The following is a 113586-nucleotide window of genomic DNA, read 5'->3' as shown; positions in this document are numbered from 1 at the left end:
GAATTGATGTCGCTTTGACCCTGCCATTCCCCTGCCCCGGCATGCCAGGCGCGGTCCTTTTCTTCGACCATCTGCCACAAAGCACCATCTGCTCCGATCAGATAATGCGCCGAGACTTCGTGCTCTGGGTCGCAAAGCCGATCCAGCGCGGCATTGGCGCTGTCCATCGCGGTATAGTGCAGAACAATCAAAGTGGGCGTCAGCCCATCCCGGCGCGGGCCGAAATTTGGAGACGGGTGCCAGATAGGCGTCAGGGGATCAGTTGTTGACGGCACTGCGGAACGGTGTCGGGTCCCAACCGCAGGCATAGCCGTCACCATCGGGATCAAGCCCCTTGCGGTCTCGCTGTGGGCCTCCGCTGGACAGAAACTCGATCTGCGCCTGATCGGCGGATGGGAAACGCGCGCAGTTTCGTTGGGCCTTGGCCTGCAGGTTAAAGCCCGCGCGACTGTAGAGCTGTGTACCCACCGGGTTCGAAGTGCTGAGCGCGTATTTTACGATATTGGGCTGCCCGTCGGATCCGCGCTCTGGCACCGCCGTGGGAGCGACGACCTCGTAGGTTTGGCGGTTCTGTTCGATACGGGCGGCGTCAGTTTCGATGCTGCGGCGGTTGGACACGGCCTCGAAATCCTGCTCATCCGAAATACCGGGATTGCTTACCGGAGCCGCAGGAACAGGTTGCCCCGAGGTATTGGCCAGGGCCAAAGCCGTCTGGTTGGCAATATCTTCAGCACTTGAGCCACCCTGCAGTGGTGTGACGGTGCCCTGCGCTGAGAGAGGCTGTTGCGAAACCGGCACCGGAGGGTCCAGCGGGTTGCCCGCAAGCCCTTGGCCCGACAGTTGCGCCTCGCGCTGAGCTTGATACTCTGGGGTATTGAATCCGGTGCTGGCCACCGGGGCCACTGTGTTACATGCCGCGACCGCTCCAAAAGCGGGGATCAAGATCCATCTGCGCATATGGCTGCTCCGACTTGTAATAGTTTGCCTGTGTGACAGGCTTACCACCATTTCCCGGGCTTGGCCACAAAACCGGCTGCGTCTTCCAGCGCATAAGCGGTGTTGAGCAGATCGCCCTCTTCCCACGGGCGGCCGATCAGTTGCAGCCCCAGGGGCAGCCCTTGTCCGTCAAGCCCGGCAGGCACGGATATGCCGGGCAGACCGGCCAGGTTCACTGTGACGGTGAAGACGTCGTTCAAATACATTTGAACGGGGTCGGCATCGGTCATTTCACCCAGACCAAAGGACGCCGAGGGCGTGGCGGGGGTCAGGATTGCATCGACGCCGGCGGCGAAGACATCTTCGAAGTCTTTCTTGATCAGCGTCCGCACCCGACGTGCACGGTTGTAATAGGCGTCGTAGAAGCCCGCCGACAGCACGTAGGTGCCGATCATTACGCGGCGCTGGACTTCGGGGCCAAAGCCTTCGGCACGGGTCTTCTCGTACATCTCGGTGATGCCGTCGCCCTGCGCCAACTGCGCGCGGCGGCCATAGCGGACGCCGTCGTAGCGAGCCAGATTCGAAGATGCCTCGGCAGGCGCGATCACATAGTACGCAGGCAACGCGTATTTAGTGTGCGGCAGCGAGATATCGACAATTCCGGCACCAGCAGCTTTCAGCATCTCGGCGCCATCAGCCCAGAGCTTTTCGATCTCGGCGGGCATACCGTCCATGCGGTATTCTTTCGGGATACCGATCTTTTTGCCTTTGATATCGCCGGTCAGCATCGCCTCGAAATCCGGAACAGCGAGTTCGGCACTTGTCGAGTCTTTAGGATCGTGACCGCACATCGTTTCCAGCATGATCGCGGCATCGCGGACGTTTTTGGTCATCGGACCGGCCTGATCCAGCGAGGACGCAAAGGCCACAATGCCCCAGCGCGAGCAACGGCCATAGGTCGGTTTGATACCCGTGATGCCTACAAAAGCTGCAGGCTGACGGATCGAGCCCCCGGTGTCTGTACCCGTCGCTGCCAGGCACAAATCGGCGGCCACTGCCGAAGCCGACCCACCCGACGAACCACCCGGTGTAAGCTGAGCATCGTCATTGCCACGCCGCCAGGGGCTGACAGCGTTGCCGTAAACAGAGGTCTCATTGGACGAGCCCATTGCGAATTCGTCCATGTTCAGTTTGCCCAGCATTACGGCACCGGCATCGGCCAATTGCTGCGAGACTGTGGATTCGTATTCAGGCTTGAATCCGTCCAGAATTTTTGACGCCGCCTGCGAAGGCACGCCTTTGGTGCAGAACAGATCTTTGATGCCGATGGGCAATCCGCACATGGATGGCGCATCGCCTGTCTTGATGCGATCGTCTGCCGCCTTGGCGCGCTCCAGCGCAATCTCAGGGGTTTTGTGGACAAACGCATTCAGCGCGTCCGCGTCATCAATGGCCTTCAGGCACGCTTCGGTCAGTTCGACCGAGGTCACATCACCGGCGCGCAATGCGTCACGGGCTTCGGCCAGGCCCAGTTTGTTCAACTCGCTCATGACTTACTCCACCACTTTGGGGACAGCGAAAAACCCTTCGCGGGCATCTGGCGCATTTGATAGGATCTTGTCCTGTTGGTTGCCGTCGGTCACCTCGTCCTGACGACGTTTCAGCCGCATCGGCGTCACCGAAACCATCGGTTCGACGCCGTCGACATCCACCTCATTCAGTTGCTCGATGAATCCAAGGATCGTATTGAATTCTGATGCCAGCGCAGGCAGCGCGTCATCTTCAACCTTGATGCGGGCCAGTTTGGCCACTTTGGCGGCAGTACTTTGGTCAATCGACATCGGTTTCCCTCATAAGCGTTAGGGGGCGTTTACCCGTCTGCCGCAACAGCCGCAAGACTGCTGAGCAACGCACTTGATTTGAGGCACTAGTCAAGGTCTCGGCCTTGCACAACTTGCTGCCAAATATGAATTTGAAAATAAACCGATTAGTTCACTTTTGCTCTTGAAAAAGTGAACTGTACTGTTCATTTCATTTTCACAGAGACCCTATCAGTCATGGAGACAAACATGAAACCGCTTGTGATCGCACTTGTCCTGTCCACTGCCGCCTTTTCCTTCCCAGCCGTAGCGCAGAACATTGACGCCTCGAACGTGACCCGCAGCCTGTCCTTCCCCGACCCCGCTCCAAAACCGGAGCCAGAGGACAAATCGCAGATCAAAAAATGAGCGCGTCCGATTGCCGGGCATTCCCCCTCTGCCCGGCAATCGTTTTTCGGGGCTGCACCCGCCGCCACTTGCCGCTAGCATGACAGAGAAGTCCCCCGTGTATCGTTTGCGGGAGCGGCAACGGAGCGAAACATGAGCACACCCAAACAGGCGGTTCTTGACGCCATTGACGCAGCCAACTCTCAAGACCCAAACCAAGAAGACGGCCAACCTGTCGAACTGTTATATGGGCAGCGCATGAGCGCAGAACTGGATCGATTGTTTCCGCAAGCTTCTGATGCTTTGCAGATCGCGGCGCGCGGACAACATGTTGAACGCTGGAAACTCAAACGCTCAGAATACCCCGAGGGCCGCGCTGGTTATCTGGCCTGGCGCAAGGCGCAGGGGGTTCATCACGCCGATGTTGTCATGGGGTTCATGTCGCAAGCGGGATTTGACAGCGCTGAGGTTGGAGCCGTTGGCAGCATGTTGCGGAAAGAGGGCATCAAGCGAAACGCAGACGTGCAGGCGCTGGAAGATGTGATCTGTTTCGTTTTCCTGAAATGGTATTTCGAACCCTTCGCCGCCAAGCATTCTGACGAGAAAGTTCGAAGCATCGTGGAAAAGACCGCCCGCAAGATGTCCGCCGAAGGGCGCGCGCGGGTCTTGCAAGAGTTCTCGCTGCCAGAACCGCTGGCCGCTGCGTTCGACAGCTAGGGTTCTGCGCGCGCAGAACGCCCGCGCAAATACACTTCGATCATCCAGCCCAGCATGATGGCATTCAGAATGTGCCACATGAAATGCGTGCCCAGAGGGAACTGGTTGCAAACGTGTAGATCAAGCGCGCGGAAGGTGATCGAGGCGATCAGGATACAGGCGCCGATGGTCAATCCTTGCGCCAGGCGTGGCGTCCGGTGGCGCAGAAGGACGGCATAGATCAAGATCAGCAGCGGCACCGGCGCATAGCCAGCCGAGCTGCCCAGACCCGGAATGAACTGGAACAAAGGGACTGTGGCTGCAGCATAGGGGATGAACAGTGCCGTCAGACCCAAAGCGGGCCAAACCCCCATTCCCCAAATGTCGCGATTGATGGCGTAGATATAGACCAGAATAAACATCAGGATTGGTGTGGTATCCGCGATGGCCGCCCAAACCTGCGCATGGGTGTGGAACAGATAGCTGCCGATCCCAATGGCCGCCAATATCGCAACAAGCCCCATCGCCAGCGGAGCATCCTTGCCGCGCGCACGGCCAAACATGATCAGCGCCGCCACCAGAAACGCAGCATTTGTCACTGCATTCACCGGCTCGGACCAGTAATCGGGAGACAGCCTCTCGCAATACCCGTCGATATGTCGTGCCCATTCCATAGATTTTTACATAGCGGATGCTAGGCTGGGTCCAAGTGATTTGTTGGAGGTGGAACTATGAATATCATTTGGCTGGGACACGGGAGTTTTCGCATTGAAACAGAAGGGCAAATCCTGCTGATCGATCCATGGCTGACGGGCAATCCTGTTCTACCGGAAACCAGCCATGACACGGCGGTTGAAGGGGCGACGCATATCCTGCTGACCCACACGCATTTCGACCATGTGGTCGATGTGTTGCCTCTGGCCAAACATCTGAAGGTCCCCGTTGTCGGGCAATATGATCTGATGGGCTATTGGGCCGAGGCCGAAGGGATCGAGACCATCGGCTTCAACAAGGGCGGAACGGTCAACCTTAACGGGGTGATGGTCAGCATGGTCCCGGCCTCGCACAGCTCGACATTTTCAACGCCCGACGGGCTGCGCACGGGGGGGACCGAAGTAGGTTTCATGATCCGCGCCGAGGGGCACACAGTCTATGTTTCGGGCGACACTGACATCATGGCGGATATGGACTGGATGGGAGACTATTACAAACCCGATATCGGCATCCTGTCAGCGGGTGGTCACTTTACTATGGACATGAAAGGCGCGGCATATGCGGCCAAGCGGTATTTCAACTTCAAAACGGTGATCCCCTGTCACTACAAAACCTTCCCGATCCTCGAACAATCCGCGCAAGAGCTGACAGATGCCTTGCCGGGGGTCGATGTCATTGAGCCTGAGGTGATGCAGACAATCACGCTGTGACCGATAGCTTTCAGTCAGCGGCAGGCCTGCGCGCGGCAAAGAAGTCGCGCAACAGTTCTGCCGACTCATCGCCCGCAATCCCGTCATAAATTTCCGGGACATGATGCGCCTGGGGATGAGAAAACACCCGCGCGCCATGTGCCACACCACCGGATTTCGGATCAGACGCCCCGTAGTAAATCCGCCGGATCCGTGTGGCGGCCAGGGCGGCTGCGCACATCGCGCAAGGTTCAAGCGTGACATAGAGGTCGTGATCTACCAAACGCTCGGACCCGGCCGCCGCACAGGCCGCGCGCAAGGCCAAGATCTCGGCATGGGCCGTTGGGTCCGACAACTCGCGCGTGCGGTTGCCCGCTGCGGCCACCACCTGCCCGTCCGGTGCGACGATGACCGCGCCCACCGGAACCTCGCCGCGCGCACCAGCGGCGCGGGCCTCGGCCAGGGCCACATGCATATGCGATTTGAAACTCATGCCTTTGACTGCATCAGAAACCTGTCTTTCGCAAGCCGTGCGGATGCGCTATGGCCACGGGATGAGCAATACCCCTCCTCCCGGCGACCGGATCGCCAAAGTGCTGGCGCGCGCCGGTGTCGCCTCGCGTCGCGAAGCCGAACGCATGATCGAAGCTGGTCGTGTGACGGTGAATGGCAAGGCCATCAGCAGCCCCGCACTGAATGTCACCGCCAAAGACAAGATCACCGTCGACGGCAAACCGGTGTCCGAGCCTGAACCCTCGCGGCTGTGGCTTTATCACAAACCCACGGGTCTTGTGACAACCGCGCGTGATGAAAAAGGGCGCGAGACGATTTTTGACAAGCTGCCCGAGGACATGCCCCGTGTCATGAGCGTTGGGCGGCTGGACCTGAACTCGGAAGGCCTGTTGCTGCTGACCAATGATGGCGGCATCAAACGCAAGCTGGAATTGCCCGCCACGGGCTGGCTGCGCAAATACCGGGTGCGGGTGAACGGACGCCCCAAGGATGAAGATTTCGAGCCCCTGCGCAAAGGTCTTGTGATCGAGGGCGAGCGGTTTCAACCCATGACCGTCACGCTGGACCGCCAGCAAGGTGCAAACGCATGGCTGACCATCGGCCTGCGCGAAGGCAAAAACCGCGAGATCCGGCGCGCGGTTGAAGATATCGGCTTTGTGGTCAACAGGCTGCTGCGTGTGTCCTATGGCCCGTTCCAGCTGGGCAACCTGAAACCTGGTGAAGTTGAAGAAATCCGGCGCAAGGTTTTGCGCGACCAGCTTGGCCTGGATCGCAATACCGATCCCCAAAACAAACCCAAGCGCCCCGCCCGATCGCAACGCAAACGGACGCAAATCGGCAAGAAACCTCGCAGTTGAGGTCAGTTTTCGAACCTTCCCCCTAGCGCCAAGCCTCCGATTCACCTAAATTTTCTGTGAGGCGCACAGCTGGGGGGTGCCATGTCCGGAAGCGGAGTTCAGAAACTGACCTATGTGGTGCTGCTTGCGCTGATGTTCGGTGTATGCACCGGCCTTCTGGGAGGGTTGTGAGCCATGGCCAAGCGCTTTGGCGGCAAATACAGCCCCGACGGTCCGTCCTCATCCGATCCGCAAACTCAACGCGGACAATTCCAGGGCGCCCGCGTCGAACCGGCAGGCGCACGCGCGAACCTGTTGTTTTTGCCTGCAATACCATTGATTTTTCTGTCTCTGAACGACGGTGCGATTGGCATGACCATCGGGTTGATCGCCGCTGGCGTCCTAACTTCTGCAGCATTTCTGTTGCGCGAGGGCCTGCGCGCCGAGGCCGCGTATAATGCGCGGCGCACGGCCCGCCGACCGTCTTTTCCACGCAAGATTTTCGCCAGTCTTTTGACCGGCCTGGGCATTGCCTTGGCGGCCTACCGCACCGAGTTCCTTGATGGACAAGCAGGTCTAGTAGCTCCGATCCTGTTTGGGATTGCCGCTGGTGTTCTGCATTCCGTGTCGTTCGGGATGGACCCGATGAAAGACAAGGGCATGGAGGGGATCGACACGTTCCAGCAAGACCGGGTGGCTCGCGTCGTGGAAGATGCCGAAGCGCATTTGACGGCAATGACAGATGCCATAAAACGCGCGGGCGATCGGCAGATCGAGTCGCGCCTGGAACGGTTTCAGGAGACCGCCCGCGATCTGTTCCGGACAGTCGAGGAAGACCCCCGCGATTTGGCTGGGGCGCGGAAGTATTTGACGGTTTATCTTCAGGGGGCCCGCGACGCGACCATCAAGTTTTCAGACGTGTACGCTCGCACCCGCGACCCTCAGGCTTTGGCAGATTACGCTGCTTTGTTGGACGACCTGGAACAGAATTTTGCGGCCCGCACGCGTAAGATGCTGCTGGACGACCGCAGCGATATGACAGTTGAAATTGATGTGCTGCGCGAAAGGCTGCAGCGTGAAGGCGTCCGGTTGGACTGACCGGCCATTTTTTTGAGCGAGGATCATCCCCATGTCCGATACAGTTAAGAACAAGGCGGTCGAAGCCGAAACACTGGTGCAGGAAGTCACAGCAGTCGCATTGCCTGAACCGAAGACGGACATCGTGCCGCTGGAAGAGGCCGACGAGCCTGTCGGCGCCGAGATCCGCAAGCGCATGGCCGAGATTGATATGGAAAACACCAATTCGATCATCGCCTTTGGCTCGGGCGCGCAAACCGAATTGCAGGAAATCAGCCAGGCGATGTTGGCAGATGTACGCAACAAGGATGTAGGCCCCGCGGGGGACAGCCTGCGCAACATCGTAACCACGATCCGCGGCTTTTCGGTCAGCGAGCTGGATGTACGCCGCGAACGCAGCTGGTGGGAAAAACTGCTAGGCAAGGCCGCGCCCTTTGCCAAGTTCACCGCAAAGTATGAAGAGGTACAAGGCCAGATCGATCGGATCACGGACGATCTTCTGGGCCACGAACATACGCTGCTGAAAGACATCAAGTCCTTGGATCTTCTGTATGAAAAGACGCTGGGTTTCTATGACGAACTGGCGCTCTATATCGCGGCGGGTGAGGAAAAGCTGACCGAGCTGGACAGCCATGACATCCCCGAGAAAGAAGCCGAGGTGCAGGCTTCGCCTGAAGATCAGCAAGTGATGAAAGCGCAAGAACTGCGCGATCTGCGTGCCGCCCGCGACGATCTGGAACGTCGGGTTCACGACCTGAAACTGACGCGCCAAGTGACGATGCAATCGCTTCCGTCAATCCGTCTGGTGCAGGAAAACGACAAGTCGCTGGTGACCAAGATCAACTCGACGCTCGTCAACACGGTGCCCTTGTGGGAAACGCAACTGGCGCAGGCCGTCACTATTCAGCGCAGCGCCGAGGCCGCGGCTGCGGTCCGCGATGCCAATGATCTGACCAATGAACTGCTGACCTCGAACGCGGCCAATCTGCGAGACTCCAACAAGATGATCCGCGAGGAAATGGAACGCGGCGTGTTTGACATCGAAGCAGTCAAACAGGCCAATGCCGATCTGATCGGAACAATCAACGAAAGCCTGGCGATCGCAGATGAAGGCAAGGCTAAACGCGCAGCCGCCGAAGAGGATCTGAAAAAGATGGAAGCCGAACTGCGCGACACACTGGCCTCAGCCAAGGCACGCCAGGATGGCACCGGCGACACAGCCGGAACAGCCGTACCAGGCTAACAGGCGGTCGGAACGTGGCGCTGATGAAATACCGAAATTTCGCCTTTGGGCTGGCCGCTTGTCTGGGGCTGGCCAATTGTGATGAGGCTTTGACCACATCCTTTGAACCGGAATCAAAGCCAGTTTCACCTGCGGAAGTGCCCGCAAACGCCTATGTTCCACCCTCTGCCGCCAGCCAGGATCTGGCACGGTTCTATGCACGTGTCGAACGGGATCTGTTAACACGGGGTTTGCTGCGCACCGATGGTGGCGGACCCGACACGCCCTATGACGCCAGCGATCTTGAGCGGAATTTCGAAGCGATTGCGTTTTACAGCGAATACCCGGATCATTCGATCTCTATTGGTACAATTCAGACAAATGGGCAGCTTAGCCGCTGGTCTGGGCCTGTGCGACTTCAGACCGAATTTGGTCCCACTGTCTCACCAGAGGTGCGTGATCAGGATCAGGCCCGGGTCGAAGCCTATGCCCAGCGCTTATCCAAACTGACATCCCACCCGATCTCGACCGTCAACCGGCGGGGCAATTTTCTGGTGTTCATTGCTGGCAAGGATGACAGCGCCTATGTGGTCAGTCGGTTGAAAAGCTTGATCCCCGGCATCAGCCAATCAGCGCTGGAACTGATGGCTAACCCAAGACCCAATTTCGATTGTTTTGTCTTCGCCTCTGCTACCAGTCAGAACCCGTTCAACTACGTTCGTGCCGTCACATTGATCCGGGCGGAATTGCCGGATCTGGTGCGGCTCAGCTGTATCCACGAAGAGATCGCGCAAGGACTGGGCTTGTCAAATGACAGCCCCGCCGCAAGACCGTCGATCTTCAATGACGATGATGAGTTTGCGCTTTTGACAAGCCATGATGAGAAATTGCTGACGATGCTTTACGATCCTCGCCTCAAATCTGGTGTGGCCATAGAAGACGCGCGCCCCGTGATGCGGATCATTGCACGTGAATTGACAGGGCAATCGCTCTGACCCCAAGGACAGGAGACCCCAAATGGGCATTTTCGATTTTCTGACCGGAGAATTTATTGACGTCATCCATTGGGTTGATGACACCCGAGACACGATGGTCTGGCGGTTCGAGCGCGAGGGCCACGAGATCAAGTACGGGGCAAAGCTGACCGTGCGTGAAGGGCAATCGGCGGTTTTTGTCCATGAAGGACAGTTGGCGGATGTGTTTACGCCCGGGCTTTATATGCTTGAAACCAACAACATGCCGATCCTGACGACGTTGCAACATTGGGATCACGGGTTTCAGTCACCGTTCAAGTCCGAGATCTATTTCGTCAACACCACCCGGTTCAATGATCTGAAATGGGGCACGAAGAACCCGATCATGCTGCGCGACCCCGAATTTGGGCCGACGCGCATCCGGGCCTTTGGCACCTATACGGTACGCGTGAAAGACCCGGCCAAGTTTCTGGTCGAAATCGTGGGCACAGATGGCGAGTTCACGATGGACGAGATCAGCTTTCAGATCCGCAACATCATCGTCCAAGAGTTCAGCCGCGTGATTGCAGGCTCGGGCATCCCGGTATTGGATATGGCCGCCAATACGGCAGATCTGGGCAAACTGATTGCCGCCGAAGTCTCGCCGGTTCTGGAGGGCTATGGGCTGGAGATGCCCGAGTTTTATATCGAGAATATCTCGTTGCCACCCGCGGTTGAGGCTGCGCTGGACAAGCGCACCTCGATGGGACTTGCCGGAGATTTGGGCAAGTTCACGCAGTATTCGGCCGCTGAGGCGATGACAGCGGCGGCCAATAATCCCGGCCAGGGTGGCGGCATGGGCGCCGGTCTTGGCATGGGTATGGGAATGGCCATGGCCAACCAGATGGCGAACATGGCAGCGGGTCAACCGAGCGGCCCGTGGGGCAGTTCCGCCCCCGCTGCCCCACAGCCCTCAGGGCAGGCGGCACCGCCGCCCCCACCTCCCGTCGAGCATGTATGGCATATCGCCGTGGACGGTCAGACAAGCGGGCCGTTTTCCAAGGCCAAGATGGGGCGCATGGCCGCGGAAGGAGAGCTGACGCGTGACACCCACGTCTGGACCGCTGGCCAGGATGGATGGAAAAAGGCCGGCGATGTGCAGGAGCTTGCGCAATTGTTCACGATCCTGCCGCCTCCTCCACCGGGGGCGTAACTGCGTTAGATCGCTCCGGAGACAGACGACATGGCCAAGGATGAACATCGTTTTCCCTGCGACCAATGTGGCGCGGATTATCGGTTCGATCCCGACAACGGCACACTGACCTGCGATCATTGCGGGCATTCGAAACCTGTGGGTTCTGGCCCCTGGGGAGCGGCCACTCTGCGCGAGTTGAACTTTGATGCAGCGATCGCCGACCGGCTTCCAGACAGTGAGATCGAAGAAACCCGTGTTCTGAGCTGCCCGAACTGCGCGGCTCAGGTCGAGTTCGATCCAAACACGCATGCCGCGGAATGTCCGTTTTGCGCCACGCCGGTGGTTACCGATACCGGCACAAACCGTCATATCAAACCCAAAGGCGTTCTGCCTTTTGCCCTGGACGAACGTGCCGCACACAAGGCCATGAGCAATTGGCTCGGTCGGCTTTGGTTCGCGCCAAATGGGTTGAAAGTCTATGCGCGGAAGGGTCGGAAAATGCAGGGGATTTATGTGCCCTATTGGACCTTCGACGCAGATACCAAGACGCAATATCGGGGCGAACGTGGCGTCGTCTATTATGAAACGCACACTGTCATGCGCGATGGCAAACGGGTTCAGCAACAGGTGGCCAAGGTGCGATGGTCGCCGAAATCGGGCAGGGTTGCGCGGTTTTTCGATGATGTGCTGGTGCTGGCCTCTACCTCGCTGCCAAAGTCCTATACTGATGCGCTGGAACCCTGGGATTTGCCCGCACTCGAGCCCTACCAACCGGAATATCTGGCCGGATTCCGGGCAGAGGCCTACACCGTGCCACTGCGGGACGGCTATCAGCAGGCGCGCGGGCATATGGCGCGGGTGATCGAAAGGGATGTGCGGTTCGACATTGGCGGGGATCGTCAGCGCATACATGCCGTCGATACCGAGGTGCGCGACGTGACGTTCAAACACATCCTGCTGCCAGTCTGGTTGGCCGCCTACAAGTACCGTGGGCAAACCTATCGTTTTGTCGTGAACGGGCGCACAGGACGCGTTCAGGGCGAGCGCCCATGGTCGGCCCTCAAGATCACAATTGCGGTCGTGCTGGGCTTACTGGTTGCCGCCGGTATCGGCTACATGATGGCCACCGGGCAACAATAGTTGACGCCCGCAAGCTGCGAACTGGGCCTAAGGCACTGATCTCAATAAAAAGGAACACCAGAATGCGCGCGCTGCTTCAACGCATCTCTCACGCGAAGGTTTCAGTTGATAACCGCGTCGTGGGTCAATCAGGCCCCGGGCTATTGATCCTTGTTTGCGCGATGCAAGGGGATGGGACGGATCAGGCACGGCACCTGGCCACCAAAATCTCAAAGCTGCGGATCTTTCAGGATGATGCGGGCAAGATGAACCGGTCGCTGCTGGACACCGGGGGTTCGGCCCTTGTGGTCAGTCAGTTCACTCTGGCTGCCGATACCTCTCGAGGGAACAGGCCGGGATATTCCAACGCAGCGGCCCCAGAGCTGGGCGCGCAGCTTGTCGAAAGTTTTGTGAAAGACCTAACCGCGCTTGGTATTTCTGTTGAAACCGGTGTTTTCGGAGCGGATATGGCAGTTGAACTGGTCAATGACGGGCCGGTCACCATCTGGATGGATACGGACTGAACCTGCGCTTTTGCCCGGTTCAACCTGCCTACAACTGCTCAAGAAATGTCGCGAATCTTGCGCCTTTTGACGCGAATCGCCTTTTCAATCCCCAACCTGCCCCGCAGACTGACTGCATGTCATCCAGCCAGACTTCTCTGCAAGAGATCGAGGACATCCCGGATCTGGGGATCATGATGCCGGATGGGCATCGGCTGTCGGCGCGCGTTTGGCGCCCGGTCGACGCCAGCGACAATCCTGTACCTGCCATTCTGGAATACCTGCCCTATCGCAAACGCGACGGCACCTCTGTGCGGGATGCACTGACCCATCCGTGGCTTGCCAAACGCGGCTATGCCTGCATCCGCGTTGACATGCGCGGCAATGGTGACAGCGAAGGGCTGATGGTAGACGAGTACACCCAGCAAGAGCTGGACGACGCCTTGAGCGTCATCGATTGGCTGGCCGAACAGTCTTGGTGCAATGGCGCTGTTGGGATGATGGGGATCAGTTGGGGGGGCTTCAATGCGTTGCAAGTGGCGGCGATGCAGCCCGAACCCTTGAAAGCGATTATTACCCTATGTTCGACCGCAGATCGCTATGCCGATGACATTCACTTTAAGGGGGGATGCCTGCTGAATGAGAATTTGGGCTGGGGCGCGACCATGTGGTCCTATTCCTCTCGCCCGCCGGATCCTGACCTGCGCGAGACATGGCGGACCTTATGGCTGGACCGGCTGGAAAACCAACCTTTCCTGCCATCAACCTGGCTGAGACATCAGACACGGGATGAATATTGGCAGCACGGTTCGGTTTGCGAAGATTTCAGCGCTATAAAAGCCGCCACGCTTGCCGTCGGCGGATGGGGCGATGCCTATAAGAACACGGTGCCCTGGCTGGTGGAACAGTTGCATGCCCCGGTCAAAGGCATCGTAGGTCCATGGGTTCACAAATACCCGCATTTCGCTGTGCCCGAGCCGCGCATCGGGTTTCTTCAGGAAGCGCTGCGCTGGTGGGATCATTGGCTGAAGGGAGAAGACAACCACGTTGAAGAGGACCCGGATTATCGTGCTTACCTGATGGACGGGGTGCGCCCGGCCCGGTGGTATTCCGAGCGCCCCGGGCGTTGGATCTGCGAAACAGATGGGGCCACCTCACATCTGCCGGTCACCCGGCTTGCATTGACCGACGCGGGCCTGGGGCATGGTGCCGGATTGGATTGCCGGGTGCGCTCACCGCAAACCTGCGGCATCGAGGGTGGCGAATACTGCGCCATCTGGCTGGGCCCCGACATGCCCGGGGACCAACGCGCCGATGATGCCCTGTCTGCGTGTTTCGATAGCGTACCACTCGCAGATCATATGGATATTGTGGGCGCCCCGAAAATCCGTCTGAGCCTCAGCGCCGACAAACCACAAGCGCAGTTGGCTGTCAGGCTGAACCATGTGCACCCTGATGGAGCCTCGACACGGATCACATATGGCGTGCTGAACCTCTGTCATCGCGACAGCCACGCCGAGCCATCGGCACTGACACCTGGCGGAACATTCGACGTGGAACTGGCCCTTGATCACATCGCCTATCGTGTTCCCAAGGGGCACCGGTTGCGGGTTGCGATTTCGACAGCATATTGGCCTCTCATCTGGCCCGCGCCCGAGGCTGCCACGTTGCAATTGACCGGTGGTGACATCGCCATTCCGACCCGTCCCTCCGGGCAAGATGACGAATGGAGCTTTGAACCACCCGAAACGGAAGACCCTAAGCCACAGACGGTTTTGCGCAAATCGCAGAACAGCCGGCAGGCGGTTACGGACATGAATACGGGTGAGATCCATTTGGTCATAGAAGACGACTTCGGCAAGACCCGCGATGACCTGCATGGTCTGATCACTGGCAGCACAGCCTATGAAAAGTGGTCAATCCACCCGGACGATCCGCTTTCGGCGCGCGGCGAATGCCGTTGGACACAAGAGCTTCGGCGCGGCGAAATCGACCTGCGGACCGAAGCAAGTTGCGCAATGTGGTCGGATGCCACCCATTTCCATCTGACGGCAACGCTCAACGCTTTCGAGAATGCTGAGATGGTCTTTTCAGAGACGATCGAAGACAAAGTTCCGCGCAATCATATGTAGGTGACTGGCCCATGTGTCGAAAGATAATAACTTGCCCACCTATCCGAATTGCGCCTAAGTTGACTCATGCGTCAACAAAAAGCCCGAACACGGGATCACATCCAATCAACTGGGAGATAGATGGATGAACGAACAGCTCAATTACATGACAAGCCAGGTGACGGCAGGCAAACTGACCCGGCGCGAGTTCATGGGAAAAGCCGCCGCCCTTGGTGTGTCGGCTGCCATGGCCAGCACGATGTTCGCAGATGCAGCCCGTGCTGCTGGTCCGAAAAAAGGCGGTGATCTGAAGTTTGGTCTGCAAGGCGGCGAATCCACCAACTCGCTGGATCCTGCGACCTATGCAAGCTCGGTGCCATTCCAGAACGGCAAACAGTGGGGCGATCAGCTTGTCGAGGTTGCACCCGACGGCACCATCGAACCGCGCCTGGCAGAAAGCGTCGAAGGCAGCGCCGATGCAAAGGTCTGGACATTCAAACTGCGTCAGGGCGTGGAATTCCACAACGGCAAAACCATGACCAGCGAAGACGTGCTGAAGACGATGGAGCGCCACTCGAACGAAGATTCCAAGTCAGGTGCGTTGGGCATCATGAAGGGTATCGAGTCTATGAAGGCCGACGGCGACAATTTCCAGGTCACACTGACCGAAGCCAACGCCGACCTGCCCTATCTGATGGCCGACTATCACCTGATCATTCAGCCCGATGGCGGTATGGATAACCCGGGCGCGGGTATCGGCACTGGCCCCTACAAGGTTGAGGTTGATGAACCTGGTGTGCGCCACCTGTTCACCAAAAACGAAAACCACTGGAACAGCGATTTTGGCAACTTCGACAGTGTCGAAGTGATCGTTATCAACGACGCAACAGCGCGAACAGCAGCGCTTCAGTCGGGTCAGGTCCATGCGATCAATCGGGTCGAACCGAAGGTGGCCGACCTGTTGGGACGTGCGCCCAATCTGACTGTGCATTCGACCGCCGGGCGTGGCCATTATGTCTTCATCATGCATGTCGATACCGCGCCGTTTGACAGCAACGAGCTGCGCACAGCGCTGAAATACGCCATCAACCGCGAAGAACTGGTTGAAAAAGTTCTGCGTGGCTATGGCTCGATCGGCAACGACATGCCCATCAACGCGGCCTATCCGCTTTTCGATGAAACCATTCCGCAGCGCGAGTTCAGCATCGAAAAAGCGGCCGAACACTATAAGAAGTCTGGCCATGATGGCTCGCCGATCATCCTGCGCGTTGCTGATGGTGCCTTCCCAGGCGCCGTGGATGCGGCGGCGTTGTTCCAGCAATCGGCTGCTCAGGCCGGAATTCCGCTGGAAATCAAGCGCGAACCGAATGATGGCTACTGGTCCGAAGTGTGGAACGTTCAGCCGTTCTGCGCCTCTTACTGGGGTGGGCGTCCGGTGCAGGATCAGATGTACGCAACCGCGTATCTGTCCTCTGCCGACTGGAACGATACCCGGTTCAAGGTTCAGGCCTTCGACGATCTGCTCTTTGCCGCACGCGCAGAGCTGGACCCGGCAAAACGCAAGGACATCTACAGCCAAATGGGCCGCATGGTGCGCGACGAAGGTGGCCTGATCTGCCCGATGTTCAACGACTTTGTCGAAGGGATCAGCAACCAGCTGGACGGTTGGGAAACCGACCCGACACAAGAGCTGATGAACGGCAACATGTCTCGCAAGATGTGGTTCGTGTAGTACGGGCCACGGATAATGCATCCCATCATCAAAATGGTGTTCCAGCGCTTGGCGCTGGGACTCCTGCTTCTCTTCGGTGCATCGGCTCTGATTTTCGGCCTCACCGAAGCCCTCCCCGGAGACGCAGCGCAAGCCGTACTGGGCCAATCCGCAACCCCCGAAGCCCTTGCGAACCTGCGTGAGGAAATGGGCCTGAACCGCCCTGCCCTGACCCGTTATTTCGAATGGCTGGGCGGCATCGTACAGGGCGATCTAGGACAATCCCTGACCAACAAGCTGGACATTGCCGAATCCGTCGGCAGCCGTCTCAGCAACACTCTGTTTCTGGCGTTTTGGGCCGCAATCGTGTCGGTTCCTCTGGCCATTTTCCTGGGCCTGCTGGCCGTGCGCTATCGCAACCGCTGGCCCGACAAGCTGATCTCAGCGGTCACGCTTACAACTATTTCGATCCCCGAGTTTCTGATCGGCTATGTTCTGGTCTATTTCGTTGCCGTGAAACTTGGCATGTTCTCGCCTCTTGCGATGATCAACGACTCGATGTCACTGGGTCAAAAACTGAACTCAATCGCGCTGCCGGTTATCGTTCTGACCATGGTGGTTCTGGCCCACATGATGCGCATGACACGGGCCGCGATCCTGAACGTTATGCAATCGGCCTATGTTGAAACAGCCGAGCTGAAAGGTCTGAGCAATTTTCAGGTCATCTACCGCCATGCTTTGCCCAACGCTGTCGCCCCTATCGTCAATGTGGTGATGCTGAACCTGGCCTATCTGGTCGTTGGCGTCGTTGTCGTTGAAGTGGTGTTTGTCTACCCGGGCATGGGGCAATACCTGGTCGATCACGTGACCAAGCGCGATGTTCCGGTTGTGCTGGCCTGCGGCGTCATCTTTGCCGCGATCTATATCGGGCTGAATATGATTGCAGATATCGTTGCCATTCTGGCCAACCCAAGGCTGAGGCATCCGAAATGAAGAATATCCCTATCTCTGCACTGATCGGACTAGGCTTTACAGCCTTGTATTTCTTCATCGCCATCTTCGCTCCGCTATTGGCACCATACGGCATGGCCGAAGTTGTGGGTGACGTGTGGGAGCCGTCGAGTTCGCAATTCTGGCTGGGCACCGACAATATCGGTCGCGACCTTCTCAGCCGCATGATCTATGGCGGGCGCACAACGATCTTTATCGCCACGGCAGCCACGATCCTCAGCTTTGTCACCGGTTCGATCCTCGGGTTTCTGGCCGCTGTGCTGGGGGGCTGGGCGGATCAGGTTATGTCGCGGACGGTTGACCTGATCATGTCGATCCCCTCGCTGATCACCGCCCTTGTGGTTCTGGCCATGGTGCCAGTGACCATTCCGGTGCTGATCGTCGTCATGGGCCTGCTGGACGCAACCCGCGTTTACCGCCTGGCCCGCGCCGTCGCGGTGGATATCGCCGTGATGGACTATGTCGAAGCGGCACGTCTGCGCGGTGAAGGCCAGACCTGGGTCATCTTCCGGGAGATCCTGCCCAACGCCTTGTCACCACTGGTGGCCGAACTTGGCCTGCGGTTCATCTTCATGGTCCTGTTTGTCTCGACCCTGTCTTTCCTGGGCCTTGGCGTGCAACCGCCGCTGGCGGACTGGGGCGGCATCGTGAAAGAGAACAAGGACGGCATCGTCTATGGCATCGGGGCCGCGCTTTATCCGGCGGTGGCCATCGCAACCCTCGCCATATCGGTCAACCTTGTGGCTGATTGGATCCTGAACCGCACCACTTCGCTGAAAGGAGGCCGGGGATGAGTGAACCGCTTCTCAAGGTCCGCGACCTCAAGATCGGCGCGACCGTCTATCCGCCGGGCGAGAAACCTCATGATATCGAGATCGTGCACGGGGTCAGCTTTGACCTGGCGCCCGGCAAGGTGCTGGGTCTGATCGGCGAATCCGGGGCGGGCAAGTCCACCATAGGTCTGGCCTCGATGGCTTATGGCCGAGGTGGCGTGAAGATCACCGGTGGCGAGGTTTGGGTTAACGGGCGTGATATCCTGAAGACCTCTCATAGCGATATCCGCAAACTGCGGGGCGGTGAGGTCACATATGTGTCTCAATCTGCTGCGGCGTCGTTCAACCCAGCCAAAAAGATCATGGATCAGGTGGTCGAGGCCGCCGTTGAACAGAAAAAGTTCGGCCGGAAAGAGGCCGAAGCTCGTGCGCGCGAGCTGTTTGCCAAATTGGGTCTCCCAGACCCGGACAATATCGGCAACCGCTATCCGCACCAGGTGTCGGGCGGTCAGCTGCAACGCTGCATGACCGCGCTTGCCTTGTGTCCCGAGCCTGATCTGGTCGTGTTCGACGAACCCACGACGGCTTTGGATGTGACCACTCAGATTGATGTTCTGATGGCCATCAAAGAGGCCATCGCGGATACCGGCGTTGCCGCGCTCTATATCACCCATGACCTCGCGGTCGTGGCACAGGTGAGCGACGACATCATGGTCCTGCGGATGGGCAATACGGTCGAATACGGCAATACCGATCAGATCATCAACAACCCGCAAGAGGACTATACCCAGGCGCTTGTCTCGGTCCGGTCCATCGAACACGAGGAAAAGCAGCCAACGCCCGAGCCGGTGTTGTCTGTCAAAGGCATTACCGCGCGCTACAAGGGCGTTAATTTCGACGTGCTGCACAACGTCAATGTGGATCTTCATCCGGGGCAAACCCTGGCGGTTGTGGGCGAATCCGGCTCTGGCAAGTCGACACTGGCACGGGTGATCACGGGCCTATTGCCTCCCCGCGATGGTGAAATCACCTTTGCCGGGCGTAAGCTTTCTGCCGACCTCAAAGGGCGCACCCGCGAGGACCTGCGTGAGTTACAGATGATCTACCAGATGGCGGATGTTGCGATGAACCCGCGTCAGACCGTTGGTACTATCATCGGGCGCCCGTTGGAGTTCTACTTCAACATGCGTGGGGCCGAAAAGCGCAAGCGGATCATTGAACTACTGGATGAGATCGAACTGGGCGAAAAGTTCATCGATCGCTATCCGGCAGAGCTGTCTGGCGGGCAGAAACAAAGGGTCTGTATCGCGCGGTCACTCGCCGCCAAGCCAAAGATGATCATCTGCGATGAGGTCACCTCGGCCTTGGATCCACTTGTGGCCGACGGCATCCTGAAACTGCTGCTTGATCTGCAAAAGATCGAGGATGTGGCCTACCTGTTCATCACCCACGATTTGGCGACGGTACGCGCCATCAGCGACAGCATCGCGGTGATGTATCAGGGCCGCGTCGTCCGCTATGGTCCGAAATCTCAGGTGCTGAGCCCACCCTTCGACGACTATACCGATCTACTCCTCAGCTCGGTCCCGGAAATGCATCTGGGCTGGCTGGAAGAGGTCGTCGCCCACCGCAAAATGGAAAGCGCCGGGAACTGATCACAACAGACGGGGCGGGCTATTGGCCCGTCTTTTTTGTACAAAGCTGCGACTGATTGGTTGAACTTTAGACAGTAGCTTTGCGGGACAAATCGGCCAATCAGTCAAATAGTAGCGATAACTGCATACAGCCAAATCTGGTCGTTCACCCGACTTAAGCGTTGCTGCGCCGCGGCCATCCGAACCGGCCGTTAGCTATCGCTACTTAGAACATCTCCAAACTCTCACGCCAGAGTCTCTTCCGCGTATTTTCTGTACACCTGCATCGATCAAGCCATCGAGATTGGCGGTTGGGTTGCTCCGCTTTATTGCACGCACTAGATCGTCGCTGACAACCAGTTGTGTATCCAATTCTCTGGTCAAGTGTTCGATCCTGCTTGCGATGTTCACATTGTCGCCGATCACACTGTATTCAAGGCGCCGCTCATTTCCAATGTCTCCGGCCACCACGATCCCCCAATGCAGCCCGATGCCCACTCGAACCGATTGTTCGCCGGACAGCGCCCGTTCCGCGTTCCAATCATCCAACGCTTCGATCATTTCAAATGCGCATTTCAATGCATTTTCCGAATCTTGCGGGCTGGTCGTAGGCGTTCCAAACGTCGCCATCAGCCCGTCGCCAATATACTTATCCAACGTGCCGGAATTTTTGAACACTGCCTTGCCTAGCCTGTCGTGATAGCCCCGTAGCAGTTCGATCACCTCGTCGGCAGTCGCTTTCTCACAGAGCTTTGTGAACCCCATAATGTCTGCAAAGAGCACCGCAACATTTTGCTGCTGGCCTTTCGCAAGACCGGCATCTGAACTACTCAGTTGATCCACTACATTCGGTGAAAAGTACCTCGACAAGCTGGCTCGCTTTCTTTCGGTTGATAAGAATTTCCGAACGAGCCTCCGGGATCGCGCAACAACTACAGCAAGCCCAGCCGACAATATCAGCACGACCAGCAATTCTATGGCGGCGTACCCAAGAAATAGAAAATTGAGATCACTACCTGCCGCTAACCAAGCTTCGACAGTCTGTTCGGGCAGGTCAAGATTGCTGTAAACATTTGGCTGGCTCAGAAACCACAACCACATGCCTAGCCGAGCGATCAGGATGCTTACACCGCACCAGAGCACCAAAGACGGCCGGAAGCTGAAAGATGCCTGCATCAGGAACATAAAAAATAGAGAAACCGTGCCGTATCCATCTGGATCGAAGCAGGCCATTGCGTGTCCGAAAACGGCGTGCCAAGACTGAACATCAAAGCCAGCAACAAACAATCCACCGTTACAAACGCATATTGGACGCCAATTCCGCCACGACGTGAAAATGCCGCGAAAAACTGCAACCCGCCGAGCAAAACAAAAACAAAGATTTCGAGAAGGTTGAAATAGTAGGATGCGCCTGTTTCCGGGCTGTCAATCGCTTGCCAAAACAACACTACTGCAAGAGCCACAGTTCGGACCTGTGCCGCCAGCATCGTGCCTTGACGCTCTTCCTCAGCGAATGCCGCATCGCTGCGTGATTTTATTCGATCTTGAACGGTTTCGGACATACGCTGGCTAGTTTACCCGACCAAAGTCAAATCACTAAAACATTCTCGCCTTTAGGGAATAGGCGTAGGATAACGTCGTCTGCTTTGGGCTCAAAGCGGACTTACGGCGCAGCCGGTGCATCTAGACCCGTTATGTCGCGCATACTGACGAAACCGCCTTTAGCAAGTCGGCAATAGACGGCTGCTTTGCGCCTTTTGCGACAGCAGCAAAAACACCAAAACGGACTGCAACCGAAACTATTGTTTAGGCCTGTTCGATACACCGCAGCTCGAATGGTTCAACTACAGCGCGAAAAGCGCTGCTTCCACATATTTACCGCGTTCTGAGATATTGAATTCAATTCACTGTCGGCATTGCAGACAAAGCTCTTTTCCCTCGTTTTCGGGTGATCCGTATCACTTGACTTGGCCATCATGACCAGAAGAAGCTCTTCCCAATCAATTTGGGATACGCGAAACAATGGCTGGCAAAAAATCTGCTTCGACAGATCCACGCGCTGGTGCACAGCTAGCTGATCAAGTTGCGCAAAAACGCCTTGACGCGACCACTGCGATCCTGTCGCTCATCAATGAAAACCCCGAAGACGAACAGCCCGTCTTTGACGCGATCCATGAACATGTTGCCCAACTCTGCGACGCGCCCTTCTCGGGGATTTTCCTCAAAGACGCGACAGGCGATCACCTGACGCTCGTCTCCCACGTTCGGTCCAACCCAGCCTACACCGACGCACCGGGTCATGTCTGGCCTCTTGACGACCCTAGCGGCCACGTACGCGCCTTTGTCAAAAGCGAAGTGGTGCATATCAAAGACCTACGAAAAACCAAAGCGTTCAAATCCGGGCACCCCCAAACCGTGAAAGCGGTCGAGGAAGAAGGCATCAGAGCATTCCTCGGCGTGCCCATGAATGGGCGCGATGGTGCCCTAGGGTCCATCGGCGCCTACCGCAAAGATTCCCGCCCCTTCACCGATAGCGAGATCGAACTGGTCAAAACCTTCGCCGCGCAAGCTGTGATCGCGATCCAGAACGTCCGCCAGTTTCGCGAGGTTCAAACGCGGCTCGAACAGGAAAAAGCACTAGGCGAGGTTCTGAATGTCATCAGCCAAAGCCGGGACAATGAACTGCCTGTGTTTGACACGATGCTGGAAAACGCGTGCCGGTTGTGTGGCGCGCAAAGCGCCTGGCTCGTTTTGGTCGATGACACGCGCAGCAGCTTCTCTTTGGTGGCTGCCCGTGGCCGAACACTCCAATCGGTCAAGGTTGGCGACAGCTATTCTCTCAGCAAGCCCTACCAGATTACAAAAACCATACTCGAAGGGATCACGACCGAAATCAGCGATCTGAGGGAGAGCGAAGGGTACAAATCGGGCGAAGAGGTTGCCGTTCAACTCGTCGAAAAAGAAGGGCACCGCGCCCGCCTGAATGTGCCCTTGATGAAAGGGGGGCAAGCTGTCGGCGCATTCATTATCGTCACGACCGAGCCGCGCAAATTCAAACCCGATGAAATTGCCCTGCTGGAAACCTTCGCTGCGCAGGCTGTCATTGCGCTCGACAACACCCGACAGTTCCGCGAAGTGCAGGAACGATTGGACCGCGAGAAGGCGTCAGCAGAAATTCTCGACGTGATCAGCCGGTCGCGTGACGATGAAACACCTGTATTCGAGGCCATCCTCGACAATGCGCAGCGCCTGTGCAACGCGCCCATGTCTGCACTCGTTCTCGCCGAACCCAATGATACGCTTCAAACGCTCGGGGCGCACCGCAATCTGCCCGCAAAAACGGTCGAGCTGTACGAAACCGGGCGGATGCCTTTGGACGGGGACACGTCCTACAACGCCCGCTCAATCCTCGAGGGTCGTCTGATCCAGTTCGCGGATATGAAACAAAGCGACCTTTATGCTTCGGGCAGCCCAGTTGTGCGCTCGATGGTCGATGACTCCAACATCCGCAGCGTGTTGTTCGCCCCCATGATCAGCGGTCGCAGGGCGATTGGGACGATCACATTGATCCGCCACGATATCGACCCGTTCAGCGACGCCGAAATCGCTCTGGTCGAAACATTTGCGGCCCAAGCGGTCATTGCCATCGAAAACGTTCGCCAGTTCCGCGAAGTACAAGACCGGCTAGAGCGTGAGGCGGCCTCAACGAGAATCTTGGAGGTGATAAGCAAAAGCCGAGACGATGAACGGCCGGTCTTCGAAGTGATACTAGAGTCTGCGACAAAGCTAATGGGTTCTCCATTTGCAGGCCTGCATATGTTGGACCCGACCGACGACACGGTGCGCTTGGTTTCACAGCTTGGTTTGCGCCCCGACACCCTGAAGGCGCATGACTTTACCTCACCACTGGCAGCACCAGTGATCGTTGCGCGTGCCGTCAAAGAATGTGCCGTCATGCATGTTCATGACTTGGCAGACACACCGCTTTACTCTGAGGGTAACCCGCTGCGTACCGCGATGGTCGACGTCGAAGGCGCGCGGACCGCCTTGGTTGTTCCATTGGTCAGTCAAGGAAAAGGCATCGGCTGCTTGTGGATATTCCGCCGCAAAGTCAAAGCTTATTCAGACGATGAAATTGTATTATTGCAAAGTTTCGCGGCCCAAGCTGTCATCGCAATCGAAAACGTTCGCCAGTTCAGCGAAGTGCAGGAACGGCTTGAACGCGAACAGGCCTCCGCAGAGATTCTCGAAGTCATCAGCCAGGCCCGTGAAGACGAAAACCCCGTCTTCAATGCGATCCTCGAAAACGCAAGCCGTCTGTGCAAGGCTCCGTTGGCCTTCCTCACCGTGGCAGATCATGCCCAAGGCATTGCCACCATCCCCGCCAATATTGGCGCACGGTCCGAATTCAGCGTCGCGCTGGGGGAGTTTGCCGAACCGCTCGACCGCACGGACCTTGTCGCCATCAGGCCCATGCATGACGGCGCGGTCATCCGGCAGGATGATATCACAGACGACCCCATGTATTACCGAGACCGTGATCCCAAACGTGTCCTTCTCGCCGACATGGAAGGCGCACGGTCCGTTCTCGCTGTGCCTCTTATGAAAGACGGTCAGGGGCTAGGTGTCATCGTCCTCTATCGGCGCGAGGTGTCGCCCTTTACCGACAACGATGTTGACCTGGTCAAAACCTTCGCCGCCCAGGCCGTCATAGCGATGGAAAACTCGCGTCAGTTCCGCGAATTGAACGAAACGCTCAATCAACAGACCGCCACCGCTGACGTGCTCAGGACGATCAGCGAGGATGCGTTTGACCTGCCCACCGTGCTGCAAGCGCTGATCACAACCGCTGCGCAGCTGTGTGACGCGTCGATCTGCATCCTTTTTGACCGACGCGATGATGCGATGCATATGGGCGCGAACTACGGCTGTTCAGAGGATATGGTGGCGTTCCACAAGGCCAACCCTAATCCGATTGATCGTAGCAACGTCGCCGGACGGGCCGTTCTTGACAAGAAAAGCATCTGTGTCCCGGACGTCAGGCAAGACACCGAATACACGCTCAAGCAATCTTATAAACTCGGCGGTTGGCGCTCGATCATCGCGGTGCCGCTCATCCGCAACGATGAAGTCATCGCCGTCCTCGCTCTCTCTCGCCCCAAGGCCGGGCCGTTTTCCGACCGCCAGATCGAGCTGGTAGAAACCTTCGCCGACCAGGCTGTGATCGCCATCAACAATGCCAATCTCTTTGCCGAAGTACAGGACCGCACCGCAGAGGTTACGCAGGCGCTGGAATACCAAACTGCATCGTCCGAAGTGCTACGTGTGATCTCAGCCTCTCCCAACGAACTGTCCCCGGTTCTTGACGCCATTCTGCAAGAGGCGTCGCGCATCTGCGAATTGCAGGACGCATATGTCGCGATGCTGAACCCGGATGATGGACTGTTTCATGTGCAGTCGACACTCACGAAAGATTCCGTTTTCGCGACATATCTGCGCACGCATCCCATGGCTCCGGGCACCGACAGCGTGAGCGGGCGGGCCATCCAGTCAAAAGAGACCCATTACATCGAAGACGTCGATGCTGATGCCCACTACACGTGGCAGGACAATGCCGGTGTTGGGCTCTACAAATCCCTCCTCGGCGTTCCCCTGATCAAGAATGGCACGGTCGTCGGTGTCATCTCGCTTGGTGCCCCAGTGGTGTCCGGGTTCTCGACCAAACAAATCCAGCTGCTGGAAACCTTCGCCGATCAGGCTGTGATCGCCATTACGAACGCCAACCTGTTTCAGGAGGTCGAAGAGCGCACCGCCGAAGTTACGCAAGCGCTGGAATACCAGACCGCCACCTCCGAAGTGCTCGAAGTCATCTCGCGCTCACCGAACGAGGTGGACCCGGTCCTCAAAACGATCCTGACGGTCGGCGTGCGCATCTGCCAGTCCGAGGCCTCGTATGTCGCGCTTTTGAACGAAGAAACCGACATATACGACATCGCTGCGACTCATAATTCAAGCGACGCACATTATGACGTCATCCGAAAGCAAGTCTTTTCGCGCGATAAAGGCACTGGTACGGGCCGGGCCGCGCTGACAGGCAGGACTGTCTATATCCCCGATTTTTCAACAGACCCGGATTACGCGTGGAAAAACGAAGCGCTCGCCGCCGGTTTCCGCTCATCCCTGAGCGTGCCCCTGATCAAGGACGGTGTGACTCTTGGCGTGATCTCGTTTGCCCATTCGCAGATAGACGCCTTTACCGAAAAACAGATCGCACTTGTCGAAACCTTTGCATCACAAGCCGTCATTGCGTTGAACAACACCCGCCTTTTTGACGAGGTGCAGGCAAGGACGGCAGAAGTTGAAGAAGCGTTGGAATATCAAAAAGCGTCTTCCGAAGTGCTTGAAGTGATCTCGCGCTCGCCAGACGCGTTGGAACCGGTGCTAGAGGCTTTGCTGGCCGTTTCATCGCGCATCTGTCGGCTGCAAGACGCATTTGTCGCGCTCAAAAGCCCCGATGATGGCAAGTACCACTATTTTACCGGGCACAACGTATCGGAAGAGTTTGCCGATTTCATCAGAGCCAATCCATTTGAACCAGGTGAGGGATCGACAACGTCGCGTTGCTTAAAGAGTGGGCGCGCCGAATACGTTGAAGATGTGAACCTGGACCCGAATTACGCCCCCGCGTTCCGCCCGAATATCAGCGGCTATAGGTCTGTATTGGGTGTTCCTCTGATTGCGGATGGCGAAACCATCGGCGTGATCAGCATGGGCAGCCGCGATGTCGCAGCATTCGACAGAAAGCAAATTAGGTTGATGGAAACCTTCGCCGCGCAAGCTGTGATCGCGATCCAAAACGCGCGGCTCTTTGATGAGGTTCAGGCGCGAACAGCCGAGGTTGAAGAATCGCTTGTGCGCGAGCAAGCGAATGCCGAGATTTTGCAGGTGATCAATGAATCCTCGGCCGATCTGCAACCCGTCTTTGACCTCATGGTGAAACGCGCGGCCGAACTTTGCAACGCGCGTTTCTGCGTCCTCGATCAGTACGACGGGAAATCCTATACCTACCAGGCTCAATACGGGTTCACACGCGATATGATCGACGAACTCGACGCTGGTTATGAGCGCAACGCGCCTCAAGGTCATGTCGGGTACGAGGTCATCACGCGCGGTGAGATCTATGCCGTAGCGGATGCGCAGACCCAGGGCGATTACCTCTCAAACGACTTTGCGCAACGGCTCGGGTTCCGCCATGTACTCGGCGTGCCAGTTCGTGTAAACGGCGCGGTGGAATTCGCCATCGTACTCGGCTGGCCGAGCGCCGAACCGCCCACAACCGCGCATGTGGACCTTGTCCAGAATTTCGCCAACCAGGCCAGCATCGCGATCCAGAACGCACGTCTGTTCAACGAAACGCAGTCCGCTCTGGCACGGCAAACCGCAAGTGCGGACGTTCTAAGGGTTATCAGCCGGTCACCAACCGACACGACTCCTGTTTTCGAAGCCATAGCGCGCGCGGGCACGCATTTGCTCGCCTGTGATCGTGTGACCGTCATATTGCGACATGCAACAAATGAGACGTTTGTGCCGATCGCAGGTTCGAACAAGGATAGTCCATTGGCAAATCTGTCTTCATCCGAAGTAAAGATTGATCCGACTTTGAACTACCCGTCCCGCGTTCTGACTGATGGGAAAATGATCCACATCCCGGATACGAGCGTGATTGATCCGTTGCCCTATGAGGTGGACACCTTCGCAAAGTTCAACATCAAATCGGTTTTGTTTCTGCCGCTCATGCGAGATGGCAAGCCAATTGGGGTGTTGATCTTCGCGCAGAACAAAACACCCCGCGCTTTCACCGAAGATGAGATCAAGCTCGCCAATTCATTTTGCGACCAAGCCGTCATTGCCATCGAAAACGCGCGCCTGTTCAAAGAGGCTGAGGATGCCCGCAAGGCGGCCGAAGAAGCAAACGAAGCCAAAAGCGCCTTTCTCGCCACCATGTCCCACGAAATCCGCACGCCGATGAATGCTGTGATCGGGATGAGCGGCCTTTTGATGGATACCGACCTGGACGCTGAACAGGCGGATTATGTCGGGACAATCCGGGATAGTGGCGACGCGCTTTTGGGCATCATCAATGAAATCCTCGACTTCTCCAAGATTGAGGCGGGGCAGATGGATATTGAGGAACACCCGTTCGACCTGCGCGACTGTATCGAAAGCGCGTTGGATCTGATTAGCGGGAAGGCCGCGGAAAAAGGCCTTGAGATCGCCTACCTCATGGAGGACTCGGTTCCCCCCGGCATCAGCGCAGACCTGACGCGGCTGCGGCAAATCCTGCTGAACATGCTGTCGAATGCAGTGAAGTTTACAGAAACGGGCGAAGTGGTTGTCAATGTCGCCGCTAAACCCGCAGACAATGGTCATGTGGACGTGACCATAACCGTGCGCGATACCGGCATCGGTCTGACCAAAGCCGGGATGAAAAGACTGTTCCAGTCCTTTAGCCAGGCCGACAGCTCAACCACCCGTAAATATGGTGGAACTGGCCTGGGTCTTGCTATTTCCAAACGTCTGTCCGAACTCATGGGTGGCACCATGTGGGCCAGCAGCGATGGTGCTGGCAAAGGGTCAACCTTCCACGTAACCATCCGCGCCCAACCGGCCGACCTGCCCGATACCAAGGCGCGCAGCCTGATTGGCAAGCAATCCGAACTGATCGGCAAGCGCATCATGGTCGTCGATGACAACGCCACCAACCTCAAGGTGCTGTCGCTGCAAACCCAGAAATGGGGCACCAAGACGCAAGCCTTTGACAACCCCGAAGCCGCAATCCTCGCCATCGACAAAGGTGCGCAATTCGACCTTGCCATTCTGGATATGAACATGCCGCAAATGGACGGGCTCGCTCTGGCCCGCGCGCTGGAAAAACGCGTACCCGACCTGCCCCGCGTTCTGTTCAGTTCGCTGGGTCTGCGCGACATCGAAGCAAAGGACAACCTGTTTCAGGCGTACCTGTCCAAACCACTGCGCCAATCGCATCTGTTTGACACTATGGTCACGCTTTTTGCGCCCAAGGACGCGCCGAAATCGGACAAGAAACGCCCAGCCAAACCAAAAACCGATCCGGACATGGCCAAAAACCACCCGCTCCGCATTCTTTTGGCCGAGGACAACCTCGTAAACCAGAAACTCGCTATGCGGCTTCTCGAACAGATGGGCTATCGCGCCGACCTTGCCAGCAACGGGGCCGAAGCTGTCGAAAGCGTTGCGCGTCAGACATATGACGTGGTGCTGATGGACGTACAGATGCCCGAAATGGACGGGCTAGAAGCGTCGCGCAAACTCAACGCGACATACGCCAAGGACCGACCCAAGATCATCGCCATGACAGCGAATGCCATGCAGGGCGACCGCGAAATGTGTCTTGAGGCCGGCATGGACGACTACATTCCCAAACCCATACGCGTGGATCGTTTGATCCAGGCGCTTCTCGATACGCCCGCCCGCGATTAGGAAAATTTTTATGACCCAGGATTTGATAGACCCCACCGTTTTTGAAGAATTGCAAGAAGCTATGGGCCCAGAGTTCGCAACCGAGCTCCTGGACACATTCCTCAACGATGCGGCCAACATGTTTGACAGTCTGGAACAGGCTGCCTTGGCTCAGGATCCCGACGGCTACCGTCGCGCAGCGCATTCGATCAAATCCAATGCACAAACTTTTGGGGCCACCGCGCTCGCCGATCAGGCCCGGACCATTGAATTGGCTGGAACCATCAACACCACGGCCATTGAACCGCTGCGCGCCATGTTCGAGGAAACAGCCACCGCATTGAAAGGCCTGATAGATGAGTGACATCCAAGGCAACCTTCTGATTGCGGATGACAACAAGGTGAACCGTCTGCTGATGTCGCGCAGCGTCGAACTTCTCGGTCATAAGGCCTCCGTTGCAGAGAACGGGAAAATTGCCTTGGAGATGCTCGCCAAAGAACCCTTTGATGTACTACTTCTCGACATTGAAATGCCAGAAATGGACGGGTTTCAAGTACTTGAAGCAATCAAGACCGATCCCGCCCTGCGCGATCTGCCGGTAATCGTCACCTCATCTGTCGAAGGCTTGGACAACATCGTGCGCTGTATTGAACTTGGAGCCGAAGACTACATTCCAAAGCCCGTCAACAAGGTCCTGCTCAAGGCGCGGCTCAACTCCAGCCTGGAAAAGAAACGGCTGCACGATGAACAAAAACGTTTGCTGAACCGCTTTGCCACCGAAGAGGTCGCAGACGATCTACAAAAATCCGGCTTCGCAATTGGTGGGCGGCGCGTTCATGCGACGATACTCTTTTGTGACATTCGGGACTTCACGGCGCTGTCGGAAAACATGGCTCCGGAAGCGATTATTGAGCTGCTTAACACCTTCTACACGCTCATGTTCGAAGCTGTTTCCAGTCATGGTGGCATCGTCAGTCTCATGGTAGGCGACGGTCTGATGGCGATCTTTGGCGCACCTCAGCCGATCAAAAGCCCCGAACAGAGTGCTGTTGAAGCGGCCAAAGAGATGTTGGACATGGTTGCGGTGCTCAATGAAGAACGTGCTGCGGAAGGTGAACCAAAACTTCGACTTGGATTTGGAATTGCAACGGGAGAAGTTGTTGCTGGTTACGCCGGAACTGACGCTCGCGCGACGTATACCTGCATCGGCAAAACGGTAAACCGAGCGGCGCGGCTCGAAGCCCACACCAAAACCTCAGACTGCCGTATCCTTTTTGACACAGAAACCCATGACGAATTGATCGAACGCGACGGAGTCCACCGCATCGCCGATGCGCTATTCAAAGGCTTCTCCAACAGTATCAGCGTCTTCGCAATAAAATAGAGTCGTTGTTGATCAGCAATTCGCAATCAGAGCAACTTCGCACTCGCCAGCCTGCCAACCTCTTGGATACCGCGACCCTTGGCGGGGTTGCACTTGACTCACCCTGCCCGTGCCGCGTTCCCACCGCAGGACGTTCTGATCTCAACAACGTCTTCGGGTGCCAATTCCAGACCGCTCACAAAGACGTAATCCTCGACCGTTTGCCGCGCGCGGTGAACTTTCAGGCTGTTGGTGTGGCCAGACGTAGCGTTCAAGGACCAGACCGGTTCTTTCGCCCGCGAGAACCCCGCTGAGAGGGTCGCTTTGGCGCGCATCTGATACCGGGAGCAAATCCCGGGACCACCCCTGAATTCGACCGCGCTCCCCTCGGAGAATATCAGGCTTTTTTCAAGTACCTCGTAGCCATAGCGCGCCTCTGCGATCTCGACTGGGCAGTTGAACGTATCCCCATGGCTTGAGGAAAAGAGCGGCCCTGTACCGTCCCGCGCACCTGTCGCGCCCCAACCGCCCATTTGCGGCTCAACCATCGTATAGCGCCGCCCGGTGTCGGGGTGGGTGCCGGCGATGACGGTGCCAAATATGGTGCCAAAATGACCCGCAGGCAGACGGTCGGGCATGGCTTGCGCCATTGCCTGCCACAACAGATCAAAGAGGCGAATGCGGGTTTCAAAATAATACCCCTGTGGCTTTGTGGGGTCAGCGTGGAACACGGAACCTTCCCGCGTGCGCACCTCTAGCGGCGCAAAGGAACCCGCGTTGGCAAAGCGTTCCGGATCGGTCAGCGCCTTGAAGAACATCTGGCACACGACCATCGCGCCGTCCCGGCTTGTGTTATGTGGGGCCGCTTCGGCGTCTGGTGCTGCAGTCAGGTCGAATATGAAACGGGTATCCGAAATTTCCAGAGACACGGCCCATTCCTCGCCGTCATCTTGTGTTGCCGTAAAAGAGAACCGGCCTTTTGGAAGCGCGGCCAGACCATCAAGCGCGCGCGTCTTTCCTTCATCAAATCCAGCTTCGATGGCATCGAATACGGTTGCCCGACCATAACGCTGGAACAGATCGACAATGACACGATTGCCGCGACGGCCTGCCGCGAATTGCGCCGATAGATCGCCCAAAGCGAAATCCGGCAAGCGCGAGTTGCACCGGATGATGTCCACAACAGCCTCATTTCGTTGCCCTGCCTTATATATTTTCACGGGTGGCAGACGCAGGCCTTCCGCGATGATCTCAGTGACATCGACAGCCATCGAACCCGGTGTCTTGCCACCGATATCGCCCCAATGCGCAATCGAAGCGACCCAGGCCACGCGCTTGCCCTGAAAGAACACGGGCTCGGCCAAAACGATATCATTTAGATGGGTCACACCACCGAAATTCGGGTCGTTGAGAATGAACACATCCCCGTCCTCTACCGGTTCCTTGGCAGAGGCCAGGATCGCCTTGACCGATTTGTCGAGCACGCCAATGAAGCCGGGGATGCCCGCACCCGAACTCACCAACTGACCGTCAGCATCAAGAACACCAGTGCCCACATCCAGAACTTCGTAGATGATCGGGCTCATCGCGGTCTTGCGCAGCGTGTCGAACATCTCTTGGGCGGCGGCCTCAAATCCCGCCTGGATCACCGTACGCGTGAAGAGATCATCTGATGACATGGCTAAGGGATCAGACGGGCGTCGCGCGGCAGCTCTGACAGGATTTCAGGGCCGTCTGCGCGCAGGATCACGATCTCTTCCAGCCGCAGGCCAAAGCGTTCCGGCAGGTAGATGCCCGGTTCGATGGAAAAGACCATGCCTTCGTCCAGCACTGTTTGTGAAGCGGCGGTTATGTAGGGCGGTTCATGCACTTCGACCCCCATGCCGTGCCCCGTGCGATGAACGAAGTACTCGCCATAGCCCGCCTCGGTGATCACGTTGCGTGCGGCATCATCGACCACATGCGCCTTGACGCCCGGACGCGCCGCAGCCAGAGCAGCTTCGACCGCAGCGTTCACAATGGCATGGATCTCGGCATACCCCTCGGGCGCTTCACCAATCAGCGCCATGCGGGTGATATCCGACGAATAGCTGTCCATGCCTGCACCGATATCCATCACCACCGCATCGCCCCTCTGCAGAACCGTGTCGCCGGTATGGTGGTGCGGGAAAGCACCGTTTCGACCCGCGCCGATTATTGTAAAGAGCGGTTTGGCCCCTTGCTTGGCAAAATTCGCACGGATTACCTCGGCCACTGCGCGTTCGGTCATACCTGGTTTCATCGCTGCCCAGGCCGCCATCATCGCGGTGTCTGCAATCGTTGCGTTGCGCTTTAGCTTTTCGTACTCGCCTTGCTCTTTGCGCATCCGCAACGCACCGACCGTGGTTTCAGAGAATTGCCGCTCGGCCCCGCTTAGCCGGTCCTGAACAAGCGCCGCGTGATCGGCGCGCATACACTCATCAAGGGCAATCTTGCGGGCGTCGGTGGCGCCAAATTCATCCAACAGTTTGTCGAACGCCGCGTTTGGTCCCGCGTCATCAGCCCATTCAAAGAACGGCAAATCTGTCTGCTGGCGCGCACTTTCGGCTTCCAGCGCGGGCATCAGAAAACCTGCATGTTTAGCGGTGACACAGGCCAATAACGGGCGTTCATCCGCGTGTGGATGAACGTCAAATAGCCAGGCCAAATGCGCACCAGGGGCGAGCGCAACCAGATCAACCTGTTCAGAGGCCATGATCTCGCGAAGTCGAGTCAGTCGATCCATCAGAGCGTCTCCTAGGCTGCGACAACGATGCGGTTGCCGAATATTCCGCCCTGGTCAAACGCACCAAAAGAGACGATCTCGGCTTCGTCCGGAGCTTCGCAAGACCATTTGCGGCTGGGCTTCCAATTGCAGTTGGCCTTCAGTTCGGCCGCATACTCTGCCTCTTTCAACGCGGCGATGGATACGTCAATGACGGGTACGCCCAGATCGGCCTCCATCTTCTCATGAAACCCAATTTCCAATGTACACCCAAGAATGATGGACTCGGCGTGATCCTGTTCGATTGCCCGCGCCGCGGCTTGTTGTAGCAATGCATTGGTGCTCGTGTGATCTGTCTGAAAGTCATTCACTCCCAAACCAACGGGATAGAACCCCGCACATTCGCGCCCGAACCCATGGCTTTCTACGGTCGACTGCATCCGATGTACCCATTTCTGCCGCCCGACGATAACACCGAACCGGTTCGATAGGGTTGTTGCCAGACGGCATGAGGCGACACAGGGCGCGGTCACCACCATCTCGCCCGAGACCTCGCGCGCATCGTGCAGGGCGGTGTCGTAAAAACAACCGATCGCCAGCGCGTCAAACCCTTCCTCGGCGGCAGCGCGCGTGGCTTTGATGATGCCCGGGGTCACCATCGCTTCGTAGGACCGCATCTCGATATGGGTAAAGGCGCCGTCCCCCGGGTCGAGCGAGGTGATATGCACCTCGGTTCCCGGCATTTTGTATTTGGCAGCCATGTCAACAAAAACCTGATCATAGCCATCGGTCCCCACAGGGTTGAGGTACATCACTTTGCGTTTTGTCTCAGTCATCGGATCTCTCCTGTTGGTTGGCAGGCAAGGTTATGCGGTTGGCGAAGAACGGGGCCCGGTCAAAGACATCAAGCGCAACGAGCGCATCTTCGCTCGGAGCTTCGCAACTCCACTTTCGGCTGGGGCGCAGATGAGCGGCCCGTTTAAGATAGGCAAAATGCTGGGCACGCAGAAACGCGGCGCTGCTGGGGTCGATGACCGGCACACCGAATTCGGCCTCAAGCACCTTGTGAAAGCCGATCTCCATGGTACAGCCGAGGATTAGCGCCTCGGCATGGTCGCGGTTGACGGCACGGTCAGCTGCGCGACGCAGGCAATCAGCGGTACGGTTGGGTTCCGTCTGAAACTCTGTCACGCCAAGCCCGGCCGGATAGAACCCGGTCAGGCGCGCGCCATAGCCCAGACGGTGGACGGTGCGCTCCATCTGGTGCACCCATTTCTGACGTCCGACAATGATCCCAAAGCGATTAGCGAGCGTCGCCGCGATATCGCAGGAGGCCTCGCAGGGCGCGGTCACGATCATATCGCCCGAGACCTCGCGGGCGGCCTCTAGCGCGGTGTCATAGAAACAACCTATCACGCAGGCATCGAACCCTTCTCGCGCCGCTGCGCGGACCGCACGCACCAAATAAGGTGTCGCAACCGCCTCATAGGCACGGAATTCCACATGGGTCAGTCTGCCCATGGTGGTGGGCATACAGGCCACGTGGGCTTCGGTCTCTGGCCACTTATGGCTTTTGGCCATTTCCGCGAACAGCTCTTCATGCCCGGGGCGCGGGGCAACCGGGCTCAGGTAGAAGAGTTTGATCGCGGGTTTGTTCATCCGGTCGTCCCGTATATTTCACGTGCACGTTCGGGCGTGATGAACCCGTTCTTGATATCGGCTGCGACCGCCTCGGGCGCACGGTCTTTGGGATCGCCATAGCCAGCACCCGATGAAGTCACCACCCGAATGACATCATCGGTCGTCACATCAAGCCCCGATACAAAGCTATAGCGCTCGGTTCCGTCCGGTTTGATGACATCCACATAGTTGCCGGACCCTTCCTCACCCCCTTCCAAAGACCAGGGCTTGATCTTGCAACGGGTGTAGCCTGCGGTGAGAAAGCCGTTCTCGGTGCGGATGCGGTATTCCAGAACCAGCCCGCGCCCACCGGTCCATTGCCCCTCGCCACCCGGCGCTGTGTTCAGAGCCATACGGTCGACGAAAAGACCGTTGCGCGCCTCGGATATCTCGGCGGGAGTGTTGTAGGTCTCTCCGTGAAAGCCTGAGAAAATGCACGGGTTACCGTTACTCCGCCCGGAAACGACAACCATTGTCTGCACAGGTGCGCTTGTTTCGTTTGGATTGGTCCAATCTTCAAGACGGAAATCGAACGCAATCTCAACAACGTCGACCAGATTGCCCAGCTCTGCGGTTTCGATGACCAACGCGCCACCGTCACCTTGTGCATAAAAAGATCGCCCCGTTGGACCAAGCCCGAAGGCCGAATCTCCGTTTTGCATCGAGACATCGACCGACACCGGTGAGAGGTTCTGTAGATCACCTTCAAAGGCAAATTGAACAAATGCGCGCGGGTCAACGGTGGGTTTGTAGTTGGTTGAGTTCCCCTCAAAAACCAGAGCGCCGTAGCGGCCACCAGTACAATCGCAAACCCAATCCCGGCGCGGGTCATGATCAATCTCCGTGAATGTCCAAATACAGCCTAAACTGTCATCGCGCAGAAGAACCTCAAATAGCTTTGTTTTTGAGGCGAGACATTGGTGACTCCAAGGCAATCTTGGGTCGGGGGAAAGGTCTGAAACCTCATCTCAAAGCTTCCGATCTCGGGTATCTACAACAGATCCCTGTATTGTTTTCCAAGATCTGTCTGGTGTGGGAAATCCCCTTTTGCCAGATACTCGAGTTCAGCTTCGGTTGATTGGCGACCCAGAACCTCGTTCCGGTGTGGATGACGACCAAAAGCTGCCACGACCGCGCGGTGTAGTTTCGGTTGTTGCGGCGCCCTTTCATACAGTTCTTTCAAGTGCGCAGGAGCTTCGTCTGCAAGGGCCTCTGCAATCGCCACCGCAAGATCCAAATTGGCAAGATGATCAGGACATTCGCAATGCTCGAGCGGGATTTTGTACGCGGTTTTGTACCACACATTTTCGAGCGCATCGAAATGTCCGTTTTCGAATCCTTCAAGGCAGAGTTTCAAGGCTTTCGGGTCCTGAGAGAATGCCTTGGCGGTACAAGCCCAAACGGTTCGTGGAAACTGGTCCAAGATGATTATCAACGCAAATCGGCCTTCCGGAGTCTCAGCCCAAAAATCAAGTTCTCCGTCCGCAGCCAACTGAGTGATTTCCGAGTATTTCTCCAAAACTTCAGCATTGGCGCCACCGCGCATCCGCCACACCCAAAACTCCAAATGCTCCTTCGGATCGGGTGCGGGGCCTTCGGGGAACCAGAACTTGATGATTTCCTCAGGCGTGATTGCTGAACTGTTCATAAGACTGGCCTTTTGAATCGGCTGCAGGGCGACTTGGCAAAAAGATAAATTGTTCGGCGCTGTAGTGCGCTTATCATATTTGGTCGGCGAGCTGGAGGTCTTTTTCGAACACTCGACCCATCTTATGCTGACTGCATTGGATGCTTTGAGTGAGTTCAGCATCTTAGGTTGAACCTTAAACTCGACCCTCCGCAAGGGCCCATTCCTGCCATTCACCAACCGCTCAGAATGCTGCTATCGCAGCCCGCATAGTCTTCATTCGCTGCAAGCGCTTGATCGTTGAGGTGACCACGACTGAGTCGCGGACAAAGCGGCCATTCGATTCCATTTTGCGAATGGCCGCAAATTCAAATAAACCAATTTCTTAGGTAGCCGGTGGAGAAGCTTTTGCTCGATTGTTGAAAATTATCTCCGTCAATCATGAATTGATTGTTTTGGCGCGCGAGCCATTTCGTCATGCTGTTGAGTAGCGGGTTGGGCGCCTAGCTTGGATGGGAAGTTTTGACGTCGTAGCTTGTCTCTATGGGCAAGCTTGTGCAGCTGTTGCCGCAGACTGCGCCCTGGCAAACACAATTCTACGTCACGCTAACGAACGCGACGTCGGATCGAGCAAGCTGGTGTTCGACTGGCTGTGAGAGATGGCGCGGTAAACAAAGAGCTTAACTATGCATCACTCTACTTAAAACGAAAACAGTTCTGTCTCGATTTAATGCCGCTCCATGGCGACGCAATATACTGAAACTCGTGCATCCGCTTAGTACCGGTCAATCAGCTGAATAGCGGAAGTTATTGAAGAAATCTGGCCATCACCTCGGGCTTCTGACGCTATTGACCTCTAAATTTGCGATATCGCCCTGCATTGCGCCCGACAGGAACCGATCAATGCCAGTGTGAGAGGATGTGCGGAAGTGTTGACTCATGTCTGAAAAGCAGCAAGCCTCAAGGCGCTGCACATATGCGGCGTGGGAGATTTTATGATTGAGAAAGTAGTAAAAAGTTCCGCACAAATCATCTGCGTTTCTTCGTTCAACTTGCTGAGCCTTTTTTTGCTGAGCGCCGCGACGTTGTTAATGACAGTAGGGCCCGCCGAAGCATACATCGGTCCCGGAGTTGGAGCCGGTGCGATCATCGCTGTCTTTGCGACGATTATCGGTTTGGTGCTGTTGTTTGTCGGGGTGTTGTGGTTTCCCATCCGCCGCAAATTAAGGGCGCGTCGAGAAAAAAACCGCGAGATCGATCCCGAGAGCGCAAAGTAAGTTATTGTGGCAGCTTGGTCTTTACTCACTTCACTATTGGCGGTGATTGCATTCGGCGTCGCTATTATTCGCCTGAAGGTGTTTAATTTGTTTTCATCTTTGACATCCGAGACCTATTCGGGGGTCTCAGCGATGTTCGACCCATCGTTGGAAGAAGAGGAAAAAGAAAAACGCGTCCGACGCGCGGGGCTGCGCCTACTGGGCGGTGCAGCTCAGATCATCCTCGCTTTTGGACTTGCCCTGGCGCTATCTTATCTTCCGCTTCTGCTGGCAGACTGGGCGAACCTGTCGACCATTGAAGAAAGTCTTGCGGTTTTGTTCCGGCTCGATTTTCTAGCGGCTGTTACCGTAGCTGCCCTGCTTGCCGCATGGTTGTTCCGTCCCAGTAAAAATTCGGTTAATGATGATGCCAACGCGCACCAAAGCTCGAACGATCAGAGCATTAACGACAAAACGCTTCACACACTGGCCTTTTCAGGCGCTAGCGTGCTACGTGCAGCAGGCAAACTGGACGATCACTTTGCTGCTCGCAAGATTGCCAACGTCGACATGGCCCCTCCGATATTTGTGACATCGCTCGCGCGCGCAGGTACAACAGCTGTCCTGAATGCGTTATGTGATCTACCCGGGTCTGCCACTCATCTATATCGCGATATGCCCTTTGTCACGGCACCCGTAATATGGTCGCGCCTAAGCGCAAAGCGTGCAGTCACACGGCGCGAGCGGGCGCACGGCGATGGCCTTGAGATTGATCTAGATACCCCAGAGGCCTTTGAAGAAGTTCTGTGGAAGCTTCATTGGCCGGAAAAATACCTAGAGGATGGTATCGAATGCTGGGGTCCAAAAAGTGCGTCTGCGGCGGCAACCGAAGATATCCAGCGCCATTTCAAGAAAATCATCTACCTCAGGCAGTCACAGTCAGAAAGTGGTGACTGGCGCTATGTCTCAAAGAACAATGCGAATATCGCACGTCTGGGTCTACTTCCAAAGATGTTCCCAAGCTGTAAGATCGTTGTTCCTATTCGTCATCCGGCCGCGCATTGTGCATCACTGATGCGTCAGCACGAAAATTTCAAATTTCTTCACCAAAGGGACCCGTTTGTCAAAAAGTACATGCATGACATCGGGCATTTTGAGTTCGGCGAATTGCACCGCCCCCTGTTATTTGAAGGTGTCGATCAACTCGAGAGAAATCTATCGAGTGCGGACTACTGGCTGTCCTATTGGCTTTGCGCGTTTCAAAGCATCGCGCGTCATGCTGACGACGTTATTTTCGTCACTCAAGATGATCTGCGCACCGCGCCCAAGTCGACGATGGACGCGTTAGTGAACCGAGTCGGTTACGCAGATCGACATGACCTGTCAGGCTTCTTTCGAAATGTTCCCGACGAAAGACCCGATACCTTGTTTTCGAAGCCATTGCTCAAACGCGCGACAGATCAATACGAAGCGCTTTCCGCCCTTGCCATAAGATGAATTTAGTCCTGAAATTAAGCGCCAACCAAAAGATAACACCATCATGCTCAGGAGGTTCGTAGATGGAGAAGCTTCTATTTAAGAAAATCGAGGCTTGGGTATTGGTCCTAGTTTTCCTTGGATTTGGTCTCGTGTTGATCGGTTTTGGAACCGTCCTCCGAAACCACATGAATGGGCACGATAAGTATGGCGCGCTTGGCGAACTCGCATTTGGAATCGCGAATCTTCCGTCCAATGCCCGAGATGTCTTCCAGAGTATCAACCACGATCGTATGTCGACGATTTGGGGCGAGGCACCCAGATTTCATGGTCAGGACGGATGGGTTGTACGCGATGAGAACTTGGTTTCTGATCTCACCGGATACATATTGCTAAGCCGCTACGACGGCGTCTCACGCCACCATCGCGTAGAATTGGTAGCGCTTCCAGAATTCGAAATAGTTCACGAGTGGCCCATCGATGCTGAGCTTGTTTTCGCAGATCAGGAGGTTCATCCATTTCACGATCAGTCAGAGGCAATCGACAATGAGATTTTTCGTTCCATTCACCCGCTGGTACTGCCCAATGGAGCCTTGATCGTAAAAGACCACTACACCTCCCTTTTACAAATTGACCAATGCGGTCAACGAACCGCCTTCACAACCGGCGGCTTCCACCATTCTACCGAATTAGGCCCCAAAGGCCTAGTCTGGGTTCCCGGAACACGCCTGCCCACCGAAATAGCCAGGGTTCGATCGGATTTCCGCGATGACACGATTGTCGCCCTGAACCAGGAAGGTGAAGTCGTACTTGAAAGATCGGTTCCAAATATCTTGCTGAAGAATGGGCTGGGGCATCTTCTGTTTTCCATGAGCGGCTCCTATGACCCGGATCCACTTCACCTGAACGATATCCAACCAGTCTATGAAAGCGGACCTCATTGGAAAGAAGGTGATCTATTCTTGAGTATGCGGCACAAATCATTGGTTCTGCTTTATCGGCCTTCGACGGATGAAGTGCTTTGGTATAAAACTGGTCCGTGGCGATTTCAGCACGATGTCGACATACTCGATGAAAATAGAATAGCTATCTATGATAACAGCACGATCAATATACGTGCTTTGCCACAAGTGGATGGCGCTAATAGCATTATGATTTTCGATTTTGAAAAGGGTGTCGTCGAGGATTTATTGCGTAAAGACTTTGAGCGCGCCGAAATTCGTACAATCTCTGAAGGCTTGTTCGACCGAATGGATGACGGCTCTTGGATGGTAGAGGAAGAAAATTTTGGCCGGCTCGTTATCTTGAGCCCTACAGGTGAGATTGCCGCCGAGTACTTTAATGGTGATGGCGGATTGAACACTTACAGAATGGGTTGGAGCCGGTATGTTTCCGAAAGTGACGGTGTAAGAATTGTTATCGAACTGGCAAAAAAAGACTGTTTGCAGCATTAGGCGTGGATGTGTTGCAAACCTTTGGCAATTAACGAGCATGCTTGTTCTTAGGTTTGTGCTAGTCGAATAGTTTTCAAACCGGTTGTAACGCAGTTCCCTGATCCGTGCCGTTTGAGTGCATAATCCATTCGTGGCTTTTTCTCGCGATTAGGTTGCAGTCAATGCCTGCTGAGCGGAGCCCTTGCGAAGATTGACCTGATCCCGTGAAATGTGCTCGATTTGGGTAGCCTGTTCTCCAACTCAGGAGACAGACGATGAAGAGACGCCGTCTCAGTGAAGGACAGATCATTGGCATTCTAAAGGAGCACCAAGCTGATCTGGGCGCAAAGAACTTGTGCCGCAAGTTCGAGATTAACGATGCGACCTTCCACAAGTGGCTATGCGAGTACACCGGAGTGTAGGTGTCTGATGCGCGCCGGTCAAAAGCACTTGAAAGTACGAACACAAAATTGAAGAAGATGCTAACCAAAGGGCAGTGAGTTGGAGTACATCTAAGTCAATTGCTATTCTGAAAAGCTGAACTTGGTGTAGAGTGCGGCATCGGTCGAAATAGGCTCAAAGCAGACAACACTGTTCTAACTGCAAGTTCACCCAATCCTTCTACCCAAACTGCTGAAAGTGACGCACCAGGATGGGTTCCAGTTCCTCTTGATCTCGCATGCCGTGTAGGGTTTCGCGCAATGTGCCCTCACCGTCAAACAACAGCAACGTGACATGCGGGACGCCGTAGCGGTTGGCAAATCCTGCACCGTCTTGCTGGCTGATATCGGCAACCAGATAGAGCATTTCATCCTCGGCGAACTGCTTCATTGCCTTGCGCGCTTCGCGTTGCAGCGCATTGCAGGTCGGGCATTGCGGGTCATGAACCTGCACGACCACTGGCGTACCCTGCCCGACACGCGACAGGTCTTGTTCAGCCTGCATGGCGCGGACCGAGCGCATCATGAAAAAGCTGCCGCCACCCACGACGGCGGCTGCAATTGCGCCGTTGCGCGCCAGCCTTAGAACGTCGCGACGCGATGCGCCTTGCGCGTTCACCTCTTTTGCTTTTTGCAATTGCGCCTTTTTACGTTTCGAAACCTTAGCCATCGTCCGACCTGTTCATTTTCCTAGGGCAGAACTGTATTCGCTTACGCTGTTGAGCGCGTTCACAATCGCGGCATGTGGCGGATGCGATCTGGTTGCAAAAGATGTCGCTTTTTGCGTTGCCGATGACCGCGAGGCGCGTCAAACAGACGTCACCAGCATTGAACAAGGACGCCGGATATGGACCGCAAACTGCTGCTGATCATCCTTGACGGAGTGCCTTACCGCAACTTCCGCCGTTTGTTTGGCAATCTTGAGGGCTGGGTCGACAGCGGCGCGGCCCGCAGTTGGAAACTGCGCTCGGTTCTGCCTTCAACTTCGGCCAGTTGCTATGCCTCGATCCATACGGGTGTGACACCGCAGGAGCATGGTTGTACCGGGAACGGAAATGTCTTTCGGTTGGGTCACAAAGATATCTTCAGCCAGGTGCGCGCAGCAGGTGGCATTACAGGTGCCGTGACCCACAGCTTCTGGTCCGAGTTTTTCAATCGCCATCCCTTCGACTATGTGCGCGACGTGGAATATGACGAGCCCGAAAGCTCGACCATCAATCATGGTCGGTTCCATTCGATGACCGGCTATGGCAAAGCCAATCAGATGACACCGTCAGATGTCGATCTTTTTGGCACGCTCACCAATCTGTGCCTGCGCTTTGGCCTTAACTACGGCATCCTGCACAGCTGCACTCTGGACAGTATGGGCCACCGGTTCTTCCATGATTGCGCTGAAATGGATCACGCCTGTTTCGTCATGGACGAGATGCTGGCCCCTTTCATCCCGCGCTGGCGGCAACTGGGGTACGAGGTGATCGTGACCGCCGACCACGGGCAAGACGCGCGCGGGCATCATGGCGGGCGCGACCCGCTGCAACAGGAAACGGCGCTATACTACTTTGGTGACGCGGACGGGCCAGAGGCCGATACGGTGATCGACCAGTTGCAATTGGCGCCGACGATCCTGAACCGCCTTGGCGCACCGGTTGCAGATACGATGAAAGCTGAACCGTTTATCATCGGGGCCCACTAATCATAGGGCCAGATCCCCTGCCCCAAAGCCTCAATAGCGACCGAGATCCGCTCGAAACTGTCCGCCGCCCTTTTCACAGTCATACGCGCCCGTAGGTATCCGTGGACAAGACCGGGTTCGTTGATCCAATGGGCATGGCCACCTGCTGCCGTGATCCGATTACAGTATTCGGGACCATCATCACGGATCGGGTCGCAATCAGCAGTGACAACCACGGTTGGTGGCAGGTGCGAAAAATCGGTGTCATGCAGAGGTGCGTATGTTGGATCACCGTCCGCGGTGCCGTCTGCACAGCGGATAGTTTCGTAGAATTTTATGTCATCCAGCGTCAAAAGCGGTGCATGGGCGTGTTCGACATACGACCCCTTGGTTCGATCTCCGCCCAAACCCGGATAGATCAGCACTTGCCCCAGTATCTCAAGGCCCTGCCCGCGCGCGTGATGCGCTGTCGCCGCAGCCAGGTTGCCACCCGCGCTGTCACCGGCCAGGATCAACGGATCACCAAATTCAGCAGCAGCCCAGCCTGTCGCAGCCCATGCGTCCTGAAACTGCGCCGGGTGGACATTTTCCGGGCACAACCGATAGTCGACCGACACGACGCGATACCCTGTTTGCGCACAAATCTCGGCGCAGACATCATCGTGGCTGTCCAAACCGCCCACGACAAAACCTCCGCCGTGGAAATAGACGACGGTGCGTGTGGGGTGGCCTGCGGTATAGACACGTACGGAAACACCGTCTGCCGAAAGGTCTTGTGTCGCAACCCCAGCGGGACGCGGTTGTCTAAAGTCAGCGCACATTGCGTCATAGACGCGCCGCTGATCGGCAACAGTCATATCGACCGCATCGTCGGGATAGCTTTCAGCCGTGCGACGAATGAACGCCCAGGTCTCTTCGTCGATCAGGCGTTCATAGTCCATTGTCCCTCCGGGTTTAGCTTGACCACTCCCACGGCCGGGTAAAGGCGCCCAGCACTTTGGCAACATCGTCTTCCGAAGTTCCGTTCGCGTCAAGCTGCGCGACAAGTCCGCGCTTTTTGTCGTCGATGACCGAGACCACCCGTGCGGCGACGCCTGCCTCATCGAGCGCTGCGTTATAGACGCGTGTGATCGCCTGCTTGCGCAGGTCAGGCTTGAACACCTTGCCAACGGCAGTTTTCGGCAGCTCGTCCAAAATGGTCATATGCTTGGGCTGTGCGGCCCGTTCGTGAACATGCACCTTACAGTATTCCATCAATTCCTGTTCGGTCGCCGAGGCCCCATCGACCAGTTCGACAAAGGCGCAAGGCACCTCGCCCGCATGGGCATCCGGCTGACCAATGGCTCCGGCAAAGGCTACGGCCTCGTGCCCCAGCAACGCCTCTTCGATCTCGGCAGGATCGATATTGTGCCCACCCCGGATGATCAGATCCTTGGCGCGGCCCGTGATCCAAAGATAGCCATCCTCGTCAAACCGCCCCAGATCACCAGTGCGCAGATATTTATCGAAGTGATACAGCCCCACGTTCTTATCGGCTTCGGTATAGGTATTGCCTGGATAGACGCCAGGGTTCGAGATGCAGATCTCACCGATCTGATCGGTGCCGCATTCTGTCGGACCATCGGTCCCATCCTGCAGGATTTTGACGTCTGTATAGGGGAACGGGATACCGATCGAGCCGATTTTCTTTTCACCATCAACCGGGTTGCACGACACCAGACATGTCGCTTCGGTCAGGCCATAGCCTTCGACAATGGTGACACCCGTCGCCTCTTCGAAACGCCGAAACAACTCGACCGGCAGCGGGGCAGAGCCCGAGAAGGCCGTTTTCACACTCGAGATATCTGCATCGACCGGGCGCTGCATCTTGGCCGATATCGCCGTTGGTACCGTGATAATGAACGAGACTTTCCAGCGTTCGATCAGTTTCCAGAAGTTGTCGAAAACCCCGTCCCCGCGATAGCCTGCAGGCGTGGGGAAAATGACATGCGCACCCGACGACACGGCCGCCATCACGATCACATGGACGGCGAAGACATGGAACATCGGCAATGGGCACATGATGACGTCATTTTCGTCGAAAAGCAGCGTATTGCCCAACCAGCCGTTGTAGATGAGGCCGGAATACTTGTGCTGTGCAACCTTTGGCATGCCTGTTGTTCCACCCGTATGGAAGTAACAGGCAACGCGGTCCTCGGCACCGTCAGCGAATGTCAGCGTTGTCGGCTGTTTGTTCAGTTCCGCATTGAAATTCTTGTAATCCGCATGGGCCAGGTTTTCTTTGTCGCCCATCTTGGGGCGCAGGAAAGGGACAAGCCAAGACTTTGGCGGCGTGAGATAACGGTTCAGGTCAATTTCCAGAATGGTATTCACAGCGGGCGCATGACGCACGGCTTCCGCGACCTTTTGGGCCACGTCCGTCTTGGGGAAAGACTTCAGCGTCACCACAACCTTGGCCCCAGTTTCACGCAGGATGGCAGCGATCTGTTCGGGCTCGAGAAGTGGGTTGATCGGGTTCACGATCCCCGCAACGGCACCCCCCATCATGGTCACCAACGTCTCGTTGCAGTTGGGCAGCACATAGGCCACCACATCCTTTTCCCCTACACCCAATGACCGGAACAGGTTGGCTGCCTGATTGACCTTGCCCAGCAATTGCGACCAGGTCAGGGTCTCGGCCTTGTCGGTCGGGCCGGACAAAAGCTGAAAGCTGATGGCATTGTGGTCGGGGAACTTTTGCGCCGTGCGTGACAAAAGTTGATGGAATGTGACCGGCAGGTCCCTATCTTCCCACGGCATTTCCTGTTCAATGCGCGCCTTGTCTTCCTTACCTACAAAGGCCATGTGTTTCCTCCCATTCTCTCCCGCTGTGCGCAGGGGATCATTGCCCTTTCCAAGATGGGAGCAAATCAAACCGCGCGCAAGCAACGGCTTAGCCCTGAAGCGCAAGAAAGAGTAGAATAACGCTACGGCCAACCGCAAATGCCCGCGCGTCAACTTAGGCGGCGACGACACCATCCGTGAATTGCAGGCGCGCCAGACGGGCATACAGACCATCCTGAGCAACCAGATCATCATGGGTACCCTGAGCCACGATCCGGCCGTCTTCCAGCACCACGATCCGGTCGGCCTTTTTCACCGTTGCCAGCCGGTGCGCAACGATCAGTGTTGTTCGCCCGGCGCGCATTTGGTCGAAAGCGCCCTGCACGGCGCGTTCGCTTTCGGCATCCAGCGCCGAGGTCGCCTCATCCAGAAGCAAAACCGGGGCGTCCCGCAATATGGCGCGCGCAATGGCAATGCGTTGCTTTTGTCCGCCTGACAGCATCACACCGCGTTCACCGACAAAACTGTCATAGCCTTCTGGCAGCGCCGCAATGAAATCATGCGCGTCGGCGGCGCGGGCAGCGGCCTCTACCTCGGCATCTGAGGCATGCAGCCGGCCAAACCGGATATTATCGCGCGCCGAGGCGGCGAAGATCACCGGGTCTTGTGGCACCAGTGCGATGTGTTGGCGGAAATCCGAACGGCGCAGCTCCCGTAGATCGACCCCGTCCAAGGTGACCTGCCCCTGCTCGGGATCGTAAAAGCGTTGAATAAGCTGAATGACGGTGGTTTTCCCCGCGCCCGAAGGACCCACAAACGCAACCGTCTCACCCGGCTGAACTGTCAGTGTCAGATTATTCAGCGCAGCGGTTTCAGGGCGCGAAGGGTAATGGAAGGTCACATCATGAAACCCGATTTCACCACGCACCGGCGTCGGCAACATTTGCGCCGTTGCAACATCGGTTACCGTGTCACTGGCATTCAGCAACTCGACCAACCGTTCAGTCGCGCCTGCGGCGCGCTGCAATTCGCTCCAGATTTCCGACAGCGCGGCGACCGATCCCGCCATGATGATCGAGTAGATCACGAACTGGATCAGAACGCCTTCGGTCATCACCCCGTTGCGCACATCATTGGCCCCCATCCACAACACGCCGACGACACCGGAAAACACCAAAAAGATCACGATGACCGTCAGGACCGCGCGCGCCTGAATACGCCGTAACGAGACGCGGTACGAGGTTTCCGTCATCTCGGAAAACTGGCTGCGGCTTTCTTGTTCGTGGGTAAAGGCCTGCACGGTCTGAACCGCGCCCAACGCCTCGCCCGCATTGCCGGACGAGGCAGCAATCCAATCCTGGTTTTCGCGGCTGATCGCACGCAAACGGCGACCCAGCACCAGGATCGGGACAATGACAATGGGGATCAGCAGCAAAACCAGCAAAGTCAGTTTGGCCGAGGTCAGCAGCATCAGCACAAGCCCGCCAAAGAACATCAACATATTGCGCAGCGCGATGGACACAGAGGATCCCAGAACCGATTGGATCAGCGTGGTGTCCGTGGTGATACGGCTCAGGACCTCTCCGGTCATGATGCGTTCGTAGAATTCGGGGCTCATACCGATCACGCGGTCAAAGACCGCTTTGCGAATATCGGCCACAACCCGTTCCCCCAAACGCGTCACCAGCGCATAGCGAATGCCGGTACCAACCGCGAGAACGGCAGCGATACCCAGCGCGGCCAGAAAATACCAGTCCAGCAGCTCGCCATCTTCGATACGGAAATGATCGACCACACGCCGCACCGCCACTGGCAGTGTCAGCGTCATCCCCGCCGTCACGATCAAGGCCAGCGTCGCCCCGATCATCAGCACCTTGTAAGGACGCATGAAAGGCCATAACGAGGCTAGCACGCCGAACTTCCTGGAACCTTCACGCTCTTGGTCTGCACCCGGAGCGGGCATGTTGGCTCGATTTGCGGAAGGTGGTCTTGCCATGTTTGGCCCTTGTTCGATTATCTGTCACACGGGTTCGCACGTGTTGATCAGCTTCTTGGCTGCGCCGACGCGCAGCGTCAAGCTTATGGTGGATATTCGGTGTTGGGCTAAGGCCATTTGACGCAACGCGTCGCCCGCGCTCGATCCAAATACTCACCGAAAGGTCGAAACCGCAAAAGCGCGGAACGTGTTTGTCAAACAATGGATCAAGCTGAGTGTTTTGGAGCGGGCGGCGGGAATCGAACCCGCTTCATCAGCTTGGAAGGCTGAGGTAATAGCCAGTATACGACGCCCGCTCAGCCTGCGCGGGTTTATGTCATACCCAAGACGAGGTCAAGTGGATCATCGTCGGAGTTTCGCGCAATTTCAGCCAGACCTGTTTCATTGGGATGCTCCCGAAAATCAGCGTCGATCCGACGTCAGATTTCAAACTAAAGAAGCCGCGCTAATGAGTTTCCCGCAATACGATCTCGGGCATGACCGTCACGGTTTTTGCAGGCCTTTCCGGCGCGGTAATACGCCTTTGGATCAGATCCAGGATCGTTTCGACCACCAAATCGATCGGATTTTGAACCGTCGTCAACGCGAACATGGGCCACCGCGCCATCTCGGCGTCATCGAAACCGATGACAGACATCTGGTTTGGGACATCTATGTTGCAAGACCGAAGCGCCCCCAACGCGCCGATGGCCGACGCATCATTGGCACAAATCAGCGCGTCGATGGTCTCACCTGAAGCGATCATTGCCTGCGCCGCTGCAAATCCCCCGTCGACCGTAAAATCGCCGGGATGCTCAAAGCTCAGGCTCAGTCCAGCCTGATCCAATGTCTCGATCAGACCCCGCCGCCGCTGATCGGACGAGAAAAAGCCTTGGGGCCCGCTTATGAACCCAAACTTTTTTCGACCTTTGGCCAAAAGCAGTTCGGTGGCTTTGCGCATTCCAGCCGCGTTTTCGCAACAGACAGCGTCAGCTTTTGCGTTCTCGATGCTACGGCCATAACAGATCATTGGTATGTTTAGTTTGCCGCAGCGATCGACCAAAGCCTCGGTCATGCTGCCGCCACGAACGACAATCGCATCCAAGGGAAACCGCAGCGCGTCTTCGACGGTGATTCCCGAAGCGGTCTGCGATCCGGTGATGACCAAGGGCCAAAACCCCTGCCGGTTCAGACCTTCACACAGTCTGAGGACAAAGTTGCTGTCATGCACATTTCGAACATCTCCCGCAACAACCGCAACCAGGCGCGATGCACCACCTTGCAAAGTGGCTGCAAGCGCGTTGGGCTGATACCCAAGCTCGGCTGCGGCTTTGACGATTTGCTCTCGTTTTTGGGCGTCAACATAGCCACCGTCGTTCAGCGCACGCGAGACCGCTGATCGCGACACTCCGGCCAGATCCGCTACCATCTGCGCTGTGACACGCTTTGGCCGCACTGGGCTGTCAGAGTTTCCCGCCATGTTCAATCTGCTCCTTCGGGCGACGCAAATGTAACAAACTCGAATCCAAAACGTCGCAGTTCCGTTACAAAACGAGTCTATGTGAACACGTGTGCACATTCGTGCATTCGGGGGCAAGTTCTTTTCCCTTTCCACAATTCAATCGGACGCCGGACGCTTGGAAAAAACCAAGGTTCGCGTCCGATATCGCCCCGTTTTGCGGGCAAACTACATGGAGTAGCTAAATGAAACTTCTCAAACTCGGCGCTGCAAGCCTCGCCCTGTCATTTGCAGGCCAGGCAGCTTTCGCGGAAACGGAAATCACCTTCTGGCACGCGATGGGCGGCCAATTGGGTGAAACGGTGAATCAGCTGGCCGAAGATTTCAACGCCAGCCAGGACGACTATAAGATCACCCCGGTCTTCAAAGGCTCGTACGAAGAGACGCTGACCGCTGGTATCGCTGCTTTCCGTGCCGGTGAACAACCCAACATCATGCAGGTGTTTGATGCAGGTGCTGCCACCGTGATCGGCGCAAAGGGCGCGACAATCCCGGTTCAGGATCTGCTGGCCGACAATGGTGTTGATTTCGACATCAACGACTATATCGCCGGTGTCCGTTATTTCTATGCCGACAGCGACGGCAAAATGATCGGGATGCCGTTCAACTCGTCAACTCCGATCCTCTATTACAATGTTGACGCGCTGGAAAAGGCCGGCGTCACCCCGCCCAAGACCTGGGAAGAGTTCCAAGAGGTCACCGCGCCAGCCCTCAAGGATGCCGGTTACATCGCGCTGAGCCAGTCGCACCTGCCCTGGATCTTCACCGAGAACTTCTTCTCGCGCCACAACCTGCAATTTGCGTCGAACAACAACGGCTATGATGGCACCGACACCGAGATCATGATTGATCATCCGGCGATCAAAGCTCATTTCACCGCCCTGACCGATTGGCAGGACAAAGAGTTCTTTGAATGGTATGGCACCGGCTGGGGCGACAACGCCAAGCCGTTTGAAGATGGTGAAGTTGCCATGTGGTTGGGCTCGTCAGGTTCCTTTGGCGGTCTGGTTGCCAAAGATCTGGGCTTTGAGTTCTCGGCCACGATGCTGCCTTACTGGGAAGCAGTAGCCGCCGAGCCCACCCAAACCTTTATCGGTGGCGCCGCTCTGTTCGCGATGGCGGGCAAGTCTGACGAAGAAAACAAGGCCACTGCGGAATTCTTCCGCTTCCTGACCGCAGCCGACACCCAGTATTTCTGGCATGAGGCAACCGGTTATGTGCCGATCACGAATGCGGCCTATGCGCTGGCCAAAGAAGACGGCCACTACGAAAAGTTCCCGGCCGCCGAGGTTGGCATCGAACAGCTCAGCCTGCCTGCTGGTGAGTTTACCCGCGGTTATCGCATGGGCTTTTACGTCCAGATCCGTGACGTGATGAACCGCGAATACGGCCGCATCCTGACGGGTGAGACCACCGTGGACGAAGCGTTCGCGACCATCCAGGAAGAAGCCAACCAGCTGCTCGAGCGCTTTGCGCGTACGCAAGGCTAATCGCCTTCTCCAAAACCTTATCAATGGCCGCACCTGTGTCGGCCATTGACCTTTGACTGCAAGGGGCTCGACGTGAAACGCGCCGGATTTACAAATGTTTGGCTACCGGTGGCACTGTTGCTGCCTCAGCTGACGATCATCGCGATCTTTTTCTATTGGCCTGCGAGCTGGGCGATCCAGTCGTCCTTTTATCTACAAGACCCGTTCGGCTTCGGCGCGACTTTTGTGGGTGCCGAGAACTATACCGATCTTGTCAAAAGCTCCGAATATCTGCGCACAACCTGGTTCACGCTGATCTTTACGGCTTTGGTCACCTTCTTCTCGCTTGCCATCGCTTTGCTTTTGGCGGTGAAGGCAGACAAAGTCATACGCGGGGCCCGAACCTATCGCACCTTGCTGATGTGGGTCTATGCCATCGCACCACCTGTGGCGGGTTTCATGGGCATCTTGCTGTTTCACCAACACAATGGGCCGCTGACGGATTTCTTCCAGGCCCTGGGTTGGGATTTCCGCATTCTGGTCGACAATACCTCGACCGCGACGGCCTATGTGATCATCGCCGTCTGGAAGCAGGTGCCGGTCAATTTCATCTTTTTCTTGTCGGGGCTGCAATCCATTCCCCGCTCGGTCCGCGAAGCGGCCATGATCGACAACCGATCAGGTACGCGGCGTTTTTGGGATATCACCTTCCCGCTGCTGGCACCCACCGGCTTTTTCCTGTTGATCATCAATATCACCTACGCCCTTTTCGACACCTTCGGCATCATCGACACGCTTGTCAAAGGTGAACCTGGCAACAACCCCATGACCCTTGTCTACAAGGTCTATATGGACGGTTTCCGCGGCAACGATCTGGGCGGATCCTCGGCGCAATCGGTTGTGCTGATGGTTGTTGTCCTTGTTTTGACGGTCTTTCAGTTCCGGCTGATCGAACGCCGTATTCACTATAGTTAAGAGGTGCCCCATGGCGATCGCTGAAAGCACTGACATCACCACCCCCGCCCCGCGCCGCCCGATCCGGTGGGAGCCGATCTTTGACCACACGATCCTGATCCTGGGCGCCCTGTTCATGCTGGTTCCTGTGGCGCTGATCTTCATCACTTCGACCCACAGCGCGGTGGATATTGCGCGCAACGGGATCCAATTCCTGCCCGGCGACCACTTTGCCGAGAACTATGGCAAGGCCATGTTTGAAAAAGGCGGGTTTACCGCGACCGTCGACGGGATGGTGATGCTCAAGAACTCGATGATCCTGGGCTTTGGTTTTGCCATCGGCAAGATCATCATCTCGATGCTGGCCGCCTATGCGCTGGTCTACTTCCGGCTGCGCTTTGCCACCTTTGCCTTCTGGATCATCTTCACCACGCTGCTTTTGCCGCTGGAAGTGCGGATCCTGCCCTCGTTCGAGGCGATTCAACGCCTGGGGCTGGCGAACACCTATTCCGGTCTGATCATCCCATTGATTGCTTCAGCGACGGGGACGTTCTTTTTCCGTCAATTCTTCCGCTCGGTCCCCGAAGAGCTGGCCGAAGCCGCGCGCATTGACGGAGCCGGGCCGGTGAAGTTCTTCATCGATATTCTGGTGCCCCTGTCCCAGACCATGATCGCGGCGATCTTCATCATCATGTTCGTGTTCGGCTGGAACCAGTATCTGTGGCCCACACTGATCACCACCGATGAGGGGCTGTTCACCCTGGTGCGCGGCATCAAGCAGATCTACCAGTCAATGATCGATGCAAACTCGATCCCCGAATACGGCCAGGCGCTGGCGCTTGCCATCATCGCGATGCTGCCACCGGTTCTGATCGTGCTCTTCTTTCAGAACTGGTTCGTCAAGGGCCTGACCGAGTCCGACAAATAGGCCCCATGCTTCAGACATAACTCGCCCACAGGCCGCTTGGCACGCGGGCACAAAAGGAAACCGAAATGGCAAATGTTACTCTGGCCCAGGTCGGCAAGACCTATCCAAACGGGTTTGAAGCCGTCAAACCGGCAAATATCCAGATCAAAGATGGCGAATTCGTTGTGCTCGTTGGGCCCTCGGGCTGTGGCAAATCCACCCTGTTGCGGATGATCGCTGGGCTGGAAGAGATCACCACTGGTGATCTCAAGATCGGTGAGACACGTGTGAATAACGTTGACCCGGCCAACCGCGATATCGCGATGGTGTTCCAGAACTATGCGCTCTACCCGCATATGACCGTGCGCAAGAATATCGGCTATGGCCTCAAGAATCGCGGCACCTCGGCACCCGATATAGAGGCCAAGGTTCAGGAAGCGGCCAAGATGCTGAACCTGACCGAGTTGCTGGATCGCAAACCCTCGCAACTTTCGGGCGGTCAACGGCAGCGTGTGGCCATGGGGCGCGCAGTAGTGCGCGACCCGGCGCTGTTTTTGTTTGACGAGCCGCTCTCGAACCTGGATGCCAAGCTGCGCAACCAGATGCGGATTGAAATCAAGGCGTTGCAGCGCCGTTTGGGCGTGACTTCGATCTATGTGACCCATGATCAGGTCGAAGCCATGACCATGGCTGACCGGATCATTGTTCTGAACGGTGGCGAGATCGAACAGATCGGCACCCCGGCCGAGATCTATCACAACCCCGCCTCGACCTTTGTGGCCTCGTTCATGGGCGCACCGCCGATGAATCTGCTGGACGCGCGCGTCGAAGCCGGTGAAATCCGTGTCAATGGCAGCACCGTGCTGGGCACCGCGCAGACAAGCGCACAAGGCCCGGTGCAGTTGGGCGTGCGCCCCGAGGATGTGGTGCTGTCCGAGCAGGGACAAACGCCATTTGCGGTTTCGATCGTTGAGGAGCTTGGCGCACACCGCCTGTTGCATGGCGAGCTTGGCGGCCAGCCCTTTACCGTCCATGTGGGCAAGGATGTCGAGGCCGCGCCCGGTGTGACCAACATAACCCTGCGACCAGAGACGTTGCATCTGTTTGATACGCAAACGGGGAAATCCTTGTGATCACCAACATTCTTTCAGACCTGCCGACAATCTCAGAGGCAGAGCGCACCCGCATTTTGACCTCACCGCGTACTGCGGATGCTCACAAATCTTTGTTGGCAAATATTCCCGCTATGAATGCCGTACAGCTGGGCGGCACCGCATCTGCCGACACGTTGCCCGCTGAACTGACAATTGTGGCCTGGAATGTGGAACGCTGCCTCTTCCCCGAGGCCTCTGCACAGCACCTTTCGCCCCTGAAGCCGGATGTGATCCTGTTGTCAGAGGTCGATCACGGCATGGCGCGCACGGCACAGCGCCACACCACGGCAGAGTTCGCCGCAGAAATGGGCATGGCCTATGCGTTTGCCGTCGAGTTTCATGAGCTTGATCTCGGTGGCCCCACGGAACGCGCTTTGTGCATCGACAGTTTCAACACCAAGGGGTGGCACGGCAACGCGATCTTATCCTCGGTACCGTTCTCGCGCACCGCGATGGTGCGTCTGGATGAAGCGGGCCACTGGTTTGCAGCCGAGTCGGGTGCATCTGACCCCGAACAGCCACGCGTGGGCGGTCGCATGGCGATTTTGGCCGAATTGCCGACCGAAAACGGGCCGCTGACCGTGGTGTCGACCCATTTGGAAAGCAACGCAGACAGCTGTTTTCGCCTGCGCCAATTCGAGATTTTGCTGGACGCGATTGAGGACTTTTCGCCCACCGGACCTGTTGTGATTGGCGGTGACCTGAATACCGGCAACCATGTGCCACCCGATTTCGACTGGCGCGGAGAACAGCTGTTTCAGGCGGCAGAAGCGCGGGGCTATAGCTGGGACTTTACCGCCGAAGGGCATACCACGCGGCCAAGCCTGATTACGCCGCACCCGGACCGCGTGATGAAGCTGGATTGGATTGCTGGCCGGGGTGTTTCGCCGGTCGAAGTTGGCAAGGTGGCTTCGCTTGACGCAACCAACAGGCCCCTGTCGGATCACGATGCGGTCTGGTCACGTATCTCGCTGTCTGCCTCTGAGGACATGTCCTGAGGCCAACAAGCGGTTGAAATTCATATGCGGCTTGAAACAGCGCCAAGCCATTGGCATTTGGTCATCAAGCTAGATCAAAAGCGAAGCTTCAGCATTTCGCAGAAACGGGCGCGCGGGTATTGGCGCGCCCTTTTTTGTCGCCAGTTCCGGAAAAATTTCGATCAATTCATCATAGACGGCGCGGTCGGCGTGCAAGATATGTTCACCTGCGAAAAAGCTTTCAAGCCGTGCCCCTTCGCACTCCACAATCTCGTGCCGGTCGAACATGATATGTACATAGTTGACAGTTTCACACGGGGCTTGTCGGATCGTCTCACCATCACATAAGTGCTTTGCCGCGCACAACATTTCGTCGCTGTGAAAGAACAGCTCACACCGCCAGCCCGACACCAGAACACGGTGCTGTGGCGAAACGCACAACGCACGTCGGTTGCCGATCGCACCGGGTTCAAAGCGGATCGGAGCATGTTTACCTTGGCCGTCGACCGAGCGCTTTCCAATCCACCGGACAGGCTGCGCACCATTGTCCAACGTTTCTACAAGATCACCGACCTCAAGCTCTTCGATCGGGCGTTCGCCTTCGGGTGTTCGGATCAGGGTTCCAGCCGTGAAACATGCAATTTCAACATTCTCGATGTTTACATAAGTGAATGTCCGCCCGTTCGGCAGCGTGGCCGTCCCGCCACTGGCACCTGGTGAAAACGGCGCAAAGGTTGATCCGGCTGGCAGGATAAGCGTGTCGTTTCCGCTCCCGCCGGTTACGAAAGTCGTATTCAATCCAGCGTGAATGGTATCGGCCCCAGATCCGCCATCCAGGTTCCCACTGCCATCCTCGGCAAAAAGCGTATCGCTTCCGGCACCACCGCTGAGGATATTATTGCCAGACCCGCCGCGCAGGATGTCATCGCCTGCATTTCCGAAAATATTGTTGTTTCCAGACCCGCCTTGAAGGGTATCATTGCCCTGGCCACCCCGGATACTTCCACCGAGTGAGCCCGTATCGGTCAGGGTATCGTCACCCGCACCACCGCTGTACCCACCCGCATTCAGACCAACAGAACCACTTATGTTGTCGTCGTTGGCATTGCCTGTATATTCAACAAATTGGCTAAACGACCCCCCGGCCAGATCGGCGTCTGTGTAGGTCGTAACAGTACCCGTTCTGGTATCCGTGAACGTAATTGAGTTCCCGGTCATGGTGACCTGGATGCTTCGGCTCAACCCGGATGCATCTATAGTACTGTCAGGACCAATATCCTGCGCAGCCCAGAACGCGGGATCTGTCGTGTCAGCATCGGTAAGAGTAATAAAAACTGGCATTGTTTCATCCACCTTTCGACGCTGGCGAGGCCGTATACACTACCGTTTGAGTTGCATCGTAGCTCAATAGGCCATCTATTCCAATCTATAGGCGGATGTTTCAATACATTGACGAAACGCTGCGCAATAATAGTGACCGCTTGGTGAAATCCTGCTCAGTTTAGCCACCACTTGGCGATGATCACCGTGCGTAGCAACCTTGTTCCGCTCCGTAAATTTCTACGCTCTCATCGGGTTACAAAGACCCAAGCATTCCGGTTTCTTTGACTGCTTCCATCGCAACAAAGGTGGATGTGCTGGCCACATGCGGAAGGCCCGAGATCTTTTCCGCCAATACAGCCCGATAGTCCGACATCGACCTTGTGCGAACCTTGAGAAGGTAGTCAAAGTTTGACGCGATCATATGGGCCTGCTCAATCTCGGGGATCTTGCGAACCGCTGCGTTGAACTCGCTCAGCGCTTTTTCGCGTGTGTCTGACAGTCGGACTTCTACAAAAGCCACGTGATCCAGTCCCAGCCGGATGGGATCCAGGATCGCGCGATACCCAGTGATGTAGCCTTCGGCCTCAAGTCGTTTCAACCGGGCCTGCGTCGGCGATTTCGACAGGCCAATACGCCGAGCGATATCGGCAACGGGAAGCCGTCCGTCTTCGGCCAGAATCGTCAGGAGCGACTGATCAAATCGATCAAGCCCCGGAAAGTCTTTTTGCATCGACCAGCTCATGAAATTCAGTTCAACAACCCACACAATAGCAAAGAACAGGCGATTGTCCCGTGAAATCGCGGATATACTCCTCAAAAGCCCGGAGGATCCATGTCTCATTCGCTACGCAGCCAGATAGATGCCTTGACCTATGCTGACCAAGACAAAGTGTTGGCGCAGCTTGTTGAAGATGCAAAGCTCAGCCACGCGGATCGCAAGGCGATCTGTGACGTTGCTGCCCGGTTGGTACAAGATATCCGCTCAGCCAGTTCGCCCGGCCTGATGGAGGAGTTTCTGGGCGAATACGGCTTGTCGACCGATGAAGGCGTGGCGCTTATGTGTCTGGCAGAGGCGCTGTTGCGCGTGCCTGATGTCGATACGATTGACGCGCTGATCGAAGACAAAATCGCACCGTCGGACTGGGGCAAGCATCTGGGCCAATCCTCCTCTTCGCTGGTGAATGCATCAACCTGGGCGCTGATGCTGACGGGCCGCGTGTTGGACGAAGACAAAACCTCACCCGTCAGCGCATTGCGCAGCGCGATAAAGCGCCTGGGCGAGCCGGTGATCCGCACCGCTGTCAGCCGCGCGATGAAAGAGATGGGTCGCCAATTCGTCTTGGGGGAAAACATCAAATCAGCCATGACCCGTGCTCGGGGCATGGAGGGCAAGGGCTATACCTATTCCTATGACATGTTGGGGGAGGCCGCCCGGACCGAAGCCGATGCGGCGCGCTACCACCTGTCCTATTCGCGCGCCATTGCTGCAATTGCCGAGGCCTGCACGCAGGATGACATCCGGGCAAACCCCGGCATCTCGGTCAAGCTTTCCGCCCTGCACCCGCGCTATGAACTGGCGCAAGAGAAGCGTGTGATGGATGAGTTGGTCCCTCGCCTGCGAGCCTTGGCGTTGCTCGCCAAAGCGGCAGGCATGGGATTGAACGTTGACGCGGAAGAAGCCGACCGCCTGTCTCTGTCGTTGCAAATCATCGAAACCGTGCTGGCCGATCCCGCTTTGGCGGGGTGGGACGGGTTCGGCATCGTGGTTCAGGCCTACGGTCCCCGCGCGGGGCTGGTGATCGACACGCTTTACGAGATGGCCAACCGGCATGACCGCAAGATCATGGTGCGGCTGGTCAAAGGGGCCTATTGGGACACCGAGATCAAAAGGGCGCAGGTTGAAGGTATTGACGGGTTTCCGGTCTTTACAAAAAAGGCCGCAACGGATGTGTCCTATATCTCGAACGCGCGCAAACTGCTGGGGATGACGGATCGGATCTATCCTCAGTTTGCCACTCATAATGCCCATACGGTCAGCGCGATCCTACATATGGCCGAGGGCCAACCCTTTGAATTCCAGCGCCTACACGGGATGGGCGAAGCCTTGCACCAATTGGTGTTGGACGCGCATAAAACCCGCTGCCGTATCTACGCACCAGTGGGTGCGCATCGTGACCTTCTGGCTTATCTTGTTCGACGGCTGCTGGAAAACGGCGCGAACTCGTCCTTTGTGAACCAGATTGTTGATGAGGATGTCTCGCCCCAAGAGGTTGCTGCTGACCCGTTTGAATTACTGCAAGCTGGTGGCCCTGATCTGCCCAAGGGGCCAGAGTTGTTTGCGCCGGAACGCCCGAATTCGCGCGGCTTCGATCTGCATCATACGCCAACGCTTGATCTAATCGATGCAGCGAGGATGCCGTTTCAGGACCGCACCTGGCAAGCTGGACCACTGGTGTCGGTCCAATCACAGCCTGGGCCTGAACACCCAGTGGTCAACCCGGCCTTGCCACAAGATCAGCCCGGCACGGTCGCTGCGGCAAGCGCGGAAGATATCGAACTGGCCTTGGCCTCGGCCAGCCCCTGGCGCGCGTCGGCTGCAGATCGAGCGAATGTGCTGAACACCGCCGCAGACCTGTATGAGGCGCATTTTGGCGAATTCTTTGCCCTGCTGGCACGCGAAGCGGGGAAAACGCTGCCCGACGCGGTGGCCGAACTACGCGAAGCGGTCGACTTTCTGCGTTACTACGCGGCGCACATCCCTCAGGCGGATCCGGCAGGTGTCTTTACCTGTATCAGCCCGTGGAACTTTCCGCTGGCGATTTTCACCGGTCAGATTTCGGCGGCATTGGCCACCGGCAACGCGGTCCTGGCCAAACCCGCCCCTCAAACCCCTCTGATCGCCCACCGTGCGGTGCAATTGCTGCACGAGGCCGGCGTGCCCGCTGATGCGCTGCAACTTTTGCCCGGCGGGCCTGAGGTAGGCGCTGCGCTGACATCCGACCCACGGGTTGGTGGCGTCGCCTTTACCGGCTCGACCGCAACGGCCCAGAAAATCCGCGTTGCGATGGCCGAAAACCAGCGCCCGGGGACACCGTTGATTGCAGAGACAGGCGGCTTGAACGCCATGATCGTCGACAGCACCGCTCTGCCGGAACAGGCCGTGCAGTCGATCATAGAAAGCGCCTTTCAATCCGCAGGTCAGCGCTGCTCGGCCTTACGGTGCCTTTTTGTGCAAGAGGATGTCGCCGATGGCGTTTTGACCATGCTGCAAGGCGCGATGGACGCGTTGGCACTTGGCGATCCCTGGCAGATTTCAACCGATTGCGGACCCGTGATTGATGATCAAGCGCGCCAAACAATCACAGCGCATATAAGCAAAGCCCGCGCAGAAGGGCGCGTGCTGAAAGAGCTGCCCGTACCGCAAGACGGCGTATTTGTTGCCCCGACCTTGATCGAGATCGCCAGCATCGCGGATTTGGAACAAGAAGTGTTTGGCCCCGTCCTGCATGTGGTCCGTTTCAAGGCGCAGCAGATCGATCAGGTCATCGCCGACATCAACGCCACCGGATACGGATTGACCTTCGGTCTGCACACCCGGATCGACGACCGGGTGCAGCATGTGACGGATGCCATCCATGCGGGCAATATCTATGTGAACCGCAACCAGATCGGCGCTATTGTCGGATCTCAGCCTTTCGGTGGTGAAGGCTTGTCTGGGACCGGACCCAAAGCGGGTGGGCCAAACTACATGGCACGGTTTTGCGCTCCGGATCGGCAAAGTGTCTCGGGTCAGTGGTCCGACGCGATGACATCGCTGCCGCTGCCCGAGGGCACTCCGACACCGATGCAGACGCACACCCTGCCCGGACCCACAGGGGAATCGAACCGCCTGAGCGAGTTTGCCCGCCCGCCCTTGCTGTGCATGGGCCCCGGCGTTGCTGCCGCACAGGCGCAGGCGGATGCGGTCAAGGCATTGGGCGGAACGGCCATTCGGGCCACGGGGACGCTCGACCCCAAGGTGTTTGAAACACTGGATGGCTTTTCAGGTGTGCTCTGGTGGGGCGACGAGACAACCGCCCGCCAGATTGAAACGCACCTGTCCCGGAGATCAGGCCCGATCCTGCCGTTGATCCCAGGCCTACCTGACCGCGCCCGTGTACTGGCCGAGCGTCATGTTTGCGTGGATACAACAGCGGCTGGCGGAAATGCGGCCCTGCTAGGCGGTGCGGCATAACCGGACCTTGACGCTGGGCCGTGAAAAGCCCAGCGTCCAGCCATGTTTCCAATCCGCGATCACAACCCCTCGGGGCGTACCCCTTACGTTGTCTATGCCCTGATGGCGGCAAATATCCTGATCTTCCTCAGCTATCTGGGGATTATGGACAGTGCCGCCCTGCTCAACCGGTTTTACGCCACCTACGCCATCATCCCGGCCCGCATCACCAGTGGTTCAGGATTTGAGACGTTGGTGACCTCGATGTTCCTGCATGGCGGATGGATGCATCTGGCGGGTAACATGCTGTTTCTGTGGATTTTCGGGGATAATCTGGAAGATGAAATGGGTCACCTGCCCTTTTTGCTGTTCTATCTTGTTGCAGGCGTAGGGGCCGGTCTGATCCATGTTGCGACCGGCCCGGATTCGGTAGCGCCCACAATCGGTGCCTCAGGCGCAATCGCGGGCGTGATGGGGGGCTACCTGCTGCTGTTCCCCCGCGCCAAGGTCGATATCCTGCTGATCCTGATCATCTACTTCCGCGTCTTCACAATCCCGGCCTTCATCATGCTGGGGTTGTGGCTGGCCTTCCAGTTCTTCGGCAGCCTCACCAGCGACCCAGATCAGGGCGGCGTTGCCTATTGGGCCCATACCGGAGGCTTCATTGTCGGCTTGATCCTGTGCATCCCGCTTTGGCTAAAGCTGGGCGGCACGCGGTATTGGCGCCGCACCCATGGCCACCCGCCGCATCCCGAGCACAGCTATAAGCTGACTCAGTCCAGGATACCGCGCGTTCCACGCAGATAGCTTGCCTCGGCACGCCAGAAAAAAACGCGCCCGGTCGGGACGCGTTTCTGTTGCGGATATCCCAAAGGATCTAGTTTCGGATGACTTTGGCGAAAGTATTGAAAATCGGCTCGTTCGCGCAAATCAGCTGGCCATCTGACAGCACCTCGCCTTCAGGGTCAATGGCTTCAACCAGACCACCGGCCTCTTTGACGATGATGATCCCGGCCGCGATGTCCCAGGAATTCAGGCCACGCTCCCAGAACCCTTCATAGCGGCCAGCGGCCACATAAGCCATGTCGAGCGCAGCAGCGCCCCAACGGCGGATACCGGCGCAGGCCGGGGCTAGACGTGCCATATCTTGCAGCGCGGCTGGCAAGTCCGGACGCCCGCCAAACGGAACACCGGTGGAAAAGATCGACTCGATCATGCGGTGACGGCCAGACACACGGATACGCATATCGTTCATCCACGCACCTTCACCTTTTTCGGCAAAGAACATCTCATCCTTGGCAGCGTCATAGATCACACCGGCCACGATCTTGCCCTTGTGCTCCAACGCGATCGAGATGGCCCAATGCGGCAACCCGTGCAGAAAATTGGTGGTGCCGTCCAGCGGGTCAACGATCCAGCGGCGTGTCGGGTCTTCTCCGTCCTGGCCACCCCCTTCTTCGCCCAACCAGCCATAGGTCGGGCGAGCGCCCAGCAATTCTTCCTTCAGGATCGCCTCGGCGGCAATATCGGCCTTGGAGACAAAATCGCCCGCACCTTTTGACGAAACTTGCAGGTTTTCGACTTCGCGAAAATCCTTGACCAATGAGCGCCCCGCTTTGCGCGCGGCTTTGATCATGATGTTGAGGTTAGCACTGCCTACCATTGTCAAAAGGCTCCTGTCCGGTCAAACCGCGCGTATACTGATGCATCGCGCCGTTGCCAAGAGGAATGATGCGCATAGCAGACCCGCGTTTTGCGACTATTGCGCTTGCAGCTTCCGAGCCTCGGTTCGGGCCAGTTTTACCAGCTCTTGCACAAAAGGCTTTTCAAGATCCGCGCTGCGCACCGCAGCATAAAGCCTACGGGTAATGCCTTCGGCGGTCAGCGGGCGCGTGACATAGTCCGAGTTGTATTTGACCTCACGCACAACCCAGTCGGGCAGAACCGAAATCCCGCGATTTGAGGCCACCAGCAGAAGGATCACCGCGGTCAATTCGACCTGCCGGATCGAGGCAGGTTCCACCCGCGCAGGTATCAACAACTGGCTGAACACATCCAGACGCGTACGTTCCACCGGATAGGTGATTAGGGTTTGGCCGCGAAAATCCTCGGCTTCGATATAGGGTTTCTCAGCCAGCGGATGCGATGATGCGGCAACAAAGACCGCATTATAGTCAAACAGCTCGACAAATTCGACGCCCGGCAGGTCTTCAGGATCGGATGAGACAACAAGATCGACATCTTCTTTCTGCAGCGCAGGCAAAGCGTCAAAAGCAAGGCCCGGCCGAATATCGACGTCTACATCGGGCCAGGATTTGCGGAACCCCTCAAGCACCGGAAACAACCATTCGAAACAGGCGTGGCATTCGATGGCGATATGCATCCGGCCCGTGCGCCCATCGCGCAGAGACGAAAACTCATGTTGCGTAGCTTCGACCTGCGGCAGGATCTGCTCCGCCAATCGCAAAAGGCGCAGCCCCGCAGCCGACAGCTTCATCGGTTTGGACCGGCGCAGAAACAGCTCGACCCCGGCTTGATCCTCCAACCCTTTGATTTGATGGCTCAAAGCGGATTGCGTGATATTCAACTGATCCGACGCGCGCGCGAGCCCGCCACATTCGTGAATGGCCTTGATGGTTCTAAGGTGACGGAACTCGATATGCATATTGCACGTAACTCATGTTATTCTTGAGGAATATGAGTTTGTCTCACAGAGAAACGCGTGGCACAAGAGGCATGTTCCGTTGTTTGCGAGGCCATCATGTCCAAACCCGAGATTTCTTTTGAGTTCTTTCCGCCCCAGTCCCTGGAGGCGTCGTTTCGGCTTTGGGATACAGTCCAGACGCTGGCCCCGCTGGATCCCCGGTTTGTTTCGGTTACCTATGGCGCAGGCGGGACAACGCGAGAGTTGACACGGGACGCGGTGGCCACATTGCACAAATCCTCTGGCTTGCAGGTTGCAGCGCACCTGACTTGTGTTGACGCATCGCGCCAGGAAACGCTGGAGATCGCTGACGGGTTTGCTCGCGCCGGGGTTCAGGACATCGTGGCGCTCAGAGGTGACCCGCCGAAAGGACAGGACCGGTTCGAGCCTCATCCAGACGGGTTCGCCAATTCGGTGGAACTGATCTCAGCGCTGGCGGAAACCGAGATGTTTTCGCTCCGCGTTGGCGCCTATCCCGACATTCACCCCGAAGCGCGCGATGCGCAGGCTGATGTGGATTGGCTGAAGGCTAAACTGGACGCGGGCGCCGACGAGGCTTTGACGCAATTCTTCTTCGAAGCCGAGACCTATTTCCGGTTCCGCGATGCGTGCGAAAAAGCCGGGATCGACAAGCCCATCGTGCCGGGCATCCTGCCCATCGAGAACTGGAAAGGTGCACGGCGCTTTGCCCAGCGCTGCGGCGCCAACATCCCGGTTTGGGTCGAACAGGCATTCGAGAAGGCTGTGCGCGACGACCGCGAAGACCTTTTGGCCACGGCTCTGTGCACCGAACTGTGTTCGGATCTGATCGACGGTGGTGTCGATAAGCTGCATTTCTATACACTGAACCGCCCCGAACTGACGCGGGATGTGTGCTTTGCGCTTGGCATCACACCGCAAACTGAATTGCAAAACGTCGCCTGAAAATCCACCACCTCACAAACCCCGGTCGCACCCGCTATGCGGGTGCGATCTGGCGTTGCAGGCACCAAAATCCACAAAAAGGTAGACAATGGGCGGCAGCGATTGCCATTGTCAGATATTTTGGGCCAATCCTTTGTAAAATTTGACAAAAACGTGACCAGTGTAAAAGTAGGCTCAGTGTAATGAGTACGAGTTTTTTGAGTATGGAGCCAATGACGACAATAAAGGCTCGGTCCGATGCTCTGTTAGAGCTGGGCCTATCAGCAAACGCAACCGCGCGGGATATTCGTGAAGCATGGCGTAATGTCGCGTTTCACGAACATCCTGACCACGCGGGCGGCGACTATTCCGAGTTTTCAAGGGCCAAAGCTGCGTATGATTTCTTGCGCGAACAAGGATTAACCACAGCTTCCCGACCCCAAACAAAGAAACCGCGCCGCCCTCAATTGCGTAAGCGTGTGGTTGAATTGACAGCAGAAGAAAAAGAGACCTGCGATACTCTGTTGCGCAATGAGCGCGCGCTTTCTTCAGACAGGCTCAACTCAGCCGATAATGGGATTTGCGCATCGTGTGACCATCTGCCTGACGCCATAGGCTGCCACGGGCGCGACTTGACTTATTTCGTGCCGACCCCGGTGCGCGAAGGCCAGAACCGTGTGGCCCTGCCCATTTCTGTCCTGTCCGGCGCGCGGAATGCTGACCCTCAGATCGTGACCTTCAAGGCCAAGAGTGCAGGACAAGGGGAAATTGTTGTTCCCGACAATATCCGCGAGCGAAAGTTCCCCGGTGCGCGCAGTGTCCGCATCAGGTTCAACGCGGATGAACAGATGCGCGACTCGTTCTGGCTTGCCAGCTAGACACCACTCGCGTCGAATGAAAAAAGCCCGGCCTAATAAGCCGGGCTTTTCTGTGAGCGGTGGATGATCAGTTGGCGATTGGGCCTTCAGATGTCCATTTCGGAATAACGCTGGTTGAAGCTGCGTCGCCTTCAATGCCAGGCCAGTTGCCTTTAGCCAGATTGATGTTGCCGGGAACATCCTCTTCCCAGAAACCCACAACAACATCTGTGATATTCAGGTAGAGTTTGTCGTCGACAATCCGCCACAAGTTCGGATTGGCAGGTACTTTGCCGCCTTTCGAAACCCCATAAGCGCAGTGGCCGTCATATTGGGGGGCATAATAAGCAGGGTTCTCCAGAAACTTGTCGCGGTTCTCGGCGCTTGCGAAAGCCCAAGTCGCACCGTTGTACTCGGCAGTGTAGTTCGAGTTTCCGCGCACTGGTGCTGGCTGCGACTGGCCTACAGGAACCTGGTCGAGGGTGCGATAAGCCACAACATCATAGCCCGACACGGCAAAACCTGTACCGTCGATATACTGTTCACCAGCGAAAGCCGGCAGGGCAAAGGCCACCGCTGCGGCAAAGCTCAGGGCAAAACGTTTCATGTGATATTCCTCTTGTCCTTTGGATTACGGGGCACCCGGGGGTCGGGCTTGGTAACAGAATAGGCGATTCTGCGATCCAGCGTAGTAGTCCTCGCGCCGCTGTGAAATCGGACGAGCAAATGTGAGCGCAGCAGCGGCCTTTGTTACAAAATAAGGATGAATTGCGGGGTTGGACTCAGGCATTTGCAATATTAGCTGTGATGGCAACGGCATTTTGTCTGCGAACGCGCAAGAAAGGCACGAGATGAGCGACGATACCACCTATACCCCTCCGAAGGTTTGGACCTGGGACAGCGAAAGCGGCGGGCGTTTCGCCAATATCAACCGGCCGATCGCCGGGGCGACACATGACAAGGACCTGCCGGTGGGCAAGCACCCCCTGCAGTTGTATTCTCTGGCAACACCGAACGGCGTCAAAGTGACGATCATGCTGGAAGAGCTGTTGGCGCTTGGACATACTGACGCGGAATACAATGCCTGGCTTATCAATATCGGAGAAGGTGATCAGTTCGGATCAGGTTTTGTCGAAGCCAATCCAAACTCGAAAATTCCCGCGTTGTGGGATCGTTCGGGGGACAGCCCTGTTCGGGTCTTTGAAAGCGCTTCGATCCTGTTCCATTTGGCCGAGAAATTTGATGCGTTTTTGCCTGCCTCAGGCCCTGAACGCACCGAAGTTATGAACTGGGTTTTCTGGCAGATGGGCAGCGCGCCCTACCTAGGTGGCGGTTTTGGTCATTTCTACGCCTATGCACCCGAGAAATGGCAATACCCGATCGACCGCTTTGCGATGGAAGCCAAACGGCAGCTTGATGTGCTGGACCGTGAATTGGCCGACAAGACTTATATCGCTGGTGAAGACTATACCATTGCCGATATGGCGATCTGGCCCTGGTATGGGCAATTGGTGCTGGGCCGCCTCTATGACGCGGCAGAGTTTCTTGACGTCACATCCTACAAAAACGTTATGCGGTGGGCCAATGCCATCGACGCGCGACCGGCTGTCCAACGTGGACGCATGGTGAACCGCGCCTTCGGAGAGCCGCATACCCAGCTGCACGAGCGTCACGACGCCAGCGATTTTGAGACCCGGACTCAGGACAAACTGGAACCGACGGAATAGCTTATCGCAGGATCGGGGGCCGCTGCGGATCACTGCCTGGAGCGGCCCGTTCCAACTGCGCAGCCTGTGGTTGTGGCAGGTCGAACCGCAACCCAACCTTGGCCAATGCAGCGGTTTGCGGCGCGTCGGGCTCGAAAAAGCCCACATCCAGCACACCCGCTTCAATCCCTGAGAAAGTCAGCACCTCGGACACGGCTTGCGTCAGCGCCGGTTTGGCCTGTTCCACGGCAGCAACAAAACCCAGCAGATGGCCCTGCCCTCCGTTTTCCGTTTTTGTACCCACTAAATAGGCTGTTGCAGCCAAACCCGCTGCGGTCGCAAGCTTGGTATCCAACGCGGTCAGCAGCGCTTCGGGCAAACCGGCCGGTGGTAGAAATTCTACAACCGTCTGTTGAAGCTCTTCAGGATCGTTTTGAAGGGTTGCCGACAACCAGGTCAAAGCATCGGCCGGGATTAGCATCGAAAACGGCGCGGTATCCAGATTGAGCCCCAATCCAATCCCCTGCCCCTCAAGCATCTGCGCCAATACGCGCCCAGACAGCGCGATATAGGGCACCGGGTGCCCCGCGAACTGAGCCAACCTGTCCTCGCGGTCGAACACGAGTACGAACCGACCGTCCGCGACATCAAAGAGTTCGGGTGAAACATTCTCGCCTTTCGCTTCTTCGGTCAGCATCAGGAACAATTCGCTGTCGGCCAAACGTTCGAAAAACCGCAATCTGGCGGCATCATCGTCGGGATTGTCTTGCATCTTGCTATGCGCAAGATCCAGTGCAGTTGTCTCAGCCATCAAGAACCTCTTTGACACGGGCCCGCAGTACCGGCAGCAGATCCGCCTCGAACCAAGGGTTTTTCTTTAGCCACCCCGTATTGCGCCAAGAGGGATGAGGCAAGGCAAAGACGCGCGGCGCATGAGCGCGCCAATTGCGCACCGTCTCGGTCACAGCCGTTTTTGCACCCAGATGATATTTGTGCGCATGGCCACCCACCAGAACCGTCAAAGGCACGTTGCCCAGCTCGGACATGACGCGGTCATGCCATGTGGTCTTGCACAGCGGTGGTGGCGGCAGGTCGGCACCTCTGTCGTTGTAACCTGGGAAGCAGAAGGCCATGGGCACAATCGACACGCGAGACCGGTCATAGAACACCTGCTGGTCGATCCCCAACCAATCGCGCAACCGATCACCAGACGGATCGGTGAAGGGCCGGCCTGACTCGTGTACCCGCGCACCAGGTGCCTGCCCCGCGATCAGCAAACGAGCGCGGGGCTGGAACCAAACGACAGGGCGCGGTTCATGCGCTGTTTCGGTCTTTGCGAACCGGTCAGCGCATAAGCGACACGCCGATATTTCGTCCGTCAGTTTGGTCATATGTTTCTGCGCTGCTCTGGAACGGTTCACATCGACATAGGCGTCAGATCATCGAAAACAAAGCTTTTACACAAGGCAAGCTGATCACACCTGGTGTGAACTTCCCGTTGGCGCATTGATCATTTGTTTCATAATTCGGCATACTGTCGCCAAAGTCGATCGGTGGCGTGCATGCCAACAATCCGGTGCGGCGCAGAAAAATGAGCAGTTCGCAAATGCTGGAATTTGAAAATGTCAGCAAGTCTTTCTGGACCGGGACACGCCGCAAGGTGATCCTGGATCAGGTGTCTTTTCGGGTCGAGCTTGGTCGTTCGATCGGCATACTCGCGCCCAATGGAACCGGCAAAACCACTCTGATCAACATGATGGCAGGACTGGAAAAACCTGATGAGGGCGTGATCCGCCGTGACTGTCGTGTATCCTTTCCGATGGGATTTACAGGTGGCGTCGCCAAAAAGCTTTCGGCGCTGGAAAACGCGCGCTACATCGCCAAGATCTATGGCATGGACCCGGATTATGTCGAAGCCTATTGTCGTTGGCTGTGTAACCTGGGTGAATATTTCGACCAGCCCTTGGGCACCTATTCGACCGGTATGCGCGGGCGTTTTACCTTTGCGTTGATGCTGGCGCTGGATTTCGACATGTATCTGATCGATGAAGGCATGCCCGCGTCGACCGATGTGGAGTTCAACAAAAAAGCAGGTGACATTCTGCGCGAGCGTTTGCGTACCACCACGATGGTGATTGTCTCGCACAATCCTGAGGTGCTTGAAAAATTTGCGCAGCAAGCTGCGGTTCTGCTGGACGGGCAGCTTTACGTGTTTGAAACCCTGGAAGAGGCAAGACAGTTATATGACTACCAAACCCAAGGTTAACAAATACAGCGCCAAGCGAACGCCGCAAGGATCTGGCACGGCCGAGGCCCGCTCGAAAGCCATGGCCAAAATTCGCAAGGCGACACAAGACCAGGCAAAGGGCGACCCGTCTTCCGACATAGAAAAAATCAAGAACGAAGGACTAACCGGTCGCCAACTACGCGTTGCAAGACGGCTGGCACAGAAACACGGGCTGGACGCGAAATCCGATTTTGAAGCGGTCAAATTGCTACGAGAAATGGGAATCGATCCCTTTCAGCGTGCCAACTTGTTGGATCTGGCGGCAAATGACCAAACTGGCCCTAGTTCGACAGCTCAAGAGAATACCAAAATTCAGCTACCGCAAACCTTTGACGAAAAATCGAAGTCGGTGCCCGGGCTGGAACTCAGCCCAGCTCAGCGGCGTGAATATGAGATCGGTCAGATCCAGAAAGATGTTGCGCGGCGGCGGCGGCGCAAGCTTGTCGCGCTGTTAATGCGTCTCGCGGTGTTCGTGTTTATCCCGACCTTTGTGGTGGGCTACTACTTTTACCGAGTGGCAACACCGATGTACGCCAGTTCCTCAGCATTTTCGATCTTGCAAGCGGATGGTGGAACCGGGGCGGTCGGCGGGTTTCTCTCCGGCACACAATACGCAACCGCACAGGATTCCGTCGCCAGTCAGGAATTTCTGGAATCGAAGGACGCTCTGGAGAGGCTCAATCGCGACATTGGGTTTAGCGATGTGTTCAAACAGGACTGGATCGATCCCATTCAGCGTTTGTCACCGGATTCAACGCTTGAAGAGGAACACAAGCTGTACAAGAAGGTGGTGACAATCGGGTACGATCCTTCGGACGGGATTGTCCGAATGGAAGTCGCAACACCGGACCCTGAATACTCGGTCGAGGTGTCACGGCGACTTATTCACTATGCTGAAGAGACGATTAACAACCTGTCCGAACTGAAACGCGAAGACCAGATGCGCGAAGCGCTCAAAAGCTTTGAGATCGCGCAAGAGGCGCGCCAGCGCGCGCAAGAAGACCTGATCGAGTTGCAGTTGCAGGGGGCCATTCTGGATCCGCAAAGCGTAATTGCCAGCTTGCGTGCCCGCAGCGATCAGGTGGAAATTCAGTTGCAGGACAAGGAATTGGAACTGGCCGCCCTGCTGGACAATACCCGCCCGAACCAAGCAAAAGTCGATGGTGTCAGCCGCGACATCGCCCGGCTTGAGGCTGTTCTGGCGGAGCTCAACGCCGAAATGCTGGACATGTCGGCAGGCGAAAACTCGCTGGCGCGGTTGAGTGTGCGCATTCAGATGGCTCAGGCCGATCTGGCCGCGCGCGACATGATGCTGCAATCGGCCATGCAGCAAGTGGAAACAACCCGGACCGAGGCCAACCGGAAAGTGCGGTATCTGACCGTATCGGTGAACCCCGTGGCCAGCCAGGAACCCACATATCCGCGTAAATTCGAAAATACGATTTTGGCATTCCTTCTCTTTGCTGGTATCTACCTGATGATCTCGCTTACTGCGTCGGTCCTTCGTGAACAGGTATCCTCGTAAGACACATGAAACATGTAAAAATCGCTGACCTTACGGTTGGCAACGATCTTCCGCTGACGATCATCGCGGGCCCCTGCCAGCTGGAAACGGCTGACCATGCCCAAATGATTGCTGGTACAATGAAAGAAGCCTGCGCCGCTGCGGGCGCGCAATATGTGTTCAAAGCCTCATATGACAAGGCGAACCGCACATCTCTGTCGGGCAAACGCGGCATGGGCATTGATGTGGGGCTCAAGGTGCTCGACGACATTCGTCGCACCATGGGCATCCCGGTGCTGACCGATGTTCATACCGAGGCGCAATGCGCCGTTGCCGCTGAGGCGGTCGATGTTCTGCAAATCCCGGCTTTCCTGTGCCGCCAGACAGATATGCTGCTGGCAGCAGGCAACACCGGCGCCGTGATTAACGTCAAGAAAGGGCAGTTCCTGGCGCCTTGGGAAATGCCCAACATCGTGGCCAAGATCGAAAGCACCGGAAACCGGAATATTCTGCTGACCGAACGCGGAAGCTCATTTGGATATAACACATTGGTGGCCGACATGCGCTCGTTGCCGCAGATGGCCCAGACCGGTTATCCTGTGGTGATGGACGCCACGCATTCGGTGCAACAACCGGGCGGGAAAGGCGGATCTTCGGGTGGACAGCGTGAATTCGCACCTGTCATGGCGCGCGCTGCAGTGGCGATTGGCACGGCGGCTGTGTTTATCGAAACCCACCAAGATCCCGACAATGCCCCCAGCGACGGACCAAACATGATCTACTTGGACCAGATGCCTCAACTTGTTGACACATTGATGCAGTTTGATGCGCTGGCCAAAGCGAATCCAATTCAAATTTAACGATTGAGAAGAGTTATGATGAAACCCATCCCCGAGGTGACCCCCAACACCTGGAGCTTTCTGCGCGACCCGATGATCAAACCCACCGGGTTTCGCGAATACGATGCGCGCTGGAAATACCCTGATGAGATCAACCTGCCGGGCATGACAGCGCTTGGCCTTGGTCTGGGCACCCAGATGCACAAACGCGGCATCGCTCCGGTGATTGCAGTGGGCAATGACTATCGCGACTATTCCCTGTCGATCAAAAATGCACTGATCGTGGGCCTGATGCAGGCGGGTATTCAGGTCAAGGATATCGGCCCTGCGCTCAGCCCGATGGCGTATTTTTCCCAGTTCCATCTGGATGTGCCCGCAGTGGCCATGGTGACCGCCAGCCATAACCCCAACGGTTGGACCGGGGTCAAGATGGGTTTTGATCGTCCCCTGACTCACGGCCCGGATGAAATGTCAGAACTACGTGACATTGCCCTGAATGGCGAAGGTGTTGCCCGTGACGGCGGATCTTATGAGTTCGTGGATGGCGTGAAAGAGGCCTATATCAACGATCTGGTTGGGGATTTCAAAATGTCCCGCCCGCTCAAGGTGGTTTGCGCCACGGGCAACGGCACCGCCTCGGCCTTTGCACCCGAGATCTTTGAGCGCATGGGCGTTGAAGTTGTGCCCAGCCATAATGAGCTGGACTATACCTTCCCCAACTACAATCCAAACCCCGAGGCCATGGAAATGCTCCATGACATGTCGGACACACTGAAAGCCAGCGGCGCGGATCTGGCGCTTGGCTTTGACGGTGACGGCGATCGCTGCGGCGTTGTCGATGATGAGGGCGAAGAGATATTTGCCGACAAGGTTGGTGTCATCATGGCGCGCGATCTGGCAAAGCTGCATCCCGGCTCGACCTTTGTGGCGGATGTGAAGTCAACCGGCCTGTTTGCCAGTGACCCGGAACTTCAGGCTCTTGGCGTCAAAGCGGATTACTGGAAAACCGGCCACAGCCATATGAAGCGCCGGGTCAAGGAAATCGGCGCGCTGGCCGGGTTCGAGAAATCGGGCCACTACTTTTTGGCCGAGCCCATCGGGCGCGGATATGATTGCGGGATGCGAGTAGCGGTTGAGATCTGCAAATTGATGGACCGCAACCCAGACAAAAGCATGTCGGACCTTCGCAAGGCGCTGCCGAAAACATGGTCGACCCCCACCATGTCGCCCTATGCCGCTGATACTGAGAAATACGACATCCTTGCCCGGCTGGTCGAAAAGCTGGTGGCCAAGGCGGATGCGGGCGACAGTTTTGCCGGGCGTGCTATCAAAGAGGTGGTCACCGTCAACGGGGCGCGTGTCATTCTGGACAATGGCAGCTGGGGCCTGGTGCGTGCATCCTCGAACACGCCCAATCTGGTTGTGGTCTGTGAAAGCAGCGACAGCGAAGACGAAATGCGTGCCATTTTTGCCGAGCTTGATGCGGTGATCCGTACTGAACCCGGCGTTGGCGACTACGACCAAACCATCTGATTCAACGATCGCGGCAGGGCAAAACCCTGCCGCGCTCAATCCCCGCCAAAGAGCTTCAGCAGACCCTTTTTGGCCTCGTCCTCCAGCTTGTTTTTGAGGGCATCACCGATCTGATCCGTATCGGTAACTTCGGTATCCAACTCTTTACCAACTTTCTTGAGAACTTGGTTCTTGGCTTCGTTTTCAAGATCTTTCAGCTCGGCCTCGGCCGCAGCTTCGATCACTTTGGTCAGATCGGGTTTGATCGAAGGACTCTCCCATGGGCCTTCGATCCGTACTGGAACAGAAATGCCCTTGCCGGAATTGGCCCGCAAGGCAACCGGCGTAAACAGATAGTCGATGTCACGTTGTCCCAGCCCAACGCGCCCCGATCCATCGGCACGGAAATTATCCAGTTGCATCAGCAGGTCGTTATTTCTCAGGTTGCCGTTCTTCATCGTAAAGCTTGCGGTCAAACTGTTGAATACGGTCGTGCCGCCTGTCCCTTCTCCGCGGCCCATCAGCCGATCCAGATCAAAGCCCGAAATCACACCGCTGCCTACGTTGATATTCCCCTCACCACTCAGTGAACGCATGATCTGGTTCTCGTTCTGACCGACGCCCAGGAATTTCAGTCTGCCGGATGCATTGCCTGACAGGCGTTCAATCCCGCCCAGAGCAGACAGCGCTTCTTGCAGATTGATGCCGGTCGCCGTCAGGTCGCCACCAACCGAAAGGCCGTTTCGGTTATTTGCCACGACCTGACCATTCAACGTCCCAGAGAACAAAGTTGCGGGCTGCATCTTCAGAACCGCACGCGAATTGCTGAGGTTCAGCCTCAGATCGCTGGGCCCTAACGTCAGGTCCGGCACAGCAATCGAGTTCGCCTTGAGGCGAATGGACCCATTGGCCAGCGCCAATGCCGACGCATCAATCGGTGCCCGCGACCATCCCGCGCTCGCCCCACCGCCGCCATTGCTGCCACTGCTGCCAGTACTTTCAGAGGCAAGTGCTTTAGTCAGGTCCAGATCGCCTGCATTGATCTGCGCGGTCACTTTGGGCGGCGACGAGATTTCTATGTCGGCCTCACCGGTCATTTGATTATTGTCCAGCACTGCTACCATATCCCGCAGCGCAATGCGTCCGTCCCGCGTATAGGTCATGTGCGCCGAGATTTCGGCCTTTCGACCAAGACCGTTCGGAATGGAAACCCCTTTTTGACCAAACGCGGCCAACATCCTTTTTGTGTTGCGCGAGACCACCTGGGTTTCGCCATCCATCTCTCCGGCCAGGTTAACCCGTCCATCAAAACTGATCTCGCCGCCCGGAGCTTTCAGCGCGATGGTTAACGGGGTCACCACACCGCTGGAAAACGCTGGCAGATCCGGGATTGTGAGGTTTACGTCCACCGATCCTCCGGGAGCGGCCATGCTGGCCGACATCGCCATCGGGGCAGTGACATCCGGCCAGCTCGCCGACAGATCGACCCCCGAGAAGTCCATTTGAACCGCACCATTGTCCACGTAAACCAGTCGCGCATTGGTCAGTTCAAGCTGATCGAGCGTGACCGCAGAAGGGTTCGCAGAGGGTGATCCACCACCGCTGCTGCTCCCTGTGCTCTGTGTCGAAGAAGCGGCTGGCGTATTCAGCTCCCAATTGCCGCGCCCATCCGACAGCTCAAGACGCAGCACTGGATTGTCGGCAAAGACGCGTTTGATCCGCAATTGGCCATTGATCAAGGCGGCGGCATCTACGCCAATATCAAGACTTTCGGCGCTTAGCATCGGCTGCGATCCGGCCCAGGGTGCGTTGCTGAAGGTAACCGCCCCAGCTGAGATACCCAGAATTGGCCAGAAGGTTATTCCCACGTCACCAGATATCGTCAGGTCGCGCCCGGTCTGGGCTTTGACTTGCTCGGTCAAAATGGCGCTCAACTTGTCCTTGGGCATCAATAGCAATGCGCCGATGACCAGGCCAAAAGCCGCGATAACAAAGAAGAGAATTCTTATCAGCCATTTCATGTTGTGCCACCTGCCTGCTCGGTCAGATTGTTTTGCCTTAGTCATCCTTGTGCGCGGAGCAATTGCAAGGGAAAGCTTTCCCTACTATACGCCGCAGCATGAGCTCGAACCCACCCAATCTCCGCCCCGACCTGGCCCCTGCGGCCCAGATCACCGACACGCCGCGTCGTGGTCAGCCGACCCTTGGCATGGTGTCGCTTGGCTGCCCGAAGGCCTTGGTCGACAGCGAACGCATTTTGACGCGCCTGCGCGCGGAAGGGTACGGCATTTCACCCGATTATTCAGGGGCCGATGCCGTGATCGTGAATACCTGCGGGTTTTTGGACAGCGCCAAAGCGGAATCCCTGGACGCGATTGGCGAGGCTTTGGCTGAAAACGGCAAGGTGATTGTCACAGGTTGTCTGGGGGCAGAGCCGGAATACATCCGCGAGCATCACCCCAAAATTCTCGCCGTTACTGGGCCACATCAGTATGAACAGGTTCTGGATGCGGTGCATTCGGCCGTTCCGCCCGATCCTGATCCCTTTATCGACCTGATGCCGTCTTCTGGCGTCAAGCTAACACCGCGCCATTACAGCTATCTGAAAATCTCGGAAGGCTGCAATCACAAGTGCAAGTTCTGCATCATCCCCGATATGCGCGGGAAACTGGCCAGTCGACCGGCCCATGCGATCCTGCGTGAGGCCGAAAAGCTGGTCGATAACGGTGTGCGCGAGTTGCTGGTGATTTCGCAAGACACCTCGGCCTACGGTTTGGACCGTAAATACGATGTGAACCCGTGGAAAGATCGCGAGGTGCGCAGCCATATTACCGATCTGGCGCGCGAGCTGGGTCAGTTCGACGCCTGGGTCCGTCTGCACTATGTCTACCCCTACCCGCATGTGCGAGACCTTATCCCTCTGATGGCCGATGCCGGATGCAACCTGCTGCCCTATCTGGACATTCCATTTCAGCATGCGCACCCGGATGTACTGAAACGCATGGCCCGCCCTGCGGCTGCGGCCAAAACTCTGGACGAGATCGCCGCGTGGCGGGCGATCTGCCCTGACATCACTCTGCGCTCGACTTTTATCGTTGGATATCCTGGTGAGACAGAAGCCGAGTTTCAGACCCTTCTGGATTGGATGGACGAGGCGCAGCTGGATCGCGTCGGCTGTTTTCAATACGAAAATGTCGCGGGCGCGCGGTCAAATGACCTGCCAGATCATGTTCCCGATGAGGTCAAACAGGACCGCTGGAACCGGTTCATGGAAAAGGCGCAGTCCATTTCCGAGGCCAAATTGGCGGCCAAGGTCGGTCAGACGTTACAGGTGATCGTGGATGAGGTCGACGACGAGGCCGCAACCTGCCGGACAAAAGCTGACGCCCCCGAGATCGATGGCAATCTGTTCGTGGATGAAGGTTTCGAAGATTTGAAACCCGGCGATATGCTCACTGTCGAGGTGGACGAGGCCGGCGAATACGATCTTTGGGGACGCATCGCGAACGATACCTGAATAGGATCGTCACAAGAGGCCAACCACCGCTACGATCCAGGCGACCCCTGCAGCAATCGCTGTCAAAGCGACCGCAGCACTTGCCGCGTCCTTCGCCTGACCCGCAAGCGGATGATGATCCAGAGAGGTGTGATCAACGGCGCGCTCGATGGCAGTGTTGAACAGTTCGGCGACAAGAACCAGGATACCCAAGACAAGGATCAACGCACGCAGGGATGGGCTGACGGGAAGCACCAAGACAAGAATTACCGAAACGAGATTCAACCAAATCCACGACCTGAAAGAGTGTTCATCGGCATAGGTTTTCACCAGCCCCTGCCAGCTCCATCTGGTTCTATCCCTTAGCCGTGAAAAAAAAGTCTGCATGCGCTCATCCCCTCAAATGTGGGCATTATGCGCAGTGATCCCCAAAAGACCACTCCGTTGGGGAACGAAGAATTGCATGAGGTCGCGGGCGACCCATAGTCGAGTCGCCCGTCTTTGAGGTTACTGGGTAACCGGGTTACATACTGTTTGGCCAGCCTGGGTTGTGGCCAGATCGTAACCTGCTGGGCAACTGGCTGTCCCGGCTTTGTCAAAAGTTGGTTGAACATACACGGGAGCGGGCTCTTCTTGCTGAGCACAAGCAGCCAGAACTAATGCAGTGGCACAAATTGCAGCGAATTTGGGTTTCATGTCCGTCGATCCTTATTACTTTCCTGATATTGCCCGGTTTTTCAGGGCTGATTTCAGGATACGTCTGGGATTCCGCGCTGGCAACTATAACAATCACGAATTCGTGAATATGGCGAATACGCGCTAATTCTCGACGCATCGGATTGTGCTACCCAATTGCATTCTCTGCACTAAACTGTGGAAAAGACATCAGCCAGTGAACGGAGAAGCCAAATGTCAGACACACCGCATATTGCCCAGAAAGCCCCGCTTCCTATCGAAGTGACCGAGGGAAAAACCTACTTCTGGTGTTCGTGCGGCAAATCTCAGAACCAGCCCTTTTGCGATGGCTCGCACAAAGGAAGCGGGTTCGAACCGCTAAAATATACGGCTGAGGCAGACAAGAAGGTGTTCTTTTGCGGATGCAAGCACAGCAAGACACAGCCGCTTTGTGACGGATCGCACAAAGATCTTTAGCGAAGCCGCTGAAGGAATGATGCCTGTTCTAGCCCGTCAGCCGTTCCAGCAAACCTTTGTTCCGGCAATAGTCCGGGGTATGAATCGCCGATGAAGTTTCTGCCAGAAACGATTGGCAGTGAACGGGGTTGGGGCATTGCGTGCATCTGAGTACCGCATCCGCGATGTCACCGAATTCCAACTCACCGCGCAATGTCGCCTCTTCCAGGTCAACACCCAGCGTGCTGGCCATGTCATCTACCAGCTCAGCATGGCGTTTCAGTGTCTGTCGGTCGGTCATTGCGGTTCCCCTTGTCTGTTCGCACCGATAGCTACAGCCTAGCGGGCCGGGACTTGCACGCTTTGATTCAGGTCAAGTCAGCTTTTGAGGTGATCCAAGTAGGCCCGCGTCGCGTCCTGCACCCGCCGAAACCGGTCTCCACCAAGCTTTTTGCCGCCGTACCATCGGGTTACAACGATCACATGGTTTGACAGATCCTCGCGCTGCATCATACGCAGGATGACCATCGCCGCACCTGCCTCACCATCATCGGCCTTGAGCGCCCCAGTGGGTAGCATGGCGGCCCAGGTGTTATGAGTGGCTTTGGCATAGGCCTTGTCACCTTTCAATTCAGCAAGCAAGGCATCGACATCCTCGCGGCTGGACACAGGCCCGCCACTGACCGCGTATTTCGATCCCCGATCGCTAAGCACAACACCCAGCCGGGTTACTGTGCTCATCGGACCAAGCCCAGTGAGCGGGCGGCTTTCAAAACCGCCTCTTCGCGTTCGGCATTGGGGGGATGCGAGGCCAAAAATTGATCGCCGGGGTCTGGGATGCGCTGAAAGAACGCCATTCCGATCAGGGGATTGTAGCCGGCGGCATAGGTAATGTTCACTCCCATCCGATCAGCTTCAAGCTCGAACTGCTGCGCATAGCTTTGCGCCCCGACATTTGCGCCAATTTCCTGCGCACGTTCTATCCCTGCGGCGTTCTCACCCTGATCACGTGCAATATCGCCAAAGATTCTGGCACTTTCCTGCACGTTCTGCCGCTGCCTGTCGATATGGTCCAGAATATGATGCGCAGCCTCATGCCCCATCACAAAGGCCATTTCCTGATCGTTCTGCGTGGCTTCCAGCATCGCTCGGGTGAAAATGATGATCGGGCGACCCGTCTTGTCGCGCGTCTGAAAGGCATTAGCCTGCGCCCGTGGGTTCGGATCAACAAAAACGGCAAAGTCACAGTTTTCATCCGATGAAGCGCGCAAACACTCGCGCCTGGCCGCTCCTCCAACCGCACGGCTCACCTCGGCAAATTCACGCGCTTTGACCTGAAGCTCGGGTGAACTTGGCCGCCATTCCGCAGCCGGTATCAGTACAAGAGTGGATGTGTCACAGGCCGCAAGCACAAAAGCCAGCAACAAAGCCAGACGACGCATTCCGTTTCCTTTCGCTCGACCCATTCGGCAGATCAACATAGCGCGGCCAATTCGGGGCGACCACTCCATATTCTGTAATCCCGGGTTGCATTGCCGAAATTCGAGCGGCACTGTGCCCTTATGTTTTCGATTGAGCATGAATTCGACTCGACTGTCGTCACGCTGGTGGATGAAGGCCCAAAACCCTTGCAAGAGGATGTGGTCATCAACAGCTTTGCCGAATGCGTCACGATCGAGCAATTGGACCCGCGCACAGATACGATGCAAAAGATCACCCTGTCCGTCGAACAGGTCAGGGACCTGGCCGCTGCGCTGGACCTGCCTGAGGGTGTGTATCAGATACGGGAAACTGACGCGCAGGGCGGCTAGGACCGCGTGCAAAACGATAGACAAGCTTGCGTTTTCGCATCTTTGCAGCCTCTTTACCCTTGAAACCCTGCATGGCCCGGCCAACATATGTGCGGGCCATGTAAAGAAAGTTAACATATGTCATTGAAGAACCCTGCCGCACTGGAATTTCTGCAGATGCGCCGGTCTCGTCCTGCTAAAACACTGGTCGCCCCCGCGCCCACCCGGGAAGAGCTGTTGCCATTGCTAACCGCAGCTGCGCGCAGCCCCGATCATGGCAAGCTTGAACCTTGGCGGTTTATCGTTCTCGAAAAAGGCGCAATGCCACGATTGGCACAACTGACCGAAGAACGCGCGATTGCTTTGGGCAAGACCGAAGAAGAGATTACCAAAGCCCGCAGCCAGTTCGATCTGGGACAGCTAGCGGTTGCTGTGATCGAGGTGCAGAAGCCTTCAGAAAAGATCCCTACCCTGGAACAGACCTATTCCGCCGGCGCGGTGTGTCTGGCCCTGCTGAACGCAGCATTAGCTGCAGGTTGGGGCGCAAACTGGCTGTCGGGCTGGCAATCCCATGACCGCACATTCTGTCAGCAGGCATTGGGGTTGGCAGAAAACGAACGCGTGGCAGGCTTCATCCATATCGCCACAGAAAGCGTCGCCCCACCCGAACGCCCACGCCCAGACTTAGCAGCTCTGACACAGTGGGTTTCCGAATGACCATCCTAAACGCGTTTTTCGCGGCCTTGGGTCAGATTGGCGATCCCAGATTTCGCTCGGTTCTGCTGCGGGGTGTAGGACTGACCATCCTACTGCTCGTTCTGGCCTGTGCAGCCGCGATCTGGGTGATCAATAAATTGGCCGGGAATGAGATTTCCCTCCCCTGGATTGGTGCGGTGCCTTGGTTGAACGACCTGCTGAACTATTCAGGCATCGTCCTTGTACTGATCTTGCCAATCTTTTTGATGGTGCCCGTAGCCTCGGCGATTACGTCGATGTTTCTCGACGAGGTCGCTCAGGCTGTCGAAGACCAACACTATCCGTGCTTGCCAAAGGTTCCCGGTGTCTCTTTCGGGGATGCGCTGTCTGACAGCTTGGGCTTTTTGGGCGTGTTAATCTTGGCCAACCTTTTGGCCCTGGTGCTTTACGTGATTTTCACACCGCTGGCACCGTTCATCTTCTGGGCCATGAACGGGTTCTTGCTGGGTCGCGAATACTTCACCCTCGCCGCGATGCGTCGGATCGGGCGGGTCGAAGCCCGAAAGCTCAGATCAAAACACGCCACGACGATTTGGGTTGCCGGAACCTTGATGGCGATCCCGTTGTCAATCCCGTTTGTAAACCTGGTCATTCCGATCATGGGTGCTGCCACCTTCACCCATATCTACCACACCCTCTCGCAACGCTAGTCGCGGGGCTCCAACTGATTGAGCCAGTCGAAATCCCGCACCGAGATCACACCTGAGATGATGATCCCGGCGATGATGGCCCACAGAACAATAGTGATGCCGGTTGTGATCCACAGCTTTTTGCGCATGTGATGGATTTCGGGCGCCCCCGCATGGGTGCCCGGAACGATGTCGCCCAGATCGCCTTGGGTTTTGATCCGAACTGGCAGCACGACCAGAAGCGTCAGGAACCAGATGACGGCAAACAAAACCAATGCGGCGGTGATCGTCATAGGCTCAGACCTCTTCCAACTCGACCAGACAGCCGTTGAAATCCTTTGGATGCAGGAACAGAACGGGCTTGCCATGCGCACCGATCTTGGGCTCTCCGGTCCCCAGAACGCGTGCCCCGCTGGCTTTCAGATGGTCACGGGCTACGATGATGTCTTCGACTTCGTAACAGACGTGGTGAATGCCGCCTGACGGGTTCTTTTCGAGGAAACCGTTGATCGGGCTGTTTTCGCCCAATGGATAGAGCAGTTCGATCTTGGTGTTGGGCAGTTCGATGAACACAACGGTCACACCGTGATCGTGTTCATCCAGCGGTGCGCCAACCTTGGCACCCAACGCATCGCGATACTGCGCCGAAGCCGCCTCGAGGTCCGGGACAGCAATGGCAACATGGTTCAAGCGACCGATCATGAGAAGTCCTCCGTACTGCGTTACAGCGGTTATGGGGGCAGTCAGACCAAAGGACAAGTGCGCCAAATCGCCCGTTAACCTCGTATTAGCCAGGAGTTCCTAGCGTAAGGCATCTGCTGATTAGGAGTTCTGCCATGGTCGATTCGGACCCTCTCGCCACCCCTGCTGCCACCGCGCTGCGGCCCTTGCTGGGCCAGACCATTCTGGTGGTCGAAGACAGCCGCTATGCCTGCGACGCGATCCGCCTGATGTGCCTGCACAGCGGCGCGCGCATCCGCAGGGCCGATTGTTTGCGCTCTGCACGGCGTCATTTGCAGATCTACCGCCCCTCTGTGGTCATCGTTGATATCGGCCTGCCAGACGGGTCCGGGACCGACCTGATTGCCGAACTGACCCACGCCGTCCCGCGTGTCAGCGCCATTCTGGGCCTGTCCGGTGACGACGGCGCATGTGAGGCGGCGCGACAGGTCGGGGCCGACGGGTTTCTACCCAAACCCCTGACATCACTGGCCTATTTCCAAAAGACGATCCTGGAACTTTTGCCAGAAGATCGCCGCCCAAGCGGGTTGCACAATGTCCGAGACGAGCCCATCCGCCCGGATTGGCTGGCCTATCAGGATGATATGGCCCACATCTCGGACATTCTTGCGGGTCCCACGGATTCACGCGCGCTGGACTACGCGGTGCAGTTTCTTCAGGGCGTCGCCCGCGACGCCGAAGATCAGATTTTAGCCGAGGCAGCAGAACAACTCGCCGCATCGCGGGCCAAAGGGGCTCAGGTCACGGCGATGGCTGCGCGCGTCGCTGGGCTGGTCCAGAACCGCCTAGAGCGGCAGGAGGCGATCTGAGGTGATCACTGCCTATTTCATTACCGCCAGCTTGCTTAGTCTTTGGGCGTATAGTCGCACCCGGTCGTCAGCACGTAGCATTCGGGACAATCGAAAATCTGTAGACATTGAAATACGCTGACTCGGGCCGGGGGCCAGCGTATTCCGTATTTCGCGAAACGATCCGCGTTCCGACCGTCAACCGATGCCTAGTCCTGCGGAATAACGCGCAGCCCCAGCTCCATCAACTGATCCGAGGTCGGGTTCGAGGGCGCATCCATCATCAGATCTTCGGCACGCTGGTTCATCGGGAACATCATGACTTCGCGGATGTTCGCCTCATCCGCCAGCAGCATTACGATACGGTCGATCCCCGCAGCGCAGCCGCCGTGCGGCGGCGCACCATAATGGAAGGCATTGAACAGCGCACCAAAGCGGGATTTCACCTCATCCGCGCCATAGCCCGCCAGTTCAAAGGCTTTCAACATGATCTCTGGCTTGTGGTTCCGGATCGCACCTGAGACCAGCTCGTACCCGTTACAGGCCAGGTCATACTGATAGCCACGAACGTCCAGAGGATCACCGTTCAGCGCCTCCATCCCACCTTGAGGCATCGAGAACGGGTTGTGTTCGAAATCGATCGCCCCGGTTTCTTCGTCCTTCTCATAGATCGGGAAATCCACGATCCAGGCAAAAGCGAACCGGTCTTTCTCGGTCAGACCTAGCTCCTCTCCGATCACATCCCGCGCCTTGCCCGCAACCTTTTCAAAGGCATTCGGTTTGCCACCCAGGAAAAACGCTGCATCACCAACACCCAGACCCAGCTGTTGCCGGATCGCTTCGGTCCGATCTGGGCCAATGTTCTTGGCCAATGGACCGGCGGCCTCCATCCCGTCGCCCTGATCGCGCCAGAAGATATAACCCATTCCGGGCAGGCCTTCTTGCTGCGCGAACTTGTTCATCCGGTCACAGAACTTGCGGCTGCCGCCACCCGGCGCAGGGATGGCGCGAATCTCGGTGCCGTCCTGCTCCAACAGCTTCGCGAAGATCGCGAAGCCAGACCCGCGAAAGTGGTCGGAGACCACTTGCATTTTAATAGGGTTCCGCAGGTCGGGCTTGTCGCTGCCGTACCACAGCGCTGCGTCCTTGTAGGAAATCTGCGGCCAGTCCTGATCTACCTTGCGACCACCGCCAAACTCTTCGAACACGCCAGTCAGAACCGGCTGGATGGTGTCAAACACGTCCTGCTGCTCGACAAACGACATCTCAAGGTCAAGCTGATAGAAATCGGTGGGCGAGCGGTCGGCGCGCGGGTCTTCATCGCGGAAGCAGGGCGCAATCTGGAAATATTTGTCAAAGCCCGACACCATAATCAGCTGTTTGAACTGTTGTGGTGCCTGCGGCAGCGCATAGAACTTGCCGGGATGCAGGCGCGAAGGCACCAGAAAATCGCGCGCGCCTTCGGGCGAGGATGCCGTGATGATCGGTGTCTGATACTCGCGGAACCCTTGATCCCACATGCGTTTGCGCATTGAGGCCACAACGTCCGACCGCAGGGTCATATTGCGTTGCATCGCCTCGCGGCGCAGGTCCAGATAGCGATAGCGCAGGCGGGTTTCCTCGGGGTATTCCTGATCGCCGAAGACCATCAGCGGCAGTTCATCCGCCGCGCCCAATACTTCAAGCTCACGCACATAGACCTCGATCTCACCCGTGGGCAGTTTCGGGTTCACAAGCTCAGGATCACGCGCCTTGACGGTGCCATCGATGCGGATACACCATTCCGAGCGAACCTTTTCCAACTCGGCAAAGGCTGCGCTGTCGCCGTCACACAGAACCTGCGTCACACCAAAATGGTCGCGCAGGTCGATGAACAGCACGCCGCCATGATCTCGGACCCGATGCACCCAGCCAGACAGGCGAACGGTTTCGCCGACATTGGCGGCGGTCAGAGCGGCGCAGGTGTGGCTGCGATAGGCGTGCATGGATCATATCCCTTCGGGCGCAGAATTCGTCGCGCCGATACACCCTGTCAGGCTTGGAAAGTCAAGGCGGGTCGCGGGATCAAAACGGCCTTTGCACGTTGCCGGAATAGAAATAGATGCCCAGACCAACGGCAAAGATGATATTCCCCGCGATCGCGTGCAGCAGAACCGCGTAAAAGAACGAGCCGCGTTTGCGATAGGCCCAACTGAACAGCAGCCCGCCCGCAAAGGTCATCACCGCCACGATCCAACTCCAGTACATCAGGTGCGCAAAGGAAAAGACCGCCGCATTCAGCAGATCAGCTTTGCGCCCCTTGGGCAGAATGGCGTGGTAGCGCCGGAAAAAGAGCGGCCGGAACAACAGCTCTTGCGGCAGTGCGGACAAAAGCGGGTAGCCGACCCAGATAAAGGCCAGCATTTCGGGCCGGTGTTTGAGCAGGAAAAATGCAGCATCGGGCCGGGTGAGATAGATCAGCGCTGTACAGAAAGCAGCAGTAACAAGGGCGAACACCCCCAACTCTGCAACCGACCAGTTGGCCCAGCCATAGCGCAGCTCGGCCCAGGCAAAACCCGGCGTGGCGTGCAGCAGAACGATTCCCAGGCCTGTGAAGGCAAAGAGCGCCGGAAACATCCAATCAGGTGGAAAGAACACCGCAATGACCAGGGGTACCGCGATGAAGAACAGACCAAACTCGAACCGCAGCCGCGTCATCGTGGCTAAGGGCTCTGCCATAGTGTCGTTTTTGCTCACAGGTTCACCATCTCTACCGGGATCAGGCCGCGCAAAGCGTTCCCCATGAATACGGCTCGGGCCTGTTTCAGATCAGTCAAAGTCAAAACCGCCTCGGCCCATTCGTCGTTTTCCAGCAGTTCTTCCCGCAGAATACCTGGCAGCACGCCACTGCTTAGGGACGGAGTCAAACGGGTTCCATTGGGCATTTCAAGAAACAGGTTGGTGATCGTGCCTTCGCAGAGTTCACCACGTTCGTTTAGAAACAAAACCTCATCAATGCCCTTCGGTAGCGTCGCTCGCTCCTTGTCATAGAGAGATCGCCGCGTGGTTTTGTGGCGCAACCACGGGTCCGCTGACTGCAAGCGTGTTTGCGTAAGAGCCAGCCGCCATTTGGAGGCAGTATCTGCAAGGGCAGCGGTAGTGAGCTCGAAATGGCCTGAAACATCCATGGTTAAACGGCACCGCAATGGCGCCTCGCCTGCGATCCGATCCAGCATCGCCTGCGCAGCATCCAGGTCAAAGGGTAAGGACAAAACCTGCGTCGTACGCGCCATCCGCGCGAGGTGCATGTCGCCTCTGATCACCCCCTGCCTAGGGCGAAACGCAAAGGTTTCGATCAGGCGGAAATCAGGCTCAGTTGGCACGCGAAGCGGGCTTTCCATAGCGCCTCCTCATATTCTGATGTGGCTGTGCTGTCCCAGACCAGACCGCCGCCGACGTTCAGCGTTGCATGGCCCTTTTCAACCATCAATGTACGGATCGCCACGTTGAATTCCGACCGCCCATCCGGCGCGGCCCAGCCGATGGTGCCGCAATAGATATCGCGCGGCCAGGGTTCCAGATCAGACAGGATCTCCATCGCGCGGATTTTGGGCGCGCCGGTGATCGACCCGCAGGGGAATAGTGCTGTTAAGATGTCCGACAGCCCTATACCGCGATGCAATTGTGCCTGCACAAGCGACACCATCTGATGAACGGTTGCGTAGCTTTCCACCTTGAACAACTCGGGCACAGTAACAGAGCCGGCCAGCGCAATACGGCTGATATCGTTGCGCAACAGGTCAACGATCATCAGGTTCTCGGCCCGGTTCTTTTGGTCGCGCCCCAAAAAGGCGCGGCGGCGCTCATCTTCAACCGGATCATCACTGCGCGGTTGAGTGCCCTTCATCGGGCGCGTTTCGATCCGCCCTTCGGCATCTGCGCGGAAAAACAACTCGGGTGAGCGGCAAAGAAGGTCAGGCAATCCGTCTTGTTCGATCAGCACGCCATGACCTACCGGCTGAGACCGGACAAGCGCCGCATAGAGGTCGGCGCTGTTGCCTTTGACCTCAAGGTCAATCGGGAAGGTCAGATTCGCCTGATAGATGTCGCCCGCGCCAATGGCATCGTGGACCTGACGAAAGGCTTTGCTGTACCGTGGCTGATCCCAACGCGGTTTGAACCCGTTGATCTCGGCGAAGTCACCCGAAAGGCCAACGCGGTCCGGCGTAGCGAACACACCGAAACACAGCAGCGGCAAGCGGCGTTTTCGGGGTAAGCGCTCGGCGAGCCTTGGCTCCAACACATAACCCAGCTCATAACTGGCATAACCGGCCAACCACGCCCCATCCGCACGCGCCTGATCCAGCGCCTCCAGGGCCTGGGGCACCTCTTGGGCAGAATCCGCACGGATGATCCCTATGGGCTGCGCAAACCGGGTTCCTCGCCCGGCTGGTCCCTGATCGAAACGAATGCGCAATTGCTTCTCCATTTGCCGTGCTGCGCGATATAGAGAAACGCGACGCGAGAAAAGACAGAAAAGCGGCAATTTCACATCTGTTTCCGATCCCCCTTGCACCTTTTCGCCCGGTCCCTATAACGCAGGACAATTTGGGCGCTGGGGCGGCGCCCTGACTCGCAGACATCAAAGGAACAAGGCCATGCCGAGAAGAACCGACATCCAGTCGATCATGATCATCGGGGCAGGCCCCATTGTCATCGGTCAGGCCTGCGAGTTCGACTATTCCGGTGCTCAGGCGTGTAAGGCGCTGCGCGAGGAAGGGTATCGGGTCATTCTGGTAAACTCGAACCCCGCGACGATCATGACGGACCCGGAACTGGCCGACGCAACCTATATCGAGCCGATCACGCCCGAAGTTGTGGCCAAGATCATCGAGAAGGAACGCCCCGACGCCCTGTTGCCCACCATGGGCGGACAAACCGGTCTGAACACTTCGCTAGCGCTTGAAGAAATGGGCGTGCTCGAAGAGTTCGGGGTCGAGATGATCGGCGCCAAGCGCGACGCCATCGAAATGGCCGAAGATCGCAAGCTGTTCCGCGAGGCGATGGACCGGCTGGGTCTGGAAAATCCCAAAGCCACGATTGTTACGGCTCCTAAGAAAGAAGACGGCAGCGCCGATCTGGATGCGGGCGTGCAAATTGCGCTGGATGAGCTGGAAGAGATCGGCCTGCCCGCGATCATTCGCCCGGCCTTTACGCTGGGCGGCACCGGCGGTGGCGTGGCCTATAACCGCGAGGATTATATCCATTTCTGCCGCTCGGGCATGGATGCGTCGCCGGTGAACCAGATCCTTGTGGATGAAAGCCTGCTGGGATGGAAAGAATACGAGATGGAAGTGGTGCGTGACACCGCCGACAACGCCATCATCGTCTGTTCTATCGAAAATGTTGACCCGATGGGCGTTCATACTGGTGACTCGATCACCGTGGCCCCGGCGCTGACGCTGACTGACAAGGAATATCAGATCATGCGCAACGGCTCGATCGCCGTTCTGCGCGAGATCGGGGTTGAGACCGGTGGCTCGAACGTACAGTGGGCGATCAACCCGGAAGATGGCCGCATGGTTGTGATCGAGATGAACCCGCGCGTGTCCCGGTCCTCGGCGCTGGCATCCAAGGCGACCGGTTTCCCGATTGCAAAGATCGCTGCAAAACTGGCTGTGGGCTATACGCTGGATGAGTTGGACAATGACATCACCAAGGTCACGCCAGCGTCGTTTGAGCCGACCATTGACTATGTGGTCACCAAGATCCCGAAATTCGCCTTCGAGAAATTCCCCGGCTCTGAACCGTACCTGACCACCGCGATGAAATCGGTGGGTGAGGCTATGTCCATTGGTCGCACGATCCACGAATCCATGCAAAAGGCGCTGGCTTCGATGGAATCGGGGCTGACCGGCTTTGATGAGATCGAAATCCCGGGCCTGAACGTCGGTGTTTGGGATGAGGCCGATGATAAAGCTGCGGTAATCAAAGCGATCAGCCAACAGACCCCTGACCGGCTGCGCACGATCGCACAGGCCATGCGCCATGGCCTGACAGATGATGAGATTTTTGGCGTCACCAAGTTCGACCCCTGGTTCCTGGCCCGCATCCGCGAGATCATCGAGGCCGAGCGTCAAGTCCGTAAAGACGGTCTGCCGATGACCGAAGATGGTATTCGCAAGCTGAAAATGCTGGGCTTCACCGATGCGCGTCTGGGCAACCTGACCGGTCGGGATGAGGCGAATGTGCGCCGCGCCCGGCGCAATCTGGGCGTGACGGCCGTGTTCAAGCGCATCGATACCTGCGCAGCCGAGTTCGAGGCGCAGACACCTTATATGTATTCCACCTATGAAGCCCCGATGATGGGCGAGGTCGAATGCGAAGCGCGGCCCAGTGATCGCAAAAAGGTTGTCATTCTGGGCGGCGGCCCCAACCGGATCGGTCAGGGGATCGAGTTCGATTATTGCTGCTGCCACGCCTGTTTTGCGCTGACCGATGCGGGCTATGAGACGATCATGGTCAACTGCAACCCCGAGACCGTTTCGACCGACTATGACACCTCGGACCGGCTGTATTTTGAACCGCTGACCTTTGAGCACGTGATGGAAATCCTGACCAAAGAGCAGGAGAACGGCACCCTGCACGGTGTGATCGTTCAGTTCGGCGGTCAGACGCCGTTGAAACTGGCCAACGCGCTAGAGGCCGAGGGCATCCCGATCCTGGGCACGACACCGGACGCCATCGACCTGGCCGAAGACCGTGAACGGTTCCAGGCGCTGGTCAATGAATTGGGGCTGAAACAGCCCAAGAACGGCATCGCCTCGACCGACGAACAGGCGCTTGAGATCGCCGAAGAGATCGGCTTCCCGCTTGTAATCCGCCCTTCTTACGTTCTGGGCGGTCGCGCGATGGAGATTGTGCGCGATATGGATCAACTGCGGCGTTACATTAACGAGGCCGTGGTGGTTTCGGGCGACAGCCCGGTCCTGCTCGACAGCTATCTGGCTGGAGCCGTTGAGCTGGATGTGGACGCGCTTTGTGATGGGGCCGACGTGCATGTCGCCGGAATCATGCAGCATATCGAAGAGGCGGGCGTGCATTCGGGTGACAGCGCTTGTTCTTTGCCACCCTATTCGCTGTCCAAAGAGATCATTGATCAGATCAAGGATCAAACGTTCAAACTGGCCAAAGCGTTGAACGTGGTTGGACTTATGAATGTGCAGTTTGCGATCAAGGACGACGAGATCTTTCTGATCGAAGTGAACCCCCGCGCCAGCCGTACGGTGCCCTTTGTGGCCAAAGCCACCGACAGCGCCATCGCCTCGATCGCCGCACGCGTCATGGCCGGAGAGAAACTGTCCGGCTTCCCGATGCGCCCGGCCTATAAGACGGTTGATGATACCAAGATCGCGGATCAGATGACACTAGCCGACCCCGACATGCCGTGGTTTTCGGTCAAAGAGGCGGTACTGCCCTTTGCCCGCTTCCCCGGCGTGGACACGATTCTGGGCCCCGAGATGCGCTCGACCGGTGAGGTCATGGGTTGGGATCGCAGCTTCCCCCGCGCTTTCCTGAAGGCGCAGATGGGGGCTGGCATGGTCCTGCCGTCGTCGGGCACCGCCTTTATCTCGATCAAGGACGCTGACAAAGGCGCAGACATGCTGGAAGCCGCCCGCGTTCTGGTGGATCAGGGCTTTAAGCTGGTCGCAACACGCGGCACACAAAGCTGGCTTGACGCTGAAGGCGTGCCCTGCGGTGTGGTCAACAAAGTCTATGAAGGCCGCCCGGATGTCACAGACCTGATGAAAGATGGCGGGGTTCAGCTGGTCATGAACTCAACCGAAGGTGCGCAGGCGGTCGAAGATAGCCGCTCGATCCGCTCTATCGCGCTTTATGACAAGATCCCTTATTACACCACCGCTGCGGCCAGCTATGCCGCTGCTTTGGCCATCAAGGCGCAGGCCGAAGGGGATGTTGAGGTTCGATCCTTGCAAGGCTGATCGATCAACTCAAGAACCACTTAAGACCCCGGCCCGGTGCCGGGGTTTTGCGTTCCAAACACATCGTGCTCGAGCTCCGTGGCAAGAATCGACGCCGAAAGTGACCGGAAACCCCTATTCCCTTGGGTCAACATCTCTTGATCAAAACGGTCTGTGACTGCATTTTGAGCAAATCCGAAAAATTCAGGACCCGCTATGTATACGCCAGCCATCACTGGAACCGGTGTTTTCACACCTCAGAGCAGTATTACCAATGCCGAGCTTGTTGTTGCGTTCAACGCCTATGCCGACCGCAAGAACGCCGAAAACGCGCAAGCCATCGCCGCGGGTGAAATCGAGCCGATGCAACACTCGTCAGAGGAATTCATCGTCAAGGCATCGGGCATCGAGAACCGATATGTGATGGACAAATCCGGCGTGCTGGACCCCGAAATCATGCATCCAAGCCTACGGCAGCGCGACGATGACGAGCCAGGCATCATGACAGAGATGGCGGTTGATGCCTGCAACAAGGCACTGGCGCAGGCGGGGCGTCGCGCGGAAGATGTCGATCTGGTGATCTGCGCGGCCTCGAACCACGAACGCGCCTATCCCGCGATCGCTATCGAAATCCAGCAGGCGCTCGGCATTGACGGGTTTGGGTTTGACATGAATGTCGCCTGTTCGTCTGCGACCTTCGGTATCCAGGCCGCTGCTGACATGATCCGGTCCGGCTCGGTCCGCGCAGCACTGGTTGTGAACCCCGAGATCTGCTCGGGCCATCTGGAATGGCGCGACCGCGATTGTCATTTCATCTTTGGCGACGTGGCAACGGCCACTCTGATCGAACGCATCGAAGACGCTCAAGGCCCACATTTCGAGATCCTGTCGACGCGATGCGCCACCCAGTTTTCCAACAATATCCGTAACAACAACGGCTTCCTGCGCAGGTCACGCCCAGATGGTCTGGTTGACCGGCGCGATATGCAGTTCATGCAAAACGGTCGCAAAGTGTTCAAAGAAGTGCTGCCGATGGTCAGCAAGCATATCTCAGATCACATGGAGTCCGAGGGGATTGCCAGTGGCGACCTAAAGCGTCTGTGGCTGCATCAGGCGAACAAGACCATGAACGACTTTATCGGCAAAAAGGTTCTCGGCCGAGAACCCGATGCCGATGAACAGCCCAACATCCTGCAGGATTACGCGAATACCTCATCCGCCGGATCGATCATCGCGTTTTCGAAATACTCGGATGATCTTGAGGATGGCGACCACGGTCTGATCTGCTCGTTTGGCGCCGGATATTCAGTGGGTTCGGTGATCGTGAAACGGTGCGGGTGAAGGTTAAGACGCGCCGGTCTCCGCCGCCAAGCCAGAACTCGAATCTCGATATCAATATCGCAGTGCCTTACCCGAACTTGGGAGCGTCGAAATCGGCGCTTCGTCGGAAGTATGGTTTTCCTAGCTGTCTAATGCCGAAAGCAAACGGATGACCCAGACAAACTGACAGGCCAGAAAATTCCGTAGGCTCAGCTCACACTCTCTTCTTCAAGGTGCAGCTTCATCTCGATCAGAACCTGCTGCAACATGCTGGTTTCTTTCAACAAGCGCTTTGCTTCGTTGACGGTAATGATCCCGTCTTCGATTGCCGCCTGGTATTCGGTCATCAGCATCGCGAAACGCTGGCTCAGCGCGATGACGTCCGAGTTTACACCACCGGTGCGTGGCTCGCTGCTGTTGCGACCGTCGTAAGACAAGGTGATGTTCTTAAGATCAGCCAAGGCAGATGTGACATGCGGATAATTGGCTGCGTTTTCAAGCTTGGCCACCGAATCCACTGGCATGAACCTGTCGGCGTGCTCGGCATTGTCCGAATAATACCGACCCAAAGTTGCCTTGGATTTTCCGGTTATCTCACATGCGGCCTCAATGCCAACGTCCTTAACAAGTGCTTCTGTGTGCTTCTTCAGATAGGCCCCGATATCCGCCATTTTTTAACCTTTACTGCCTGCGCCCCGTCCCCGGCCTGTCCGTGCAGGGGAATGGGCAGGGAAATTTCCCATATTTATTTAGTAATTGAAATGCCATCTTTTGGCTATCCCTCAGAGATGCAGGGATTTTGTGAGTGAGTGGCGGTTTTTTTCGAACCGGTAAAGAGTTTGCATGGAACAATTTTCAGTTTCATGCCGGTATGGCCAATTCTTGGTCACGGGCGCCGTCGTTGCAGGAACCGGGTATCCATCCCCAAAGAGCTTTTGCTCAGCCCGGATCCCAGCAGCGGCGTCGTCGATTCTGGTAAACGAGATGTCTTGCCGACCGGGATGAGGCCAATTAGACCACCATCATGGCCAAGCTCTACTTCAACTATTCCACCATGAATGCGGGCAAATCGACCGTGTTGCTGCAGGCGTCACACAACTATCGCGAACGCGGGATGGACACCTATCTGATGACCGCGGCGATCGACGGGCGCGCGGGCGCTGGACGCATCGCATCGAGGATTGGGATATCCGAACAGGCTGACACGTTTACACCGACCGACGATATTTTCGGCATGATCAACACGCGCCTGTCGCAAAGTCAGGTTGCCTGCGTTTTCGTGGACGAAGCGCAGTTTCTGACCGAAGAACAGGTTTGGCAGTTGGCTCTGGCGGTCGATGAGTTGAACGTTCCGGTTCTTGCATATGGTCTAAGGGTCGATTTTCAGGGCAAACTTTTCCCCGGATCAGCAACATTGCTGGCTTTGGCTGATGAAATGCGAGAGGTCCGCACAATCTGCAAATGCGGACGCAAGGCTACCATGGTGATCCGTCAGGACGAAGCCGGTAAGGCAATCACCGAAGGCGCGCAGGTTCAGATCGGTGGGAACGAGACCTATGTCTCGCTGTGCCGTAAACACTGGCGCGAAGCGATGGATGGTCAGACCGGATTGGGTAAGGGCTGACCCGCGATAAAGGCCGCGACATTGTCGAGCACCATATGTCCCATGCCCGAGCGCACCTCTTCGGTCGCGGTACCCAGATGCGGCAACAGCGTTACCGTCTCAAGATCGCTCAGCGCTGTAGGGACACGCGGCTCGAACTCATAGACATCAAGGCCAGCCCCCGCGATTTGGCGCGATTGCAACGCCTCAATCAGCGCGGCCTCATCGACCACTTCGCCCCGTGCGATGTTAATCAGAATGCCCGACGGTTTCATCGCTGCCAAAACATCGGCATCAATCAGGTGTTCGGTCTCGGCGCCACCGGGCACAGCCAAGACCAAAAAGTCTGAACTTGACGCGAGGGAACGCAAATCGCTTAAAAACTCAGCAGGAAAGTCCAGCTCTTTGGCGCTGCGTGAGAAATACCCGACCGACATGCCAAACCCATAATGGCAACGACGGGCTATCGCCTGCCCGATTCGCCCCATCCCGACAATGCCCACCCGTTTTCCCGTCACATGATGGCCCAGCATTTGGGTTGGATGCCAACCCTGCCAGTTGCCGCTGCGCACAAGGCGTTCGCCTTCGCCCGCGCGCCGTGCGGTGGTCAAAAGCAGCGTCATGGCAATGTCTGCCGTGGCATCGGTCACCGCGCCAGGCGTGTTTGTGACCTCAATACCCGCAGCCCGCGCAGCCGCCACATCGATATGATTGAAACCCACACCAAAATTGGCCAGCAGCCGGCATCGCGGTTGATCTGCCTTCGCGAAAATCTGGGCCGAGAACTGATCTCCCAAAGTGGGCACCACCACGTCAAAGTCGCGCAGCGCTTGCAGCATTTCCTGCTCGGTCAAAGGCTGAGTGTTTTCGCGAAACTCGACGTGAAACTCTGTACGCGCACGAGCTTCGATGGCTGCTGTCATGGGCCGGGCGATGAACAGTTTCATCAATGCATCCGCCCGCCGACCGGAACCTCTCCATCCGGGCCGATCAGAACGATTTCGCCCGTCTCATCCGGCAAGCCCAGCACCAGAACCTCGGACATGAACTTGCCGATCTGGCGCGGCGGAAAATTGACAACTGCCATCACTTGCTTTCCGACTAATGCCTGCGGATCGTAGTGCGCCGTGATCTGGGCCGAAGTCTTGCGCTCACCGATCTCATCCCCGAAATCGATCCACATCTTGATCGCCGGTTTGCGGGCTTCGGGAAAGGGTTCGGCGCGGATGACCTGACCCACACGGATATCGACTTTCAGAAAGTCATCAAAACTGATCTCACTCACGCGAAAGCTCCTTGGATCGGTCTGTGGCGGCTTTGACCGCCCGGTGCAACAGGTTCGGGAATCCATCCTCCGAGTGCATAAGCACTTCAAGCGCGGCCTGTGTCGTGCCATTGGGCGATGTCACGTTGACCCGCAGTTGAGACGGGTCTTCTTCAGCCGCCACCGCCAACGCCCCTGCCCCGGCAACAGTCGCTTTGGCCAATCGCATTGCCAAGTCTGAAGGTAGCCCTTGGGCCGCACCTGCCGCGGCGAGAGTTTCGATCAGGTGAAATACATAGGCCGGGCCCGAACCGCTGAGCCCTGTAACCGCGTCCATCTGTGCTTCGCTGTCCAAACGGACGGTCTCACCAACGGCTGACAGCAGGTTTTCCGCAAGCGCGATATCGGCATCGGACGCGGTCGCATTCCCAATCAAGGCGGTGATGCCCTGCCGGATCGCAGCTGGTGTGTTCGGCATCGCCCGCACAATCGGGGTGCCACCGCCCAGCACAGATTCGAAACTGGCAATCGAGGTGCCGGCTGCGACCGAGACAAACAGGCTGCGACCACCGCCCAGCGCTTTGATGGCAGGCAAGGCCTCACCCATCATTTGGGGTTTCACGGCGACCAGCACCACTGCAGGCGCTTCGGGCAAGGGTGTGTTGATATTGACACCCTGCGCTTTCAGCCAGTCTGATGGAAAAGGATCGATCACCCAGACCGATGACGCAGGAAGGCCATGATCTAGCCAACCGGCGAGCATGGCCGACCCCATCTTGCCGCATCCCAGAAGCACCAGCCCCTGTTCGGCGACGCGTGACATGTCCATGATTGCCCCTCTCCTCAGTTGGTTCGGGGCAAAGCTTTACGCGCGGCCATAGGCCTCTGCAATGGCGACTTGCATCGCGTCTTCAGCAGACCGGTTCCCCCAGGTCACCAGTTGGATCGCCGGGTAATACCGCTCGGCGCTCAGTACCGCGGCGTTGATCATCGTGTCGATCTGATCGGGGCTGGCCATCTGACCACCGGCCAGCACCAAACCATAGCGATAGACCATCAGTTTCTGGTTGGCCCAATAGGTGAACGCCCCCGCCCAGCATTGATCGTTCATGCGGTTCAGCAGCTCATAAAGCTGGGGCTCGCGTTCGGTCGGCGGCTCCATCTCGAACGAGCATACCATGCGCAGTGTTTCGTCATAGTTCGACCACGCCAGCGTAATCGAATAGGTGCGCCACTGACCTTCCACCGCCATGGCGATCTGATCATCCCCGATCCGGTCAAAATCCCAGTCGTGATGTTCAGCAAGATGTTCAACAATATCGATCGGATGAAGGTCTTCTTCGAGAAACTGCTCGGAAAGGGCCATAATGCAACCTCACTAGTCTCTAGCATTCTGGGTTCGGCAGCGCCCCAGCGCTAGTTGCCTGCTCAACAAGCCGGGCTTCCCCCGTTGGCTTGTACTAGATATGGTGCGCCGGGTTGCTTTGCCTGACAACCCCATTTCTTGGGGATAACATCAATAAGTTGTGGACAGCCGGACACGGCGTCCAAAATATTGGCGCCACAGGAAGCTTTGACTTGATTAAATCCTGGGATGCGTCAAACTACACCTCACCGCTCAACCGCATGTGCGATTGCGCGACAGAATCGTTGTCCAAAAACTTGAAATACCCGAAGACGAAGGTGCTATTTGTCCAGCTTCGCTTCCAGCGCAGCGATGCGGGCCTCAAGTGCCGCGTTTTCTTCGCGCGCCTTCTGCGCCATGGCACGCACAGCATCGAACTCTTCCCGCGTGACGAAATCGCGATCCGCCAACCAGCGGTCGATCATCGATTTCATCGCGTTTTCGGCCTCTTCCCGCGCGCCCTGCGCCACGCCCATGGCGTTGGTCATCAGTTGGGAAACATCGTCCAAAATCTTGTTGCGCGTCTGCATGGTGTCACTCCGAAATCTGGGCTGCTCTCTATATGGGGAAAGAAAGCGCCGGGCTCAAGGTTGACTTGCCCCACAAAGCCCGGGCAATGAGACGCATATGCAGGCTGTGTTAAATTTCCCCGATCTATCGCCCGAAGTTTTCTCGATCGCTCTGTTCGGGATGCAGTTTTCGCTGCGGTGGTATGCGTTGGCTTACATTGTCGGCATTCTGATCGCCTGGCGAATGGCGATCATGGCGCTACGGCGGCCGAACTTATGGCCCGACAAAACACCCCCGATGCAGCCGGGTCAGGTCGAAGATCTGATCACCTGGATCATTCTGGGCGTCATCCTGGGCGGTCGGCTGGGATTCGTCCTGTTTTACGAGCCCGCCTATTACCTCTCCCACCCGCTTGAAATTTTGAAAGTCTGGCAAGGTGGGATGTCCTTTCACGGCGGCCTTCTGGGCGTCATTGTTGTCGCCTTTGTCTATGCCAGGCGCCACAATATCCCGCCCCTTTCGATGGGGGATCTGGTCGCCCACACCGTGCCGCCCGGGCTGTTTTTGGGCAGGTTGGCCAATTTCAACAATGCCGAACTTTGGGGCCGCCCATCGGAACTGCCCTGGGCTGTTGTTTTCCCCGGCGCGGCGGCACAAGACTGTCCGGGCGTTGTTGCGGGGCTGTGCGCGCGCCACCCCTCGCAGCTGTATGAGGCTTTGCTTGAAGGCCTGCTGCTGAGCGCCCTGCTGGTATGGCTCGCCTATCGGCGTGGTGCATTTCACAGGCCAGGCCTTGTCATGGGTGTATTTCTGGCCGGGTATGGCCTCTCGCGCTTTATCGTCGAATTTTTCCGCCAACCAGACACCCAATTCGTGTCACCAGGAAACCCGCTGGGGTTGGCATTTCAAGTCGGCGGTTATGGCCTGACGATGGGGCAGCTGCTTTCGCTACCCATGATTGCCATAGGGCTTTGGTTTGCTCTCAGGGCGCGCACCCGCGCATGAGCTTGCTCGATCACCTTATAGAACGTATCGCGCAAGACGGCCCTATGACCGTTGCCGAATATATGAGCACCTGTTTGCTGCACCCCAAGTTCGGCTATTACGCCATACGCGACCCGCTTGGGCAAAAGGGGGATTTCACCACTGCCCCTGAGATCAGCCAAATGTTCGGCGAATTGATCGGCCTGACTTTGGCAAAATGCTGGCTGGATCAGGGGCAGCCGAAAGACTGCCTGTTGCTGGAGCTTGGGCCCGGACGCGGTACAATGATGGCTGACATTTTGCGCGCCACCCAGGCTGTGCCCGGCTTCCATGCAGCCTTGCAGGTGACGCTGTTCGAAGCCTCGCCCGTTTTGCGTGCCGCTCAGACCAAAACCCTGAAAGGCTATGACCCGGACTGGATCGAAACGCTTGAAGCCTTGCCTGACAGGCCTGTCTTTATGGTGGCCAACGAATTTTTTGACGCCCTGCCGATCCGACAATTCGTGAAAGATGGCGACGGCTGGCGCGAACGTCTGATTGGATCAAACGGGACGACCCTGAGCTTTGGCTTGGGGGAAACCGCGCCGCAACCAGCTTTGCAAGCACGTCTGGACGACACCGAAGACGGAGACCTGGTTGAGCTTTGCACCCCCGCGCTACCCGCCATCGAAACCTTGTCAAACCGTATCGCTTTGCATGGGGGCGCGGGGTTGATAATCGACTATGGCGACTGGCATTCGCTTGGCGATACGTTTCAGGCCCTGCGCGCCCACACGCGTGCAGACCCGCTGGAACGCCCGGGTCAAGCCGACCTGACCGCACATGTGGATTTCGAACCCTTGGCGACCACCATTCGCGCGCATGGCTGCTGTCATACGCGCCTGACACCGCAAGGTGTGTTCTTGGAGCGGCTGGGCATAACTGCACGCGCGCAAGCGCTGGCGTCCAATTTGGCGGGCGAGGCGCTTGATGGTCTGATTGCAGCACATCGACGGTTGACGCATCCCGATGAAATGGGAAACCTGTTCAAAGTACTGGGTCTCTACCCCCAGCACGCAGCGCCACCACCGGGATTGGAACCATGACCTTGGAAATTCTGACTTCGGACATGCTGTCACCCGTCCGTCACGGGTTCTTCAGCCGCCGCGGCGGTGCGTCGTCGGGGATTTTTTCCGGTTTGAACTGCGGGCTTGGGTCGTCGGACCAGACTGAAGCTGTCGCGCTGAACCGTCGACGCGTGGCAGAAGCCATGGAGGTTGATCCGCAGGCCCTGGTTGGCGTGCATCAGGTCCACTCACCCACCGTAGTGACCATCGATGCACCCCTGAACGGTGACAAACCCAAAGCGGATGCAGTTGTCACTGCCACCCCAGGGCTTGCGCTAACCATCCTGACGGCCGATTGCCAGCCTGTTCTGTTTGCTGATCCTGACGCAAATGTGATCGGCGCTGCACATGCGGGATGGCGCGGCGCGTTGGATGGCGTGTTGGAGGCTACTCTTGATGCCATGGAGGCTCTGGGGGCTCGCCGCGAAAACACCTGCGCGGTGATTGGACCGTCAATCTCACAACGCGCCTATGAGGTCGGACCGGAACTCATGGACAGCTTCATGATGGAGACGCCTGACAATGCCCGTTTCTTTGCAGGCGGGACCGGAGATCGCCTGCAATTCGACCTGCCGGGATATGGTTTGAACAAACTGCGTGAGGCCGGTGTCAAATCCGCCGAATGGACCCGCCATTGCACCTATTCCGACCCTGACAGATTCTATTCATATCGGCGCTCGACTCATGCCAAAGAAGCCGACTATGGCCGCCTGATTTCAGCGATCAGGTTATAGAGTTAGACGCAATTAAGGCAGCTTTGCCAACTTTCCGCCACATTTATTGTGTTTATTTTTCGCAGAATCGTATGAGTTTTTTCCGGTCCTCAAGTGGTTGTAACGCCACGCTTTCAGGGGCACTGGATTTGTTAGTGAATGAGGTGCCGCAGACCTTCAATTTGTCCTCAATTCATCCTGAAACAGCCTTATCTGTGCCGCAAAGCCCGGTCACAAAGGAGTTACAAAGGATGCCAGGGCTTCTTGCCCCAAAGACAAGAGCAGGACAGAAAATGAAGACAAGATCCCGTTTTCTTCGCGCTGTGATCGCAAGCGCTCAGATCCTGCAACCAGAAATGCCTTGGAAACGAGTTTCCAGCGGCTCTGTCAGGGTAGCACGTCGATTGGCTGAGCGTCGCTGACACAAGAAATAAGTCGGGAATATCTGTCACTTCCCGAACTAGATGAGAATACCGCATCAGGCTTGGCTCTGACCTGATGCCGGAAGCTGCCAAGAGCCAAAAGGCGCAGACCAGTTTTGTCTGCTTAGTAAGAGTATGTCTGGGGGTCGGTAGAGTGAACAGTTTGTTATGGTTTTCTGAGAAGACGGTGCGCTGCACAGGCGACGTAGTGAACAGCTTACGCAGCCCGGGCAGAGACGACACTGGTTGGGCAATGTTGTTCGGGGGTTCAACGGCTTGGCCTGCACAATGCGAGGGGACGGAATAAAGATGAACATTCCAAACACACTGTCTCGTGCAGCTCGGAACGCGGTCGAAACATCGGCCATGTTGCGTGAAGCGCCAAGACAGGGAACAAAACAAAAAGCGCAGCTGCGGCGCTATGAGGTGAGCACACTTCTGAGCAATGGCGAGGTAACACAGACCCGCCACATTGCCCCGGCCTTACCGATGTTCGAAGATGCTTTCTGCGCCTTTACCCGAGGATCGATTGTGGAAACCACTCAAGGTCCGATGGCTATCGAAGATCTGCTGCCCGGTGACGAAGTGCAGACACAAGATGGCGGTTCGCAGCCAGTTGTTTGGAAAGGGTGCGTAACGCTTGTTCCCGGGCGCGAAGATTCACGCGGCCGCATGCGCCCATTGACGCGCATCATGGCCGACACTTTCGGCATGCAAAAACCGATGTCTGGAGTGATCACAGGTCCTGCGGCCCGGCTTCTCGGTGTGCCAGCACATTTGCGGCACCTAAGCGGCGGCCAACCCATGTTATGTCCCGTCAGCGAGTTCCAAGATGGGATGAACGTCATCGAAACGCTACCGCCCACACCGGTCGAGCTGTTTCACATTTGCGTACCGCGACATTCCGTTATTCAAGTCGATGGGCTGCAGTTCGAAACCTATCACCCTGGTACGAACGCAGTGCGAATGATCAGTCAATCCTTGCGCGCGGTCTATCTGAACCTGTTCGCGCATATTGACACATTAAGCGATTTCGGACCGCTGCTGATGCCGCGCGCCGGAGATGGAGAGGTGGACGCAATTACAGCGTGAGCCACAGAATTGAAACTGCAAGTCGTGGGGCATTATGCAGATATTATTAGGCTGGGTTTTTTCCTTGGCGGTGGTCGCTTGGCTGCCACCTCGAATCCCCGAAGCGGAACATCTGGGTGTTAGGCCGTTCGGTTCATCCGGTCTTCCAGGACATCGAATGGCACGCCTGGCTCGTCTTTGGCGCCGCGAATAACAAGTGACGTTTTAACACTTGCCACATTGGGTGTTGTCAGCAGTTCCCCGGTCAGGAACTGCTGAAAACTGCTTAGATCAGGGGCGACACATTTCAGCATGAAGTCGACTTCACCGTTCAGCATGTGACATTCGCGAACCAAGGGCCATTCCTGGCACCGCGCCTCAAACGCGCTGAGTTCGGATTCGGCCTGGCTCTCCAAACCGACCATCGCAAATACCTGAACTTCAAACCCAAGCTCGCGTGCGTTGACCTCGGCGTGATACCCACGGATAAAGCCCGATTCTTCCAGTGTCCTGACACGGCGCAAACAGGGCGGCGCGGAAATTCCAACGCGTTTGGCCAGTTCCACATTGGTCATACGCCCATCGGCCTGCAATTCCGCCAGTATCTTGCGGTCTATTTCGTCCAGCCGGGTGGTGACCATTATTTGCTCCTCAAATTTTTGGTTGTTATATCAGCACCCCCAAAAGGCGCAATATTCTTTCGCATCAGAGCAATAATCTTTGCTCCATCCTGTAAGAACCAGATGTTGCGCGTTCGATTTTTCATCAATTTGACCCCGACCGAAGGGGGTTTAAGCCCGGCGCGGGCATCGCTATATCCAACCGCATTGGGGCGTTGCGCCCGCACGGCAGATCAATTGGGGGAACCATGGCCGAGACACGACATACCAAAGTTCTGATCATCGGCTCGGGCCCGGCCGGATATACCGCCGGCGTTTATGCCAGTCGTGCGATGTTGCAGCCCATTCTGGTTCAAGGGATCGAACCCGGTGGTCAGCTGACAACAACAACCGAGGTCGAGAACTGGCCAGGCGACACCGAAGTACAGGGCCCCGATCTGATGGTGCGCATGCAAGATCATGCCAAGGCCATGGGCTGTGAGGTCATTGGCGACATCATCAACGATCTGGACCTAAGCCAGCGCCCGTTCACCGCCAAAGGCGACAGCGGAACCGTCTATACCGCCGATGCGGTCATTCTGGCCACCGGCGCCCGGGCCAAGTGGTTAGGACTGCCGTCAGAAGAGAAATTCAAGGGCTTTGGCGTTTCAGCCTGCGCAACCTGTGACGGCTTCTTCTATCGCGGGCAGGAAATTGTTGTGATCGGCGGCGGGAACACAGCGGTCGAAGAAGCGCTGTTTCTGACCAACTTCGCCAGCAAAGTGACCCTTATTCACCGCCGCGATGAGTTGCGGGCCGAAAAGATCCTGCAAAACCGCCTGCTCAAGCACGAAAAGATCGAACCGCTCTGGTTTCACGAACTGGATGAGGTGATCGGGACGGACGCCCCGCTGGGCGTCGAAGGCGTCCGCGTGAAACACGTCAAAACCGGTGAGGTGACCGAAATCCCCTGTAAGGGCGTCTTTGTCGCCATCGGTCACGCTCCGGCCAATGAGTTGGTCAAGGATGCGCTTGAAACCCATATGGGCGGGTATGTGGTGACCAAGCCCGGCTCGACCGAAACATCGATTCCCGGAGTTTTTGCCGCCGGTGACCTAACCGACCATATCTATCGCCAAGCCGTCACGAGTGCCGGGATGGGATGTATGGCCGCGCTGGATGCCGAACGGTTTCTGGCCGAACAGGACTGACCTGCACAAGTCGGGTTCCGCAAGACCCATCACGATCAAGATCAGGAGGGGTCTATTGACCCCTGCCCCTTGGCATCCCAAAATCCTGATAGACAAAACGACGACAGGTGAGATCGGTGGCGAGCATTCTATGGCGCGGCGGATGGGCGAGCCGGCTTAGGATCGCTAGCGGCCTTGTGCTGTTTGTCTTTGCGTTTTTCCACTTCTTGAATATCGGTATGGGACTGTTCCACACCGACCTGCTGCATGACATGCAGGACGGGCGGAAATTCGTCACGCGCCATAACATCATGAGTGCGATACTCTATGTGGCGCTTGTGACCCATGCGGGTTTGGCCCTTATCTCGATCGCCCAACGCCGCACTTTGCGCATGCCGTTTTCGCTGGCATTGCAGGCAGTTCTGGGGCTGTTGATCCCGTTACAATTGATCACCCATATCGTTCAGACCCGCTATGCCCATGAGGTTTTCGACGTCAACGATGAGATGGGTTATATCATCATCCTGATGTGGCCCAGCACTGCGATCTGGACCCAAAGCCTGCTATTGCTGATCGTCTGGATCCATGGCTGCATCGGGCTGCACATGTGGCTGCGCCTGACCAGGTGGTGGGGGTCGCTTGTTCCTTATCTGATCGGATTTGCGGTTTTTGTTCCCGCTTTCGCCCTGTCCGGTGTTTTGACCGAAGGGCGCCGTCTCTGGTCTGATTTCGCCGATCCTTTTCTACGTGAGCAGTATATCGAGCACTATAACTGGCCGACACAGGACGAATTTGCAGCGCTGTTTGCGGTCGGCGACACCTCTAAGAAAGTGTTCTGGGGGCTGCTTGCCTTGACCGCGTTGACCTATTTCGGTCGCAAGCTGTGGCGGCGGCGGCATTCGGTCCATGTGCGCTATGTCAATGGCCCCGATGTCACCTCTGAAAAGGGCATGACATTGCTTGAGATGTCTCAGTCAAATGGGGTTCCCCATACCGCGCTGTGCGGGGGCAAAGGCCGTTGTACGACCTGCCGGGTGATCGTCGAGGACGGCGCGGGCAAACTGCCACCACCCAGTGAGGCCGAAGCGCGCAGCCTTGCTGCTGTCGGTGCTGCTGAAGGCACGCGGCTGGCCTGCCAGTTGCGCCCGACAGAGCCGCTGACCGTGTTTCGGGTATTTCGCCCCGAAGGCGGGCGTGACCGCGCACATGCAAGCCAGGGGCAGGAACGGCAACTGGCCGTGCTGTTTCTGGACATGCGCGGGTTTACCGCGCGCACCACAGGTCAGTTGCCTTATGATATCGTATTCCTGCTGAACCGGTTTTTTGACGCCATTGTCCCATCAATCACCGCCCATGGTGGAACCGTCGACAAATACATGGGTGACGGGTTGCTTGCGATGTTCGAGACCCCCGATGCCGAAAGCTCGGCCCAGGCCAGTCTTGCGGCTGCGGCGGATATCGGCCGTGCTTTGGCGCGGTTCAACCAACAGCTTGAAGCCGAAGGCAGCCCCGCCATTCGCATCGGCATGGGTTTGCACTTGGGCGATTTGGTACTTGGTGAAATCGGTGCGGCCAAACACGCGCCCCGGACCATCATTGGTGACGCGGTCAACGTCGCCAGCCGTCTGGAAGGTGAGACCAAGGCGCTGAGTGTCGAGCTTTTGGCTTCGGCAAAAGTTCTTCAAGCGGCCGGCATAGAACCAAACCGCTCTCAACTGCGAAAATTCCGGCTGCGGGGTGTGGCAGACCCGGTTCCTGCACTTCCCCTGAAACACGCAGTAGATCTTGATGCTCTGACCGCCCCGGAAGAACAGATCGCCTAGACGCCGACCGGCCATCAAAATACTGCGGACAATCTGTCACCTATTGGCTGGAATCTGGAATACTCTGTCCAAAACCGGCAAAATCAGCGCATTTCGTCCTTTGTTCGCCGACATCTCTGGACATTGCGCTCAGACCGGGGCAAATGCGCGACGAAACTATCCGCAACGCCGCCACGGCACATGTCCCTAAGAGTATTACGATGACGATGTTAAACAATTTGGCCCCGATCCCAGAACTCTATGTCTCTTACGAATCTGCACAAAAGCTGAAGGTCGAAGCGGCTGACCTTACCAGCTGGGATTTGACACCACGCCAAATCTGCGACCTCGAACTGCTGATGAATGGCGGCTTCAATCCGCTCAAGGGATTTCTGAGCGAAGCAGACTATGACAGCGTTGTCGACACCATGCGCTTGGCCGATGGCACGCTATGGCCGATGCCGATCACGCTGGATGTAAACGAAGAGTTTGCCGACAGCATCGAACTGGGCCAGGACATCGCGTTGCGCGACCAAGAAGGCGTGATCCTGGGCACGATGACTATGACCGACCGTTGGACGCCCAACAAAGCGCGCGAAGCCGAAATGGTCTTTGGTGCCGATGACGACGCGCATCCGGCTGTGAATTATCTGCACAATGTTGCGGGCAAGGTTTATCTGGGTGGCCCTGTGACCGGGATCCAGCAGCCGATCCACTACGATTTTCGCGCCCGCCGCGACACGCCGAACGAGCTGCGCGCCTATTTCCGCAAGCTGGGCTGGCGTCGCATCGTTGCGTTCCAGACCCGCAACCCGCTGCACCGCGCGCACCAGGAACTGACCTTCCGCGCAGCCAAGGAAGCGCAGGCCAACCTGCTGATCCACCCGGTTGTCGGCATGACCAAACCCGGCGATGTCGATCATTTCACCCGAGTGCGCTGCTATGAGGCGGTGCTGGACAAATACCCGGCCTCGACGACCTCGATGTCGCTGCTGAACCTGGCGATGCGTATGGCTGGCCCGCGCGAGGCTGTTTGGCATGGGCTGATCCGTGCGAACCATGGCTGCACTCATTTCATCGTGGGCCGCGACCACGCCGGCCCCGGCAAGAACAGCCAGGGCGAAGATTTCTACGGCCCCTATGACGCGCAGGACCTGTTCCGCAAATTCCAGGATGAGATCGGCATCGAAATGGTCGATTTCAAACACATGGTCTATGTGCAGGAGCGCGCGCAATACGAGCCGAATGACGAGATCGAAGATCGCGACAATGTCACGATCCTGAACATCTCAGGCACCGAGCTGCGTCGCCGTCTGGCAGAAGGACTGGAAATCCCTGAATGGTTCAGCTTCCCCGAGGTTGTGGCCGAGTTGCGCAAGACCAAGCCGCCGCGCAGCCAGCAGGGCTTTACTGTGTTCTTCACCGGCTTCTCGGGGTCGGGCAAATCCACCATCGCCAATGCCTTGATGGTCAAACTGATGGAGATGGGTGGCCGTCCTGTCACCCTGCTCGATGGGGACATCGTGCGTAAGAACCTGTCGTCGGAGCTGGGTTTCTCGAAAGAGCACCGCGATCTGAACATCCGTCGCATTGGTTATGTGGCCTCTGAGATCACCAAGAACGGTGGCATCGCGATCTGCGCCCCGATCGCGCCTTACGCCACCACCCGCCGCGCGGTCCGGGAAGAGATCGAAGCCTTTGGCGCCTTCTGCGAGGTCCATGTGGCCACCAGCATCGAGGAATGCGAACGCCGCGACCGTAAGGGGCTCTACAAACTGGCGCGCGAAGGCAAGATCAAAGAGTTTACCGGCATCTCAGACCCCTATGATGTGCCTGAAAACCCCGAGCTCAGCGTCGAGACAGAAAATGTCGATGTCGACAACTGCGCCCACCAGGTTTTGCTGAAGCTGGAAAGCATGGGCTTGATCGCCGCGTCCTGAGGGCCGACAAAATGGTTTCAAAAGCCTCCGGTTTCCGGGGGCTTTTTTTGTGGCGATTGACAAACCTGGTCGCGGTCGATGCAATTGTCAGGCCATGCAAGCGAACCGCATATGAATACTGCCCTGCCCACCATCGCCGGTTTCTGGTACGGATCAGACCTGAGCTGGCTGGAGGCGCTATGCATTCGCTCTTATCTGGATCGCGGCCACCGGTTCGTTCTTTATACGTCTCATCCTGTCGCAGGCCTCCCAGACGGGACCGAGATGCGTCCTGCCGCGGATATCCTTTGGCCCCCACCGTTTGCAATGGATCACACGGACAGGCTGAAGGTCGCAGTTTTCTCGGATCTTTTTCGACTTCGACTGTCTCAATTGACAGATTTCATCTGGGTCGATCTGGATGCCTATTGCGTCAAACCCTTCGTGTTCTCATCACCTTATGTTTTCGGTCGGTCGCAAACGGGTGAGTTTCCCAATGGCGTCCTGCGCCTGCCATCAACCTCGCGGGCTCTCGAGCTCATGCTGGCATTTCTGACCTCGCCGAACCCGACACAGCCCTGGCGCGGACCTCGGATGCAGCGCAGAAACAGACAACGTGTTCGACAAGGCGAGAGCTGGGGGATCGAGTCGCTGCCCTGGGGCAGTTCCGGCCCCAAAGCATTGCAACACTTTCTGACGCAAACCGGCGAAGACCGATATGCAATGGAAGCGGATGTGTTTTATCCGCTGGCTAAGGCCGATTTCCTCCACTTGCACGACTCGGCTGTTCGGACAAGCCAGATCGAACGACCAAACGTCCATTCGGTTCACGTTTATGGCCATCAAAAGAAGCTTCTTTCGCAGACGGCAAATGGTTTGCCTTTTGTCGGGTCATATCTGCATCGCTTGTGTCAGAGGCACGGGATCGAACCAGAGGCCAATCCGATCCGACCGGTGGGGTGGCTGGCACCATCTGCCACCGAGCATTAGTCTGCCTTCACTTGTTCCAACAGGGTACGTGCGGCGCGGGAATCGAAATCGCCATAATCGGCTGCCACTGGTTGTATCGCCTGCAAGCGCGGCAAACGCGTCGCATAGTCCTGCGGCGATGTCGACTGAATGGCGCGCTGAATTTCCGCCTTGGACTCGCACAGGATCATGCCTGAAGTGTCAAAGAAATCATCAATATTCGGGCAGCCCCAATAGATGGGTACCGTGCCGCACAGGATCGCGTCGGTGAGTTTTTCGGAAAAGTAATTCCGCTCACGCACGTTTTCGATCACCACGGAATAGCGATACGGGGCCAGACCGTCGGATTTATGTTCGAACGGTGTATAGCCGCGCCCCATGATATCGATATCGGCGCCAGTTTCGCGCGCCCAGTCAATCACCTTGTGGCGCAGTTGATGGCCTTCCAGATCACGCTTGGCAGACGCGATCAGAGAACAGTTTTTTGTTTTCTCTGCCGATAACTCTTGCCAATCCGGCACCATCGTCACGCCATAGGGCAGAAACACCGCATTGGGCAGCGACTTGAGCAGTACATCGTGAAACGTCATCACCCGAAAGAACCGCCGCCAAGTATAGCGCAGCATCCGGTCGTGCTTGCCGTGGATCGCCGAGGGCTCTCCCATCATCAACGAGATTTGCGCCTGCGTGCCGCGACGCAGTTTGAGATGCACGCTTGAGTTCGGGAACATGATCAGATGATCGCTACGCTCAAGATCGCCAACCGTCTTGCCACGCAAACGATCCGGGCAGCCAAGTGGCCAGATCAGCTCGGCCAGTGGTAGCTTGGCCAGAGAGGGGCCAAGCCGGTGACCATAGGGCAAAATTGCAATTGCGGCGTCGGTCACAGACCGGCCTCAGGCAGATCGACCTGGCCCCGCATCAAAATATGACCACGCCCCGCCACCTTGATACCGGTCATCGCCTTGGGCGGCCCGACACGCGTGACAGTAGCCTGCCCGGGGCGGCCCATATCGTGGCCTTGCTCGGCGGTGAAACTGTCTTTGTTCATCAGCCCGTATTTCCACAGATAAGCCGCCATCGCACCGGTGGCTGATCCAGTAAACGGGTCCTCAGCCGGGTTTGGCGGGGCCATCAACAGGCGCGAGAACGTGTCACCCCTTTCGGTCGCGCCCTGAAGCGTGACCAGAAAAGGCTCGGCCATATCCGAACCGGAATGCCCCGCAGATTTGGCAACCTCGCGCAACGGCTCCTCGACCAGACGCGCGGCGCGCAATGCTGCATGATCGCGCAGAACGGTGATGCAAAACGGCAGACCGGTTGAGACAAATTGAGGCGGGGAAATGATCGCGTCCACCGGCAGATCAACCGTCGCGGCCACCAGTTCAGCAGGCACATGGGCACCGAACTGGGGTGCCACCTGCGTCATCTCGATCTCATCCCCGTTCAGCTGGATGGCTACAATCCCGGCCCCCGTCTCGAGCGTCAGATGATCCCCTTGCACCAGCCCGCGCGACCGCAAGGCCGCGACGGTGGCAATGGTGGGATGTCCGGCAAAAGGGATCTCGCGGCTGGCCAGAAAATACCGCACGCGAATGTCAGCAATGTCGGAAGGCTCGGTAAACGTGCATTCGACCAGAGAAGTCTCGCGGACATAGGCCTTGCAAACATCCTCGGGCAGCGCGGCCCCGCCGTGCACAACAGCACATCCATTGCCACCAAAGGCGCGGTCGGTGAATGCATCTACCCAGTCAAAGTCGTACCAGCCCATGCCCTGCGCCCCTTTCCTTTGCAAAACCCATCGGGTTCCGCATATCTCGCCTTTGGGGCGGCAGATGTCACGTGGAAATCACAAGGGGCCGCTTCAGTGAACGGCCACCGGTGACAGGTCGTGCTGACGAGCCAGCACAAAGGCCAGCTTGCGATCGGCCACAAGCGCCAGTTGCTGGCCGTCTGAGTCGTGAACGGCGTAAAGCTGATCCAGATCGCCTGCTTGATCGCGCAAATCGCTGGGCAAATCAGCGACATCAATTGTCTTTACATAGACGATGCGATCGCCTTCGGCATTGATTTCAATCGGTGTATTCATTGCTCTTACCCCTTTCTTATGTTGATCGTTTGCACCACGGTTTCAGGCACAGCGCGGGTCAGGTCCACATGCAACAGACCGTTTTCCATGATCGCCTCGCCCACTTCCACGCCATCGGCCAGCACGAACATGCGCTGAAACTGTCGCGCCGCGATCCCGCGGTGAAGGAATATGCGCCCTTCGCTGTCGTCGCGTTGACGGCCCCGGATCACCAATTGACGGTCTTCAATGGTGATCGACAGGTCCTCTTCGGCGAACCCGGCCACGGCCAACGTGATCCGGTAGGAAAAATCCGATGTTTGTTCGATATTGTAGGGCGGGTACCCTTCATTGCCAGCCTTTGCAGACCGTTCCAGAAGGCGTTCCAGCTGCTCGAACCCCAAAAGATGCGGGTATGAGCCAAGAGTAAGTTTCGACACGTTTTTCGTCCTTTTTTGTCAAAGCGACGTCGTTTGAGGCCCCGTTCTGGCGACCATCTGATATAGAATATGGGAAGAATACAGGATGTCCACAAGGTCTGGCGTGATAACGTCTGACACACTATCTTGTTTGCAACGCACCAGAACAAACCACGAGTCGCCAATGAACGCGCCCACAGACCTTTCCATGAAAACAGACGAAGTTCTGCGGGTCGAGCTTGAGGTTTTTCGCCGCCAGCACAGGGATCTGGATGAGGCGATTGAAGCGTTGCATGACCGTGGAACAGCTGATCAACTGACCTTGCGGCGTCTCAAGAAAGAGAAACTGCGGCTGAAAGACATCATTCGCATTATCGAAGATCGCCTGACACCAGATATCATCGCCTGAAGACCCTCTCGCTCATTGCCAGCCATAGGGATTTGGCTATAGTGCGCGCTCTTTCTGAGCGCGGAGACAAAAGCGGATGAGCGATGTGAAAGTGGGGATCATCATGGGCAGCCAGTCGGATTGGCCCACGATGAAGGACGCTGCTGATATTCTGGACGAGTTGGGTGTCGCTTACGAGGCGCGCATCGTTTCGGCCCACCGCACGCCTGATCGGCTTTGGGACTATGGAAAGACCGCCGTGTCGCGCGGGTTGCAGGTTATCATCGCCGGTGCCGGAGGGGCCGCGCATTTGCCGGGTATGATGGCATCGAAAACTCGGGTGCCTGTCATCGGTGTGCCGGTTCAGACCCGCGCATTGTCGGGCGTCGATTCGCTCTATTCCATTGTGCAGATGCCCAAGGGCTTCCCTGTGGCAACCATGGCCATTGGATCGGCCGGGGCTATCAATGCGGGCCTGATGGCTGCCGGTATTCTCGCCTTGCAGGATGACGTGCTGGCGGGGCGGCTGGATGCCTGGCGCGCCGCCCTGTCAGATTCGATCCCGCAGGAACCGCAGGGATGAGCCGTATCGGGTTTATCGGAACCGGCCATATCGCCGCGCCGATGGCCCGCTTCTTGGCTGCCAGAGGGCATAAGGTTTCCGTCACCCGGCGCAATATCGACGTATCGACTGAACTGCAGCGCGATATAGGCGCGCACGTCGAGGACCCGCAGGGGGTAATCGACGCCTCGGGCATCGTCTTTTTATGTCTGCGCCCGCAGGTCGCGTCCGACGTCTTGGCCCCGCTAAGCTTCCGCGCAGATCAGCGGATCGTTTCGGTGATGGCCTCTGTCTCGGCCCAGCAATTGGCGCAGCTATGCGCACCCGCGTCAAATTTCGTTCAGACCATCCCCTTGGGGTTTCTGGAAAACGGTGGCTGCCCGTTGGCAGCTTACGGCAATGACAGCGTTCTGGCCGAGTTGTTCGAGCCAGAAAACCCTGTTGTCAAAGTCGCGGATGAAGCCGCGTTGAACGCCCATTTTGCAATCTGCGCCATGGTTCCCGGCCTGCTCGATCTGATGGCCAGCGGCGCGGCCTGGTTGGGTCGCACAACCGGAGATGACGCCGGGGCCGAATTCTATACCACGCAGTTTATGGCAGGCTTTTTGGCGAATATGGACAAAGGTTCCGCCGGGCGCCTTGCACAGGAGCGGGATGATCTTGCGACAGATGGCACGCTCAGCCTGCAGATGACAGAGACATTGCGCGGCCACGGGGCGCATGACGCGCTGCGCGTGGCACTTGATGCAATCGGCAAACGTTTGGAGACTTGAACATGGCAGAGATGCTGGCCCCTGGTGCAGCGATCGGAATTTTGGGCGGTGGCCAATTGGGCCGGATGTTGTCTGTGGCCGCAGCCCGACTGGGCTTTGTCAGCCACATCTTTGAGCCGGGCGCCAATCCGCCTGCCGGTCAGGTGGCGGACCGGGTGACAACGGCGGCCTATGACGATGTTGAGGCGCTCAAGCGCTTTGCCGACAGCGTCGATGTCATCACCTATGAGTTTGAGAATATCCCCACCGAGGCGCTGGATATTCTGGAAGCGCACAGGCCAATCCGCCCCGGGCGCGAGGCGTTGCGAGTTAGCCAGGACAGGCTGACGGAGAAAACCTATCTTCAGGATCTGGGGCTGCAAACGGCTCCTTTCGCCGACATCGCTGATCTGGCCAGCCTTGAGGCGGCAATTGATCGGATCGGAACCCCTTCTATCTTGAAGACCCGGCGGTTTGGCTATGATGGCAAAGGGCAGGCCCGGCTGCGCACGCCCGAAGATGCCGCAGCTGCGCTGGCCGACATGGCCGGAGCACCGGCGATTCTAGAGGGGTTCATCGAATTTTCGCACGAGGTTTCAATCATTGCCGCACGCGGGCTTGACGGTTCGGTGGCCTGTTTCGATCCCGGTGAAAACGTGCATCGCGACGGTATCCTGCATACTACAAAGATCCCGGCCCGGCTTTCGGCAACTCAGCGGACAGATGCTGTTCTGTTGGCAGCCAATATCCTGAACGCTTTGGAGTATGTTGGCGTCATGGGGGTCGAGCTGTTTGTCACACCGCAGGGTTTGATCGTGAACGAGATCGCGCCGCGTGTGCATAACTCGGGCCATTGGACGCAGAACGGTTGCGCCGTTGATCAGTTTGAACAACATATCCGCGCAATTGCTGGCTGGCCGCTGGGCGACGGGCAACGTCATTCGGACGTGGTGATGGAAAACCTGATCGGCGATGACATGAACCGAGTCCCCCAACTGGCGCAGGAACGTGACGTGGCGCTGCATCTTTACGGCAAGGCCGAGGTAAAGGCAGGCCGCAAGATGGGCCATTTCAACCGGATCGTCCGTAAGTCGTAGTCGCGCTTGTGCTTAATGCCTCCGGCGGGGATGTTTTTGGCCAGGTAAAGCGCGGATCAGCGCAGAAAGCGGGCCGCGATATCTCCGGCCATATAGCTGACCCGCCCGGCTGATAATGTGGCTGCAACGCGGTGGGTGTCTGCGTCCAGTATGACCAGATCGGCGCGTTTTCCGGGGCTGAGCTCTCCGCGATCTGACAGGCCCAGCACGCGTGCCGGACCGGACGAAACCAACGCCCACGCACCTGCCAGATCAACCAGTCCGGATTTGGCGAGCATCAGGGCGGCGCGGCGCGGGCTGGGATAGTGATAGTCGGAGGCAATGGCGTCACATAGCCCCATGGCGATCAGGTCCAACGCGCTGACATTGCCTTTGTGCGACCCGCCACGCACCACATTGGGGGATCCAAGAATAACGTGATCTCCGGCCTGCTGCGCCGCTTCGGCGGCTTCAAGCGTCTCGGGAAACTCCGATATTTGCGCACCCCGCGCGCGCCAGGTTGCCCGATCCTTGGATGTTGAATCGTCATGGCTGCCCAGACGCACGCCCTGCTCTCTGAGTTCGGCACAAAGAAGGTCAAGCGCAGCAGGCACCTCTCCGCGCCGCGCATGCATGTCCAACAGCATTTGGAAATGCGCCTCTGGGTTGCGCCCTGCCTTCAACGCCTGCCCGGTCAAACGCGGGGGTTTGCGCCCCTCGGCCAAACGGTCATGCGGCAGGTGATCGTTGAACACAACATAGGGTATTTTCCAAGCGGTGACACGATCTGGCAGTTCCGCATAGTGATCCAGCATATGAGTTTCGAACCGCAACTGAGGGATCAGATCAGTCACGGTCGCTGGACCCACGACCGCGATGGCGTCAAAGACCTGTGCTGCAAAGTCGGGCCCTCGCACACCGCCTTCCCAGCTGTAGAACTGGGCCAAAACCGCTGTCGTGATCCCGTTTGCGGCAAGCTCGGCCTCGACGGCCAGAATGCCTTCGGTCATCTGTTTCATCGCTCCCCGGCGCGGCGCAATATGGCGTTCGAAACCATCGCCATGCAGATCGATGATACCGGGCAGGACCCAATAGCCAGACAGGTCCACTTGGCGAGCAGACGCGGTCGTACAAATGACACCGTCAGCCAAAGACAGATCCGTGGCGATCAGCCCCCGATCAGGCGTCAGAACCTGAGCACCTGTCAGCGTTAGCGATAATGCACTCATTCCGACCGCTCGGAATCAGGTTCGGAGCAATCCAGACCGATGCAGATCTCGTCAATAATATCCGTAACCCCGTCCAGCCAGGTGATCTCCGGATCAAAACGACCAAATTCGATGAAATGCAGCGCCTGCGCCATGACCCAAGGGTTGTTCATCATGAATGTGTGCGTCACCGGCAGAACGATATGGTCCTTCATCCCGTCGACTTTGG

The 113586-nt window shown here is 57.1% G+C and carries 107 protein-coding genes, 1 tRNA gene and 1 pseudogene (2 of these 109 running past the window's edge); 58 read left to right on the top strand and 51 right to left on the bottom strand.

Features of this window, described 5'->3' with window-relative positions; all coding sequences use genetic code 11:
- The 4 genes in view from GOX45_RS14440 to gatC are tightly spaced (at most 41 nt apart) and all read right to left on the bottom strand, a layout consistent with a single transcriptional unit that may run on beyond the window.
- Positions 1–308, bottom strand: partial view of an N-acetylmuramoyl-L-alanine amidase gene (locus tag GOX45_RS14440; protein WP_254446028.1) — the start only. Its footprint begins 397 nt before the window's first position; only the first 308 of its 705 coding nucleotides appear in the window; the start codon lies at positions 306–308; its stop codon lies beyond the left edge, outside the window.
- The gene (locus GOX45_RS14435; protein ID WP_171101853.1) at positions 259–957 is read right to left on the bottom strand and encodes a hypothetical protein; all 699 of its coding nucleotides are present in this window, start codon (positions 955–957) and stop codon (positions 259–261) included. The genes GOX45_RS14440 and GOX45_RS14435 overlap by 50 nt, the downstream gene beginning before the upstream one ends.
- 41 nt (positions 958–998) lie before the next feature.
- Complete coding sequence (gene gatA, locus GOX45_RS14430; RefSeq protein ID WP_171101852.1) at positions 999–2486, bottom strand: Asp-tRNA(Asn)/Glu-tRNA(Gln) amidotransferase subunit GatA; 1488 nt, start codon at positions 2484–2486, stop codon at positions 999–1001.
- 3 nt (positions 2487–2489) lie between these two features.
- Positions 2490–2777, bottom strand: a complete 288-nt coding sequence (gene gatC, locus GOX45_RS14425) for an Asp-tRNA(Asn)/Glu-tRNA(Gln) amidotransferase subunit GatC (protein ID WP_171101851.1) — start codon at positions 2775–2777, stop codon at positions 2490–2492.
- A gap of 228 nt (positions 2778–3005) precedes the next feature.
- Between gatC and GOX45_RS14420 the strand changes: the two genes are divergently transcribed.
- Complete coding sequence (locus GOX45_RS14420) at positions 3006–3164, top strand: hypothetical protein (protein ID WP_171101850.1); 159 nt, start codon at positions 3006–3008, stop codon at positions 3162–3164.
- Positions 3165–3296: 132 nt separating this feature from the next.
- Positions 3297–3860: a DUF4202 domain-containing protein gene (locus GOX45_RS14415; protein ID WP_171101849.1), complete on the top strand. Its 564-nt coding sequence runs from the start codon at positions 3297–3299 to the stop codon at positions 3858–3860.
- Here the strand turns inward: GOX45_RS14415 and GOX45_RS14410 are convergent.
- Complete coding sequence (locus GOX45_RS14410; RefSeq protein WP_171101848.1) at positions 3857–4513, bottom strand: ceramidase domain-containing protein; 657 nt, start codon at positions 4511–4513, stop codon at positions 3857–3859. The genes GOX45_RS14415 and GOX45_RS14410 overlap by 4 nt on opposite strands.
- A 57-nt stretch (positions 4514–4570) precedes the next feature.
- Between GOX45_RS14410 and GOX45_RS14405 the strand changes: the two genes are divergently transcribed.
- Positions 4571–5263, top strand: coding sequence for a metal-dependent hydrolase (locus GOX45_RS14405; protein ID WP_171101847.1), 693 nt, complete (start codon positions 4571–4573; stop codon positions 5261–5263).
- Positions 5264–5273: 10 nt separating this feature from the next.
- Here GOX45_RS14405 and GOX45_RS14400 read toward each other — a convergent pair whose 3' ends face one another.
- Positions 5274–5735, bottom strand: a complete 462-nt coding sequence (locus GOX45_RS14400) for a nucleoside deaminase (protein WP_171101846.1) — start codon at positions 5733–5735, stop codon at positions 5274–5276.
- Between GOX45_RS14400 and GOX45_RS14395 the strand changes: the two genes are divergently transcribed.
- From GOX45_RS14395 to GOX45_RS14340, 12 genes are all read left to right on the top strand, one after another.
- Positions 5734–6612, top strand: coding sequence for a pseudouridine synthase (locus GOX45_RS14395; RefSeq protein ID WP_171101845.1), 879 nt, complete (start codon positions 5734–5736; stop codon positions 6610–6612). The genes GOX45_RS14400 and GOX45_RS14395 overlap by 2 nt on opposite strands.
- 174 nt (positions 6613–6786) lie before the next feature.
- On the top strand, positions 6787–7689 hold the full coding sequence (locus tag GOX45_RS14390) for a 5-bromo-4-chloroindolyl phosphate hydrolysis family protein (protein WP_171101844.1): 903 nt from the start codon (positions 6787–6789) through the stop codon (positions 7687–7689).
- A gap of 31 nt (positions 7690–7720) precedes the next feature.
- Complete coding sequence (locus GOX45_RS14385; protein ID WP_171101843.1) at positions 7721–8911, top strand: toxic anion resistance protein; 1191 nt, start codon at positions 7721–7723, stop codon at positions 8909–8911.
- Between the two features lie 23 nt (positions 8912–8934).
- Positions 8935–9885 (top strand): DUF2927 domain-containing protein, encoded by a 951-nt coding sequence (locus GOX45_RS14380; protein ID WP_171101926.1) that lies wholly within the window; start codon positions 8935–8937, stop codon positions 9883–9885.
- Positions 9886–9907: 22 nt separating this feature from the next.
- Complete coding sequence (locus GOX45_RS14375; RefSeq protein ID WP_171101842.1) at positions 9908–11056, top strand: SPFH domain-containing protein; 1149 nt, start codon at positions 9908–9910, stop codon at positions 11054–11056.
- 30 nt (positions 11057–11086) lie between these two features.
- Positions 11087–12178, top strand: a complete 1092-nt coding sequence (locus GOX45_RS14370) for a TFIIB-type zinc finger domain-containing protein (protein ID WP_171101841.1) — start codon at positions 11087–11089, stop codon at positions 12176–12178.
- 62 nt (positions 12179–12240) lie between these two features.
- Complete coding sequence (dtd, locus tag GOX45_RS14365) at positions 12241–12681, top strand: D-aminoacyl-tRNA deacylase (protein ID WP_171101840.1); 441 nt, start codon at positions 12241–12243, stop codon at positions 12679–12681.
- 116 nt (positions 12682–12797) lie between these two features.
- Complete coding sequence (locus tag GOX45_RS14360; protein WP_171101839.1) at positions 12798–14792, top strand: CocE/NonD family hydrolase; 1995 nt, start codon at positions 12798–12800, stop codon at positions 14790–14792.
- 124 nt (positions 14793–14916) lie between these two features.
- Positions 14917–16503: an ABC transporter substrate-binding protein gene (locus GOX45_RS14355; protein WP_171101838.1), complete on the top strand. Its 1587-nt coding sequence runs from the start codon at positions 14917–14919 to the stop codon at positions 16501–16503.
- A 15-nt stretch (positions 16504–16518) separates the two neighbouring features.
- The gene (locus GOX45_RS14350; RefSeq protein WP_171101837.1) at positions 16519–17475 is read left to right on the top strand and encodes an ABC transporter permease; all 957 of its coding nucleotides are present in this window, start codon (positions 16519–16521) and stop codon (positions 17473–17475) included.
- Entirely contained in the window at positions 17472–18287 is an 816-nt protein-coding gene (locus GOX45_RS14345) for an ABC transporter permease (RefSeq protein ID WP_171101836.1), read from the top strand. The genes GOX45_RS14350 and GOX45_RS14345 overlap by 4 nt, the downstream gene beginning before the upstream one ends.
- The gene (locus GOX45_RS14340; RefSeq protein ID WP_171101835.1) at positions 18284–19921 is read left to right on the top strand and encodes an ABC transporter ATP-binding protein; all 1638 of its coding nucleotides are present in this window, start codon (positions 18284–18286) and stop codon (positions 19919–19921) included. Before GOX45_RS14345 ends, GOX45_RS14340 begins: the two co-directional genes overlap by 4 nt.
- A gap of 201 nt (positions 19922–20122) precedes the next feature.
- Here the strand turns inward: GOX45_RS14340 and GOX45_RS14335 are convergent, their stop codons facing one another.
- Both GOX45_RS14335 and GOX45_RS14330 read right to left on the bottom strand, forming a co-directional pair.
- Positions 20123–21133, bottom strand: coding sequence for an adenylate/guanylate cyclase domain-containing protein (locus GOX45_RS14335; protein WP_171101834.1), 1011 nt, complete (start codon positions 21131–21133; stop codon positions 20123–20125).
- Positions 21076–21462 (bottom strand): hypothetical protein, encoded by a 387-nt coding sequence (locus GOX45_RS14330; protein WP_171101833.1) that lies wholly within the window; start codon positions 21460–21462, stop codon positions 21076–21078. Before GOX45_RS14330 ends, GOX45_RS14335 begins: the two co-directional genes overlap by 58 nt.
- A 460-nt stretch (positions 21463–21922) precedes the next feature.
- Between GOX45_RS14330 and GOX45_RS14325 the strand changes: the two genes are divergently transcribed.
- From GOX45_RS14325 to GOX45_RS14315, 3 genes are read left to right on the top strand one after another with little or no spacing between them, the layout of a single operon-like run.
- Positions 21923–29419, top strand: coding sequence for a GAF domain-containing protein (locus GOX45_RS14325; protein WP_171101832.1), 7497 nt, complete (start codon positions 21923–21925; stop codon positions 29417–29419).
- A 10-nt stretch (positions 29420–29429) separates the two neighbouring features.
- Positions 29430–29762 (top strand): Hpt domain-containing protein, encoded by a 333-nt coding sequence (locus GOX45_RS14320; protein WP_171101831.1) that lies wholly within the window; start codon positions 29430–29432, stop codon positions 29760–29762.
- Positions 29755–30783: an adenylate/guanylate cyclase domain-containing protein gene (locus GOX45_RS14315; RefSeq protein WP_171101830.1), complete on the top strand. Its 1029-nt coding sequence runs from the start codon at positions 29755–29757 to the stop codon at positions 30781–30783. The genes GOX45_RS14320 and GOX45_RS14315 overlap by 8 nt, the downstream gene beginning before the upstream one ends.
- A 98-nt stretch (positions 30784–30881) precedes the next feature.
- On the opposite strand, the gene GOX45_RS14310 is transcribed toward GOX45_RS14315, so the two are convergent.
- From GOX45_RS14310 to GOX45_RS14285, 6 genes are all read right to left on the bottom strand, one after another.
- Entirely contained in the window at positions 30882–32441 is a 1560-nt protein-coding gene (locus GOX45_RS14310; protein ID WP_171101829.1) for a hydantoinase B/oxoprolinase family protein, read from the bottom strand.
- Positions 32442–32443: 2 nt separating this feature from the next.
- Positions 32444–33526 (bottom strand): M24 family metallopeptidase, encoded by a 1083-nt coding sequence (locus GOX45_RS14305; RefSeq protein ID WP_171101828.1) that lies wholly within the window; start codon positions 33524–33526, stop codon positions 32444–32446.
- An 11-nt stretch (positions 33527–33537) separates the two neighbouring features.
- Positions 33538–34341 (bottom strand): aspartate/glutamate racemase family protein, encoded by an 804-nt coding sequence (locus GOX45_RS14300; RefSeq protein ID WP_171101827.1) that lies wholly within the window; start codon positions 34339–34341, stop codon positions 33538–33540.
- Positions 34334–35164 carry an aspartate/glutamate racemase family protein gene (locus tag GOX45_RS14295; RefSeq protein WP_171101826.1) on the bottom strand — a complete coding sequence of 277 codons (831 nt, stop codon included), beginning with the start codon at positions 35162–35164 and terminating at the stop codon, positions 34334–34336. The genes GOX45_RS14300 and GOX45_RS14295 overlap by 8 nt, the downstream gene beginning before the upstream one ends.
- Positions 35161–35865, bottom strand: coding sequence for a hydantoinase B/oxoprolinase family protein (locus tag GOX45_RS14290; protein WP_371808983.1), 705 nt, complete (start codon positions 35863–35865; stop codon positions 35161–35163). Before GOX45_RS14290 ends, GOX45_RS14295 begins: the two co-directional genes overlap by 4 nt.
- A 311-nt stretch (positions 35866–36176) precedes the next feature.
- On the bottom strand, positions 36177–36995 hold the full coding sequence (locus tag GOX45_RS14285; RefSeq protein WP_217350459.1) for a DUF924 family protein: 819 nt from the start codon (positions 36993–36995) through the stop codon (positions 36177–36179).
- 812 nt (positions 36996–37807) lie between these two features.
- Here GOX45_RS14285 and GOX45_RS14280 point away from each other — a divergent pair.
- From GOX45_RS14280 to GOX45_RS14265, 4 genes and pseudogenes are all read left to right on the top strand, one after another.
- Positions 37808–38089 (top strand): hypothetical protein, encoded by a 282-nt coding sequence (locus GOX45_RS14280; protein ID WP_254444505.1) that lies wholly within the window; start codon positions 37808–37810, stop codon positions 38087–38089.
- A gap of 42 nt (positions 38090–38131) precedes the next feature.
- Positions 38132–39565, top strand: a complete 1434-nt coding sequence (locus tag GOX45_RS14275) for a sulfotransferase (protein WP_371808984.1) — start codon at positions 38132–38134, stop codon at positions 39563–39565.
- Positions 39566–39627: 62 nt separating this feature from the next.
- A complete protein-coding gene (locus GOX45_RS14270; protein ID WP_171101824.1) occupies positions 39628–40998 on the top strand; it encodes an arylsulfotransferase family protein in 1371 nt (456 codons plus the stop codon).
- A 254-nt stretch (positions 40999–41252) separates the two neighbouring features.
- Positions 41253–41468, top strand: a pseudogene (locus GOX45_RS14265) (transposase); the annotation flags it as partial.
- A gap of 130 nt (positions 41469–41598) precedes the next feature.
- Here GOX45_RS14265 and GOX45_RS14260 read toward each other — a convergent pair.
- Complete coding sequence (locus GOX45_RS14260; RefSeq protein WP_171101823.1) at positions 41599–42087, bottom strand: thioredoxin family protein; 489 nt, start codon at positions 42085–42087, stop codon at positions 41599–41601.
- Between the two features lie 177 nt (positions 42088–42264).
- On the opposite strand from GOX45_RS14260, the gene GOX45_RS14255 reads away from it, so the two are divergent.
- On the top strand, positions 42265–43110 hold the full coding sequence (locus tag GOX45_RS14255) for an alkaline phosphatase family protein (RefSeq protein ID WP_171101822.1): 846 nt from the start codon (positions 42265–42267) through the stop codon (positions 43108–43110).
- Here GOX45_RS14255 and GOX45_RS14250 read toward each other — a convergent pair.
- From GOX45_RS14250 to GOX45_RS14230, 5 genes are all read right to left on the bottom strand, one after another.
- Positions 43107–44030: an alpha/beta hydrolase gene (locus tag GOX45_RS14250; protein ID WP_171101821.1), complete on the bottom strand. Its 924-nt coding sequence runs from the start codon at positions 44028–44030 to the stop codon at positions 43107–43109. The two genes, GOX45_RS14255 and GOX45_RS14250, sit on opposite strands and share 4 nt — an antisense overlap.
- Positions 44031–44043: 13 nt before the next feature.
- Complete coding sequence (locus tag GOX45_RS14245) at positions 44044–45933, bottom strand: acyl-CoA synthetase (protein WP_171101820.1); 1890 nt, start codon at positions 45931–45933, stop codon at positions 44044–44046.
- Between the two features lie 154 nt (positions 45934–46087).
- Positions 46088–47908, bottom strand: a complete 1821-nt coding sequence (locus GOX45_RS14240) for an ABC transporter transmembrane domain-containing protein (protein WP_171101819.1) — start codon at positions 47906–47908, stop codon at positions 46088–46090.
- Positions 47909–48129: 221 nt separating this feature from the next.
- A tRNA-Gly gene (locus GOX45_RS14235) sits at positions 48130–48204 on the bottom strand.
- Positions 48205–48353: 149 nt separating this feature from the next.
- Positions 48354–49367: a LacI family DNA-binding transcriptional regulator gene (locus tag GOX45_RS14230; RefSeq protein ID WP_171101818.1), complete on the bottom strand. Its 1014-nt coding sequence runs from the start codon at positions 49365–49367 to the stop codon at positions 48354–48356.
- 224 nt (positions 49368–49591) lie between these two features.
- Here GOX45_RS14230 and GOX45_RS14225 point away from each other — a divergent pair, with 224 nt between their 5' ends.
- From GOX45_RS14225 to GOX45_RS14205, 5 genes are all read left to right on the top strand, one after another.
- Positions 49592–50896, top strand: coding sequence for an extracellular solute-binding protein (locus tag GOX45_RS14225; protein ID WP_171101817.1), 1305 nt, complete (start codon positions 49592–49594; stop codon positions 50894–50896).
- 72 nt (positions 50897–50968) lie between these two features.
- Positions 50969–51850, top strand: coding sequence for an ABC transporter permease subunit (locus GOX45_RS14220; RefSeq protein WP_171101816.1), 882 nt, complete (start codon positions 50969–50971; stop codon positions 51848–51850).
- A gap of 10 nt (positions 51851–51860) precedes the next feature.
- Positions 51861–52757, top strand: coding sequence for a sn-glycerol-3-phosphate ABC transporter permease UgpE (gene ugpE / locus GOX45_RS14215; protein WP_171101815.1), 897 nt, complete (start codon positions 51861–51863; stop codon positions 52755–52757).
- A gap of 65 nt (positions 52758–52822) precedes the next feature.
- Positions 52823–53869: an ABC transporter ATP-binding protein gene (locus GOX45_RS14210; protein ID WP_171101814.1), complete on the top strand. Its 1047-nt coding sequence runs from the start codon at positions 52823–52825 to the stop codon at positions 53867–53869.
- Positions 53866–54888: an endonuclease/exonuclease/phosphatase family protein gene (locus GOX45_RS14205; protein WP_371808982.1), complete on the top strand. Its 1023-nt coding sequence runs from the start codon at positions 53866–53868 to the stop codon at positions 54886–54888. Before GOX45_RS14210 ends, GOX45_RS14205 begins: the two co-directional genes overlap by 4 nt.
- Positions 54889–54957: 69 nt before the next feature.
- On the opposite strand, the gene GOX45_RS22270 is transcribed toward GOX45_RS14205, so the two are convergent.
- Complete coding sequence (locus GOX45_RS22270) at positions 54958–56208, bottom strand: Hint domain-containing protein (RefSeq protein ID WP_171101813.1); 1251 nt, start codon at positions 56206–56208, stop codon at positions 54958–54960.
- A 235-nt stretch (positions 56209–56443) separates the two neighbouring features.
- Positions 56444–56920, bottom strand: a complete 477-nt coding sequence (locus tag GOX45_RS14195) for an Lrp/AsnC family transcriptional regulator (protein WP_171101922.1) — start codon at positions 56918–56920, stop codon at positions 56444–56446.
- A gap of 102 nt (positions 56921–57022) precedes the next feature.
- Here GOX45_RS14195 and putA point away from each other — a divergent pair, with 102 nt between their 5' ends.
- On the top strand, positions 57023–60424 hold the full coding sequence (putA, locus tag GOX45_RS14190; RefSeq protein WP_171101812.1) for a bifunctional proline dehydrogenase/L-glutamate gamma-semialdehyde dehydrogenase PutA: 3402 nt from the start codon (positions 57023–57025) through the stop codon (positions 60422–60424).
- A gap of 42 nt (positions 60425–60466) precedes the next feature.
- On the top strand, positions 60467–61210 hold the full coding sequence (locus GOX45_RS14185; RefSeq protein ID WP_171101811.1) for a rhomboid family intramembrane serine protease: 744 nt from the start codon (positions 60467–60469) through the stop codon (positions 61208–61210).
- A 70-nt stretch (positions 61211–61280) separates the two neighbouring features.
- Here GOX45_RS14185 and GOX45_RS14180 read toward each other — a convergent pair whose 3' ends face one another.
- Both GOX45_RS14180 and GOX45_RS14175 read right to left on the bottom strand, forming a co-directional pair.
- The gene (locus GOX45_RS14180) at positions 61281–62066 is read right to left on the bottom strand and encodes an inositol monophosphatase family protein (protein WP_171101810.1); all 786 of its coding nucleotides are present in this window, start codon (positions 62064–62066) and stop codon (positions 61281–61283) included.
- Between the two features lie 96 nt (positions 62067–62162).
- Positions 62163–63068: a LysR family transcriptional regulator gene (locus GOX45_RS14175; protein ID WP_171101809.1), complete on the bottom strand. Its 906-nt coding sequence runs from the start codon at positions 63066–63068 to the stop codon at positions 62163–62165.
- Positions 63069–63164: 96 nt separating this feature from the next.
- Here GOX45_RS14175 and metF point away from each other — a divergent pair, with 96 nt between their 5' ends.
- The gene (gene metF, locus GOX45_RS14170; protein ID WP_171101808.1) at positions 63165–64031 is read left to right on the top strand and encodes a methylenetetrahydrofolate reductase [NAD(P)H]; all 867 of its coding nucleotides are present in this window, start codon (positions 63165–63167) and stop codon (positions 64029–64031) included.
- 212 nt (positions 64032–64243) lie between these two features.
- Positions 64244–64888, top strand: coding sequence for a J domain-containing protein (locus GOX45_RS14165; protein WP_254430634.1), 645 nt, complete (start codon positions 64244–64246; stop codon positions 64886–64888).
- Between the two features lie 67 nt (positions 64889–64955).
- Here GOX45_RS14165 and GOX45_RS14160 read toward each other — a convergent pair whose 3' ends face one another.
- On the bottom strand, positions 64956–65474 hold the full coding sequence (locus GOX45_RS14160) for a YHS domain-containing (seleno)protein (protein WP_171101807.1): 519 nt from the start codon (positions 65472–65474) through the stop codon (positions 64956–64958).
- A 244-nt stretch (positions 65475–65718) separates the two neighbouring features.
- Here GOX45_RS14160 and yghU point away from each other — a divergent pair, with 244 nt between their 5' ends.
- Complete coding sequence (gene yghU / locus GOX45_RS14155; RefSeq protein WP_171101806.1) at positions 65719–66594, top strand: glutathione-dependent disulfide-bond oxidoreductase; 876 nt, start codon at positions 65719–65721, stop codon at positions 66592–66594.
- 1 nt (position 66595) lies between these two features.
- Here yghU and GOX45_RS14150 read toward each other — a convergent pair whose 3' ends face one another.
- A complete protein-coding gene (locus GOX45_RS14150) occupies positions 66596–67384 on the bottom strand; it encodes an SseB family protein (RefSeq protein ID WP_171101805.1) in 789 nt (262 codons plus the stop codon).
- Positions 67377–67964 carry a uracil-DNA glycosylase family protein gene (locus tag GOX45_RS14145; protein WP_171101804.1) on the bottom strand — a complete coding sequence of 196 codons (588 nt, stop codon included), beginning with the start codon at positions 67962–67964 and terminating at the stop codon, positions 67377–67379. Before GOX45_RS14145 ends, GOX45_RS14150 begins: the two co-directional genes overlap by 8 nt.
- Positions 67965–68179: 215 nt before the next feature.
- On the opposite strand from GOX45_RS14145, the gene GOX45_RS14140 reads away from it, so the two are divergent.
- The 4 genes from GOX45_RS14140 to GOX45_RS14125 are packed head-to-tail and all read left to right on the top strand — an operon-like array spanning position 68180 to position 72736.
- Positions 68180–68839, top strand: coding sequence for an ABC transporter ATP-binding protein (locus GOX45_RS14140; protein ID WP_171101920.1), 660 nt, complete (start codon positions 68180–68182; stop codon positions 68837–68839).
- A complete protein-coding gene (locus GOX45_RS14135; protein WP_171101803.1) occupies positions 68817–70385 on the top strand; it encodes a capsule biosynthesis protein in 1569 nt (522 codons plus the stop codon). The genes GOX45_RS14140 and GOX45_RS14135 overlap by 23 nt, the downstream gene beginning before the upstream one ends.
- Before the next feature lie 5 nt (positions 70386–70390).
- Positions 70391–71224 (top strand): 3-deoxy-8-phosphooctulonate synthase, encoded by an 834-nt coding sequence (kdsA, locus tag GOX45_RS14130; RefSeq protein ID WP_171101802.1) that lies wholly within the window; start codon positions 70391–70393, stop codon positions 71222–71224.
- Between the two features lie 15 nt (positions 71225–71239).
- On the top strand, positions 71240–72736 hold the full coding sequence (locus tag GOX45_RS14125; RefSeq protein ID WP_171101801.1) for a phosphomannomutase/phosphoglucomutase: 1497 nt from the start codon (positions 71240–71242) through the stop codon (positions 72734–72736).
- A gap of 35 nt (positions 72737–72771) precedes the next feature.
- Here the strand turns inward: GOX45_RS14125 and GOX45_RS14120 are convergent, their stop codons facing one another.
- Positions 72772–74736: an AsmA family protein gene (locus GOX45_RS14120; protein WP_171101800.1), complete on the bottom strand. Its 1965-nt coding sequence runs from the start codon at positions 74734–74736 to the stop codon at positions 72772–72774.
- Between the two features lie 98 nt (positions 74737–74834).
- On the opposite strand from GOX45_RS14120, the gene rimO reads away from it, so the two are divergent.
- Positions 74835–76232 (top strand): 30S ribosomal protein S12 methylthiotransferase RimO, encoded by a 1398-nt coding sequence (gene rimO, locus GOX45_RS14115; protein WP_171101799.1) that lies wholly within the window; start codon positions 74835–74837, stop codon positions 76230–76232.
- 9 nt (positions 76233–76241) lie between these two features.
- Here the strand turns inward: rimO and GOX45_RS14110 are convergent, their stop codons facing one another.
- Positions 76242–76598 carry a diacylglycerol kinase gene (locus GOX45_RS14110; RefSeq protein ID WP_171101798.1) on the bottom strand — a complete coding sequence of 119 codons (357 nt, stop codon included), beginning with the start codon at positions 76596–76598 and terminating at the stop codon, positions 76242–76244.
- Between the two features lie 522 nt (positions 76599–77120).
- Here GOX45_RS14110 and GOX45_RS14105 point away from each other — a divergent pair.
- On the top strand, positions 77121–77363 hold the full coding sequence (locus GOX45_RS14105; RefSeq protein ID WP_171101797.1) for a CDGSH iron-sulfur domain-containing protein: 243 nt from the start codon (positions 77121–77123) through the stop codon (positions 77361–77363).
- 28 nt (positions 77364–77391) lie between these two features.
- Here the strand turns inward: GOX45_RS14105 and GOX45_RS14100 are convergent, their stop codons facing one another.
- The 3 genes from GOX45_RS14100 to GOX45_RS14090 form a co-directional block, all read right to left on the bottom strand.
- Entirely contained in the window at positions 77392–77643 is a 252-nt protein-coding gene (locus GOX45_RS14100; RefSeq protein WP_171101796.1) for a DUF6455 family protein, read from the bottom strand.
- 77 nt (positions 77644–77720) lie between these two features.
- Positions 77721–78083 carry a YigZ family protein gene (locus tag GOX45_RS14095; protein ID WP_171101795.1) on the bottom strand — a complete coding sequence of 121 codons (363 nt, stop codon included), beginning with the start codon at positions 78081–78083 and terminating at the stop codon, positions 77721–77723.
- A complete protein-coding gene (locus GOX45_RS14090) occupies positions 78080–78784 on the bottom strand; it encodes a M48 family metalloprotease (protein ID WP_171101794.1) in 705 nt (234 codons plus the stop codon). The genes GOX45_RS14095 and GOX45_RS14090 overlap by 4 nt, the downstream gene beginning before the upstream one ends.
- A gap of 120 nt (positions 78785–78904) precedes the next feature.
- Here GOX45_RS14090 and GOX45_RS14085 point away from each other — a divergent pair, with 120 nt between their 5' ends.
- From GOX45_RS14085 to GOX45_RS14075, 3 genes are all read left to right on the top strand, one after another.
- The gene (locus GOX45_RS14085; protein WP_171101793.1) at positions 78905–79153 is read left to right on the top strand and encodes a hypothetical protein; all 249 of its coding nucleotides are present in this window, start codon (positions 78905–78907) and stop codon (positions 79151–79153) included.
- A gap of 117 nt (positions 79154–79270) precedes the next feature.
- Complete coding sequence (locus tag GOX45_RS14080; RefSeq protein ID WP_171101792.1) at positions 79271–79849, top strand: nitroreductase family protein; 579 nt, start codon at positions 79271–79273, stop codon at positions 79847–79849.
- Complete coding sequence (locus GOX45_RS14075) at positions 79846–80538, top strand: EI24 domain-containing protein (protein WP_171101791.1); 693 nt, start codon at positions 79846–79848, stop codon at positions 80536–80538. The genes GOX45_RS14080 and GOX45_RS14075 overlap by 4 nt, the downstream gene beginning before the upstream one ends.
- On the opposite strand, the gene GOX45_RS14070 is transcribed toward GOX45_RS14075, so the two are convergent.
- Both GOX45_RS14070 and mce read right to left on the bottom strand, forming a co-directional pair.
- A complete protein-coding gene (locus GOX45_RS14070; RefSeq protein ID WP_171101790.1) occupies positions 80535–80810 on the bottom strand; it encodes a DUF1467 family protein in 276 nt (91 codons plus the stop codon). The genes GOX45_RS14075 and GOX45_RS14070 overlap by 4 nt on opposite strands.
- A gap of 4 nt (positions 80811–80814) precedes the next feature.
- Positions 80815–81219, bottom strand: a complete 405-nt coding sequence (mce, locus tag GOX45_RS14065) for a methylmalonyl-CoA epimerase (protein ID WP_171101789.1) — start codon at positions 81217–81219, stop codon at positions 80815–80817.
- A gap of 134 nt (positions 81220–81353) precedes the next feature.
- Between mce and GOX45_RS14060 the strand changes: the two genes are divergently transcribed.
- Positions 81354–82067, top strand: coding sequence for a response regulator (locus tag GOX45_RS14060; RefSeq protein WP_171101788.1), 714 nt, complete (start codon positions 81354–81356; stop codon positions 82065–82067).
- 188 nt (positions 82068–82255) lie between these two features.
- On the opposite strand, the gene aspS is transcribed toward GOX45_RS14060, so the two are convergent.
- The 4 genes from aspS to GOX45_RS14040 form a co-directional block, all read right to left on the bottom strand.
- Positions 82256–84031: an aspartate--tRNA ligase gene (aspS, locus tag GOX45_RS14055; protein WP_171101787.1), complete on the bottom strand. Its 1776-nt coding sequence runs from the start codon at positions 84029–84031 to the stop codon at positions 82256–82258.
- A gap of 79 nt (positions 84032–84110) precedes the next feature.
- A complete protein-coding gene (locus tag GOX45_RS14050; RefSeq protein ID WP_371808981.1) occupies positions 84111–84782 on the bottom strand; it encodes a CPBP family intramembrane glutamic endopeptidase in 672 nt (223 codons plus the stop codon).
- On the bottom strand, positions 84779–85426 hold the full coding sequence (locus tag GOX45_RS14045; RefSeq protein ID WP_171101786.1) for an aminotransferase class IV family protein: 648 nt from the start codon (positions 85424–85426) through the stop codon (positions 84779–84781). The genes GOX45_RS14050 and GOX45_RS14045 overlap by 4 nt, the downstream gene beginning before the upstream one ends.
- Complete coding sequence (locus tag GOX45_RS14040) at positions 85381–86502, bottom strand: aminodeoxychorismate synthase component I (protein WP_254446027.1); 1122 nt, start codon at positions 86500–86502, stop codon at positions 85381–85383. The genes GOX45_RS14045 and GOX45_RS14040 overlap by 46 nt, the downstream gene beginning before the upstream one ends.
- A 181-nt stretch (positions 86503–86683) precedes the next feature.
- Here GOX45_RS14040 and carB point away from each other — a divergent pair, with 181 nt between their 5' ends.
- Both carB and GOX45_RS14030 read left to right on the top strand, forming a co-directional pair.
- Entirely contained in the window at positions 86684–90028 is a 3345-nt protein-coding gene (gene carB, locus GOX45_RS14035) for a carbamoyl-phosphate synthase large subunit (RefSeq protein WP_171101784.1), read from the top strand.
- Between the two features lie 195 nt (positions 90029–90223).
- On the top strand, positions 90224–91348 hold the full coding sequence (locus tag GOX45_RS14030) for a beta-ketoacyl-ACP synthase III (protein WP_171101783.1): 1125 nt from the start codon (positions 90224–90226) through the stop codon (positions 91346–91348).
- Positions 91349–91536: 188 nt separating this feature from the next.
- Here the strand turns inward: GOX45_RS14030 and GOX45_RS14025 are convergent, their stop codons facing one another.
- Positions 91537–91998: a hypothetical protein gene (locus GOX45_RS14025; RefSeq protein WP_171101782.1), complete on the bottom strand. Its 462-nt coding sequence runs from the start codon at positions 91996–91998 to the stop codon at positions 91537–91539.
- Between the two features lie 353 nt (positions 91999–92351).
- On the opposite strand from GOX45_RS14025, the gene GOX45_RS14020 reads away from it, so the two are divergent.
- Positions 92352–92951: a thymidine kinase gene (locus tag GOX45_RS14020; protein ID WP_171101781.1), complete on the top strand. Its 600-nt coding sequence runs from the start codon at positions 92352–92354 to the stop codon at positions 92949–92951.
- On the opposite strand, the gene GOX45_RS14015 is transcribed toward GOX45_RS14020, so the two are convergent.
- The 5 genes from GOX45_RS14015 to GOX45_RS13995 all read right to left on the bottom strand — a co-directional run bounded on the left by GOX45_RS14015 (position 92927) and on the right by GOX45_RS13995 (position 96129).
- Entirely contained in the window at positions 92927–93877 is a 951-nt protein-coding gene (locus GOX45_RS14015) for a D-glycerate dehydrogenase (protein ID WP_171101780.1), read from the bottom strand. The genes GOX45_RS14020 and GOX45_RS14015 overlap by 25 nt on opposite strands.
- Complete coding sequence (locus GOX45_RS14010; RefSeq protein ID WP_171101779.1) at positions 93877–94215, bottom strand: tRNA-binding protein; 339 nt, start codon at positions 94213–94215, stop codon at positions 93877–93879. The genes GOX45_RS14015 and GOX45_RS14010 overlap by 1 nt, the downstream gene beginning before the upstream one ends.
- Positions 94208–95023 (bottom strand): pyrroline-5-carboxylate reductase, encoded by an 816-nt coding sequence (proC, locus tag GOX45_RS14005; RefSeq protein ID WP_171101778.1) that lies wholly within the window; start codon positions 95021–95023, stop codon positions 94208–94210. Before proC ends, GOX45_RS14010 begins: the two co-directional genes overlap by 8 nt.
- Before the next feature lie 36 nt (positions 95024–95059).
- Positions 95060–95560: a YbjN domain-containing protein gene (locus tag GOX45_RS14000; RefSeq protein ID WP_171101777.1), complete on the bottom strand. Its 501-nt coding sequence runs from the start codon at positions 95558–95560 to the stop codon at positions 95060–95062.
- Positions 95561–95880: 320 nt separating this feature from the next.
- Complete coding sequence (locus GOX45_RS13995; RefSeq protein WP_050604795.1) at positions 95881–96129, bottom strand: accessory factor UbiK family protein; 249 nt, start codon at positions 96127–96129, stop codon at positions 95881–95883.
- A 97-nt stretch (positions 96130–96226) separates the two neighbouring features.
- Between GOX45_RS13995 and lgt the strand changes: the two genes are divergently transcribed.
- The 4 genes from lgt to GOX45_RS13975 all read left to right on the top strand — a co-directional run bounded on the left by lgt (position 96227) and on the right by GOX45_RS13975 (position 100426).
- A complete protein-coding gene (gene lgt / locus GOX45_RS13990; protein WP_171101776.1) occupies positions 96227–97114 on the top strand; it encodes a prolipoprotein diacylglyceryl transferase in 888 nt (295 codons plus the stop codon).
- A complete protein-coding gene (locus tag GOX45_RS13985; protein WP_171101775.1) occupies positions 97111–98178 on the top strand; it encodes a class I SAM-dependent methyltransferase in 1068 nt (355 codons plus the stop codon). The genes lgt and GOX45_RS13985 overlap by 4 nt, the downstream gene beginning before the upstream one ends.
- The gene (gene pgeF, locus GOX45_RS13980) at positions 98175–98933 is read left to right on the top strand and encodes a peptidoglycan editing factor PgeF (RefSeq protein ID WP_171101774.1); all 759 of its coding nucleotides are present in this window, start codon (positions 98175–98177) and stop codon (positions 98931–98933) included. Before GOX45_RS13985 ends, pgeF begins: the two co-directional genes overlap by 4 nt.
- A gap of 710 nt (positions 98934–99643) precedes the next feature.
- Positions 99644–100426, top strand: coding sequence for a Hint domain-containing protein (locus GOX45_RS13975; protein WP_171101773.1), 783 nt, complete (start codon positions 99644–99646; stop codon positions 100424–100426).
- 119 nt (positions 100427–100545) lie between these two features.
- On the opposite strand, the gene GOX45_RS13970 is transcribed toward GOX45_RS13975, so the two are convergent.
- Positions 100546–101046 (bottom strand): Lrp/AsnC family transcriptional regulator, encoded by a 501-nt coding sequence (locus GOX45_RS13970; RefSeq protein ID WP_171101772.1) that lies wholly within the window; start codon positions 101044–101046, stop codon positions 100546–100548.
- 227 nt (positions 101047–101273) lie between these two features.
- On the opposite strand from GOX45_RS13970, the gene trxB reads away from it, so the two are divergent.
- From trxB to GOX45_RS13950, 4 genes are all read left to right on the top strand, one after another.
- Positions 101274–102215, top strand: a complete 942-nt coding sequence (gene trxB, locus GOX45_RS13965) for a thioredoxin-disulfide reductase (protein WP_171101771.1) — start codon at positions 101274–101276, stop codon at positions 102213–102215.
- A 116-nt stretch (positions 102216–102331) separates the two neighbouring features.
- Positions 102332–104017: an adenylate/guanylate cyclase domain-containing protein gene (locus GOX45_RS13960; RefSeq protein ID WP_171101770.1), complete on the top strand. Its 1686-nt coding sequence runs from the start codon at positions 102332–102334 to the stop codon at positions 104015–104017.
- A 200-nt stretch (positions 104018–104217) separates the two neighbouring features.
- A complete protein-coding gene (locus GOX45_RS13955; RefSeq protein ID WP_171101769.1) occupies positions 104218–105936 on the top strand; it encodes a bifunctional sulfate adenylyltransferase/adenylylsulfate kinase in 1719 nt (572 codons plus the stop codon).
- A 111-nt stretch (positions 105937–106047) separates the two neighbouring features.
- On the top strand, positions 106048–106905 hold the full coding sequence (locus GOX45_RS13950; protein ID WP_171101768.1) for a hypothetical protein: 858 nt from the start codon (positions 106048–106050) through the stop codon (positions 106903–106905).
- On the opposite strand, the gene GOX45_RS13945 is transcribed toward GOX45_RS13950, so the two are convergent.
- From GOX45_RS13945 to GOX45_RS13930, 4 genes are all read right to left on the bottom strand, one after another.
- Positions 106902–107771 carry a glycosyltransferase family 10 gene (locus tag GOX45_RS13945; RefSeq protein ID WP_171101767.1) on the bottom strand — a complete coding sequence of 290 codons (870 nt, stop codon included), beginning with the start codon at positions 107769–107771 and terminating at the stop codon, positions 106902–106904. The two genes, GOX45_RS13950 and GOX45_RS13945, sit on opposite strands and share 4 nt — an antisense overlap.
- Positions 107768–108655 carry a PhzF family phenazine biosynthesis protein gene (locus GOX45_RS13940; protein WP_171101766.1) on the bottom strand — a complete coding sequence of 296 codons (888 nt, stop codon included), beginning with the start codon at positions 108653–108655 and terminating at the stop codon, positions 107768–107770. Before GOX45_RS13940 ends, GOX45_RS13945 begins: the two co-directional genes overlap by 4 nt.
- A gap of 93 nt (positions 108656–108748) precedes the next feature.
- Complete coding sequence (locus GOX45_RS13935) at positions 108749–108973, bottom strand: DUF1150 family protein (RefSeq protein ID WP_171101765.1); 225 nt, start codon at positions 108971–108973, stop codon at positions 108749–108751.
- Between the two features lie 5 nt (positions 108974–108978).
- Positions 108979–109392, bottom strand: a complete 414-nt coding sequence (locus GOX45_RS13930) for an Hsp20 family protein (RefSeq protein WP_058275530.1) — start codon at positions 109390–109392, stop codon at positions 108979–108981.
- A gap of 163 nt (positions 109393–109555) precedes the next feature.
- Here GOX45_RS13930 and GOX45_RS13925 point away from each other — a divergent pair, with 163 nt between their 5' ends.
- The 4 genes from GOX45_RS13925 (at position 109556) to GOX45_RS13910 (ending at position 112170) form a co-directional block, all read left to right on the top strand.
- Positions 109556–109780, top strand: coding sequence for a YdcH family protein (locus GOX45_RS13925; protein ID WP_050604880.1), 225 nt, complete (start codon positions 109556–109558; stop codon positions 109778–109780).
- A gap of 76 nt (positions 109781–109856) precedes the next feature.
- Positions 109857–110342, top strand: coding sequence for a 5-(carboxyamino)imidazole ribonucleotide mutase (gene purE, locus GOX45_RS13920; protein WP_171101764.1), 486 nt, complete (start codon positions 109857–109859; stop codon positions 110340–110342).
- The gene (locus GOX45_RS13915) at positions 110339–111094 is read left to right on the top strand and encodes an NAD(P)-binding domain-containing protein (protein ID WP_171101763.1); all 756 of its coding nucleotides are present in this window, start codon (positions 110339–110341) and stop codon (positions 111092–111094) included. The genes purE and GOX45_RS13915 overlap by 4 nt, the downstream gene beginning before the upstream one ends.
- Before the next feature lie 2 nt (positions 111095–111096).
- Positions 111097–112170, top strand: coding sequence for a 5-(carboxyamino)imidazole ribonucleotide synthase (locus tag GOX45_RS13910; RefSeq protein ID WP_171101762.1), 1074 nt, complete (start codon positions 111097–111099; stop codon positions 112168–112170).
- Positions 112171–112226: 56 nt separating this feature from the next.
- Here the strand turns inward: GOX45_RS13910 and GOX45_RS13905 are convergent, their stop codons facing one another.
- The gene (locus GOX45_RS13905) at positions 112227–113378 is read right to left on the bottom strand and encodes an alpha-D-ribose 1-methylphosphonate 5-triphosphate diphosphatase (protein WP_171101761.1); all 1152 of its coding nucleotides are present in this window, start codon (positions 113376–113378) and stop codon (positions 112227–112229) included.
- On the bottom strand, positions 113375–113586 hold the 3' end of the coding sequence (locus GOX45_RS13900; protein WP_171101760.1) for a triacylglycerol lipase. Its footprint extends 562 nt past the window's final position; only the last 212 of its 774 coding nucleotides appear in the window; its start codon lies beyond the right edge, outside the window; its stop codon occupies positions 113375–113377. The genes GOX45_RS13905 and GOX45_RS13900 overlap by 4 nt, the downstream gene beginning before the upstream one ends.

Origin of the sequence: Ruegeria sp. HKCCD7255, assembly GCF_013031565.1 — a bacterium.
Classification (GTDB): domain Bacteria; phylum Pseudomonadota; class Alphaproteobacteria; order Rhodobacterales; family Rhodobacteraceae; genus Ruegeria.
Note: the sequence above shows the minus strand (reverse complement) of the source record. Positions and strands in the feature narration are given on the sequence as shown.

Bases quoted from the DNA above. Each gene is read 5' to 3' on its own strand.
- GOX45_RS14435 (WP_171101853.1), bottom strand. From the start codon at position 957: ATGCGCAGATGGATCTTGATCCCCGCTTTTGGAGCGGTCGCGGCATGT.
- gatA (WP_171101852.1), bottom strand. From the start codon at position 2,486: ATGAGCGAGTTGAACAAACTGGGCCTGGCCGAAGCCCGTGACGCATTG.
- gatC (WP_171101851.1), bottom strand. From the start codon at position 2,777: ATGTCGATTGACCAAAGTACTGCCGCCAAAGTGGCCAAACTGGCCCGC.
- GOX45_RS14420 (WP_171101850.1), top strand. From the start codon at position 3,006: ATGAAACCGCTTGTGATCGCACTTGTCCTGTCCACTGCCGCCTTTTCC.
- GOX45_RS14415 (WP_171101849.1), top strand. From the start codon at position 3,297: ATGAGCACACCCAAACAGGCGGTTCTTGACGCCATTGACGCAGCCAAC.
- GOX45_RS14410 (WP_171101848.1), bottom strand. From the start codon at position 4,513: ATGGAATGGGCACGACATATCGACGGGTATTGCGAGAGGCTGTCTCCC.
- GOX45_RS14405 (WP_171101847.1), top strand. From the start codon at position 4,571: ATGAATATCATTTGGCTGGGACACGGGAGTTTTCGCATTGAAACAGAA.
- GOX45_RS14395 (WP_171101845.1), top strand. From the start codon at position 5,734: ATGCCTTTGACTGCATCAGAAACCTGTCTTTCGCAAGCCGTGCGGATG.
- GOX45_RS14400 (WP_171101846.1), bottom strand. From the start codon at position 5,735: ATGAGTTTCAAATCGCATATGCATGTGGCCCTGGCCGAGGCCCGCGCC.
- GOX45_RS14390 (WP_171101844.1), top strand. From the start codon at position 6,787: ATGGCCAAGCGCTTTGGCGGCAAATACAGCCCCGACGGTCCGTCCTCA.
- GOX45_RS14385 (WP_171101843.1), top strand. From the start codon at position 7,721: ATGTCCGATACAGTTAAGAACAAGGCGGTCGAAGCCGAAACACTGGTG.
- GOX45_RS14380 (WP_171101926.1), top strand. From the start codon at position 8,935: ATGAAATACCGAAATTTCGCCTTTGGGCTGGCCGCTTGTCTGGGGCTG.
- GOX45_RS14375 (WP_171101842.1), top strand. From the start codon at position 9,908: ATGGGCATTTTCGATTTTCTGACCGGAGAATTTATTGACGTCATCCAT.
- GOX45_RS14370 (WP_171101841.1), top strand. From the start codon at position 11,087: ATGGCCAAGGATGAACATCGTTTTCCCTGCGACCAATGTGGCGCGGAT.
- dtd (WP_171101840.1), top strand. From the start codon at position 12,241: ATGCGCGCGCTGCTTCAACGCATCTCTCACGCGAAGGTTTCAGTTGAT.
- GOX45_RS14360 (WP_171101839.1), top strand. From the start codon at position 12,798: ATGTCATCCAGCCAGACTTCTCTGCAAGAGATCGAGGACATCCCGGAT.
- GOX45_RS14355 (WP_171101838.1), top strand. From the start codon at position 14,917: ATGAACGAACAGCTCAATTACATGACAAGCCAGGTGACGGCAGGCAAA.
- GOX45_RS14350 (WP_171101837.1), top strand. From the start codon at position 16,519: ATGCATCCCATCATCAAAATGGTGTTCCAGCGCTTGGCGCTGGGACTC.
- GOX45_RS14345 (WP_171101836.1), top strand. From the start codon at position 17,472: ATGAAGAATATCCCTATCTCTGCACTGATCGGACTAGGCTTTACAGCC.
- GOX45_RS14340 (WP_171101835.1), top strand. From the start codon at position 18,284: ATGAGTGAACCGCTTCTCAAGGTCCGCGACCTCAAGATCGGCGCGACC.
- GOX45_RS14335 (WP_171101834.1), bottom strand. From the start codon at position 21,133: ATGGCCTGCTTCGATCCAGATGGATACGGCACGGTTTCTCTATTTTTT.
- GOX45_RS14330 (WP_171101833.1), bottom strand. From the start codon at position 21,462: ATGTCCGAAACCGTTCAAGATCGAATAAAATCACGCAGCGATGCGGCA.
- GOX45_RS14325 (WP_171101832.1), top strand. From the start codon at position 21,923: ATGGCTGGCAAAAAATCTGCTTCGACAGATCCACGCGCTGGTGCACAG.
- GOX45_RS14320 (WP_171101831.1), top strand. From the start codon at position 29,430: ATGACCCAGGATTTGATAGACCCCACCGTTTTTGAAGAATTGCAAGAA.
- GOX45_RS14315 (WP_171101830.1), top strand. From the start codon at position 29,755: ATGAGTGACATCCAAGGCAACCTTCTGATTGCGGATGACAACAAGGTG.
- GOX45_RS14310 (WP_171101829.1), bottom strand. From the start codon at position 32,441: ATGTCATCAGATGATCTCTTCACGCGTACGGTGATCCAGGCGGGATTT.
- GOX45_RS14305 (WP_171101828.1), bottom strand. From the start codon at position 33,526: ATGGATCGACTGACTCGACTTCGCGAGATCATGGCCTCTGAACAGGTT.
- GOX45_RS14300 (WP_171101827.1), bottom strand. From the start codon at position 34,341: ATGACTGAGACAAAACGCAAAGTGATGTACCTCAACCCTGTGGGGACC.
- GOX45_RS14295 (WP_171101826.1), bottom strand. From the start codon at position 35,164: ATGAACAAACCCGCGATCAAACTCTTCTACCTGAGCCCGGTTGCCCCG.
- GOX45_RS14285 (WP_217350459.1), bottom strand. From the start codon at position 36,995: ATGCTGAACTCACTCAAAGCATCCAATGCAGTCAGCATAAGATGGGTC.
- GOX45_RS14280 (WP_254444505.1), top strand. From the start codon at position 37,808: ATGATTGAGAAAGTAGTAAAAAGTTCCGCACAAATCATCTGCGTTTCT.
- GOX45_RS14270 (WP_171101824.1), top strand. From the start codon at position 39,628: ATGGAGAAGCTTCTATTTAAGAAAATCGAGGCTTGGGTATTGGTCCTA.
- GOX45_RS14260 (WP_171101823.1), bottom strand. From the start codon at position 42,087: ATGGCTAAGGTTTCGAAACGTAAAAAGGCGCAATTGCAAAAAGCAAAA.
- GOX45_RS14255 (WP_171101822.1), top strand. From the start codon at position 42,265: ATGGACCGCAAACTGCTGCTGATCATCCTTGACGGAGTGCCTTACCGC.
- GOX45_RS14250 (WP_171101821.1), bottom strand. From the start codon at position 44,030: ATGGACTATGAACGCCTGATCGACGAAGAGACCTGGGCGTTCATTCGT.
- GOX45_RS14245 (WP_171101820.1), bottom strand. From the start codon at position 45,933: ATGGCCTTTGTAGGTAAGGAAGACAAGGCGCGCATTGAACAGGAAATG.
- GOX45_RS14240 (WP_171101819.1), bottom strand. From the start codon at position 47,908: ATGGCAAGACCACCTTCCGCAAATCGAGCCAACATGCCCGCTCCGGGT.
- GOX45_RS14230 (WP_171101818.1), bottom strand. From the start codon at position 49,367: ATGGCGGGAAACTCTGACAGCCCAGTGCGGCCAAAGCGTGTCACAGCG.
- GOX45_RS14225 (WP_171101817.1), top strand. From the start codon at position 49,592: ATGAAACTTCTCAAACTCGGCGCTGCAAGCCTCGCCCTGTCATTTGCA.
- ugpE (WP_171101815.1), top strand. From the start codon at position 51,861: ATGGCGATCGCTGAAAGCACTGACATCACCACCCCCGCCCCGCGCCGC.
- GOX45_RS14210 (WP_171101814.1), top strand. From the start codon at position 52,823: ATGGCAAATGTTACTCTGGCCCAGGTCGGCAAGACCTATCCAAACGGG.
- GOX45_RS22270 (WP_171101813.1), bottom strand. From the start codon at position 56,208: ATGCCAGTTTTTATTACTCTTACCGATGCTGACACGACAGATCCCGCG.
- GOX45_RS14195 (WP_171101922.1), bottom strand. From the start codon at position 56,920: ATGCAAAAAGACTTTCCGGGGCTTGATCGATTTGATCAGTCGCTCCTG.
- putA (WP_171101812.1), top strand. From the start codon at position 57,023: ATGTCTCATTCGCTACGCAGCCAGATAGATGCCTTGACCTATGCTGAC.
- GOX45_RS14185 (WP_171101811.1), top strand. From the start codon at position 60,467: ATGTTTCCAATCCGCGATCACAACCCCTCGGGGCGTACCCCTTACGTT.
- GOX45_RS14180 (WP_171101810.1), bottom strand. From the start codon at position 62,066: ATGGTAGGCAGTGCTAACCTCAACATCATGATCAAAGCCGCGCGCAAA.
- GOX45_RS14175 (WP_171101809.1), bottom strand. From the start codon at position 63,068: ATGCATATCGAGTTCCGTCACCTTAGAACCATCAAGGCCATTCACGAA.
- metF (WP_171101808.1), top strand. From the start codon at position 63,165: ATGTCCAAACCCGAGATTTCTTTTGAGTTCTTTCCGCCCCAGTCCCTG.
- GOX45_RS14165 (WP_254430634.1), top strand. From the start codon at position 64,244: ATGACGACAATAAAGGCTCGGTCCGATGCTCTGTTAGAGCTGGGCCTA.
- GOX45_RS14160 (WP_171101807.1), bottom strand. From the start codon at position 65,474: ATGAAACGTTTTGCCCTGAGCTTTGCCGCAGCGGTGGCCTTTGCCCTG.
- yghU (WP_171101806.1), top strand. From the start codon at position 65,719: ATGAGCGACGATACCACCTATACCCCTCCGAAGGTTTGGACCTGGGAC.
- GOX45_RS14150 (WP_171101805.1), bottom strand. From the start codon at position 67,384: ATGGCTGAGACAACTGCACTGGATCTTGCGCATAGCAAGATGCAAGAC.
- GOX45_RS14145 (WP_171101804.1), bottom strand. From the start codon at position 67,964: ATGACCAAACTGACGGACGAAATATCGGCGTGTCGCTTATGCGCTGAC.
- GOX45_RS14140 (WP_171101920.1), top strand. From the start codon at position 68,180: ATGCTGGAATTTGAAAATGTCAGCAAGTCTTTCTGGACCGGGACACGC.
- GOX45_RS14135 (WP_171101803.1), top strand. From the start codon at position 68,817: ATGACTACCAAACCCAAGGTTAACAAATACAGCGCCAAGCGAACGCCG.
- kdsA (WP_171101802.1), top strand. From the start codon at position 70,391: ATGAAACATGTAAAAATCGCTGACCTTACGGTTGGCAACGATCTTCCG.
- GOX45_RS14125 (WP_171101801.1), top strand. From the start codon at position 71,240: ATGATGAAACCCATCCCCGAGGTGACCCCCAACACCTGGAGCTTTCTG.
- GOX45_RS14120 (WP_171101800.1), bottom strand. From the start codon at position 74,736: ATGAAATGGCTGATAAGAATTCTCTTCTTTGTTATCGCGGCTTTTGGC.
- rimO (WP_171101799.1), top strand. From the start codon at position 74,835: ATGAGCTCGAACCCACCCAATCTCCGCCCCGACCTGGCCCCTGCGGCC.
- GOX45_RS14110 (WP_171101798.1), bottom strand. From the start codon at position 76,598: ATGCAGACTTTTTTTTCACGGCTAAGGGATAGAACCAGATGGAGCTGG.
- GOX45_RS14105 (WP_171101797.1), top strand. From the start codon at position 77,121: ATGTCAGACACACCGCATATTGCCCAGAAAGCCCCGCTTCCTATCGAA.
- GOX45_RS14100 (WP_171101796.1), bottom strand. From the start codon at position 77,643: ATGACCGACCGACAGACACTGAAACGCCATGCTGAGCTGGTAGATGAC.
- GOX45_RS14095 (WP_171101795.1), bottom strand. From the start codon at position 78,083: ATGAGCACAGTAACCCGGCTGGGTGTTGTGCTTAGCGATCGGGGATCG.
- GOX45_RS14090 (WP_171101794.1), bottom strand. From the start codon at position 78,784: ATGCGTCGTCTGGCTTTGTTGCTGGCTTTTGTGCTTGCGGCCTGTGAC.
- GOX45_RS14085 (WP_171101793.1), top strand. From the start codon at position 78,905: ATGTTTTCGATTGAGCATGAATTCGACTCGACTGTCGTCACGCTGGTG.
- GOX45_RS14080 (WP_171101792.1), top strand. From the start codon at position 79,271: ATGTCATTGAAGAACCCTGCCGCACTGGAATTTCTGCAGATGCGCCGG.
- GOX45_RS14075 (WP_171101791.1), top strand. From the start codon at position 79,846: ATGACCATCCTAAACGCGTTTTTCGCGGCCTTGGGTCAGATTGGCGAT.
- GOX45_RS14070 (WP_171101790.1), bottom strand. From the start codon at position 80,810: ATGACGATCACCGCCGCATTGGTTTTGTTTGCCGTCATCTGGTTCCTG.
- mce (WP_171101789.1), bottom strand. From the start codon at position 81,219: ATGATCGGTCGCTTGAACCATGTTGCCATTGCTGTCCCGGACCTCGAG.
- GOX45_RS14060 (WP_171101788.1), top strand. From the start codon at position 81,354: ATGGTCGATTCGGACCCTCTCGCCACCCCTGCTGCCACCGCGCTGCGG.
- aspS (WP_171101787.1), bottom strand. From the start codon at position 84,031: ATGCACGCCTATCGCAGCCACACCTGCGCCGCTCTGACCGCCGCCAAT.
- GOX45_RS14045 (WP_171101786.1), bottom strand. From the start codon at position 85,426: ATGGAAAGCCCGCTTCGCGTGCCAACTGAGCCTGATTTCCGCCTGATC.
- carB (WP_171101784.1), top strand. From the start codon at position 86,684: ATGCCGAGAAGAACCGACATCCAGTCGATCATGATCATCGGGGCAGGC.
- GOX45_RS14030 (WP_171101783.1), top strand. From the start codon at position 90,224: ATGTATACGCCAGCCATCACTGGAACCGGTGTTTTCACACCTCAGAGC.
- GOX45_RS14025 (WP_171101782.1), bottom strand. From the start codon at position 91,998: ATGGCGGATATCGGGGCCTATCTGAAGAAGCACACAGAAGCACTTGTT.
- GOX45_RS14020 (WP_171101781.1), top strand. From the start codon at position 92,352: ATGGCCAAGCTCTACTTCAACTATTCCACCATGAATGCGGGCAAATCG.
- GOX45_RS14015 (WP_171101780.1), bottom strand. From the start codon at position 93,877: ATGAAACTGTTCATCGCCCGGCCCATGACAGCAGCCATCGAAGCTCGT.
- proC (WP_171101778.1), bottom strand. From the start codon at position 95,023: ATGGACATGTCACGCGTCGCCGAACAGGGGCTGGTGCTTCTGGGATGC.
- GOX45_RS14000 (WP_171101777.1), bottom strand. From the start codon at position 95,560: ATGGCCCTTTCCGAGCAGTTTCTCGAAGAAGACCTTCATCCGATCGAT.
- GOX45_RS13995 (WP_050604795.1), bottom strand. From the start codon at position 96,129: ATGCAGACGCGCAACAAGATTTTGGACGATGTTTCCCAACTGATGACC.
- lgt (WP_171101776.1), top strand. From the start codon at position 96,227: ATGCAGGCTGTGTTAAATTTCCCCGATCTATCGCCCGAAGTTTTCTCG.
- GOX45_RS13985 (WP_171101775.1), top strand. From the start codon at position 97,111: ATGAGCTTGCTCGATCACCTTATAGAACGTATCGCGCAAGACGGCCCT.
- pgeF (WP_171101774.1), top strand. From the start codon at position 98,175: ATGACCTTGGAAATTCTGACTTCGGACATGCTGTCACCCGTCCGTCAC.
- GOX45_RS13975 (WP_171101773.1), top strand. From the start codon at position 99,644: ATGAACATTCCAAACACACTGTCTCGTGCAGCTCGGAACGCGGTCGAA.
- GOX45_RS13970 (WP_171101772.1), bottom strand. From the start codon at position 101,046: ATGGTCACCACCCGGCTGGACGAAATAGACCGCAAGATACTGGCGGAA.
- trxB (WP_171101771.1), top strand. From the start codon at position 101,274: ATGGCCGAGACACGACATACCAAAGTTCTGATCATCGGCTCGGGCCCG.
- GOX45_RS13955 (WP_171101769.1), top strand. From the start codon at position 104,218: ATGACGATGTTAAACAATTTGGCCCCGATCCCAGAACTCTATGTCTCT.
- GOX45_RS13950 (WP_171101768.1), top strand. From the start codon at position 106,048: ATGAATACTGCCCTGCCCACCATCGCCGGTTTCTGGTACGGATCAGAC.
- GOX45_RS13940 (WP_171101766.1), bottom strand. From the start codon at position 108,655: ATGGGCTGGTACGACTTTGACTGGGTAGATGCATTCACCGACCGCGCC.
- GOX45_RS13935 (WP_171101765.1), bottom strand. From the start codon at position 108,973: ATGAATACACCGATTGAAATCAATGCCGAAGGCGATCGCATCGTCTAT.
- GOX45_RS13925 (WP_050604880.1), top strand. From the start codon at position 109,556: ATGAACGCGCCCACAGACCTTTCCATGAAAACAGACGAAGTTCTGCGG.
- purE (WP_171101764.1), top strand. From the start codon at position 109,857: ATGAGCGATGTGAAAGTGGGGATCATCATGGGCAGCCAGTCGGATTGG.
- GOX45_RS13915 (WP_171101763.1), top strand. From the start codon at position 110,339: ATGAGCCGTATCGGGTTTATCGGAACCGGCCATATCGCCGCGCCGATG.
- GOX45_RS13910 (WP_171101762.1), top strand. From the start codon at position 111,097: ATGGCAGAGATGCTGGCCCCTGGTGCAGCGATCGGAATTTTGGGCGGT.
- GOX45_RS13905 (WP_171101761.1), bottom strand. From the start codon at position 113,378: ATGAGTGCATTATCGCTAACGCTGACAGGTGCTCAGGTTCTGACGCCT.